This window comes from Shewanella sp. SM74 (genome assembly GCF_025653725.1).
GTDB classification, from domain to species: Bacteria; Pseudomonadota; Gammaproteobacteria; order Enterobacterales; family Shewanellaceae; genus Shewanella; species Shewanella oncorhynchi.
This window is the reverse complement of the sequence record NZ_JAKKRZ010000011.1, coordinates 1-115,343: the sequence shown is the minus strand read 5'-3', so window position 1 is coordinate 115,343 and position 115,343 is coordinate 1. Positions and strand designations below refer to the sequence as shown.

At 46.0% G+C, this 115,343-nt stretch carries 101 protein-coding genes, 4 tRNA genes and 2 pseudogenes (1 of these 107 running past the window's edge); 71 read left to right on the top strand and 36 right to left on the bottom strand.

Annotation, left to right across the window (positions count from 1 at the left end; translation table 11 throughout):
• From sirA to L5M49_RS13050, 10 genes are all read left to right on the top strand, one after another.
• Positions 1 to 1,989: the 3' portion of a dissimilatory sulfite reductase SirA gene (gene sirA / locus L5M49_RS13095; RefSeq protein WP_105250351.1), read on the top strand. 75 nt of this gene lie to the left of the window's left edge; 1,989 of the gene's 2,064 nt are visible here — the last part of the coding sequence; its start codon lies beyond the left edge, outside the window; the stop codon is at positions 1,987 to 1,989.
• 62 nt (positions 1,990 to 2,051) lie between these two features.
• A complete protein-coding gene (locus tag L5M49_RS13090; protein WP_028761786.1) occupies positions 2,052 to 2,492 on the top strand; it encodes a rhodanese-like domain-containing protein in 441 nt (146 codons plus the stop codon).
• 85 nt (positions 2,493 to 2,577) lie between these two features.
• A complete protein-coding gene (locus tag L5M49_RS13085; protein WP_263266226.1) occupies positions 2,578 to 3,360 on the top strand; it encodes an FKBP-type peptidyl-prolyl cis-trans isomerase in 783 nt (260 codons plus the stop codon).
• 34 nt (positions 3,361 to 3,394) lie between these two features.
• Complete coding sequence (locus L5M49_RS13080) at positions 3,395 to 4,075, top strand: tetratricopeptide repeat protein (protein ID WP_263266225.1); 681 nt, start codon at positions 3,395 to 3,397, stop codon at positions 4,073 to 4,075.
• Positions 4,076 to 4,164: 89 nt separating this feature from the next.
• Positions 4,165 to 4,656: a nitrous oxide reductase accessory protein NosL gene (locus L5M49_RS13075; RefSeq protein ID WP_263266224.1), complete on the top strand. Its 492-nt coding sequence runs from the start codon at positions 4,165 to 4,167 to the stop codon at positions 4,654 to 4,656.
• A gap of 7 nt (positions 4,657 to 4,663) precedes the next feature.
• Complete coding sequence (gene nosD / locus L5M49_RS13070; protein ID WP_263266223.1) at positions 4,664 to 5,956, top strand: nitrous oxide reductase family maturation protein NosD; 1,293 nt, start codon at positions 4,664 to 4,666, stop codon at positions 5,954 to 5,956.
• Positions 5,953 to 6,993 carry an ATP-binding cassette domain-containing protein gene (locus tag L5M49_RS13065; protein ID WP_263266222.1) on the top strand — a complete coding sequence of 347 codons (1,041 nt, stop codon included), beginning with the start codon at positions 5,953 to 5,955 and terminating at the stop codon, positions 6,991 to 6,993. Before nosD ends, L5M49_RS13065 begins: the two co-directional genes overlap by 4 nt.
• Positions 6,990 to 7,862 (top strand): ABC transporter permease, encoded by an 873-nt coding sequence (locus tag L5M49_RS13060; RefSeq protein ID WP_263163707.1) that lies wholly within the window; start codon positions 6,990 to 6,992, stop codon positions 7,860 to 7,862. The genes L5M49_RS13065 and L5M49_RS13060 overlap by 4 nt, the downstream gene beginning before the upstream one ends.
• Before the next feature lie 221 nt (positions 7,863 to 8,083).
• Complete coding sequence (locus L5M49_RS13055) at positions 8,084 to 9,367, top strand: transcriptional regulator (protein WP_263266221.1); 1,284 nt, start codon at positions 8,084 to 8,086, stop codon at positions 9,365 to 9,367.
• Positions 9,368 to 9,592: 225 nt separating this feature from the next.
• Complete coding sequence (locus L5M49_RS13050) at positions 9,593 to 11,707, top strand: M13 family metallopeptidase (protein WP_263266220.1); 2,115 nt, start codon at positions 9,593 to 9,595, stop codon at positions 11,705 to 11,707.
• A gap of 53 nt (positions 11,708 to 11,760) precedes the next feature.
• Here L5M49_RS13050 and L5M49_RS13045 read toward each other — a convergent pair whose 3' ends face one another.
• On the bottom strand, positions 11,761 to 14,154 hold the full coding sequence (locus L5M49_RS13045) for a fatty acid cis/trans isomerase (RefSeq protein WP_263266219.1): 2,394 nt from the start codon (positions 14,152 to 14,154) through the stop codon (positions 11,761 to 11,763).
• A gap of 254 nt (positions 14,155 to 14,408) precedes the next feature.
• On the opposite strand from L5M49_RS13045, the gene L5M49_RS13040 reads away from it, so the two are divergent.
• The 4 genes from L5M49_RS13040 (at position 14,409) to L5M49_RS13025 (ending at position 17,416) form a co-directional block, all read left to right on the top strand.
• On the top strand, positions 14,409 to 15,038 hold the full coding sequence (locus L5M49_RS13040) for a flavin reductase family protein (RefSeq protein WP_263266218.1): 630 nt from the start codon (positions 14,409 to 14,411) through the stop codon (positions 15,036 to 15,038).
• 575 nt (positions 15,039 to 15,613) lie between these two features.
• Positions 15,614 to 16,507: a pentapeptide repeat-containing protein gene (locus L5M49_RS13035; protein ID WP_212599606.1), complete on the top strand. Its 894-nt coding sequence runs from the start codon at positions 15,614 to 15,616 to the stop codon at positions 16,505 to 16,507.
• Positions 16,504 to 17,136, top strand: a complete 633-nt coding sequence (locus L5M49_RS13030; protein ID WP_263266217.1) for a nucleotidyltransferase domain-containing protein — start codon at positions 16,504 to 16,506, stop codon at positions 17,134 to 17,136. Before L5M49_RS13035 ends, L5M49_RS13030 begins: the two co-directional genes overlap by 4 nt.
• Positions 17,129 to 17,416: a hypothetical protein gene (locus tag L5M49_RS13025; RefSeq protein WP_212599608.1), complete on the top strand. Its 288-nt coding sequence runs from the start codon at positions 17,129 to 17,131 to the stop codon at positions 17,414 to 17,416. Before L5M49_RS13030 ends, L5M49_RS13025 begins: the two co-directional genes overlap by 8 nt.
• A gap of 503 nt (positions 17,417 to 17,919) precedes the next feature.
• Here L5M49_RS13025 and fre read toward each other — a convergent pair.
• Both fre and ubiD read right to left on the bottom strand, forming a co-directional pair.
• On the bottom strand, positions 17,920 to 18,630 hold the full coding sequence (fre, locus tag L5M49_RS13020) for an NAD(P)H-flavin reductase (protein ID WP_263171844.1): 711 nt from the start codon (positions 18,628 to 18,630) through the stop codon (positions 17,920 to 17,922).
• Positions 18,631 to 18,744: 114 nt separating this feature from the next.
• The gene (ubiD, locus tag L5M49_RS13015; protein WP_113939206.1) at positions 18,745 to 20,226 is read right to left on the bottom strand and encodes a 4-hydroxy-3-polyprenylbenzoate decarboxylase; all 1,482 of its coding nucleotides are present in this window, start codon (positions 20,224 to 20,226) and stop codon (positions 18,745 to 18,747) included.
• 159 nt (positions 20,227 to 20,385) lie between these two features.
• On the opposite strand from ubiD, the gene L5M49_RS13010 reads away from it, so the two are divergent.
• Positions 20,386 to 21,195, top strand: a complete 810-nt coding sequence (locus L5M49_RS13010; RefSeq protein ID WP_263266216.1) for a hypothetical protein — start codon at positions 20,386 to 20,388, stop codon at positions 21,193 to 21,195.
• A gap of 381 nt (positions 21,196 to 21,576) precedes the next feature.
• Positions 21,577 to 22,800, top strand: a complete 1,224-nt coding sequence (locus L5M49_RS13005; protein WP_105250336.1) for an MFS transporter — start codon at positions 21,577 to 21,579, stop codon at positions 22,798 to 22,800.
• A gap of 54 nt (positions 22,801 to 22,854) precedes the next feature.
• Here L5M49_RS13005 and L5M49_RS13000 read toward each other — a convergent pair whose 3' ends face one another.
• The 4 genes from L5M49_RS13000 to arfB form a co-directional block, all read right to left on the bottom strand.
• Positions 22,855 to 23,532, bottom strand: coding sequence for an SDR family NAD(P)-dependent oxidoreductase (locus tag L5M49_RS13000; protein WP_263145418.1), 678 nt, complete (start codon positions 23,530 to 23,532; stop codon positions 22,855 to 22,857).
• An 81-nt stretch (positions 23,533 to 23,613) separates the two neighbouring features.
• Positions 23,614 to 24,078: an acetyl-CoA carboxylase biotin carboxyl carrier protein gene (accB, locus tag L5M49_RS12995; RefSeq protein WP_263266215.1), complete on the bottom strand. Its 465-nt coding sequence runs from the start codon at positions 24,076 to 24,078 to the stop codon at positions 23,614 to 23,616.
• A 35-nt stretch (positions 24,079 to 24,113) separates the two neighbouring features.
• Complete coding sequence (gene aroQ, locus L5M49_RS12990) at positions 24,114 to 24,554, bottom strand: type II 3-dehydroquinate dehydratase (protein ID WP_263266214.1); 441 nt, start codon at positions 24,552 to 24,554, stop codon at positions 24,114 to 24,116.
• Between the two features lie 287 nt (positions 24,555 to 24,841).
• On the bottom strand, positions 24,842 to 25,273 hold the full coding sequence (gene arfB, locus L5M49_RS12985; RefSeq protein WP_011787977.1) for an alternative ribosome rescue aminoacyl-tRNA hydrolase ArfB: 432 nt from the start codon (positions 25,271 to 25,273) through the stop codon (positions 24,842 to 24,844).
• A 136-nt stretch (positions 25,274 to 25,409) separates the two neighbouring features.
• Here arfB and L5M49_RS12980 point away from each other — a divergent pair, with 136 nt between their 5' ends.
• The 7 genes from L5M49_RS12980 (at position 25,410) to L5M49_RS12950 (ending at position 33,504) form a co-directional block, all read left to right on the top strand.
• Entirely contained in the window at positions 25,410 to 25,775 is a 366-nt protein-coding gene (locus L5M49_RS12980; protein WP_105250333.1) for an STAS/SEC14 domain-containing protein, read from the top strand.
• A gap of 36 nt (positions 25,776 to 25,811) precedes the next feature.
• Positions 25,812 to 26,021, top strand: coding sequence for a DUF3012 domain-containing protein (locus L5M49_RS12975; RefSeq protein ID WP_113939200.1), 210 nt, complete (start codon positions 25,812 to 25,814; stop codon positions 26,019 to 26,021).
• Positions 26,022 to 26,235: 214 nt separating this feature from the next.
• Complete coding sequence (locus L5M49_RS12970; protein ID WP_263145655.1) at positions 26,236 to 26,658, top strand: hypothetical protein; 423 nt, start codon at positions 26,236 to 26,238, stop codon at positions 26,656 to 26,658.
• A 328-nt stretch (positions 26,659 to 26,986) separates the two neighbouring features.
• Positions 26,987 to 28,480 carry a TolC family protein gene (locus L5M49_RS12965; protein ID WP_263175259.1) on the top strand — a complete coding sequence of 498 codons (1,494 nt, stop codon included), beginning with the start codon at positions 26,987 to 26,989 and terminating at the stop codon, positions 28,478 to 28,480.
• A 10-nt stretch (positions 28,481 to 28,490) separates the two neighbouring features.
• Positions 28,491 to 29,756, top strand: coding sequence for an efflux RND transporter periplasmic adaptor subunit (locus L5M49_RS12960; protein ID WP_263266213.1), 1,266 nt, complete (start codon positions 28,491 to 28,493; stop codon positions 29,754 to 29,756).
• A 29-nt stretch (positions 29,757 to 29,785) separates the two neighbouring features.
• Positions 29,786 to 33,010, top strand: coding sequence for an efflux RND transporter permease subunit (locus L5M49_RS12955; RefSeq protein WP_173496248.1), 3,225 nt, complete (start codon positions 29,786 to 29,788; stop codon positions 33,008 to 33,010).
• Between the two features lie 170 nt (positions 33,011 to 33,180).
• Positions 33,181 to 33,504, top strand: coding sequence for an antibiotic biosynthesis monooxygenase family protein (locus tag L5M49_RS12950; protein WP_025008611.1), 324 nt, complete (start codon positions 33,181 to 33,183; stop codon positions 33,502 to 33,504).
• Between the two features lie 77 nt (positions 33,505 to 33,581).
• On the opposite strand, the gene mscL is transcribed toward L5M49_RS12950, so the two are convergent.
• Both mscL and L5M49_RS12940 read right to left on the bottom strand, forming a co-directional pair.
• Complete coding sequence (mscL, locus tag L5M49_RS12945; protein WP_105250328.1) at positions 33,582 to 33,992, bottom strand: large-conductance mechanosensitive channel protein MscL; 411 nt, start codon at positions 33,990 to 33,992, stop codon at positions 33,582 to 33,584.
• Between the two features lie 203 nt (positions 33,993 to 34,195).
• Positions 34,196 to 35,140: a LysR family transcriptional regulator gene (locus L5M49_RS12940; RefSeq protein WP_173496249.1), complete on the bottom strand. Its 945-nt coding sequence runs from the start codon at positions 35,138 to 35,140 to the stop codon at positions 34,196 to 34,198.
• 94 nt (positions 35,141 to 35,234) lie between these two features.
• On the opposite strand from L5M49_RS12940, the gene L5M49_RS12935 reads away from it, so the two are divergent.
• The 4 genes from L5M49_RS12935 (at position 35,235) to L5M49_RS12920 (ending at position 38,967) form a co-directional block, all read left to right on the top strand.
• The gene (locus tag L5M49_RS12935) at positions 35,235 to 36,293 is read left to right on the top strand and encodes an HlyD family secretion protein (protein ID WP_219234765.1); all 1,059 of its coding nucleotides are present in this window, start codon (positions 35,235 to 35,237) and stop codon (positions 36,291 to 36,293) included.
• Between the two features lies 1 nt (position 36,294).
• Positions 36,295 to 37,923, top strand: coding sequence for a DHA2 family efflux MFS transporter permease subunit (locus L5M49_RS12930; protein ID WP_263266212.1), 1,629 nt, complete (start codon positions 36,295 to 36,297; stop codon positions 37,921 to 37,923).
• Between the two features lie 162 nt (positions 37,924 to 38,085).
• The gene (locus tag L5M49_RS12925; protein WP_263266211.1) at positions 38,086 to 38,541 is read left to right on the top strand and encodes a GNAT family N-acetyltransferase; all 456 of its coding nucleotides are present in this window, start codon (positions 38,086 to 38,088) and stop codon (positions 38,539 to 38,541) included.
• A 99-nt stretch (positions 38,542 to 38,640) separates the two neighbouring features.
• Complete coding sequence (locus L5M49_RS12920; protein ID WP_263145443.1) at positions 38,641 to 38,967, top strand: putative quinol monooxygenase; 327 nt, start codon at positions 38,641 to 38,643, stop codon at positions 38,965 to 38,967.
• 401 nt (positions 38,968 to 39,368) lie between these two features.
• On the opposite strand, the gene L5M49_RS12910 is transcribed toward L5M49_RS12920, so the two are convergent.
• Positions 39,369 to 41,006 carry a lactate permease LctP family transporter gene (locus L5M49_RS12910; protein WP_263266210.1) on the bottom strand — a complete coding sequence of 546 codons (1,638 nt, stop codon included), beginning with the start codon at positions 41,004 to 41,006 and terminating at the stop codon, positions 39,369 to 39,371.
• Between the two features lie 568 nt (positions 41,007 to 41,574).
• Here L5M49_RS12910 and L5M49_RS12905 point away from each other — a divergent pair.
• The 3 genes from L5M49_RS12905 (at position 41,575) to L5M49_RS12895 (ending at position 44,584) form a co-directional block, all read left to right on the top strand.
• On the top strand, positions 41,575 to 41,811 hold the full coding sequence (locus L5M49_RS12905; RefSeq protein WP_028761824.1) for a thioredoxin family protein: 237 nt from the start codon (positions 41,575 to 41,577) through the stop codon (positions 41,809 to 41,811).
• A gap of 346 nt (positions 41,812 to 42,157) precedes the next feature.
• Positions 42,158 to 43,027, top strand: a complete 870-nt coding sequence (locus L5M49_RS12900; RefSeq protein ID WP_263266209.1) for a DUF2927 domain-containing protein — start codon at positions 42,158 to 42,160, stop codon at positions 43,025 to 43,027.
• A gap of 117 nt (positions 43,028 to 43,144) precedes the next feature.
• Positions 43,145 to 44,584, top strand: coding sequence for an MBL fold metallo-hydrolase RNA specificity domain-containing protein (locus L5M49_RS12895; RefSeq protein ID WP_263235848.1), 1,440 nt, complete (start codon positions 43,145 to 43,147; stop codon positions 44,582 to 44,584).
• 194 nt (positions 44,585 to 44,778) lie between these two features.
• Here L5M49_RS12895 and L5M49_RS12890 read toward each other — a convergent pair whose 3' ends face one another.
• On the bottom strand, positions 44,779 to 46,134 hold the full coding sequence (locus tag L5M49_RS12890) for a flavohemoglobin expression-modulating QEGLA motif protein (protein WP_105250320.1): 1,356 nt from the start codon (positions 46,132 to 46,134) through the stop codon (positions 44,779 to 44,781).
• Positions 46,135 to 46,453: 319 nt separating this feature from the next.
• Here L5M49_RS12890 and L5M49_RS12885 point away from each other — a divergent pair, with 319 nt between their 5' ends.
• On the top strand, positions 46,454 to 46,627 hold the full coding sequence (locus L5M49_RS12885; RefSeq protein WP_263266208.1) for a hypothetical protein: 174 nt from the start codon (positions 46,454 to 46,456) through the stop codon (positions 46,625 to 46,627).
• A gap of 47 nt (positions 46,628 to 46,674) precedes the next feature.
• Here L5M49_RS12885 and L5M49_RS12880 read toward each other — a convergent pair whose 3' ends face one another.
• Positions 46,675 to 46,851, bottom strand: a complete 177-nt coding sequence (locus L5M49_RS12880; RefSeq protein ID WP_006079984.1) for a PA3496 family putative envelope integrity protein — start codon at positions 46,849 to 46,851, stop codon at positions 46,675 to 46,677.
• 324 nt (positions 46,852 to 47,175) lie between these two features.
• Between L5M49_RS12880 and L5M49_RS12875 the strand changes: the two genes are divergently transcribed.
• From L5M49_RS12875 to rimK, 4 genes are all read left to right on the top strand, one after another.
• Complete coding sequence (locus L5M49_RS12875; RefSeq protein ID WP_263266207.1) at positions 47,176 to 49,329, top strand: CHASE domain-containing protein; 2,154 nt, start codon at positions 47,176 to 47,178, stop codon at positions 49,327 to 49,329.
• The gene (locus tag L5M49_RS12870) at positions 49,326 to 49,760 is read left to right on the top strand and encodes a response regulator (RefSeq protein WP_105250317.1); all 435 of its coding nucleotides are present in this window, start codon (positions 49,326 to 49,328) and stop codon (positions 49,758 to 49,760) included. The genes L5M49_RS12875 and L5M49_RS12870 overlap by 4 nt, the downstream gene beginning before the upstream one ends.
• A 9-nt stretch (positions 49,761 to 49,769) precedes the next feature.
• Positions 49,770 to 51,485, top strand: a complete 1,716-nt coding sequence (locus tag L5M49_RS12865) for a putative bifunctional diguanylate cyclase/phosphodiesterase (protein ID WP_105250316.1) — start codon at positions 49,770 to 49,772, stop codon at positions 51,483 to 51,485.
• A 178-nt stretch (positions 51,486 to 51,663) separates the two neighbouring features.
• The gene (rimK, locus tag L5M49_RS12860; RefSeq protein WP_263192075.1) at positions 51,664 to 52,569 is read left to right on the top strand and encodes a 30S ribosomal protein S6--L-glutamate ligase; all 906 of its coding nucleotides are present in this window, start codon (positions 51,664 to 51,666) and stop codon (positions 52,567 to 52,569) included.
• Between the two features lie 59 nt (positions 52,570 to 52,628).
• On the opposite strand, the gene L5M49_RS12855 is transcribed toward rimK, so the two are convergent.
• The 4 genes from L5M49_RS12855 to L5M49_RS12840 all read right to left on the bottom strand — a co-directional run bounded on the left by L5M49_RS12855 (position 52,629) and on the right by L5M49_RS12840 (position 55,305).
• Positions 52,629 to 53,321, bottom strand: coding sequence for a TorF family putative porin (locus tag L5M49_RS12855; RefSeq protein WP_105250314.1), 693 nt, complete (start codon positions 53,319 to 53,321; stop codon positions 52,629 to 52,631).
• A 291-nt stretch (positions 53,322 to 53,612) separates the two neighbouring features.
• A complete protein-coding gene (locus tag L5M49_RS12850; RefSeq protein WP_006079990.1) occupies positions 53,613 to 53,885 on the bottom strand; it encodes an HU family DNA-binding protein in 273 nt (90 codons plus the stop codon).
• Between the two features lie 159 nt (positions 53,886 to 54,044).
• On the bottom strand, positions 54,045 to 54,842 hold the full coding sequence (locus tag L5M49_RS12845) for a response regulator (RefSeq protein WP_263266206.1): 798 nt from the start codon (positions 54,840 to 54,842) through the stop codon (positions 54,045 to 54,047).
• Between the two features lie 82 nt (positions 54,843 to 54,924).
• Positions 54,925 to 55,305: a hypothetical protein gene (locus L5M49_RS12840; protein WP_105250311.1), complete on the bottom strand. Its 381-nt coding sequence runs from the start codon at positions 55,303 to 55,305 to the stop codon at positions 54,925 to 54,927.
• A 127-nt stretch (positions 55,306 to 55,432) separates the two neighbouring features.
• On the opposite strand from L5M49_RS12840, the gene L5M49_RS12835 reads away from it, so the two are divergent.
• Positions 55,433 to 55,942: a DUF4240 domain-containing protein gene (locus L5M49_RS12835; protein ID WP_212599624.1), complete on the top strand. Its 510-nt coding sequence runs from the start codon at positions 55,433 to 55,435 to the stop codon at positions 55,940 to 55,942.
• Positions 55,943 to 55,955: 13 nt separating this feature from the next.
• On the opposite strand, the gene L5M49_RS12830 is transcribed toward L5M49_RS12835, so the two are convergent.
• Positions 55,956 to 56,270, bottom strand: a complete 315-nt coding sequence (locus L5M49_RS12830) for a hypothetical protein (RefSeq protein ID WP_263266205.1) — start codon at positions 56,268 to 56,270, stop codon at positions 55,956 to 55,958.
• A 135-nt stretch (positions 56,271 to 56,405) separates the two neighbouring features.
• Positions 56,406 to 56,714: a hypothetical protein gene (locus L5M49_RS12825; protein WP_105250308.1), complete on the bottom strand. Its 309-nt coding sequence runs from the start codon at positions 56,712 to 56,714 to the stop codon at positions 56,406 to 56,408.
• Positions 56,715 to 56,992: 278 nt separating this feature from the next.
• On the opposite strand from L5M49_RS12825, the gene L5M49_RS12820 reads away from it, so the two are divergent.
• The gene (locus tag L5M49_RS12820) at positions 56,993 to 57,517 is read left to right on the top strand and encodes a DUF3016 domain-containing protein (protein WP_131523944.1); all 525 of its coding nucleotides are present in this window, start codon (positions 56,993 to 56,995) and stop codon (positions 57,515 to 57,517) included.
• A 43-nt stretch (positions 57,518 to 57,560) separates the two neighbouring features.
• On the opposite strand, the gene L5M49_RS12815 is transcribed toward L5M49_RS12820, so the two are convergent.
• Positions 57,561 to 59,318, bottom strand: coding sequence for a GGDEF domain-containing protein (locus L5M49_RS12815; RefSeq protein WP_263266204.1), 1,758 nt, complete (start codon positions 59,316 to 59,318; stop codon positions 57,561 to 57,563).
• Positions 59,319 to 59,483: 165 nt separating this feature from the next.
• Positions 59,484 to 59,792 (bottom strand): prephenate dehydrogenase, encoded by a 309-nt coding sequence (locus L5M49_RS12810; protein WP_105250305.1) that lies wholly within the window; start codon positions 59,790 to 59,792, stop codon positions 59,484 to 59,486.
• Positions 59,793 to 59,840: 48 nt separating this feature from the next.
• On the opposite strand from L5M49_RS12810, the gene L5M49_RS12805 reads away from it, so the two are divergent.
• The gene (locus L5M49_RS12805) at positions 59,841 to 60,743 is read left to right on the top strand and encodes a TraB/GumN family protein (RefSeq protein ID WP_263266203.1); all 903 of its coding nucleotides are present in this window, start codon (positions 59,841 to 59,843) and stop codon (positions 60,741 to 60,743) included.
• Positions 60,744 to 60,777: 34 nt separating this feature from the next.
• On the opposite strand, the gene L5M49_RS12800 is transcribed toward L5M49_RS12805, so the two are convergent.
• Entirely contained in the window at positions 60,778 to 61,551 is a 774-nt protein-coding gene (locus L5M49_RS12800; RefSeq protein WP_263266202.1) for a methyltransferase domain-containing protein, read from the bottom strand.
• Positions 61,552 to 62,229: 678 nt separating this feature from the next.
• Here L5M49_RS12800 and L5M49_RS12795 point away from each other — a divergent pair.
• Entirely contained in the window at positions 62,230 to 63,060 is an 831-nt protein-coding gene (locus L5M49_RS12795; RefSeq protein WP_263206575.1) for a MaoC/PaaZ C-terminal domain-containing protein, read from the top strand.
• An 80-nt stretch (positions 63,061 to 63,140) separates the two neighbouring features.
• Here the strand turns inward: L5M49_RS12795 and L5M49_RS25270 are convergent.
• Positions 63,141 to 63,238: pseudogene (locus L5M49_RS25270) on the bottom strand (oxidoreductase); the annotation flags it as partial.
• A gap of 165 nt (positions 63,239 to 63,403) precedes the next feature.
• Between L5M49_RS25270 and L5M49_RS12790 the strand changes: the two are divergent.
• Complete coding sequence (locus L5M49_RS12790) at positions 63,404 to 65,116, top strand: formate--tetrahydrofolate ligase (protein ID WP_263255693.1); 1,713 nt, start codon at positions 63,404 to 63,406, stop codon at positions 65,114 to 65,116.
• A gap of 84 nt (positions 65,117 to 65,200) precedes the next feature.
• Here the strand turns inward: L5M49_RS12790 and L5M49_RS12785 are convergent, their stop codons facing one another.
• The gene (locus L5M49_RS12785) at positions 65,201 to 66,859 is read right to left on the bottom strand and encodes a mechanosensitive ion channel family protein (protein ID WP_263266201.1); all 1,659 of its coding nucleotides are present in this window, start codon (positions 66,857 to 66,859) and stop codon (positions 65,201 to 65,203) included.
• 235 nt (positions 66,860 to 67,094) lie between these two features.
• Between L5M49_RS12785 and L5M49_RS12780 the strand changes: the two genes are divergently transcribed.
• On the top strand, positions 67,095 to 67,424 hold the full coding sequence (locus tag L5M49_RS12780; protein WP_113939169.1) for a hypothetical protein: 330 nt from the start codon (positions 67,095 to 67,097) through the stop codon (positions 67,422 to 67,424).
• 137 nt (positions 67,425 to 67,561) lie between these two features.
• Here L5M49_RS12780 and L5M49_RS12775 read toward each other — a convergent pair whose 3' ends face one another.
• Positions 67,562 to 67,687, bottom strand: coding sequence for a hypothetical protein (locus L5M49_RS12775; protein ID WP_263266200.1), 126 nt, complete (start codon positions 67,685 to 67,687; stop codon positions 67,562 to 67,564).
• Between the two features lie 288 nt (positions 67,688 to 67,975).
• On the opposite strand from L5M49_RS12775, the gene L5M49_RS12770 reads away from it, so the two are divergent.
• The 6 genes from L5M49_RS12770 to rraB all read left to right on the top strand — a co-directional run bounded on the left by L5M49_RS12770 (position 67,976) and on the right by rraB (position 72,583).
• Complete coding sequence (locus L5M49_RS12770) at positions 67,976 to 68,266, top strand: ABC-type zinc uptake system zinc chaperone (protein WP_219234755.1); 291 nt, start codon at positions 67,976 to 67,978, stop codon at positions 68,264 to 68,266.
• An 81-nt stretch (positions 68,267 to 68,347) separates the two neighbouring features.
• Positions 68,348 to 69,532 carry a hypothetical protein gene (locus tag L5M49_RS12765; protein WP_105250297.1) on the top strand — a complete coding sequence of 395 codons (1,185 nt, stop codon included), beginning with the start codon at positions 68,348 to 68,350 and terminating at the stop codon, positions 69,530 to 69,532.
• Positions 69,516 to 70,424 carry a metal ABC transporter solute-binding protein, Zn/Mn family gene (locus L5M49_RS12760; RefSeq protein WP_168827351.1) on the top strand — a complete coding sequence of 303 codons (909 nt, stop codon included), beginning with the start codon at positions 69,516 to 69,518 and terminating at the stop codon, positions 70,422 to 70,424. The genes L5M49_RS12765 and L5M49_RS12760 overlap by 17 nt, the downstream gene beginning before the upstream one ends.
• Before the next feature lie 4 nt (positions 70,425 to 70,428).
• Complete coding sequence (locus L5M49_RS12755) at positions 70,429 to 71,229, top strand: metal ABC transporter permease (protein WP_173496258.1); 801 nt, start codon at positions 70,429 to 70,431, stop codon at positions 71,227 to 71,229.
• A gap of 162 nt (positions 71,230 to 71,391) precedes the next feature.
• Entirely contained in the window at positions 71,392 to 72,135 is a 744-nt protein-coding gene (locus tag L5M49_RS12750; RefSeq protein ID WP_105250295.1) for a 1-acylglycerol-3-phosphate O-acyltransferase, read from the top strand.
• 40 nt (positions 72,136 to 72,175) lie between these two features.
• Positions 72,176 to 72,583, top strand: a complete 408-nt coding sequence (rraB, locus tag L5M49_RS12745; protein ID WP_263266199.1) for a ribonuclease E inhibitor RraB — start codon at positions 72,176 to 72,178, stop codon at positions 72,581 to 72,583.
• Between the two features lie 82 nt (positions 72,584 to 72,665).
• Here rraB and L5M49_RS12740 read toward each other — a convergent pair whose 3' ends face one another.
• Positions 72,666 to 73,640 (bottom strand): sensor domain-containing diguanylate cyclase, encoded by a 975-nt coding sequence (locus L5M49_RS12740; RefSeq protein ID WP_113939163.1) that lies wholly within the window; start codon positions 73,638 to 73,640, stop codon positions 72,666 to 72,668.
• A gap of 18 nt (positions 73,641 to 73,658) precedes the next feature.
• A complete protein-coding gene (locus tag L5M49_RS12735; protein WP_028759518.1) occupies positions 73,659 to 74,654 on the bottom strand; it encodes a response regulator in 996 nt (331 codons plus the stop codon).
• Positions 74,655 to 75,231: 577 nt separating this feature from the next.
• Between L5M49_RS12735 and L5M49_RS12730 the strand changes: the two genes are divergently transcribed.
• Positions 75,232 to 76,038: a crotonase/enoyl-CoA hydratase family protein gene (locus L5M49_RS12730; protein ID WP_263266198.1), complete on the top strand. Its 807-nt coding sequence runs from the start codon at positions 75,232 to 75,234 to the stop codon at positions 76,036 to 76,038.
• 35 nt (positions 76,039 to 76,073) lie between these two features.
• Here L5M49_RS12730 and L5M49_RS12725 read toward each other — a convergent pair whose 3' ends face one another.
• Together L5M49_RS12725 and rapA are read right to left on the bottom strand one after the other, a co-directional pair.
• Positions 76,074 to 76,976: an alpha/beta hydrolase family protein gene (locus L5M49_RS12725; protein WP_263235862.1), complete on the bottom strand. Its 903-nt coding sequence runs from the start codon at positions 76,974 to 76,976 to the stop codon at positions 76,074 to 76,076.
• Between the two features lie 206 nt (positions 76,977 to 77,182).
• Complete coding sequence (gene rapA / locus L5M49_RS12720) at positions 77,183 to 80,089, bottom strand: RNA polymerase-associated protein RapA (RefSeq protein WP_263192081.1); 2,907 nt, start codon at positions 80,087 to 80,089, stop codon at positions 77,183 to 77,185.
• A 406-nt stretch (positions 80,090 to 80,495) separates the two neighbouring features.
• Here rapA and L5M49_RS12715 point away from each other — a divergent pair, with 406 nt between their 5' ends.
• The 3 genes from L5M49_RS12715 to L5M49_RS12705 all read left to right on the top strand — a co-directional run bounded on the left by L5M49_RS12715 (position 80,496) and on the right by L5M49_RS12705 (position 88,359).
• Positions 80,496 to 81,890, top strand: a complete 1,395-nt coding sequence (locus L5M49_RS12715) for a PhoH family protein (protein WP_105250289.1) — start codon at positions 80,496 to 80,498, stop codon at positions 81,888 to 81,890.
• A gap of 215 nt (positions 81,891 to 82,105) precedes the next feature.
• Positions 82,106 to 85,822 (top strand): response regulator, encoded by a 3,717-nt coding sequence (locus L5M49_RS12710; RefSeq protein ID WP_263222128.1) that lies wholly within the window; start codon positions 82,106 to 82,108, stop codon positions 85,820 to 85,822.
• A 128-nt stretch (positions 85,823 to 85,950) separates the two neighbouring features.
• Entirely contained in the window at positions 85,951 to 88,359 is a 2,409-nt protein-coding gene (locus L5M49_RS12705; protein ID WP_263266197.1) for a zinc-dependent metalloprotease, read from the top strand.
• A 20-nt stretch (positions 88,360 to 88,379) separates the two neighbouring features.
• Here the strand turns inward: L5M49_RS12705 and L5M49_RS12700 are convergent, their stop codons facing one another.
• Entirely contained in the window at positions 88,380 to 90,188 is a 1,809-nt protein-coding gene (locus tag L5M49_RS12700; protein ID WP_105250286.1) for a protein kinase domain-containing protein, read from the bottom strand.
• Positions 90,189 to 90,437: 249 nt separating this feature from the next.
• Here L5M49_RS12700 and L5M49_RS12695 point away from each other — a divergent pair, with 249 nt between their 5' ends.
• Together L5M49_RS12695 and L5M49_RS12690 are read left to right on the top strand one after the other, a co-directional pair.
• Positions 90,438 to 90,779: a hypothetical protein gene (locus L5M49_RS12695; protein ID WP_105250285.1), complete on the top strand. Its 342-nt coding sequence runs from the start codon at positions 90,438 to 90,440 to the stop codon at positions 90,777 to 90,779.
• A 102-nt stretch (positions 90,780 to 90,881) separates the two neighbouring features.
• Complete coding sequence (locus L5M49_RS12690) at positions 90,882 to 91,538, top strand: thiopurine S-methyltransferase (RefSeq protein WP_263178287.1); 657 nt, start codon at positions 90,882 to 90,884, stop codon at positions 91,536 to 91,538.
• Positions 91,539 to 91,812: 274 nt separating this feature from the next.
• Here L5M49_RS12690 and L5M49_RS12685 read toward each other — a convergent pair whose 3' ends face one another.
• Positions 91,813 to 92,004 (bottom strand): bacterioferritin-associated ferredoxin, encoded by a 192-nt coding sequence (locus L5M49_RS12685; protein ID WP_076498521.1) that lies wholly within the window; start codon positions 92,002 to 92,004, stop codon positions 91,813 to 91,815.
• Between the two features lie 260 nt (positions 92,005 to 92,264).
• Here L5M49_RS12685 and L5M49_RS12680 point away from each other — a divergent pair, with 260 nt between their 5' ends.
• Positions 92,265 to 93,839, top strand: coding sequence for a PAS domain-containing methyl-accepting chemotaxis protein (locus tag L5M49_RS12680; protein ID WP_263266196.1), 1,575 nt, complete (start codon positions 92,265 to 92,267; stop codon positions 93,837 to 93,839).
• A gap of 86 nt (positions 93,840 to 93,925) precedes the next feature.
• On the opposite strand, the gene L5M49_RS12675 is transcribed toward L5M49_RS12680, so the two are convergent.
• Complete coding sequence (locus tag L5M49_RS12675; protein ID WP_131523964.1) at positions 93,926 to 94,861, bottom strand: D-2-hydroxyacid dehydrogenase; 936 nt, start codon at positions 94,859 to 94,861, stop codon at positions 93,926 to 93,928.
• Positions 94,862 to 94,953: 92 nt separating this feature from the next.
• Between L5M49_RS12675 and L5M49_RS12670 the strand changes: the two genes are divergently transcribed.
• Positions 94,954 to 95,289, top strand: a complete 336-nt coding sequence (locus L5M49_RS12670) for a DUF3392 domain-containing protein (RefSeq protein ID WP_263266195.1) — start codon at positions 94,954 to 94,956, stop codon at positions 95,287 to 95,289.
• Positions 95,290 to 95,309: 20 nt separating this feature from the next.
• On the opposite strand, the gene L5M49_RS12665 is transcribed toward L5M49_RS12670, so the two are convergent.
• The 5 genes from L5M49_RS12665 to rsgA all read right to left on the bottom strand — a co-directional run bounded on the left by L5M49_RS12665 (position 95,310) and on the right by rsgA (position 102,212).
• Complete coding sequence (locus L5M49_RS12665) at positions 95,310 to 96,032, bottom strand: glycerophosphodiester phosphodiesterase (protein ID WP_263266194.1); 723 nt, start codon at positions 96,030 to 96,032, stop codon at positions 95,310 to 95,312.
• Positions 96,033 to 96,046: 14 nt separating this feature from the next.
• Complete coding sequence (locus tag L5M49_RS12660; RefSeq protein ID WP_263266244.1) at positions 96,047 to 99,250, bottom strand: mechanosensitive ion channel domain-containing protein; 3,204 nt, start codon at positions 99,248 to 99,250, stop codon at positions 96,047 to 96,049.
• A 68-nt stretch (positions 99,251 to 99,318) separates the two neighbouring features.
• Positions 99,319 to 100,200 carry a DMT family transporter gene (locus L5M49_RS12655; protein ID WP_173496267.1) on the bottom strand — a complete coding sequence of 294 codons (882 nt, stop codon included), beginning with the start codon at positions 100,198 to 100,200 and terminating at the stop codon, positions 99,319 to 99,321.
• A gap of 6 nt (positions 100,201 to 100,206) precedes the next feature.
• The gene (gene asd / locus L5M49_RS12650; RefSeq protein WP_263266193.1) at positions 100,207 to 101,085 is read right to left on the bottom strand and encodes an archaetidylserine decarboxylase; all 879 of its coding nucleotides are present in this window, start codon (positions 101,083 to 101,085) and stop codon (positions 100,207 to 100,209) included.
• A gap of 62 nt (positions 101,086 to 101,147) precedes the next feature.
• Positions 101,148 to 102,212, bottom strand: a complete 1,065-nt coding sequence (gene rsgA, locus L5M49_RS12645; RefSeq protein WP_263266192.1) for a small ribosomal subunit biogenesis GTPase RsgA — start codon at positions 102,210 to 102,212, stop codon at positions 101,148 to 101,150.
• 112 nt (positions 102,213 to 102,324) lie between these two features.
• Between rsgA and orn the strand changes: the two genes are divergently transcribed.
• The 16 genes and pseudogenes from orn to L5M49_RS12565 all read left to right on the top strand — a co-directional run.
• On the top strand, positions 102,325 to 102,870 hold the full coding sequence (gene orn, locus L5M49_RS12640) for an oligoribonuclease (protein ID WP_006080044.1): 546 nt from the start codon (positions 102,325 to 102,327) through the stop codon (positions 102,868 to 102,870).
• A gap of 271 nt (positions 102,871 to 103,141) precedes the next feature.
• A tRNA-Gly gene (locus tag L5M49_RS12635) sits at positions 103,142 to 103,217 on the top strand.
• A 42-nt stretch (positions 103,218 to 103,259) separates the two neighbouring features.
• Positions 103,260 to 103,335, top strand: a tRNA-Gly gene (locus tag L5M49_RS12630).
• A gap of 41 nt (positions 103,336 to 103,376) precedes the next feature.
• Positions 103,377 to 103,452 (top strand) — tRNA-Gly (locus L5M49_RS12625).
• Between the two features lie 42 nt (positions 103,453 to 103,494).
• A tRNA-Gly gene (locus L5M49_RS12620) sits at positions 103,495 to 103,570 on the top strand.
• A gap of 556 nt (positions 103,571 to 104,126) precedes the next feature.
• A complete protein-coding gene (locus L5M49_RS12615; protein WP_028761762.1) occupies positions 104,127 to 104,582 on the top strand; it encodes a hypothetical protein in 456 nt (151 codons plus the stop codon).
• A gap of 267 nt (positions 104,583 to 104,849) precedes the next feature.
• Positions 104,850 to 106,334 (top strand): NAD(P)H-hydrate dehydratase, encoded by a 1,485-nt coding sequence (locus tag L5M49_RS12610; protein WP_212599645.1) that lies wholly within the window; start codon positions 104,850 to 104,852, stop codon positions 106,332 to 106,334.
• Between the two features lie 102 nt (positions 106,335 to 106,436).
• Positions 106,437 to 106,895, top strand: coding sequence for a tRNA (adenosine(37)-N6)-threonylcarbamoyltransferase complex ATPase subunit type 1 TsaE (gene tsaE, locus L5M49_RS12605; protein ID WP_028761764.1), 459 nt, complete (start codon positions 106,437 to 106,439; stop codon positions 106,893 to 106,895).
• Positions 106,896 to 106,903: 8 nt separating this feature from the next.
• The gene (locus L5M49_RS12600; protein ID WP_212599647.1) at positions 106,904 to 108,361 is read left to right on the top strand and encodes an N-acetylmuramoyl-L-alanine amidase; all 1,458 of its coding nucleotides are present in this window, start codon (positions 106,904 to 106,906) and stop codon (positions 108,359 to 108,361) included.
• Positions 108,362 to 108,374: 13 nt separating this feature from the next.
• Positions 108,375 to 110,288 (top strand): DNA mismatch repair endonuclease MutL, encoded by a 1,914-nt coding sequence (gene mutL, locus L5M49_RS12595; RefSeq protein WP_411569105.1) that lies wholly within the window; start codon positions 108,375 to 108,377, stop codon positions 110,286 to 110,288.
• On the top strand, positions 110,281 to 111,207 hold the full coding sequence (gene miaA, locus L5M49_RS12590) for a tRNA (adenosine(37)-N6)-dimethylallyltransferase MiaA (RefSeq protein ID WP_219251052.1): 927 nt from the start codon (positions 110,281 to 110,283) through the stop codon (positions 111,205 to 111,207). The genes mutL and miaA overlap by 8 nt, the downstream gene beginning before the upstream one ends.
• A gap of 93 nt (positions 111,208 to 111,300) precedes the next feature.
• Positions 111,301 to 111,573, top strand: a complete 273-nt coding sequence (gene hfq / locus L5M49_RS12585) for an RNA chaperone Hfq (protein WP_006084207.1) — start codon at positions 111,301 to 111,303, stop codon at positions 111,571 to 111,573.
• A gap of 23 nt (positions 111,574 to 111,596) precedes the next feature.
• Positions 111,597 to 112,904 carry a ribosome rescue GTPase HflX gene (hflX, locus tag L5M49_RS12580; protein ID WP_028761769.1) on the top strand — a complete coding sequence of 436 codons (1,308 nt, stop codon included), beginning with the start codon at positions 111,597 to 111,599 and terminating at the stop codon, positions 112,902 to 112,904.
• 36 nt (positions 112,905 to 112,940) lie between these two features.
• Entirely contained in the window at positions 112,941 to 114,080 is a 1,140-nt protein-coding gene (gene hflK, locus L5M49_RS12575; RefSeq protein WP_028761770.1) for an FtsH protease activity modulator HflK, read from the top strand.
• A gap of 3 nt (positions 114,081 to 114,083) precedes the next feature.
• Positions 114,084 to 114,977, top strand: coding sequence for a protease modulator HflC (hflC, locus tag L5M49_RS12570; protein WP_113939145.1), 894 nt, complete (start codon positions 114,084 to 114,086; stop codon positions 114,975 to 114,977).
• Positions 114,978 to 115,201: 224 nt separating this feature from the next.
• Positions 115,202 to 115,343: pseudogene (locus tag L5M49_RS12565) on the top strand (IS4 family transposase); the annotation flags it as partial.

The following is a 115,343-nucleotide window of genomic DNA, read 5'->3' as shown; positions in this document are numbered from 1 at the left end:
GCATCCGATGCTAAACCGGGCGAGGTAAAGCCTGGCTATGGTAATAAACAACAGAGTGCGGAAGCTCAGGGAATTATGGCTAATCCCGATCTAACACTAGAGTCCCGTGGTGTAAGAACACTGCAGGATTATATTGTTCAGGAAAAAGAGTTGTTTGATTTTCTTTTTGAAAATCATCCGGTATTTAAATATGCCGAGCAAGGTCGTTTAAAAGGAACCTATAAGGTCAGTGACCGTGGTGAAGAATACTTACACGGTGGTGATAGCCAAAAATATAGCCAACATCAAGAGGGCAATCGCCCTATGGCATTGCAATATCGCCTCGGTGCCAAGTCGATTTTGGACTTCCCAAATAAGTTTGTTGGTCCTGAAAAATGTGGTGAGTGCCACGGCCCACAATATGAAAAGTGGAAACGTTCACGCCATTCAAAAACCTTACGTTTTCCGGGGAGTCATCCCGAAGTCGATAACGATTTAAACAAAACTATGTATGGCACTAAGGATACTTCTATCCTGCCAGACGGCATTACCCCTGATGCAATTTATGCGACGGTGGGAACACCAAGAACCAAATACGGCTTTATCGATAGCTACTTAGTACGCGGTACTTTCCATGTGAAAGACGGTTTACTCAAAGATGGTACTGGCACTATGGTCGCCGGTGGTAACCAATTCTCCCGTGGTTGGGCTGAATGGTTAACCCCTGAAATGGCGAAGAAAATTCAGAAAGTTATTCCTGAATTTCCAACTAAAATGGAAGATTTTGGCGCGAGTGGTTCACACCAATGGGGTATGAGCTCCTATGGTGCTAAATACGAGAAGGAATTCTTATTCCAACCTGCGAGTTCCTATTGCGAAATGTGCCACACCTTTAAGTTTGATTTTAAAACTAAAGATGAGTTTTTTGCAGCCCTTGGTAATCCTAAAGAGCTCCAAAAACATACGGTGTCACTCGGTATTACCTGTGAAGAGTGCCATGGCGCAGGTGGTCATTTAGACGGCGGTATCGGTGGTGGTATGCCTTCTAACTGTGAGCGTTGTCACCAGCGTTTTAACTTCGTAGAAGAACTTGCGCAAACCCCACAGGGTAAAGAAAAACTGGAATATGCCTTTAACGTGAAGATGAAATCTTCGTGCCCATCTTGTGGTACAGAAGGTTCGCAAATGTTTGCCTCATCTCACTACGATAAGGGTATGCGTTGCTCTACCTGTCATGATCCACACGAAGTGACTGATGGTGATTGGAAATCCGGTATTACTAAACCAAAACTCATCAAAGAATGTACCGATTGCCATACGGCACAGGCTGAAATTGCGAGTAATACCAAGACCCACAGTAAACAAACTTGTCAAAGCTGTCATATGCCAAACATGGGTAGTTGTGAAAACTTCACTGCGATCCAGTTCCCTGATATGGCCGGTTTCGACAACGTTCGTAAGTCGCACATGTGGAAAATCGATGTCGATCCATTGCGTAAGACGCTTAACCCACCTGAAGGTAAGTCTCGCGACTCATCCACTAAGGGCTGGACTGTGGCGAAGGACGAAAATGGCCATAACTACCTCGATCTCATGTGGACCTGTGCTCGTACTTCCGCTTCTGATCACGATGTAGTGGATAACAAAGGTTGCCATAGCCAATTCCAATCTAAGTTGGGTGAGGGTCTGCACTTTAAAGATCAACAGCAAATCTACGGCAAAGTTCAGAAGTGGCAAAAACCAGTGAAAGAAACCTATGCCAAAGTAGAAAAAGCCCTTATTAGCATCGATAAGTCGCCCAATATGGCGAAGTTATCGGTAGAAGATAAGACGCAAGTGCTGTTGTTGACCGATAAAGCTCAAGATGTCCTCAAGCTGATTAAAGCCGATGGTTCATGGGGTGTTCATGGTGCGCGTTACTCACAAAAACGCTTAGATGCCGCCTTGACCTATGTGACCCAAGCCCAAGCCATTATTGATGGTAATGCGCTGAGTGCGAAGAAAATATAGTTTAACTTGAGTCCTAGTTATCCCCGACACCTTTGGGTGTCGGGGAATATGAGAGCCTAATTATGCATAACATGCTTCGTCAAAGTGTAAGCCGAATATTGATGGTGTTGGCCTTAGGCGTGACTGCTATGCCAGTCATCGCTGGTGGTGGCTCAGAAATGTCTGAAGTGCCCTATAACGAAATCCAATTAAATCCCATTTCGATGATGGAAGCGGAAACCTTAGTCGGCAAGCAAGGCGTTTATTTTTTCGACGTAAATACACTGGAGATATGGGCAGAAGGTTTTATCCCCGGAGCGGTTTTTTTCAATGTTCAGAATTGGAGAGAGTTACTTCCAAAGAATAAAGATGCAGTCATGGTGTTTTACTGCGCTAACCGCCTTTGCACCAGCAGCAATATGGCGGCGAGAGAAACCATGAAGCTAGGTTACACAGGTGTGCGTCATATGGCCGATGGTATTTATGGCTGGCGTATGTCAGGTCGAGTAACAGAAAAACCTTAGTAACACACAGGACCGATGTTTTATCGGTTTGGTTTGCAGGGCCAAAAGGCGAAACCCACAGGGTTAACATTGTAGAGAACATAAAATGAAAACACGTATGCCAACTTCTTTTATCCCCAAAAGCATCACAGTGGCGACCTGCGCTGCATTATTTGTTTCGGTAGCCAGTTTTGCCGGCACAAGTCTGAAAACCGATGCAGATAAAACCTCTTACAGCATTGGCGCTTCTATTGGTAATTACATTTCTGGTCAAGTCTACAACCAAGTTGAATTGGGCTCAGAGGTGAATGTCGACTTAGTCGTGCAAGGTTTTGTGGATGCGCTTAAAGATAAACAGCAATTAACCGACGAAGAAGTGCTGACCTATCTGAACCAAAGAGCAGAACAACTCAATGCCGCAAGAACAGTCGTTGCTGAAAAACAAATGGCAGAAACTAAAAAGACAAGTGCGGCATATCTTGCTGAAAATCAAAAAAAGTCTGGCGTTAAAGTTACCGCCTCTGGTCTTCAATACGAAGTCTTAACCCAAGGTAAAGGTCATAAACCCAATCCAGAAGATGTGGTCACAGTGGAATATGTTGGCACTCTTATCGATGGGACTGAGTTTGAAAATACGGTTGGACGTAAAGAGCCCACTCGGTTTGCATTAATGTCGGTGATCCCCGCTTGGGAAGAGGGATTAAAGTTGATGCCTGTGGGGTCTAAATACCGTTTTGTGGTACCAGCAAGCCTTGCCTATGGCACTGAAGCCGTAGGTATTATTCCTCCTGAGTCAGCACTTATTTTTGAAATTGAACTGAAAAATATTGAGAAACCCAGCGAAATGAAAGAGATGAAAAATAAAAAGATGATGCCTGCACACGGTTAATCTGGCTCCTAAAACGAGTTGTTTGGAGAGTGAAATGGAGACTGGAATGGTGAGCTTAGGACTAGGCATTGGCATCAGTTTACTGTTGTTTGTTGCTTATATTTACTGGCAGCACATGCGTCTAAACCTAGTCATGGGAATCGCACAGTTGCCAAACATGTCGAGCAAAGTGCCCTTTGCGATGGGAATCGTCCTAGTGCTGCTTACCCTTGCTATCTACAGTCAAACAGGCCGTTTTAGGGATTGGGATCAAGGTCGGATTGATGAAAATATTGATTATTTAGTGGCGGCTGAGATCACCAAAGCCAGTCGTTGGGTTCAGAGTGAGCCGCAAAACACCTTGGCACTTATGTCATTAGCTCAGGCTTACAATGCGGGAGGTTTGTACTCAGATGCGGTGCTGACTTTAGATAAATTACTCGAAATAGGGGGAGATGATGCCGAAGTGTTAGGGGCAAAAGCTAACGCGCTTTATTACCGCGATCTTCGGCAAATGACACCCGAAACCCAAGAGGTGATTGCCAAAGCATTAGCACTCTCTCCCTTTGAGTCTCAAACCCATATGTTACTCGCGGCAGATGCTTACTTGCATGCTCGTAACCAAGAGGCCATTGACCATTGGCAGCTTTTGCTCAAACACAATGGGGACAGCATCAACCGTGAAGCAATCAATAATGCGATTGCAAAAGCACAAAGCAAAATGAATGAAAGATGAAACCCGTTTCTATCAACCCTCGCCGTAAAGATCTGTCCCTGCAAGGAATCTGGCGAGGCGTTGATATTTTTAATAAAAGGATAAATAGGATGAAGAAATACTATGCATTGTTGCTGTTAGTGCCCTTGCTATTTGGCTGTAATAAAAGCGAGGCCACAGACCATGTTCATAAAGCCGAGATGATCCACGAGCATGACCGTTGCCATTTATGCGGCATGGTGATCACTAAATATCCCGGACCTAAAGGGCAAGTGCACCTCAAGGCTGAGAAAACGGTACCTAAGTTTTGTTCTAGCCGCGATATGTTTAACTTTGCATTACAGCCTGAAAATAAAAGACAAATTGATTACATGATGGTGCATGATGCGGGCACGACTGATTGGGATCAGCCAGACGATGGTGCCTTTATCAATGCCGCTAGCGCATTTTATGTTTACGGCACCAGTAAAAAAGCCGTGATGGGGCCAGCTGTGGCACCTTTTAGTACCAAAGCTGCCGCCGAAGCCTTTGCTAAGGAATACGGTGGCCGAGTGCTGAGATTTGATGACATCACCCTAGAACTGCTCGCGGGTGATAAATAAGGTTGTGATGATAAAGCTGCGTTTAGTCCTTATCTGGCTGCTGTGCTTTGCCTCTTTCGGTACTTGGGCAGCACTCCTTCGGGTAACAGATACAGATTCACTCACCCTTGCCCTTAACAAAGCCCAAGCAGGTGACACCTTAGTGCTAGCCACTGGGGTGTATGAAGGTTCCTTTAAGGTGACGCAATCCATTTCGCTAAAGGGGGAAATGGGCGCGACATTAGATGCACTGCGCCAAGGCAGTGCGTTGGTCATTGAGGCGCCTCAGGTGAGTATTGAGGGGCTCAATATCCGCCACTGGGGACGGGATCTGTATTACCGTGATGCCGCCATTTTACTCAAAAAAGGGGCGGATAATGTGCTGATTAAGGGAAACCGCTTGGTGGGTGATGGTTTTGGTATTTATGGCGAACAGCTAAACTCGCCCACCATCACGAACAATAGTATTAGTGGTAACGGCGCCATTCATGTGCTTGATCGGGGTGATGGCATTTATCTTAAGCATGTTAATTCGCCACAAATTGACCGAAATCAGCTCATTTTTGTCCGTGATGGTGTGTATTTAGAGTCCGTTACCCACAGCCGCATTTATGAAAATCAATTCACTAAGCTGCAATATGGTATTCACTACATGTATACCCAAGCCGACGAAGCGTGGCAAAACCAAGCGATTGCCGTCGATGGCGGTTATGCCCTAATGAATTCAACCCATATTTACCTGCACCACAACCGTGTGACTCAGGCGCGGGACTTTGGCATTTTACTCAACATTACTGAGGCATCCTATGTGCAAGCCAATGTTGCGAGTCAAATCCATAACCCTAATGGCACTGTGGAGCTTGGCAATGAAGGGAAAGGTATTTTTATTTACGCCGCTCAACATAACCGTATTCAAGATAACGAGTTTAACCACAGCGATACCGGGATCAGTATGGCCATGGGCGGAGAGGAAAATCGCCTTTGGCATAATCGTATTATGGCCAATCAAACCCAAGTCAAATATGTCGGAGAAAGCCAACTTGAATGGAGTTATCAGGGGCAGGGGAATTACTGGTCGGAATATCAAGGCTGGGATCTGAATGGCGATGGATTAGGGGATATTGTCCATAGGCCGAATGACAGTTTAGATAAACTGTTTTGGCTTTATCCTGAAGCCAAACTGTTGATGGAAAGCCCCGTTGTGTTGTTACTGCGCTGGGTGGAACGCCAATTTAAACCCCAAGTGACGAGCGGTATAAGTGATAGTTTTCCCCTAATGCAAAGGGGCGCGCACGTACTGATTGATGGAGGTTCGCGATGAATCATCAAACTATGACCTGCTCAGCGAATAAGCCTGTAACGAGTGCAGATGTGGTTGTTAAAGCGACAAATATCAGTAAATGCTATGGCAAGTTTAAGGCACTGGATGATGTGAGTTTTGAGGTGCTAGCGGGTCAAGTGATCGCACTCCTTGGGCATAATGGTGCGGGTAAATCTACGTTACTCAAGCTTATTTTGGGATTACTGACACCCACAAGTGGTCTGCTCCAAGTTCAAGGTCATAGTGTCGGAACTATGAATGCCAGACAGAGTTTGTCTTTAGGCTATTTACCTGAAAATGTGAGTTTTTATGACAATATGACCGCCAATGAGCTGCTGCGATATTTCGCTAAGCTTAAGGGCGTTGCCTTGCCTAAAGTGCATGAATTACTTGCTGAATTTGGTTTAGAGGCCGCTAAAGATAAGCGTTTGAGTACTTTTTCTAAGGGGATGCGGCAACGTCTTGGGCTCGCGCAGGCGATATTGGCTGAGCCTAAGGTACTGTTACTCGATGAACCGACAGTTGGCTTAGATCCCTTGGCATCGGCTTTCCTGTATCAAAAAATCGCTCAGCTCAGGGCGCAGGGCTGCGCCATTATTATCAGTACCCATGAGTTGGGATTAGTACAAGATCAGATGGATCGCGCTTTGATCTTAGGTCGAGGGCGAATGTTGGCTTCGGGAAGCTTAACCTCCCTGAGGGCGGCGACTCAGTTGCCAAATCATATCTTGTTGCATTTTCTATCTAATACTCAAAGGCAAGCATTGCTAGCGGATCCCATTTTAGCGGCATGTGTTAAGGCAAACGCGGGGCAGGGACTCACGCTCGCTGTGTCACAGGAGCAAAAGTCAGCCGTGTTAAATCACTTATTACAAAAAGTGCCCGTGGGGGATTTTTCTATTGAACCTCCTAGTTTGCAGAGTGTGTTTCATCATTACATGGAAAGTCTTTGCCCCCTTCAGTCGTCAAAAATGCCCACAAAGACTATTAACATAACAGATATAAATCAGGCGATTAATTTGGAATCAGTCCTATGAACCGTTCCGAGGTTTTGCACCATCGTTTAAGTGCCCTGAGCATAGTGAGCACCATAGCCGCCAAAGAGTTTAAGGATAATTTACGTAATCGTTGGTTATGGATGATGGCGGGAATCTTGTTGCTGCTATCTCTGTGTGTGAGTTTTATGGGCAGCGCTGTGTCCGGCAACTTAGTGGTATTTGAGCCTGCCCAGATCCTTTCTGGGTTAGTCACTTTATCGGTATTTATGCTCCCTTTAGGTGCGATTTTATTGAGTTATGATAGCTTTGTTGGTGAAAAAGAATCTGGCACTCTGCTGTTACTGCTGACCTACCCATTAGCACGTTGGCATCTGGTGTGCGGCAAGTTTTTAGGCCATGCCTGCGTGATGACCATTGCCTGCATTTTGGGCTTTGGTTTAACAGGATTAATACTGATATCACTGGGCGATACTCAGGCCCAGTTATCCATAGCGATCGGGTTTAGCCATTTGATTATGAGCAGTATTTTGCTGTCATTAGTGTTCGTGCTCTTGGGTTATTGGATTAGTTTGTGTGTGCGAGAAAAAGCTAAGGCACTGGGGATATTACTCATTTTATGGTTTGTGCTTGTGCTGGTTTATGATCTGATTTTACTCAGTGCTGTGGTTGGAATGAGTGAGATGTTTAATCGTACTGTATTCAATCTACTGATTTTGTTGAACCCCACTGATCTGTTCCGTGCTTTAAATTTACTCGCGACTCCCTCGGATACACTCGCGGCTAAAAGTAGTCTCACTCTGCTTGCTCAAACTGGGCTTGGCTTACCCTTAATGTATGGTTTGCTGGGTGGCTGGATTGGTGCATTACTTTTGTGTTGTTCTTGGATCTTTAAATACCAAGAAATCTAGTTTAGCGACCTCTGTATTAGTCTAACTTTGTACTTATTAAACAATGACTAAACTGAGTATAGAGTCACACTCTTATATGTTGTTAAAAGGTAAAATTAACCATCTTGACTTGGTGATTGCATATCATCGTTTTCTTGGAAAGAAACAATGTCACATGATGATTGCATGTTGTTAGTGTAATCAAACTTTATCAGTATTGGCTGATCTTTCAGGCGTTTAACATGCATAAAATCACATCTTATTTAATGTTAGATGAACAGGCTAAGGAATTAGTCGATCATGTGAATGGGACAACCATCAGCCTGACTTTTTCCGAAACGGCCTTATTAGTTCTGCTGTTATCATCCACGAATGCCATTTTTACTAAGGAAGAATTGCTGCATGTCGGCTGGCCTGAAAGGGTGGTTGCTCCTACCTCTTTAACGCAATGCATCAGTACCTTACGTAAAAAGCTCGAACCCTATACCGAAGTGCAGCTTAAAACCGTGGCACGCCGCGGTTATCAATTGCATATCTCTGAACAATCCCATGTAAAGATGCTGGCGATCAATGATGCGAATGCAATTCGTGATGCCTTAGTGGGGGTGTCGGTTTGGACTAAAGTTGCTGGTATTGCCCTCTTGTGCGCTATCTTGGCAATCGTTTGGTATGTGAGCGACCACCATGCGGTGGTTAAACAGGTGGCTAAATGGCATGCCGATAAATATATCAGCCTCAATATTGGTGGCACGCTGGGGACGGCGCGAACCTTCTATATTGGTGATGAAGATCGTTTACATCCTTCATGGTGGCAAAAACATTTAGCGCCAGAGGGAAATCACATCAATAACCTTAATTACTTCAGTGCATTTACCTCAACTGATGGCAAAAATTATTCGATGGCGATTTGCCCTGAGCTGGACGCCGATGCCTGCAGTGGTCACGGCATCATCAATATCACGGCGATAGATGCAAAACCCGCAGGATTAAATATGGCGGAGTTTATTCCGCTGAGCCAAATAATGGAGCAGCGCATTCGCTATAACCGTATTGTCCTCCCTGCGGATGATAAAGGAATGGGGGAGTTACTTGAACATAATTACCATGCGGATATTTATTTTCCCGTCGCGGGCGAACTCTTAGTTCGTAACGATCTCAGTATGTCTCTGGTCTATGAAGGGCAAAATAAGGGTAAGTTTTATTCGACCTCCTGTATTACAGATCAAGATTGTTTAACGACGCCGATTAAATACACTATCCGCGGTGAGTTTGAGCAGTACCAGACCACAATTGATGACCTTAAAGTCGATGTTTTTCACGTTAAAGTGTTACAAAAAGAACTGACAAAACCGGATGAAGTCAGCCATTCTGCTATGCAGTTCTACCGTGAAATTCGTAAGCATGATATCCGTGATGAAGATTTATTTTATTATCGTGTTTATCAAAATGAGCACACGGCAGTATGGATCATTCCTCAGATGGGACAAGTACTTGCGTGGACTCAGTACACTCAGATCAAATTATAAAGTAGTCGTTAGCCAAACTTGATTAAGCCGACATAGCGTCGGCTTTTTTGTGCCTGCAGTTGAGCGCGGTCGTGATGATGCTAAGCTGCGTGTTTGAGCGTCTGGTTCAAATTGTTTGCATTAACTTTCTATCATAAAAAGTGGCTTTGTTTTACTTCTTCATTCAGTGCCAGTTACACTGCCAAACTTAGATAAATACAATAATAAAAAAGAGAGGAGTCATTCATGTCGGACCGTCTTATTCCCGTGCTATTACTGTCAACTTCAGTACTGGCTGGGCTCACTGCTTGCAGTGATAACACCACAGAAAACACCGTAAAAACCAGCGAAAACGCGCCAAAAAGTCAAGACGTTGCGGTTCAAATGCCGATTGGCATTAATGTCGCGGCTATGACGCCAACGGTAAAACCAGGGGATGATTTTTATTCCTACGCCAATGGCGAATGGATGAAAACGACGATGATCCCAGCCGATCGCTCCAGCACTGGCGCTTTCCTCGTTGCCTTTGAAGCAACCGAAAAGCATAAAACCAGTTTGATTGCCGAACTGGTAAAAGCGCAGCATACGGCGGGGAGCGACGAAGCGCGTATCGCCGATTTCTACAAGGCTTACACAGATACTGCCGCCATTGATGCCGCAGGAATGAAGCCTGCCGAGGCGGATATCGCCCGTTATGAGGCCATTGCGAGCAAGCAAGATTTATCCGCAGCATTAGGTGAAAACCTGCGCGCTGATGTTGACCCTCTCAACGCGACTGACTTTTATACCGAAAACCTATTTGGGATCTTCGTAACCCAAGGTTTAGCAACGCCGGGCGAAGTCTTACCTTACTTTTTACAGGGTGGTTTAGGCTTACCTGAGCGTGAATATTACCTGTCTGCCGATCCTAAAATTGTCGACATTCGCACCGCTTACCGCGCTTACATTGAAACCTTGCTCAAAGATGCGGGTGTGAGCGATGCCGCTGTCCGTGCCGAGCGTATTTTTACCCTTGAAAACAAGATTGCCGCAGCCCACGCCAGCCGTGAAGCAAGCGAAGATTTTACTCAGTCTTCGGGTGTATGGAGCCGTGCTGACTTTGATGACAAAGCACCGGGCATCGATTGGACTGCCTTTCTAGCGGCGGCGCAACTGGGTAATCAGCCTAAATTTGCGGCCTACCATGCGACGGCGATTACGGGACTTTCTGCGCTTGTGGCCTCTGAGCCTTTAGAAGCATGGAAAGATTGGCTCGTGTTCCACCATATCAACAGCCATGCTGATGTGTTGCCATCGGCAATCGACAACGCTTCGTTTGCCTTTAATGGCACTAAGCTTTCTGGCACGCCAGAGCAGCGCAGTCGCGATAAACGTGCCTTAGCGGCACTCGACCAATATTTAGGTGATGCCGTAGGCCATGCCTATGCCGAGCAATATTTCCCCGCTTCGGCCAAAGCAGAAGTCAGCGCTATGGTGGATAACATAGTGGCCGCCTTCGGTCAGCGAGTGGAAAAACTCGATTGGATGGACCCTTCAACCAAGAAAGAAGCCCTAGCAAAAGTGGCCACTATGGCGGTGGGCGTGGGTTATCCCGACAAATGGCGCAATTACGACAGCTATGCAGTGACTGCGACCAATGCCTACGCCAATGCCATCAATGGTGAAAAAGTAGAGTACAGCCATCAGCTAGCCAAGATTGGCAAACCAATGGATAAAGGCGAATGGTGGATGACGCCGCAAGTGGTGAATGCGGTGAACTTGCCGGTGCAGAATGCGCTTAACTTCCCAGCGGGTATTTTGCAACCGCCATTCTTCGATGCTAAGGCCGATGCCGCTTACAACTATGGCGCGATTGGCGCTGTGATTGGCCATGAAATCAGCCATAGTTTTGATAACAATGGTGCGGCCTTTGACTCGACTGGTGCTATGCGTAACTGGTGGACGCCCGCTGACTTTGCTCAATTTGATAAGCAAGGCGATGCGTTAGCGCAGCAGTTTGATGCTTATGCGCCTTTCCCTGATTTACACGTGAATGGCAAGTTGACCTTAGGTGAAAACATTGCCGACGTAGCAGGTTTAGCCGCCGCTTATGATGCTTACCATGCCTCGCTTAAAGGCAAAGATGCCCCAGTGATTGGAGGCTTTACGGGTGATCAACGCTTCTTTATCGGCTTTGCGCAAACCTGGGCCACTAAGATGCGTGACGAAGCCCTGCGTGCTCGGGTGGCAACCGATGGACATGCCCCCGGCATGTATCGCGCGCTGACCGTGCGTAACTTAGATGCTTGGTATACTGCATTCGATGTTAAGCCTGGCGACAAGCTGTATTTAGCCCCTGAAGATCGCGTTAAGATCTGGTAAGTTTACTGGGTTGATTTGAAAGGAAGGGGGAACACTAGCGTTCCCCTTTTTTATTAACGATTTTGCAGTCGGTTGTAATCCAGCCACCCACTTTCTATCGGGTGATTGTCGAAAAAGATCTGATTGAGTTTGTCACTAAAGGCCCAAAACTTCGGATCGGTACGGCGTACACCCACCATATCTAACAGTGCCTCATAGTCTTTTTCAGTTTGCATTTTCTCTACTGTCGCCAAGACGTTAGGCAAGTCTTGTTCTTTCACTCGCCAAAATGCCTCAGGATAACTGCCCAATAAGCCATGCACTAAAGTGACGTCATCTTTAGCGGGTTCGCGGTTACTCGCCTCATTAAACAGGCTCGAAATATTCCGATGGGCGCTATTGCGAACTAAGGTAAATATCTCAGCTTTACCCGCTTTTTCAGGTTCGACCATGATCATGGTTAGTTCAGGTAACAGGGTCGCTTGTGTGCCTTTTAATCGATCTAATGTGTGTAAAAGCGCTTTGCTATGTGCTTGCAAGCTACTGTTTTCTATGTGATATCGATTGGGTTGAACCATAGCAACCTTCTGTCCGAGTTTTTGATACAGCTCGCCCTTTAGATCGTCGCTAAAGTAGAGTACGCCCGTGGGCTGATGAAAGGTGTTGATATCCCCTGCGATAAAGGCCGTGAGCTGAGTACCAGCCCCTTGATACCAATCACTCAACTGTTTGCGCCTTTCCTCCTGTGGCAACAGGGTCAGGAAGTTCGATTCCCCCTCCATGCGTAAAAAATCCATGTATAAGCGAGTTAATAGCTGGTGGCCGTAGTTACCATAAACATCGAAACCCGCGACCAATAAATAGTGGATACGCTCCAGTAAGGCATAATCGATAATCCAAGCCGTTTTGGGGGGCTCGCCGACTAAGCCTTTGACCACAGTGGCATTGTCGAAGTGGCGCAGCACTGTCAGGCTGGCATTATCATTGGTGTCGTCGCCATCCCAGAGTCCGTCGATAGTGAGGTGTTGGCCGTTTTTAAACTTCTCGTTTAAGAACTGATTACGCGCCCGCATATATTTGCCTTGCTTGGCGGCATATTTCACCCAAGTTACTGCAAGTGCAGTGCTTTCTTCCTCCGCTGGCATACGTAGGTTTTCAAGTTGGGAATGGTAAAAGGCGCTAAAGTCAGTGTCGTCCATATAATCTGGGGTAACAAAGTACACCCAGAATCTATCGTTAATGACATTGAGCGCCACCTGACCACGGCACACTGGGCCTTTGATAAAGCCCATAATGGTATCTTGGGCGCGGGTCAGCATAAATCGATAGCGCGCACTGGCAGGAATTTGAATAAAGGCTTCAAAGGGATTGGCCGCAACGCTTGGCTTGTAGCTCGGCAGTTGAGTGACTGAGTAATCCGCATCGATAAACCATTGTTGCCAGTTATTTAGCAAGCCGGTATTTAAAACGTAGGGGATGTGGGTTTTATCGACTATGGTTGCCCGATAAGGCCGAAAGCGGTAATAGACTCGCTCCACCTTAGGATCGTCGAAGGGACGACGGGAGGCGATAATATCCAGCGCTTGCCCCGGCGGCGTCCGAGAACGCACTAACTCGAAGAATAAAGGCTGGGCGTTTGGTTGATTCAAAGACTCAAAATATAAATGGAAGGCAAACAAATGCTCGTAGATGTAGCGTGCACTTAATTGGCTTTTTAAACTGTCGCCGTTTAAAAACTTCTCCCAGTGGGTTATTTCTGCAATAAATTCAGGTGTAAGCGCCTGTGCAAATGGCAGTGGTGCACCTTGCTCAAGCCAGTGCATCAACACTTGATGCTCATTAGCATTCAGTGCTGGCAAGCCATAAGGCATACCTGCAAGGGGCTGGCTTTGCTCGTATTTGTCCATTTCCTCTAGGCTGGCGCACTGCTGAACTCTGTCTAGGCTGAAATCAAAACGCTTATCTAAAATCTTGTCTTCGGGCAGGGGATGCATTTGCTTAAGCGTGAGCATTCTGGCTAATACCGAGGCTTGGGTATTGGCTTCTGGGGTTTGATCGCGCTCGTTTAGCATGGGGTAAAACCCGCGTTGACGCCAAGCTGCTGGGGTAAAGGCATCGACAAATAAGCGATTAGGTGTGGCAGCGACTAAGCGTGTGCCTTGGTAGACCTTTTCCTTACTTGCCCCACGCTCTATACCTTCGCTTGAGGTCATTTTTAACTGACAGGGGGCATCGTAACAGGCATGACATACCACGCAGCGGCTATTGAGAATAGGCTCAACTTGTGTGTGCACAAACTCGGCTTGTTGAATAAATTGGCCGTTCAGCTGTGCATTTTCGACGCGTTTTTGCGGTGAGCTAGTGCCAAACAGAGCATTGAAATCGATTTGCGCTACGCTGGCACAACCTGTCGCTAATAGCACTGCGACCAACAACAACCTCTTCCATCCCCCTTTTATCGCGTCCATTCACCGCTCCTTCATTTGCCACATGCTATTTAGCAGAGTTAGGCTTTTTAGCCCACTGATAAGTATCACTTTAGCAGAAGAGTGTGTTGGATTTGAAATTTGCAGCCAGATGTTGTTCAAGGAGCTGACTTAAGTTGCCCTACAGACTTTGGTCGCTGCTCGAAACTTGGGTAAGATAGCGGCTATAAAAGCGTGCCTGTGATGGCTGTATTAATTGCACCAGTATTGTTGTGGCAATAACAAAAGGATGAAGTATGACTGCTGATAACCGCTATTTTTACGAACCGAGCAAAGGCCATGGCCTTGCACACGATCCTTTAAATGCGATTGTGGGGCCTCGACCGATCGGCTGGATTTCATCGCGGAATACCGAGGGGCAACGCAATCTTGCACCTTACAGCTTTTTTAATTGTTTCAACTACAAACCGCCCATCATCGGCTTTGCCAGCACAGGCTGGAAAGACAGTGTTGCTAATATCGTCGAGACAGGGGAGTTTGTGTGGAACCTCACCACCCGCGGCTTAGCCGAGCAGATGAATCAAACCTCCGCCATGCTGCCACGCGGTCAAGATGAGTTTAGCTTTGCCGGACTCACGGCTAAAGCTGGCACCATTGTTAAGGCCGATTTAGTGGCTGAAAGCCCAGTAAACTTCGAATGCAAATTGTCCCAATGTATTCAACTCACCGCCGCCAATGGCGACAAGATTGATACTTGGTTAGTGTTAGGTGAAGTGCTGGCCGTGCATATTGCCAAGCATTTACTCAATGCCGAGGGGATTTATCAAACTGCTCTTGCCGAGCCCGTATTACGTGCCGGCGGCCCATCGGCCTATTATGGGATCTGTGAAGATCTGCGTTTCGATCTACATAGACCACAAGTGTAAGGGGCTGCTCAGGTGCCGCAGGGCTGTGGGTTTTCAAACTTCGTTTGAGTTTTTAATTCATGAGTTTGTTATCTCATGGCAGAGCAATCTAAAGCTTAAGCTTCTTTTTAAAATCAAAGTCGTGGGGCTTCACCCCACACCCGACCAAGGAGGACTGCTCGTCCTATCCTCCTTGGATTCTCCAAGACGCCCCTAGCGAAGTTACATGCATTAGTTACCTGTCTCATACTCCAATAAAAATCGCCTAACGGCTCAGATGGCACATCCATGTGCCCCCGAGCCTGCGCCATCATCCATGATGTCTCCACGGCATTTTTATCTACGTATTTCGACAACTTCGCAGGGGAAGGGGAACTCCTGAGGTTTCGGTGCAAACTGTTAATCTCAAAAGAGTTCTGCCTGTCCTTTAATTTTTCATTTTGCGAAAATCATTGATTTAAATCGACCTAGGGAGTTTGTATTCTGTAACGTGCATGGTGAATGTATGAAAAAAATCTGCCCTAGCTTTCACACAAATATTATTTATAATAAATACCCTTGTGTTAGCCTTATCCAATTTGGTTTAAGTGAATATTATGTCTAATACTAAAAAGCCAGTGCCTACACCTAACATTGATTTGGCCATAAAATCGACTACAACTCTTGATTTAGAGGGGTTTGAACTCGGTAATAGGATTGTTGTTTCGGATCACTACATAAGTGTCAGTCTAAAAAATAATCCGAATCAGTATGCATTTAAGATTTATATAAGACTAAATGCAAAAAAGATGCGCTTTGAAAATATATCTTTCCAGCACTGTATTTTTGAATCTTGTTATTTTAACAACTGCGTATTTGATTCATGTGATTTTACCGGATGTAAATTTATAGGATCAAACCTTCATCAATCAGCATTTTCTGGTTGTAAATTTGAATATGCAACTTTTGAACGCTGCCAACTTGACGATGATATTCTAGTTGGCGAAGCACCAAAAGAAGAAAATCTAAAGATGAGGTTTGCCCGTTCACTACGTATGAATTTCCAACAGATTGGTGATGCTAAAGCTGTAAATAAAGCTATCTCATTAGAACTTGATGCAACTGAAAAATATCTAAAAAAGTCATGGTCTTCGAGTGAAAACTATTATAAAAATAAATATGTAGGTTGGAAAAAAATTGTACAGTTTATAAAATGGTTAGAGTTCAAAGCATTAGATATGATATGGGGAAATGGCGAAAATATTTTCAAACTGTTACGAACAATTATCATTGTTCATCTAATCATTGCTATTTACGATACTTCAGCATTTGGTGACCAATGGAACTTACGAGACTATCTAAACAGTCTCATTGCTTCGCCAGGTGTATTTTTTGGTATTGGTTCCCCACATCAATACCCTATTTGGTTTTCATCATCAGTTGCAGCAATGCGTTTAATTGGCTTTGCTTTTCTTACTGCAATTCTTGTTAAACGCTTTGGACGTAGATGATGAATAAAATGCACATCTACGCATTTGGTTCTGTTTGCAGAGGAGAAATAGATCGCGGTTCCGATGTAGATCTATTAGCGTGCTGCGCATCAACAACAAATGAAATAGATAAAGATAAGTATTCAATATACCAATACGAAAGATTAAGAGAACTATGGTTTGAAGGTAATCCTTTTGCTTGGCACCTATTTCTTGAATCTAAACTTTTATTTACACCTGACGGTTCTGATTTCATAAAAAACCTTGGCTCTCCAGCTAAATACAAAACGATTGAAGCTGATAGCAATAAGTTTAGATTGCTTTTTGAACGATCTTATAACGCATTATTAAACTCATCAAATAGCCAAACCTTCCATTTATCATGCATTTATTTGGCAATAAGAAACTACGCGACTTGCTATTCTCTAGCAGCAGAAAAACCTATATTCTCTAGATATTCAGCGCTAAAAGTATTACCAAGCTTACATTTGGAGAGCGGAGTTTTTAACATCTTAGTGCGTGCTCGTTTGTTATCTACAAGAGGTTTTGGAGATAATATTAAGAAGAATGAAATTGAACTTGTGATTAATTCTATTTCTCAAGTTCCTGCTTGGATGGATTCATTACGGAGAAGCATAATAAATGAGTGAGTTTAACAACAGAATTGATGCACAACGAGAAATTCTTAGTATTATCAATAACTCTAAGTGGAAGGAAGAACTTAATGGATTATCTAGAGGTGCTATTGAGCGATGGCTTTTAATAAACAATGTTAGTCATACTAGTGAAATAGCTACAATTATTCATGAAGCAGCTGAAAAACTTTTTTTCCTTGCAAATAAAAGCCAAGAACAAGTTTCCAGCGAATATCTTGATAAATCAAAAGAAATTGCAAAACTTACAAATAAACTAAGATGCCTTTCTTTATAAAACAGAGCAAACTTGTGCTTTATGTAAAAATAACAAAAAAACCGGACATATATGGTCACCTCGGGTTTAGCAAGGCAATGTCCTACTTTGTTCCCGAATTAAACTCCGAAGTGCGATTTTTGCCAATTAAGCCGCTAGCAGGTGAAACATGATCACTGGCAAATTTAGTAAGCCACCATTGTTAAATTTTCAGCAATCATGGCAGTAAAAAAAGACTTTCAGGTTTCTGAGGGGTTTAGGGAGATTAAGCACTGGCATGTAAGTGACCGTTGGCGGCATGGATGTCGCCGTCGAGCCTATAGGGATATATTTACGGCGAGTCACTGGAATGACAGTGCTTAATAACTACATTATTCGCTGACTTGAAAATTTCTAGATCTTTAGAACACACCAATAAGTGAGATACGGCGTGACGTATAAAACAAAACCCCAGTAAAAACTGGGGTTTATTATTTAAGCCTTAGCTGGCAAAGGTTAGCCAGCTAAGCTAACCAATTATCGCGTTATTTGATAAACGCGAACGCATCACCGTAGAGATGTGCTTCTTCTACACCAATCTCACGGAAAATTTCCCGTGCAGCACCCACCATGTCGAAACGGCCGGCGATGTAGATGTCGTAGCCATTTAAGCTGACAAAATCTTGTTTGATTTGCGCTAACAGATTAGCGGTTTTGCCTTGCCAATTAGCGGGAGCTTCTTCGATGACTGGGACGAAGTGCAACCAAGGGTGAGCGTCGTGCCACTCGCGGGCGATGGTTTCAAAATACATGGCATCTTGGGTGCGACAACCCCAATACAGCATAGTTTCAACTTGTTGGCCGAGGGCGATTTGGTGCTCGATGATACTTTTAATGTAAGAGAAACCTGTGCCGCCGGCGATTAACAGGCGAGGGCGTTGGCTTTCGTGACGCAGGTGGGCTTCGCCGCCTGGGGCTTCGATGTCGATAGTGCTGCCATCAAGGGCGCAGGCTTTCAGGCGCTCGACCACTTGCATTGGGTAGCTTTCACTTACAGCGGCGCCAATGTGTAATTCAATCAGCTCGGCGTTTGGCGCTGATGCGATAGAGAAGGGGCGTTTATCTTTTTCACCCATGACAACACATAAGTATTGCCCCGCTTGGAAATCGAAGGCGGTTTCAGGCCTTAACAATACTTGATATACGGCATCGTTAAATGGGTTAACTTTCTCTATCTTACAACGTATGGTTTTCATCAAACTTCCTTTGCACCTTTCTTCAACAGTATGTGTCTAGGTGTCGCTTTAGAGGCCTGTTATTGGCCTATTCTCTTGGCTTAAGCCGATACTTGAGTAATGGCTTAAGCTGAATTATAGGGTTGGGCTGTCGTCTATGCCTAACTCATCCCAGATTGAGTCGATCTTTTGTTTTACTTTTGGATCCATCACGATTGGCGTGCCCCATTCGCGGTTGGTTTCACCTTCCCACTTATTGGTGGCATCGAGTCCCATTTTTGAGCCTAAGCCAGCAACGGGTGAAGCAAAATCGAGGTAGTCGATCGGGGTGTTTTCGATCATCACAGTATCGCGTTTAGGATCCATACGGGTGGTGATCGCCCAGATCACATCCTGCCAGTCACGGCAGTTCACATCTTCATCCACTATGACAATAAACTTAGTGTACATAAATTGACGCAGGAAAGACCACGCGCCCATCATCACTCGTTTGGCATGTCCCGGATATTGTTTGCGAATAGAGATCACTGCCATGCGGTACGAACAACCCTCAGGCGGCAGATAAAAATCAACGATCTCAGGATATTGCTTACGTAAAATCGGCACAAACACTTCGTTTAATGCAACCCCCAGCATGGCGGGCTCATCCGGTGGACGGCCAGTGTAAGTGCTGTGGTAGATGGCATCTTTACGCTGAGTGATGTGGGTAACGGTAAATACTGGAAACTTATCGGTTTCGTTGTAGTAACCCGTGTGATCGCCGTAGGGCCCTTCTTCCGCCAGTTCCTCAGGATCGATATAACCTTCGAGGATGATTTCACTGGTGGCGGGCACTTCTAAATCGCAGCTTAATGCCTTACAGACTTCGGTACGTTCACCGCGCAGTAAACCGGCAAAAGCGTATTCGCTCATGGAATCGGGGACTGGGGTGACGGCGCCTAAAATGGTCACAGGATCGGCGCCGAGTGCGACCACAACCGGATAACGCTCACCGGGGAATTGTTGTTTAAAATCAGCAAAATCTAACGCGCCGCCACGGTGGGACAACCAGCGCATAATCAGCTTGTTTTTACCCAGTAATTGTTGGCGATAAATGCCTAAATTCTGACGACTCTTACGCGGGCCTTTGGTGATGGTTAAGCCCCAGGTCACCAGTGGCGCGACATCGCCAGGCCAGCAATGCTGAATAGGCAATTTAGTTAAATCGACCTCATCGCCGGTTTTGATGATTTGTTGGCAAGGCGGATTACGCACTGTCTTTGGCGGCATATTCAAGGCTTGCTTGAACATAGGGATCTTAGCTATCGCGTCTTTAAAACCCCGAGGTGGCTCGGGTTCTTTTAAAAAGGCTAACAGTTCGCCCACTTCGCGCAGGGCTAATGGGTCGTCTTTGCCGAGTGCCATGGCCACACGTTTTGGCGTACCGAACAGGTTTACCAACACGGGCATGTGATGATTTTTGGGATTTTCAAATAATAGCGCAGGGCCTTGAGCGCGTAATACGCGATCGGCGATCTCTGTCATTTCTAAATGAGGATCAACTGGGTAGCTAATGCGTTTGAGTTCGCCATTGGCTTCTAAGTGATCAATAAAGCTGCGTAAATCCTTAAAACTCATGTGGAAATAGCCTCTGCGGTGAAAATCCGTGTGGCGCGCACTATAGCATTTTTCTGTTTTAGGGTTAACCAATTCAGTGATCTTCAAGCTTAGGAAGCGTAAAATGGCTACCAGTAAGTCGCGATAGATCTCGCTTACGCCCTTTATTTCGAGGTTTATATGAATATTCCTGTATGGTTTGCTCAAGAAAAGTGTGTTCAAAGTCAATCACATGGCGCGCATAAGCGGTCGCTAAAGTGCTTGGTTTTATCGCTTGCCGTGGGGATCTCACTTTTGGGGGCGCTCAGTGTGCCGACTGTGGCGGTGGCCGGAAATAGAGGCTATTCGGATCAAAACGAACGCCACGGTCATCGTGATAGCCACAGTCGTGGCGACAGTCATTACAACAATCGTTATGACAATTATTACGACAACCGCCATGTGCGCAAAGATAATCGCCATTATCGTCCCTATTATCGACCTTATTACCCTTGGGGTTTAGGACTGGGTTTAGGGCTCGCTACGGGGTGGGGATCGGGTTGGAATGTCGGTTATGGTGTGAACACCCATTGGAACAATGATTGGGGTTGGAATACATCGCGTGACGCCTACGCTCGAAATTACTGGAACTCGCCCTATTCGGGCATAGGTTTGTCGATTCCTATGGCCTACGACGATGAACCTGTGGCCATTTCTGCACCTGTACGGGTAACAACCAGTATGCAGTATTCTGCGAGTGAAGGCCGTATGGTGTCGAGTATGCCTGTAAATATGGCCGGACAAACGACTGGGCAACTGGTGTCGCAAACTAGTAACGTCACTGGCAAAACAGCTGCGACTCCGCGCCCACGCGCACCGCACAGTGTGTCTAGCTTGCCGAGCAATGCTAGGGTTGTACAGCAGGATGGTCGTACACTTTACGAGTGGCAAGGCACGCTTTACGCTTACGACTGGAACAGTCAAACCTATCAAGAACAGTTAGTCAGATAGATTTACATTAGGTAAATGACTGAGAAATTGGAGCCCCTTAGTGGGCTCCAATTTATTTATCATCTTTTATTAGTGAGTTATACCAATCACATTAAATATCTAATCAGTTCAGAGCCTCACAGGCATCTCAATCCAAGGCGCATTGACGCAGAAATGGTATTCCCTTTTAAGTCAATGCAACACGGGAGTGGGATGCCTGTGTGGCTCCCGAAGGGCGGGTTTCAACGCGCTTTATACTGCGTTTAAGGCTTTCGACAGAGCACCACTATGCCTTCAAGCCTTCGCCTTGTCTAAAGCGCGTTGAACTCCCGCTGAATGAACAGATATTTGATTCGATTGGTATTAGCTAGTTGTCGTTTTATAGCATAGCGGAGAAGAGGTTTGAATACTGTTAGAAATCAGGCTGCCCAAAATCAGCATAAGGGCGCCAGTACATTATGGGTGTTACTTGCCTTAGCACTCGGAACATTCGCTTTAGGCACCACAGAATTTGCTTCCATGACCTTAGTGCCTTATATCGCGAGCGATTTAGGGGTAGAGGTTGCACATGTGAGTTATGCCATTAGTGCCTATGCGCTGGGGGTTGTGGTCGGTTCGCCGATTATCATGGTGCTGGCCGTTAGGGTCAGACGGCGAACACTCTTGATTGCTTTAGCCGGGTTAATGGCGGTGGCCAATGGCTTAAGTGCGTTAGCGCCATCATTGAATTGGTTAATCTTTTTTCGTTTTCTCAGCGGCTTGCCCCACGGCGCTTATTTCGGCGTGGCTATGTTGCTCGCTGCCTCTTTAGTGCCGCCAGAAATGAAGGCCCGCGCCGTATCGCGGGTGATTATTGGCCTTACGCTGGCGACGATTATCGGTGTGCCGTTTGCGACTTGGATGGGGCAAACTGTGGGCTGGCGCTCGGGCATTGGCATAGTGGCGATTCTGGCGACCATTACCGCGATAATGGTGTATTTTTTAGCACCTAATCAAGCCGTGCCCGCTGATGCGAGTCCCAAAAAAGAGCTACAAACCCTGAAGAATCGTGAAGTCTGGTTGACGCTTGGCATCGCGGCCATTGGCTTTGGCGGTATCTTCTGTGTGTATACCTATCTGGCTGAAACCTTAATCCAAGTGACGCAAGTCGAGCCGTTTAAGATCCCGATCATGATGGCGGTATTTGGTATTGGCGCAACATTGGGCACCTTAGTTTGCGGCTGGGCGGCGGATAAGTCGGCCTTAGCGGCGGCGTTTTGGTCGTTAGTGTTAAGCACTGTGGTGTTGGCGATTTACCCGAGTTTGACCGGACATTACTGGGCGCTGATGCCCGTGGTATTTTTTGTTGGTTGTGGGTTAGGGCTTGCCACTATTGTGCAAGCCAGATTGATGGATGTGGCGCCCGATGGGCAAGCCATGACAGGCGCTTTAGTGCAATGCGCCTTTAATCTTGCCAATGCAATTGGCCCTTGGGTGGGCAGTTTAGTGATACTGTCAGGACAAGGCATTGCCGCGACAGGTTATGCGGCGTCTTTGTTGTCATTAGGGGGACTGCTGATGTGGTGGCTGACCCACAGAGAAAGCCGTCGCGTCGTTACCCTAAACACAGCAAACTGCGCCGACTAGCGAGTGCTAAGGAAGAGACGCAGTGGTCATATTCTGCGTCTCGAATCCGCACATTTAGCCCCTTTGTATGGTGATATCGGCGATATAACCATGCTCCGTGGCAACTAAGGCTTGTTTGAGCATGCCAGCCGCTTCATCGGCGGACATAAAGCTTGAGGTATCTAAAGCCTTACCGCTACTGGGCCAAAAGCCAGTGTCCATGCCACCGGGATACACGGCAATCAACTTCATTGGGCTTTGTTTAAGCTCTAATCGCACCGATTCGATAAATCCCCGTACCGCCCATTTTGCCGCGCAGTAAGTGGATTCTCCCGCCTTGGCGGCCAGTGCTGCGGTGGACATGACCACAACCACAGTGACCGCTTGATCTTTATAGCGTTTAACTAATTCCCGCACTAACAAAATCGTCGAGGTGACATTGTTATTGAGCAGGCTTTGGATATCGCTCGCCCCTTGGGTTTCAATTGCACCAAAGTAGCCGCTGCCCGCGCAATGGATCACGGTTTTAGGAGCTTGCGTTAGGCCATCGAACAGGGCTTCGAGACTCGATTCACTGGCGAGATCGGCGGTGATAGCAGCGATCGTTTTGTTGGAGAAGGGCGTTAATGCATTGGCGACGGTTTGCAGGCGCTCGGCATGGCGGCCTGTGAGTGTCAGTGCTTCATTCTCTTTGGCGTAGAGCGATGCGAGCGCCGCGCCTAAACCACTGCTGGCGCCGGTAATTAATATCATAGTGACCTCGGTTAATGCTGTCTTGGCTTGAAAACCGCATCTTAAATTTAAGTGCGCTTCAATTCATGGGAAGGCGAGCGGTTAGATTAAGGTAAATAGTGGCTGATCGAATGCCACTTCATCGCCGTCTTTGGCCCAAATAGCGCTGACCACGCCATCGCGCTCGGCTTGGATGGGATTCATCATTCTCATCGCTTCGATAATGCAGATCACTTCACCTTGGCTCACTCGTTGACCGACTTTAACCAGCGGCACCTCATCGAGTTCTGCCGCCGCGTAAAAAGTGCCGACCATAGGTGAGACTTGTACAAAACCTTCTGTACTTGGCGTAATGCCTGTTTGCGAATGGCTTGTTTGCTTTGCCTGTTCACTCAAAGGCGCGACTCGTGCTATGGCTGGCGTTTGCGATGACTGCATATTGGCTGGCATAGGGCTGTAGCGGGTGATGCGAATTGATTCTTCACCTTCTGTGATCGCCAGTTCTGCTATGTCAGATTCTTGTACTAACTCAATGAGTTTTTTAATTTTACGAAGATCCATTGCCATTTATCTGCCCTTGCAAAGCACGCTATTGAATGGGATTACTGTGGCTGGTTGAGCCGCTTAATGGCCGCTGCCAGCGCAAACTCATAACCCTGTGAACCGAAACCGCAAATCACACCTATCGCCTTATCGGAAAAATAGGAATGGTGGCGAAAGGCTTCACGGGCGTGCACATTGGATAAATGTACTTCAAAAAAAGGAATTGCCACGCCAAGCAGGGCATCACGCAGGGCGACGCTGGTATGGGTAAATGCGGCGGGATTGATAATAATCATCTGGGCATCAGTCGCATGAATCGCATTGATTAGCTCAAATTCGGCGTTGGACTGAATATGTTCGAGCTCAACTCCCGCCTGTTGTGCTTGCTGGTTTAACTCCGCCACTATGTCGGCTAAGGTTTGATGACCGTAAACGCTGGGCTCGCGGCGGCCTAAGAGGTTGAGATTGGGGCCATTGACGAGCAAAATTTTGTGACTCATTGCGCTTTCCTTTACGACATGCCTTGGGATTAATGCTGGGATTAAAGTTGGAAAAATTTATTTCAGTTTTTTACATAGGCCACTAACTTAACCTGTTCAAATCGATTTTGCATTATCCGTTAGTCGATTGTGTGCGAGCTGATCATGTGCGAGCCGATTATACCTTTGGCATCTTGTGCCATTGTTGGCTGGGTTCAACTGCGGTTATTTCTCTGGTACTGAGTTAGCAATTGCCTAAGTTGGCTGTCAGTTGAGTTAATTGTCACCTAAGTTAACTGTCACCTAAGTTAATAGTCACTCTTCTGCTGACGCATGGCCTTAGTGGCACCTTTTTGTTTCTTGGTCTCTAATCGCCGCGTTTGGCTGCCTTTAGTGGCGCGGGTGGGGATGCGTTTTTTCTGTACTTCACCGACACTGGCAACCAAGGCGATAAATTGCTCCAAGGCGGTTTGGCGGTTAGCATCTTGGCTTCGGCTCGCTTGGCATTTGATAATGATTTTGCCGCTTTTAGTGATGCGGTGATCGGCCTTGTTGAGCAAACGTTCTTGGTAAAACTCGGGTAATGATGAGCTTTTAATATCAAAAATCAGCTGCGCAGCGGTGGACACTTTATTTAAGTGCTGGCCGCCTGCACCACTCGAACGGATAAATTGCCACTCGATTTCATTTTCCTGAAGTTCCACACGGTTTGAGATTTTTATCATGGCAAACTTAGGCATTTTTCAGCATGGATTGAGAAGCCATCAATAATGACTTATGGCTTTCCAATAGATTTGTTATCATCGGGCGCATTCTTTGCCGCTGCATTGGCTAAAGCCATTGCCTGCAAAAGTGTTCTCGATTCGGAGTGCCTCTATGTTATGCCAAATCCCCGATATTGCTAAGGGTGTTATCAGTCTTTTTGCCAGTGGCCGACTATCCTCCACCGATTATCGGACCCGTTTACAGCCTGCGATTAAGAGTTATCGTAAGGATTGGGGCCAAGTTTGCCTGTATATTGAGGCGGATGTGTTACTCGAAGGCTGGGAATTTGAGTCGCTGACTGGTAGTGGTGAAGTCCAGTTACCGAATTTTGAAGCCTTAGTGTTTGTGGGCGGCCCTGATTGGGTAGGAAATGCGGTGCGCTTACTCGGGCCTTTTATGCAGGGCGAAGTGGCTTGGTTTCCACTCGAACAGAAAGCCAAAGCGATTGCTTGGATCACTAAGCGTTCGAATATTTAATGGTCTAATTTAGGCCATATTTACAAGGAATTAAGTATGTCATTATTGAAATCGCGCTCTTTTTCTTCACTGACAGTTTCTAAGGTCAGTGCGATTGCGTTAGTGTTGGCATTTACCGCTGGACTGAGTGCCTGCGCGCCAGAAGTGGGCAGTGATGCTTGGTGTAAACAGATGAAAAATAAACCGTCTGGCGATTGGACTGCTAACGAAGCCGCTGATTATGCTAAGCACTGTGTATTTAAATAAGTGCTGTGTATTTAAATAAGTGCAGTGTATTTAAATAAGCACTGAGTGTTTAAGTCAGCGTTAGCCTTTAGAGATCACAGCTTGAACGACTTTGCTTGCGAGCTGTGAACTTATGTTTATCATACGGGTCAGATGTTCCGTTATCCGTTATCCGTTATCCGTTATTTGCTATAGGTGATATTTGAATTCTACCGCTAAGCCATTTTTTACTCGAATGGTGACCCTACTGATAGCCATTATCGTGCTGCAATTTGCCGGCGCGAATTTGGGTGCGCATCAATTACATGCGGGCAATGGTGCGGAAGAAGCTGAGAATCATCCCCATCTGCAATTTAGTGCTCAAGTGACCACTTTGGCCCAATGTGTCGATTGCGTTTGTCCAAGCGAGCAAGCCTTCGGTTTTGCGGACTCCACGGGTGAAAACCAAAGCAGCGGATTTCATTCCCACTTAGTTAAAACCACTGAAATACAAGATTTTGACCTATGCCTCGACTGCCAATGCCATGGCGGTCATGTGGCACTGTTATCTCAGGCAGTGAGTCAGCCTGTACAGGCGTTAGAAAGCGTCTATCTGCCTACCGATGTATCCTATTTTCCGCCTGAAAATTTACCTAAATACCGCCCTCCTATCGCTTAATTCTCCAATATTCGGCTTATTTCTCGGCCTAGGACGATTGATTCATCTGATTGGATCTCATTCTATTTTGCCGTGTGATAAGCCCGTTATGTTCATCCCCCAAAAGATACGCTTGAACTGATGCTCGCAGCGTTAACTGTTGGAGCCGTCATTGGCTTTTTAGCCGTTACTGTATTGCTTGGCGGGATGATTCGATCGGCGCTTATTTGCCATGCCCAGAACGATATGATTGCTTTGCATTGAGCTATTTAAATGAAGCTCACATTTAGCCGTTTCGCTTTGGGCGCAAAAGCCAGCCGATCCACATTCGATATTGTTAGGATTTGCGATGAAAAAAACGATTCTCGCCCGTACTTTAGTTTGTCTATTTAGATCGGGCTTGTTTAGCTGTGGGTTAGTATTGGCCGCCGGATTGGTAGCCTTTGCCCTCGCGGCAGAAAATGACTCTCTTGAAGTCAACGTCCTTGAAGTCAAGGTCCTTGAAACCAAAGCCTCTGAAGCTAATGCCCCTGAAATCAAAGCCGCTGAAGTTGAGGCATTTAAGGCGCAATCACTGGGCTTACCCGCCAAAGAAACCGACACGGCACATGTCAACTTTGGCCAATGGTTGCCTGAGTTACTCACACAGTTCAATCAGTTACCTGAAGTTCAGGCACAGCTTGTAAGGCAGCAACAGGCCAAACTGGCCATTCAGGCGGCAGATCGCGCTGTGTATAACCCAGAACTTGGGCTTAATTATCAAAATGCTGATACAGATGCTTATAGCTTAGGGCTGAGTCAAACCCTCGATTGGGGTGACAAGCGCGGCGTGGCGACACAGCGTGCCGAGCTTGAAGCGCAAATCCTTTTAGCAGACATAGGGTTAGAGCGTAGCCAAATGTTGGCCGAACGCTTACTGGCCTTGGCAGAACAGGCGCAAAGCCGTAAGGCGCTGACCTTTGCCGAGCAGCAATTAAGGTTCACCAAGGCGCAGCTCAATATTGCTGAGCAGCGATTGGCGGCGGGGGATTTGTCTAACGTCGAGCTGCAATTGATACAACTCGAAGTCGCCTCTAATACTGCCGACTACGCCTTAGCCGAGCAGGTGGTCTTAGTGGCCGATGGCAAAGTAATTGAATTACTTGGGGATAATAATTTCGCTTTTAGTGAGTTTATCAAAGAGATCCATTTCTTTGTGACTCAGGCTAAGCAAGCGCCAGCGGCCGAGTTGGGCACCTCTACATCAGCCTTGCCAGCACTGGCGAGTGCTTATCAGCAAGTGCTGCTCGCCAGAGTTAATGTCATGCAAGTCAAAGCGGAAGCTTCGGCTGACCCGACTATTAGCCTAGGCGCTGAAAAGGAAGGCACGGACAATAAGCTCGGTGTCGGCGTGTCGATTCCTCTACAAGTTCGCAATAACTACAGTGAGTTGCAAGCCGTAGCCGATAAGGGCATCGCTATCGCGGAGCAAGGCTATCTTGCCCGTGAGCGAGTGCTTACCGCTAAGCAGAAACAATTCCTCTATGCGTTACCGCGTTTACTCGAACGTTACCAAGACTGGCGCGAGTTAGTGCAAGTGTCAGGTGCTAAAGCCGCTAAATCCTTAAGCCAACAATGGCAGGCGGGGGATGTGAGTACTAGCGAGTACTTACAGAGCCGTCGTCAGTTAGCCGCCAGTTATTTGGTGGGCTTAAACCTAGAAACGGCTATCTATCAAAGTTGGTTAACTTGGATGGGCGAAAGCGGCCAGCTTATGCCTTTTATCGAAAAGCTCATTATAGAAAAGCTAAATGCAGCACCTTCGATAACATCTAATGCCGCCGCACGCACAGTAAACCCATGAGGTCACAATAATGAATTCAAATACTCACCACGAAAATATCCTTCAACTGGATGCTGTAACGACGTCTGAAAAGCGTCGGTTTAACCTATCAAAAATTGCGCTCGCATTATTCGTGCTGAGCACGCTGGCATTTCTCGCTCAGCCTGTATTGGCTGGCGGTGATCACGCACCCGTCGTTAAGGAAAGCGGCGATTCGGTAACGCAAACGGCGCCGACGGATGAACACGGCGAACAAGCGCTGAAATTGACCGAAGCGCAGCAAGCCTTGGCGGGGATTAGCTTATTACCTTTGTCGAGCGATAGCTTGAACCTAGCCAATTTGAATCTCGATATTAGGGCGACGGCGACCTTAGTGGTGGATCGCGATCGAACCGCGACCCTTGCGCCGCAGCTCGATGTGCGTGTGTTGGCGCGCCATGTGGTGCCGGGACAAGAAGTGAAAAAAGGTGAGCCTTTACTTACCTTGGGTGGCGCCGCCGTTGCGCAGGCACAGGCGGACTACATCAATGCAGCCGCCGAATGGAGCCGAGTCAAACGCATGAGTGAAGGTGCGGTTAGCGTCAGTCGGCGGATGCAGGCGCAGGTGGATGCCGAACTTAAACGGGCGATTTTAGAGGCAATTAAGATGACGCCTGCGCAAATTCGTGCACTGGAATCGACGCCTGAAGCCATAGGCAGTTATCAACTCTTAGCGCCAATTGACGGCCGAGTGCAGCAGGATATCGCCATGCTAGGTCAAGTTTTTAGCGCGGGCACATCCTTAATGCAACTGACCGATGAATCCTATTTATGGGTTGAGGCGCAGTTAACCCCAACTCAAACTACGCATATCCAGGTTGGCAGTTCAGCTTTAGTGCAAGTAGGGGATAAGACGTTGGCGGGCAAGATCATCGGTCGCTCCCATGAACTCGACAGCGTAACGCGCACCGAGCAAGTGCTGGTGAGTATGCACAATCCTGATCATGTGTTGCATGCGGGGCAATTTGCTGAACTCTATTTTGCTGGCTCTACTACCGATCCAAACGGCAGTGGCATAGTGCTGCCCGATACGGCGTTGACCCGTGGCGGCGATGGCGATTGGCAGATTTTTATTCAAGATGAGGATGGCTTCGAGTCCATTGAGGTAGAAGTGGTGCAGCGTCAACGTGGTCTGAGTCTAGTGCGTGGACCTGAGCTTGAAAAAGCCCAACAGGCACAGCTCAATGTTGTGGTGGCTGGCGCGTTCTTCTTGGCATCCGAGCAGGCGAAAGCGGGCTTTGATATTCACGCCCACTAATATGAGCGCCCTTATTTTGGAGATTTTCTATGTTGCAAAAGTTAATCGAAGCCGCGATTAAAAATCGGCTGTTAGTGGTATTGGCTCTGCTCGCCGTGATTGTGGGCTGTGTGGCCATGTTACCTAAGTTGAATCTCGATGCCTTTCCTGATGTGACTAACGTGCAAGTGACCATCAATACAGCGGCCGAAGGCTTAGCTGCAGAAGAGGTGGAAAAACTTATCAGTTATCCGGTGGAATCGGCCATGTACGCCTTGCCAGCTGTGACTGAGGTGCGCTCGTTATCGCGTACCGGCTTGTCGATTGTGACTGTGGTATTTGCCGAGGGGACGGATATTTACTTCGCTCGTCAGCAAGTGTTTGAACAGTTGCAGGCGGCGCGGGAGATGATCCCAAGCGGCGTCGGAGTGCCGGAAATCGGCCCCAATACCTCGGGATTAGGGCAGATTTATCAGTATATTCTGCGTGCAGAACCTAACTCTGGCATTAATGCCGCCGAGCTGCGTAGCTTAAATGATTATCTGGTGAAGTTGATATTGATGCCCGTGGGCGGCGTGACTGAAGTCTTGTCTTTTGGTGGCGATGTGCGCCAATACCAAGTGCAGGTCGACCCGAATAAACTGCGTGCCTATGGCTTGTCTATGGCGCAGGTGACAGAAGCGCTAGAGAGCAATAACCGCAACGCTGGCGGTTGGTTTATGGACCAAGGCCAAGAGCAACTTGTGGTGCGCGGCTATGGCATGTTGCCCGCAGGAGACGCTGGATTAACGGCGATCGCGCAGATCCCTCTGACCGAAGCCAGCGGCACGCCAGTGCGTATTGGCGATATCGCTCAGGTGGATTTCGGCAGCGAGATCCGTGTCGGGGCTGTGACTATGACGCGCCGCGATGAATCAGGCCAAGTGCAAAATCTCGGTGAGGTGGTGGCTGGTGTCGTGCTCAAACGCATGGGGGCAAACACTAAGGCGACGATTGACGATATTGGTGCACGGGTGAGCCTTATTGAGCAGGCCTTGCCCGATGGCGTGTCCTTTGAGGTGTTTTACGACCAAGCGGATCTGGTCGATAAGGCTGTGACCACAGTGCGCGATGCGCTGCTAATGGCCTTTGTGTTTATCGTGGTGATCTTGGCGTTGTTCCTCGTCAATATCCGTGCGACCTTGTTGGTGTTGCTGTCGATTCCAGTGTCTATCGGGCTCGCGCTTATGGTGATGTCCTATTATGGTCTGTCGGCAAACCTGATGTCGCTCGGCGGCTTAGCAGTGGCGATTGGTATGTTAGTCGATGGCTCTGTGGTGATGGTAGAGAATATTTTCAAACACTTAACCCAACCGGATCGCCGCCATTTACCTGAGGCGAGGGCGCGTGCCGATGGTGAGGACGATCCCTATCACAGTGAGGAGGATGGCGCTAAAGCCAGTGGTGATGTCAGCGAATCGAATATGGTTATTCGGATAATGCTCGCGGCAAAAGAGGTGTGTAGTCCAATCTTCTTCGCCACCGCCATTATTATCGTCGTATTTGCGCCGCTGTTTGCACTCGAAGGCGTTGAAGGCAAGCTGTTCCAGCCGATGGCGGTCAGTATTATTTTGGCTATGATGTCGGCGCTGCTGGTGGCGCTGATCGCCGTGCCAGCCCTTGCCGTGTATCTGTTTAAGCGCGGTGTGATGCTTAAACAAAGTGTTATTTTAGCGCCACTGGATGCCGCTTATCGCAAGTTACTGACGGCAACGCTTGCTAGGCCAAAGGTGGTGATGCTCAGCGCCTTGGTGATGTTCGGCTTGAGTCTATTATTGCTACCAAGGCTGGGTACCGAATTTGTGCCTGAACTGGAGGAAGGCACGATTAACTTGAGGGTGACGCTGGCACCGACGGCGAGTTTAGGTACTTCGCTTCAAGTAGCACCTAAGCTTGAGGCTATTTTGCTAGCATTTCCCGAGGTGGAATATGCCCTGAGCCGCATTGGTGCACCTGAATTGGGCGGCGATCCCGAGCCTGTGAGTAATATTGAAGTCTATATTGGCTTGAAACCGATAGCAGAGTGGCAGTCGGCAAGCTCGCGTTTGGAACTGCAACGCTTGATGGAGGAAAAGCTCAGCGTGTTCCCTGGACTCTTGTTGACCTTTTCGCAGCCGATTGCGACTCGGGTAGATGAATTACTTTCGGGGGTAAAAGCCCAGTTAGCGATCAAAATCTTCGGCCCAGATTTAGCAGTATTGTCACAGAAAGGCCAAGCGCTTACCGATCTTGTCGCGAAAATCCCCGGTGCCGTGGATGTGTCGCTTGAGCAAGTGAGCGGTGAGGCGCAATTAGTCGTGCGCCCCAAACGCGAGCTATTGGCGCGTTACGGCATCAGTGTCGATCAAGTGATGAGCCTCGTCAGCCAAGGCATTGGCGGCGCGAGTGCAGGGCAAGTGATCGATGGCAATGCCAGATACGACATCAATGTGCGACTCGCGGCCGAATTTCGCCAAAGCCCTGATGCGATTAAAGACTTATTACTCAGTGGTACAAATGGCGCCACAGTGCGCTTAGGGGAAGTCGCCAGCGTCGAAGTGGAAATGGCGCCGCCGAATATTCGCCGTGACGATGTGCAGCGCCGTGTTGTGGTGCAGGCCAACGTGGCGGGACGCGATATGGGCTCGGTTGTAAAAGATATTTATGCTCTAGTGCCAAAGGCGGATTTGCCTGCGGGATATACAGTGATCATTGGCGGCCAATATGAGAATCAGCAGCGAGCGCAGCAAAAGTTGATGCTAGTGGTGCCGATTTCTATCGCTTTGATTGCCTTGTTGTTGTACTTCTCCTTTGGTTCATTCAAGCAAGTGTTGCTCATCATGGCGAACGTGCCCTTAGCTTTGATTGGCGGCATAGTGGCCCTGTATGTCAGTGGCACTTATTTATCTGTGCCTAGCTCTATTGGCTTTATCACTCTATTTGGGGTAGCGGTGCTCAACGGTGTGGTGCTGGTGGATTCGATTAATCAGCGCAGGCAAAGCGGCGAAGCACTCTATGATTGTGTTTATGAGGGCACGGTTGGGCGTTTACGGCCGGTATTGATGACGGCACTGACCTCGGCCTTAGGTTTGATCCCGATTTTATTGTCATCGGGTGTCGGCAGTGAGATCCAAAAGCCCTTGGCAGTGGTGATTATCGGTGGCTTGTTTAGCTCGACGGCGCTGACCTTACTCGTCTTGCCGACCTTGTATCGCTGGTTATATCGCGGCGATAAGCGCATTGATGAGCTCGGTTAATCACAAGTAAGCCGTCATCGTGGGCAATAACTTGTTATGTTTCGGGTTATTGCCTTCGTTGTAGACAGGGTTATCACATTGACTAAAACTCTAAAAATCAGTGAGCTAAAGAGTGATAGATGGGCTAGTCTTAGAGTCGACATTAAGGACATTCATTTCTGGAGAACATTATGATTGCGGTAATTTTTGAAGTCATCCCGACAAAGGAAGGGAAGGAAGAGTATCTGCACGTGGCGGCTGAAATGCGCCAATATTTAGAAGGCCGCAAGGGATTGATTTCGATCGAACGTTTTCAGAGCCTAACCGACGATGGCAAAGTACTGAGCCTGTCGTTCTGGGAGGACCAAGCTTCCATCACCCAATGGCGTAATCAGATGGCCCACAGCATTGCTGAGCAAACGGGTATAGTGCCCTGTTTGTTTAACTCTTATCGCATTCGGGTGGCAGAAGTAGTGCAAGATTACAGTGAAACTGTGCATGTTGAAGCTGAGTAATCACTTATCTCGCTGATGTAAAAAACAAAACCCATCTCTAGAGATGGGTTTTTTATGCGTGACACTCAAGTTTGAGATTATTTTTCTTGTTGAGCTTTCAATAGATCGCGGATTTCAGACAGCAACTCTTCTTCTTTGGTCGGTGCTGGTGGCGCTTTAGGCGCATCTTCTTCCTTGCGTTTTAGGGTGTTAATGGCTTTTAAACCCATAAAAATGGCGAAGGCGATAATCGTAAAGTCGATAATAGTCTGAATGAATTTGCCATAGGCAATGACCACAGAAGGCGCATCGCCTTGAGCTGCCTGTAGCACTATGCTCAAATCACTAAAATTCACGCCGCCTAGGATGATGCCAATTGGTGGCATGATGACATCGGCCACGAAGGACGAGACGATTTTGCCGAATGCGGCACCTATGATAATACCAACGGCCATGTCGATCACATTGCCACGGGACGCAAAAGCCTTGAACTCTTTAATTAAGCTCATTAGGTTTCCTCCAAAATTGAGATTAAATGTTAAATTTTATTGTGCAAACTGTATCAGGAAAACCTAAGGTCTTTTGCAGCCTGTTACCTTGCCAAGCTTATAGGGGCTTATGGATTAAGGCAATTCTGACATAGAGGATTTATCCTCAAGGCAATGATTTACACTTTACAAAGTAACAATTGTTACTGTTTGGGGTATTCGATTTATTCATCTAGATCGGCATGGCCGATAAAATCAGGGACTTCTAAGACTTGCGATCCCCAACGTTTAAATAGGGAGCTATAGATGAATTCGATAAAGACGCGGTATTTTCGCGGTAGATACGCCCGCTGTGGATAGCTAAGCACTACCTTAGTTTGCACCATTGGATAGTCATCTAGTAGCGGGATTAAATCGCCCTTTTCTAATGCGACTTGGGCTATGATGGACGGCACCGCTGTGATCCCAAGCCCCGCAATGGCGGCCTCGCGAGCGAGGGTGACATTGTTTACCGTCAGTTGAGTCTTGGGCTCGGCGACAATCCAAGTTTTACCATCGAATAATTTCCACGCACCTTCGATATGCGCCGACTGCAAGCGAATCGCTTTATGTTTGGCTAAGTCCTGTGGCACCTTGGGCGTTCCATGGGCAGCTAAATAAGCTGGGCTTGCCATGAGCGATTTATGGGCGTTGACTAAGGCATAGCTTTGCAGGCGAGTGTCACCCGAATCGGCAATTTGAAATAACAGATCGATGCCTTCTTCTATTACATCGACCTTACGGTTGGTGAGTTCAGCCTCTATGGTGATTTCGGGATAAAGCGTTAAAAACTGCGCGAAAATAGGCCCTAAAAACAATTGGCCTAATTCAATTGGGCAGACAATTTTTAGATTGCCTTTAATCAATTGCTGTTGGGCGCTGAGCTGATTTTCAGCGCTCTGCAGATCGGTGAGGATCTTATTGATCCTGTTGTAATAACTCGATCCTGCTTCGGTGAGTTTTAGGGCTCTGGTGGTGCGAAACAGCAGTTGTGTGCCGGTATCGGCTTCGAGCTCGGCTATCTTGCGACTGACGGTTGCCTTAGTGAGCCCAAGGGCTTTGGCGGCACCCGTAAAGCTGCCTTGCTCGACCACTTGAGCGAAAATTTGCACGCGATTGAGATCCATCATTGTTACACCTGTGAAACAGTGGGTTAATTTTTTACTGACTAATAAACTTAGTGAGACAGTAGTACACTAGATATCACTAATCAAGGAGTCATTCATGTCCAAAAGTAAACTCATTATCGCCGTTCCACTGTTACTCGCTGCAGTTGCGGGAGGCGGTTATTACTGGTGGACACAGGTACGTTTTATCGAAACCACTGATAACGCTTATGTTGAGGCCGATATTTCCCATATCAGCGTGAAAGTACCCGGCTACGTTGTGTTAAGCGATGTAACCGATAACCAGCATGTGCAAAAGGGTGAGTTATTAGCTCAGCTAGAAGATAACCAGTTTAGTGCCAAAGTGAGTCAAGCCGAAGCCTCACAGGCGAGTGCGAAGGCGGACTTGCAAACCTTAGCTGCAAAGGTGGAGTTGCAACGGGCGTTAATCACTCAAGCCAGCGCAGGCGTGGTGGCGGCAAAGGCCGATAAAATACGGGCACAACAACAATTGAGCCGTTCAAAAAAGCTTAAAGTCAGTAATTACAGCTCCCAAGATGATGTCGATCAACTACAGGCCGGATTTGATTCTGCCGCCGCCCGTCTCGATGAAGCTCAAGCCGTGTTAGTGGCAAAGCAACGTGAGTTAGCGGTTTTTAATGCCCAATTAGATCAGGCGGGTTCTGTGGTTGAACAGGCCAATGCGACTTTAGAACTGGCGAAAATTCAGTTAAATGATACCCGTGTGACCGCACCTTTTTCTGGGGTGATTGGTAAACGTGGCGCTATGGTGGGGCAGTACGTGCAGCCCGGCCAAGCACTCTACAGTTTGGTTCCGGATGGGGCTGTGTGGATCACGGCGAACTTTAAAGAGACCCAGATCCAACATATGCAACCAGGACAGTCGGTGCAGGTCAGTCTCGATGCGTTTCCCGACAAAACCTTTATAGGTGTTATCGATAGTCTGTCACCGGCGTCCGGAGCCAAATTCAGTCTACTGCCTGCGGAAAACGCCACAGGTAATTTCACTAAAATCGTGCAGCGTATTCCCGTGCGTATTCGCTTAGATTTGTCTGAGGAAGAAGCACACATGCTACCGGGCTTAAGTGCGGTCGTGAAAGTGGATACGGCGTCGGGTACTGCAATATCGGCAATCGCTGCAAATACAGGTCGTTAGTATGAGCGCAACTGGCTCTATCACTGCGTCTGCCGATATGGAGGCGCAGGGCATCAGTGTACCTAGAAAGCCTACCGATTATGAGCGTGGCAGTCGCCGTTCATGGATTGCGGTATTTGGTGGTTTGATCGGCGCCTTTATGGCGATCCTCGATATTCAAATCACTAATGCATCGATGAAGGAGATTCAAGGCAGCCTTGGGGCAACGCTCGAAGAAGGCAGTTGGATTTCAACCGCGTATCTGGTTGCTGAGATGATCGCGATCCCGCTCTCTGGCTGGCTCAGCACGGGATTGTCGGTCAGGCGTTATCTGTTATGGACCACGGCTGCTTTTATCTTTGCTTCTGTGCTTTGCTCAATCGCGTGGAACTTAGAGGCCATGATCGCCTTTCGGGCGCTACAGGGCTTTTTTGGTGGTGCGCTTATTCCGTTAGCCTTTAGGCTTATTCTTGAGTTTTTACCCGATAACAAACGTGCCGTCGGCATGGCGTTATTTGGCGTGACGGCGACTTTTGCGCCTTCAATCGGCCCGACCTTAGGCGGTTGGTTGACCGAGCAATTTAGCTGGCATTATCTGTTTTATATCAATGTGCCACCGGGTTTGTTGGTGATGGCCATGTTGGCCTACGGTTTAGAGAAGCAGTCGGTCGTTTGGGATAAGCTGAAGAATGTCGATCTGGCGGGCATAGTCACTATGGCGCTGGGGATGGGTTGCCTTGAAGTGGTGCTCGAAGAAGGTAACCGCAAGGACTGGTTTGGTTCAGAACTCATTCGTAATCTGGCCATTATTGCCGTCGTGAATCTGGTGTTGTTTGTTTGGATCCAGTTAAGGCGTAAAGATCCGTTAGTGAATTTGCGCCTGCTCGGTAAGCGTGATTTTGTGCTCTCCACCGTGGCGTATTTTTTACTGGGGATGGCACTATTCGGCGCTATTTACTTGATCCCGCTTTATCTATCACAAGTCCATGATTACACACCGTTAGAGATTGGTGGCGTGATTATGTGGATGGGATTTCCGCAGCTATTGGTCTTGCCCTTAGTGCCGAAATTGATGGAGCGCTTCGATAGTCGTTATCTCGCTGCCTTTGGCTTTTTAATGTTCGCCATTAGCTATTACATGAATAGCCAGATGACCGCAGATTATGCCGGACCGCAGATGATCGCCTCGCAAGTAGTGCGGGCATTAGGTCAGCCTTTTATTCTGGTGCCAATTGGAATGCTTGCGACCATGCATTTAAAACCCCATGAAAATGCCTCGGCATCGACGGTATTAAACGTGATGCGTAACTTAGGTGGTGCTTTTGGTATCGCGCTGGTGGCGACCCTGACTGACACTTTGTCGCGCGGGCATTTGGCTCATATTAAGGAATCTTTACCCGCAGTGAGCACACAAGCACAGGATTATTTAACCCAAAGCGCAAGCATGTTGCAGGCGGGAGGTTCTGATCCCTATACCGCCGCCGCGCAGGCGAAAGCTTTACTGGGCAAAACCATGAGTCAGCAAGCTTATATTCAGGCCTATAACGATGTGTTTTACATCATGGGCGCTCTGCTACTCATCGCCGTATTCGCTGTGCTGCTGATCCGTAAACCGACAGGGCCTGTGGCCCACGATGCCATGGTTGAGTAATAACGTTTTTCGTTATCCTGTTGTTGCCATAGATTTCCCCAGATCTATTGGTTTGCGCAACAGTTTTGCGCCTTAGTCCTCACGGATTAAGGCGCTTTTTTATGGTCTTTATGCTGTGGTAGACTCAAAGCTCTTTTTCGATGATTTGCAGAGGGATATCGTTTGCAGTGGCAAAATCTTACATTTAATCAATTAAATGCCAATAGGCTATACGACATATTGAAGCTAAGAGTCGATGTGTTTGTGGTAGAGCAGTCCTGTGCGTATCCAGAGCTTGACGATAAGGATAGGCACCCAGAAACCCAGCATTTATTCGGCTTATCGTCAGACGGGGAACTGCTTGCCTACGCGCGTATTTTGCCGCCGGGATTGAGTTATCCAGAGGCGAGTATCGGCCGTGTGGTGGTATCGCCAGCGGGACGAGGCAAAGGACTGGCCATGCCTTTAATGCAGCACGCCATTGAATCGGCACTGACGACATGGCCCGAAGCGGGGATCCAAATTGGCGCCCAAGATTACCTCAAAGCTTTCTATCAAAAACTCGGCTTTGTCGCCTGCTCTGAGATGTATTTAGAAGATGGTATTCCCCATTTAGATATGCGCTACCAATCAGCATAAGCGGCTATCAATATGAGTTATCTACATCAATTATCAACATAAGCGATCAACAAAAGCTAGGCACATAAACATTCAACATTAAGCCAATAAGGAACTGAGATGTCGACTTCAACGGACTATAAAATCAATCAACAGCAAATTGCCTGCGTGGCGAGTTTTCTGGCTAAAGAGGGCAAAACCGAAGCGTTGATCGCGGCGCTCGCGAGCCTTATTCCTGATACGCGCCGCGAAGCGGGTTGTATTCGTTACGAACTCAATGTGAGCCGTGATGAACCACGCCGTGTGACGTTTGTAGAGAAGTTTGTCGATATTGCCGCCTTTGATGAGCACTGCGCTAAAGATGCAATTCAACACTATTTCCACCAAGTTATGCCCGAATTAGTCGAGTCATACCATGTGGAAACCTATCATCAAGTGATTGTTTAACCATGAGATAAACGATTAGGAGCTTGCAGTGTTGATTAACGCTATCGAGCCAGTATTTAGATCTCTATCCGAATGGATCCCATTGATACTGCAAGTGACTAATGGCCGCAGCTGGAACCATTGCACTTTAACTCTTTAGTGCTAAAAGGCGTATTAGGTAAGGATAAGGCAAAGTTGCTGGCTTAAGTTGCATTTGTCATCAATGTACCGAGTAGTTATCTACGACAAGAATGACAACCTAGACTTTGATTGTATGACTTCACTGGGATTAATAAAGCTGCCTTGCTACTTTGCTTAATTGAACCCATTCGAATTTCATCGCAGAGTGAGTTTTATATCCATTCCAATCTAAAAAGCCGAGTGGTTTATCACTCGGCTTTTAATATATCTTAGATATCGCTTTATTTAGTGAAAAACACTAATGTCCAAGGGACTACGTATGCTTGGAGTACTGTGATCACGCCAATGAAAGTACAGAAAAATAGACTGTGCTTTAGCGTAAAGCGGAAAAGATCTGATTCTTTACCTGCCAATCCCGTTGCAGCGCAAGCAACGGCAATAGATTGTGGCGAAATCATTTTGCCCGTTACTCCTCCCGTAGTGTTTGCGGCGACTAATAACTCCGGTGTTACACCTATTTGGTTTGCTGTATTGGCTTGCAGCGCGCCAAATAGGGCATTTGATGAGGTGTCTGAACCTGTTAAAAACACACCTAACCAACCTAAGAATGGTGAGAAGAAGGGGAATGCCACGCCAGTGCCAGCGAGCACGAGTGCTAAGGTTGAAGATAGACCTGAATAGTTAGCGACAAAGGCAAATGCTAATACTAATCCAATCGACAATATCGGGAATTTTAATTCAATTAAAGTGTCTTTAAAGGATGTCAGTGCATTACTTACTGACATTTTAAGGACCACAATTGAGATCATTGCTGCGATTAAAATGGCTGTTCCAACAGCGCCTAATAAATTAAGTTTATATATTGCTGCATAAGGGGTTTCCTTAGCGACAATAGGTGCACTTTTGATAATGAGATTATGTAAGTAAGGTACTTCAATACTGATAGTGGCAAAACTTAATGCCAGTTGTACATCTTTAAGACTCCACAGGGTTACAATCGCTGTGAGAATAATAAAGGGAGACCATGCTTTAAATATCTGGCTATTAGAAAAAGTAGATTTAGGGGTAGTAACTCTTTGTTTCATTCCTGAGAAAGTGAATATTTCTTTTGGTTGCCAGACTTTTAAAAATAACGTTAAACAAATTAGACTGACTAACGCCGAAGTAATATCGGGTAATTCGGGGCCGATAAAGTTTGAGGTCAAAAATTGGGTAATCGCAAATGAAACGCCTGCTACTAATGTTGCGGGCCAAGTTTGACGTATTCCCCTGATGCCATCCATCATTGCGATGAGCCAGAAGGGGACAATAATCGATAAAATTGGCAACTGACGGCCAGCGAGTTGTCCAATATGGAATGGGTCTAGTGATGAAACCTGACCTGCTACGATAATTGGGATACCCATAGCTCCAAAGGCGACGGGTGCCGTATTTGCGATTAAGCAAAGTCCTGCTGCATACAATGGATTGAATCCAAGCCCGACAAGTAACGCAGCTGTAATAGCAACAGGTGCCCCAAAACCAGCAGCACCTTCGAGGAAGGCTCCAAATGAAAAGCCAACCAATAGCATTTGTAATCGTTGATCTTCCGTGACTGAGATGACTGACGAGCGAATAACCTCAAATTGACCTGTTTTAACGGTGATTTTATATAAAAATACTGCGGTAATAATAATCCAAGCAATTGGCCATAGCCCATAACTAAAACCATATATAGCAGAAGCAAGCGCGATACTAATAGGCATTTTGTAGGCGAGTATCGCGACTGCTAAGGCAATTAATAAGGTTAATGCCCCAGCGATATAGCCTTTAAGTTTTAACACAGTTAAGGCTAGGAAGAAAAACACAATAGGCAGTAAAGCAACCATTGCGGTTAGCCACAAGCTACCGAGTGGCGTGTATGTTTGGGTCCAGGTCATAGGGAGGTTTCCGTAATTGTTATAATATGTTGATAAATCGTGTCGCAGCCGCAACATAGCAGATACTAGTGTTTAGTGATGTAGGATCAATCTTAAATGTTGCAATAAGTGATATGGGTCACGAGATGTGTGGATAAATGATGACGGGGAAATACCTAAATAATAATCAAGTAAAATATTGACTGTTTTAGCTATATTCACCAAGCATCTAATTTAGGTTGCATTAATATTTATTGTGTTATCAAGATTATTTTTTGTGAGTCGTGAAATTAACTAGAGTATTGTGATTTTATGAAAAACTAGGCTGTACTGATTTAGTTTTTTGGTAGTGTTTATAACAGATGGTTTATAAATATTTGTTTATCTTTAGAGATAGAAATTAATAGCAATCAATACAATACAACTGATAATGCAGTTATCTTATTGTGGCATGAATTGAGCTATAGATGTTGCCATACTCTTGTCTATGAGTTTGCTTGGCTGGAAATTTACCTTGCTATATGTGGCTGCGAGTATGACAGTAGGTTGAAATTTTTAATTTTGCAGCACAGTTCGTTGAGGAAGTAACATGAAACAAGTCAAAGTATTAGGCAGTGGTTGCGCTAAATGTAGCAAAACCGCTGAGATGATTGCGGACATATCAGAAGAAATGGGTGTGGATGTGATTGTAAAAAAGGACACAGATCCTCAAAGCCTATTGAAATTTAAAGTGATGAAAACCCCTGCGGTAGTGATCGATGGTGAGCTCATACATAGCGGCTCAGTACCGACGCGCGATGAAGTTGAGGGGTGGTTAAGGGACTAGAGCTCGCTGACTCGCTGAATAGTTGCACGGAGTATGCTCGTTAGAAAGCGCTTAAGCTAAAAATGCACACCATTGTCATCCTGAATCCTTGGCAATGGTGGTGTAATATCATCAGTATACGATTAATGATATTAAATATAATGTGTTTAAAAACAATGCATTGATGCTTTGTGTAGTAATTTTATTATGGGGTTTTATTGGCTACTGTTTAGTCAGCATTGCATTATCTGGGCGAGTTTATTAAGTCTATGTTGTATGAGGTTGTTTGCAGATTTCGACTTCTTTTATCAGTATCACTGCTATGATTTTGATTCAGTGACCTCGTCAAGTTGCGGGATGAGTGCCAATGCAAAAGTGGCTTAGGGTATTAACACGTTTCTACAGTTGGTTATTTTTTACTGTACGTCGGTTTCGTTTAGGGCTTTTTCTAACGCTAAGTTTATTAGCTTTACCTTTATTTGCTGCTCAAACATCTCCCAGATTAACCCAAGTATTAACGCCCGCTACGGATTGGAAAAACTCCGCTTATATCACCCAAGCATTTAGTGAAGTCGCCCTACAAAATGAGTATGACCTTGCTAAACATAGCGTGCGTAAGTGGCGCATACCGGTACGAGTGTTTATTGAGCATCAAGTGGGTGATAAGGCGCTGCACACTCAATTAGTGTTGATGCACTTAACACACTTAGGCCAGATCACCGGCCTCGATATTCAACGGGTCGATACGCTCTCAGAGGCGAATCTGCACTTAGTGTTTACCCGTCAATCCCTATGGGCAAGTGAGGTGATGCGCTTAATGGGACCTAGCTCGGCGAAAAATGTCCATGGCTCTGTGTGTATGGCAAAGTTTGCTCTCAATTCACGGCAAGAGATTGAACGTGCTTGGATTATTATTCCTGTAGATCAAGCCAAAATGCACGGTAAGTTAGTGGCTTGCGTAGTGGAAGAGATTACCCAAGTGCTTGGTTTACCCAATGATTCAGAGAAAGTATTTCCCTCCATCTTTAACGACAAAACCCCGCAGGACTTACTCACCGGGCTCGATTTCATTTTGCTTAAATTACTCTATAGCCCAAGTATTAGCGCTGGAATGACGGCCGCAGAGGTCAAGCAGCCTTTGCAGATCTTGCTCGAACAATGGCTGCGCGATGGCACTATTGCTAACGCTGGCAAAACGGTACGTCAAGGTCAGTTGTACCCATTGTTAGGTTATTGATGACTAAGCATTACAGCTAAAGTTGACATTGCTCGCACGTGACTAATTAATCCTTTTTGTTTTAGGAATAAGGGCATAGTCTATCTTTATATGAGATAAACACCTTGGAGGGACACCATGCGAATGACATTGCAGTTTTTAGGGGCGACAGAGGAAGTGACGGGTTCGTGTCATTTACTCTCGGTTGATCATGAACACTTATTGCTCGACTGTGGTTTGATCCAAGGCGGTAAATCTGATGAGTTGCGTAATCATGATCCCTTCGCATTTGATCCTGAGTCTATTTCTGCTGTCGTGCTTAGCCATGCCCATATCGATCATTCTGGGCGTTTACCACTCTTAGTCAAAGCGGGTTTTGATGGGCCTATTTACACCCATAAAGCCACGGCAGAGCTGTGCGCCATCATGCTCAAAGATGCGGCTATGCTGCAGACCCGCGATACCGAAAGAGTCAATAAAAAGCGTGCTAAACATGATCTTGACCCCCTAGAACCGCTATTCACCGTTGAAGATGCTGAACTTGCGATAACCCAATTTGTACCATTGGAATACGGTCAAGTGATTCGGGTTATTCCCCATGTGGATATTTGCCTCTCAGATGCAGGGCATATTTTAGGTTCCGCTTTAGTCGAGTTGTGGTTAGGTGAGGGCAAATCCCAGAAGAAAATCGTCTTCAGTGGCGATCTTGGCCGTGCAGGTATGCCGATTTTACGTAATCCTACCTTAGTGGATACGGCAGATTTAGTCTTAATGGAAAGCACCTATGGCAATCGTTTTCACCGCAGTTGGACGGATACCTTAGCTGAATTGAAAGCCATTTTTGCTAAGACAGTCAACGAGAGCCAAGGCAATATATTGCTCCCTGCTTTTTCGGTTGGACGAGCACAGGAGTTATTATATCTATTTCATTTATATGCTAAAGAATGGGATCTCGGCCGTTGGAAAATCTGCCTAGATAGTCCGATGGCAATTGAGGCGACCCGCGTTTACGTTAATAATTATCCGCTGATGGATGAGGACTTTAAACGCTTTACCCGCCAACATCCTGGGCAGCATCCGCTGTTGTCGAATGTCGAATTTATCCAAACGACCGAAGAGTCGATAGCGCTGAACGACGTGCATAAGGGATTGATCATTATTGCAGGGAGCGGCATGTGTAACGGTGGACGTATTCGTAGCCATTTAGAGCATAATCTATGGCGCCCAGAATGTGATGTGATTATTTGTGGCTATCAAGCGCTTGGAACACCGGGGCGCGCCCTCGTCGATGGCGCTGAGGAACTGTCTATTCATGGTAACAGCATTAAAGTCGCGGCTAAGTTACACACAGTGGGTGGACTTTCAGCCCATGCGGATCAAGCAGAGTTATTACGTTGGTATCACCATTTTGAAGGCCAACCGCCGTTAATTTTAGTCCATGGAGAACCCGAGGCGCAGCATGGATTAGTCGATGTGATTAACCAAGATCCTCAGACTAAACCAAAGGCTATAGCAATTGCGACCCAGGGTGATCGATTGGATTTAAATGCACTGCCGCAGTTAGTGTGGAAGCCTTAAAAGAGTTGAAAGTGCAAGTTCAAAAGTTGGGTGGAAATGCCATTATCTTCTACACGTGTGGCAAAGCGAGCTCGCGATGAGTTGTATTTTGAATGTAATGGTGAAGGTTTTTCTATCGAAGATTAGCGTTTAGTTTTATAAAAAAGCTCACATAGTTGTGAGCTTTTTTATTTTAAATCAATCAGGTTACTGTATTAGTCAGAGTTGTTGTCAAATTCAGTATCATCGAGTAACTCAAAGGTCGGGACGACATTCGGTACGTCTTTAAATAAGCGAGTGAAATGGCGCTGTACACCTTTCAAATCGATTCCTGCTAAACCTGATGCAAAACCAAACCAAGCATAAAGACCACTAAAGTTATCAAACATGGGCGGTAGATATTTAGGCGTAGTCAGAATGCCCTCTTGGCAAGCTTGGTATAACACGGGGATATCTTCAATCGCCAATTTACCGAGGAATAGCATAGGGATGAGTTCAGGAAGGCCTGAGGTTATGGCGCTGCGGATAAAGTTAATGTTTTCCACATAGCCACGCACATAGGAAATATCCTTAGTGAAGAAACTGCCGCCTTCCACCATACCACCACGGAAAACCCTTTGGGTGACACGGTAACTGTCTGTCGCACTTAGATTCAATCCTCTGAAATAATTGAATACCTCTATAAAGTCAGCACCATTTTCAGCCATATCGACCGCGGCAACACGGTCACTAATTCGCCGAGCCCGTCCTGGATTTGAACTTAGCGTCAGCATTTCCAGTAAAACGGCTAGACCTTCTTGGGTTGCTGCTACGCGGGGAGAACCGACACTGAGCCAAGTGGCGTGGGGTTGAGCTCGGCCGTTTAGCGTCGTGCCGACATGCACCCAACCTTCGTGAACTTCATATACATTAAGATCCGATTCGCTGAACATTGCTTTGCTATTGAGCTTAACGGTATCGCCACCGACTGCAGCGTCAGAGACGATACCGTCACTTAGGCGTACACGCATATCATCGCTATGGAAGTACTTTTCTAAACGTTGGCTGAGCACGTTAACCGCTTCTGGCGCGCTAATAATTTTAGGGTGATGTTTATTCATGTGCCTCGCTGCGGGCAGCGAGAAAATGTAGCTGAGTTTATCGCCTAACTGGCGCAAGGTATGGCGATCGCCATGCAGTTTATGGCTAGCACTGCCGTACAATTCTTGGCTGAGCTTACCAAAGGTTGGCGTGCCTCTGTTCCCCAACATATCGATGACAAGGCGATACTGATCGACGTTTGCCACTAATATTTTGCCGAGTTTGTCTCGTTTACCCAAACGTCTATGGATGTCCTGTTTTAGGGAGGCTAGCTCAGCTTGGGTTTTAACAGGATCAAAAGGTAAAGCAATGTTTTGATAGAACTCTTGCTTGATAGCCGGAAGTACCGTGCCCTTATTGGAGAGAAAACGTTCCTCCATTTCCCGCGGCCATTTAATGGCATCTAAGATTTTTATTGGCGTTTGAATGCGAATTAATTCATCGGAAAAACGGCGTAGATCTTGTTGATATTGGGCTAACGACTCAGACATTCCCGTATATCCTGCAGGTAATTTCAGCGAGAGAGATGTGGCTAATCATAGCCTTAAACCTCATTTATTCATATTGATTCGCAGGCTAGCTGAGAAAATATACCGATTAAATAAATTAGCTGTTATCGATTTTGTGAATCATTTTGGTGCACTTGTTATAATTCTAGCGCTATGTCTATGGGACATAAATAAGTAACCATCTGTTTAATAATATTTTATTGATATGACATTAAAGCTGCTTTGTTCTTGATATAGAAATAGATTGATTGGAGCAAAGCATGACAGTGATGAGTTATTTGAGTGTGTTAAGGCTGAATGCTTGTTAATCAAAACTCAAGCTGACAAGAGTGGTAAAAATGACCGTGATGACGCGATATTAAATCTGGAGATTAGTGAGCTGAAGCAGAGTCACACCCAGCATTATTGGCTGGGTGAGATATTCGATTTTAGTGGCCAAAACTCAGTGAGTTCGACACAAATGATCACCGACTGAGATCATCATCCCATCATTTTGACCACGAGATAGCGAGATAGAATTGGCTAGAAAAAATCGTCATCTCCCAATGCACGTTTTAACTCCGCCCGCTCGAGGTAGTCTTCTAAACGCTTTTTGACTTCGCGTCTATGCTGCATTGCCTCAGCGGCTTTGCTGTTTCTTGGTGTGGTCATTGCCTCAAGTTCAGTATCGTTGGGCACGACTTCAGTAATATGAGCCATAACGAATTCCTCTTGTTGTTCCTAACGACTTTCTAACTAAAAAGAGTATGGTAGAAAAGCAAATAATTTTGTGAGTTAGGGTGAAAAATTCTTCCCGTGAGTCGGATGATTCAGCTCACTGCTGTTTGGCGTCGGCCCGAGACAGCAATTGAATATTTGATTAATTTAGTTTTTGCTTATTTTGTGATTAAGAGCACGGTATAGTCATAGATATATTCGGGTTAATTCCGAGTTAAATAGTAGGATAAACTTGAATTTAGTCATAATTACAACAACACTTGTACCAGTGTTTGTTGTTAATCGTTTGCTAGGGAATTGGCTTACATGGACAAGGATCAGTTTTCTAAATCACTCCCCCCATCTAATAATATCTACTTTAGCGTGCTGAGCTCTAGCTGGCTGATGATAGTGGCTGCCTTACTTTTCATGGGGATCTCTTGGTATGTGCTTGAGCAATATCTTAGGGATAGAGGTGAAGAGCGTTTCGAAAATAGCGTTCAAGAATTAACAGAAGCCGTGAATCGCAGAATGCTTGCCTATGAGCAAGTCTTACGTGGTGGCGTTGGCTTATTATTATCGTCGAGTAATGTGACACGACAGGAATGGCAAACTTATGTCATCAATGCTCATTTATCTGAGTATTATCCAGGTTTTCAAGGTTTTGGCTATGCTCAGTTACTTCAACCTGAAGCATTAAGTGCGCACATCCAACAAGTTCAAGCTGAAGGTTTTAAAGACTATAAAGTTTACCCAGAAGGAACGCGTGATCAGTATTGCGTGATTGTGTACTTAGAACCCTTTGATTGGCGTAATCAAAGAGCCTTGGGTTATGACATGTGCTCCGAGTCTAATCGATATAAAGCCATCACTCGCGCTATTACCACTGGACTGCCGACAGTTTCTGGCAAAGTCGTATTAGTTCAAGATACTTCTGATGATGCTAAAGCGGGCTTTTTAATGTATTTACCGCTTTATCAAGGCACCACAACAACAGAGGCTGAGCGTAAACAGCACGTGTTTGGACTTGTGTATGCAGCGTTTAGGATGGATGACCTCATGCAAGGGATTATGGGGGAGCGATTCTCAGGCTTGAAACTTGCCATTTATGAAAGTCCGCAGGCAAGCGCTGACAGTCTAATGTTTACCAGCAGCAAAGTGGCCCCGAATGAGCAGGATGTGTTTTATCACTCACAGACTGACTTAGTTGGAGGGCAGTTGTGGCGCTTAGACATTTCATCACAATCGCGTTTTATCTCGAGAGCGGAACAGACCCAAGGTATGTGGCTCCAATTTATCGGTTGTGGTTTTATTTTGGCATTGTTTTACTCAGTGTTAGTTATGGCGCGTAATCGATATAAGGAGTCTTTACTGACTTCAGAGTTAATTGCTAACGAAAAACGCTTTAGATTAGTAATTGAAGCCTCTCCAAGTGCGCTATTTATGGTGGATAAATCTGGATTTATTACTTTAGTGAATACCCATGCTGAACGTTTGTTCGGCTATACCAGAGACGAGTTACTCGGTCGTTCCATCAATATGTTATTGCCCGAAACCCTAAGGGATGCTCATCAGCAGCACATGAGTAACTATTTGGTGCAGCCTATTGCGAAAAATATGTCGATGCGGGATGACCTGTTTGGCTGTTGTAAAGATGGCAGTCGACTCGCAATTGAAGTGGGGTTAACGCCTATTCATTTTAGTAATGGCATTTCTATTCTCGCGACAATTAATAATGTCTCTGAACGTAAACGCATTGAAGTTCAGCGTGCAGAACATATGCTTGAGCTTGAGCGTATCAATCAAGAATTAGACAGGTTTGCCTATATTGCTTCCCATGATTTGAAATCCCCCTTACGTGGTATCGAGCAGCTAACCTCTTGGTTATCTGAGGATTTAGTCGATAACACCAATGAAAATGTACAGAAATACCTAGGGCTTATCCAAAGTCGTATTCATCGAATGGTGTTATTACTCGATGGACTATTGATGTTTTCTCGGATTGGTCGTGTCGATACCGAAACCACTGAAGTGAAAAGTCGGCAACTGGTTGAAGACATGTTTGCGCTCGTCGCGCCGCCACAGGGATTTGAATTAGTCCTAAAAGGTGAATTTCCGAATTTTTATACCGTAAGACCATTGTTGGAATTAGTTATACGAAATTTAATCAGTAACGCCATAAAACATCATGACTTAGGTACAGGTGTGATTACGGTTTCATGTGAGGCGGTTGATCAGCAGTATCGATTCAGTGTGATAGATGATGGTCCGGGGATATCAAGCTCATATCATGAAAAAGTCTTCGAGATGTTTCAAACACTTAAACCAAGGGATGAAGTTGAAGGTAGTGGTTTAGGCTTATCACTTGTGAGGAAAACGGTTGAAAGTTTAGGTGGAGAGATTCAGCTTAAATCGCAGGGCCGAGGTTGTTGTTTTTGCTTTAGTTGGCCTAAGAAAATAGTGAAAAAGGAGCTTCTATGAGCGCAGCAAATCACTATCAACAGGTCACCATTTTATTGGTTGATGACGATGACGTGGATTACATGGCCGTGCAGCGGGCGATGAGACAATTGAGGTTACTCAATCCCTTAGTGCGTGCTCGAGATGGGATCGAAGCATTAACTATTCTAACTAGTTTAGACACGATCAAAGGTCCATATCTTATTTTGCTCGATCTTAATATGCCAAGAATGAATGGGTTTGAGTTCCTTGAGCGAATACGTTCAGATCCTTCTCTTTCTTCGTCTGTCGTTTTTATGCTCACCACGTCGAGTACCGATGAAGATAGGATGAAAGCCTATAGCCATCATGTGGCTGGTTACATGGTTAAAACTGATATGAAAGACGGTTTTAACAATATTTTTAATATGCTTGAAGGTTATTGGCGAATAGTGGAGCTCCCATCCGCATAAGGTGAGTATATGGATTTACTACTGATCGATGATGATGAAGTTGATAGAACTGCGATCATCCGAGCACTCAGACAGTCAAAGTTGACTTTTAATGTGGTCGAAGCAAATTGTGCATTTGATGGTTTAAATCTCGCATTAGAACGTCATTTTGACGGTATTCTATTGGATTATTTATTACCCGATGCTAATGGCTTAGAAGTGTTGATCAAGCTCAATGCCATGACGCAAGACCAGACCGTAGTCGTTATGCTGAGTCGCTATGAAGATGAGAAACTGGCTCAACGCTGTATTGAACTAGGGGCACAGGACTTCTTGCTTAAAGATGAGGTTAACTCGCGGATACTAACCCGTGCAATTCGTTATGCGAAACAAAGATCTTCAATGGCGTTGGCGTTACGCAATAGTCACCAAAAACTAAAAGAGCTGGCTGAACACGATTCGTTGACTAAGCTGGTTAATCGCTATGGTTTTGAACTTTGTCTTAATCGAGCGATAGCAAGGGCCAAACGTTGTCACGACTATTTAGCCGTTATCTTACTCGATTTAGATGATTTTAAAGCGATCAATGACACTCTAGGCCATCAGACGGGGGATATTCTTTTAGTTAAAGTAGCCGCTCGATTAAGTGAAGTACTAAGAGATGGCGACATTATTGCGCGTTTAGGTGGGGACGAATTTGTCGTGCTAGTCACTGATAATGATTATAAATATTTCCCTATGATTGTGGCTAATCGATTGCTCAAAGTGTTTGAGGACGTGTTTTGTCTCGGTGATAACGATGTGCTTATTGGTGCCAGCATCGGCGTGGCTTTTTATAATGAAGCGGCTTCGAACAGTTCTGAGCTGATGAAATGTGCCGATATCGCTATGTATCGCGCTAAAAAAATGGGCCGAAACCAGATTCAGTTTTACTCAGAAGCTTTAGATAAAGAGGTGCGTTACCGTAATCATATCGAGTCGAGTTTGCGTACTGCCTTAAAAAGAAATGAATTTAAGGTTCATTATCAAGCGCAAGTGAATGCGAAAACCCATCAGCTGGTGGGGATGGAAGCCCTTATCCGATGGCAGCATCCTGTAGACGGCATTATCACCCCAGATCAATTTTTACCCATAGCCGAAGAAATTGGATTAATGGAGGACATTGATGATTGGGTGCTTGAACAAGCCTGTATTCAGGCACAGGTTTGGTTAACCCAATTACAGCCAACAGGGAGAGAATTTACCATTGCCGTTAACCTGTCTGCATCGCAAATTGGAAATGAGAACCTGTTTGATAAAATAGCGAATACGCTGACTAAGACAGGACTTCCTGCTGTAGCATTAGAGCTTGAAATTACTGAGAATTGCCTTATTGAAGATCCCCATGAACATGCCAAAATGCTCGATAGAATCGCCGAGTTAGGGGTGCGTTTTGCCCTCGATGATTTTGGGACGGGTTTTTCGTCCTTAGAACATATCAAATTGTTTCCCATTAGCGTGCTGAAAATCGATAAAAGCTTTGTCGCTTCCTATGATAAGGATGATAAAGACACTCGTTTGCTCGCTGCATTACTTAACTTCGCCCATGGATTTAATGTCATATCAGTAGCTGAGGGCGTTGAAACAATTGAGCAGGCTGAGTTTTGTACTTCTCGCCATTGTACTGTATTACAAGGTTATTTGTTTTCTCGTCCCTTAGATGCAACGGAGTTTGAGGCTAAGTATATTCTGCCGCTGTTAATTTAAACGAGTTCCGAATGTGATAGGTCTTGAAGTATTTCATTAGCATAATGATTTCGTCTGGTGAGGAATATTTTCTTGCTTTACACTGAGCAATAGACAAATATCAGCCCCTTTTTCTGTCGCTGTGCTTTTGGTGCCGCAGAACGGTTTATTCACTCATGCTTAAGTTGGTCACTCAGCAATGAAAATAGGTATTTTATCCCAATTCCCCCAGTTGTATTCAACACAACGTTTAGTCGCGGCTTGCCAAAGTCGTGGACATGAAGCGGTCGTGATCAATACGCTGAATTGCTACATGAATATTAATTCTATTAAACCTAGCATTCATTATGAAGGTACTGAATTAGTTGGGTTTGATGCCATCATTCCGCGTATTCATGCTAGCGTGACTTTTTATGGTTGTGCCGTTGTACGTCAGTTTGAAATGATGGGCGTATATGCCGCGAATGATTCAATCTCCATTGCGCGTTCGCGGGACAAATTGCGGGCACTGCAACTACTTTCCCGCAAAGGGATTGGCATGCCAGTGACGGGTTTTGCCAATAAGCCAAATGATATCCCAGATCTCATCAATATGGTGGGCGGCGCTCCGTTAGTCATTAAATTACTCGAAGGCACTCAAGGGATTGGTGTCGTACTCGCTGAAACTAAAACGGCTGCTGAGAGCGTGATTGAAGCATTCTTGGGGCTCAAAGCGAATATCTTAGTACAGGAATACATTAAAGAATCCAATGGTAGTGATATTCGTTGTTTTGTTGTCGGTGACAAGGTTGTTGCTTCGATGAAGCGACAAGGACCTGAGGGTGATTTTCGCTCCAATCTGCATTTGGGCGGCTGTGGTGAGGTGGTTAAAATCACTGCAGTGGAACGTAAGATGGCTATTGCCGCTGTGAAGGCGATGGGATTGGTTGTCGCGGGAGTAGATATTTTACGTTCTAACCGTGGTCCACTGATCCTTGAGGTTAATTCGGCGCCTGGCATTGAAGGGATTGAGCAAACAACAGGGATTTCAGTGACTGAGCCCATTGTTGAGTATATCGAGAAAATGGTTGCGGCCCGTAAAACGAACAGGTCAATTATTGCCTAGTAGGTGATTGTGATAAAACGACGCCACTTTTTAAGGTGGCGTTTTGTTATGCTTAGAGCCTATAGATCAAAACTGTAGGAATATCCGAGTACTAGTTTGGCATCATCATCGGTGAGATCGGTATCTGAGACCATAAATGACACTGTGCCTATGCTGGTATCTGCACTGAGAGTCACGTTATAGTCGGCATAATTATCTTCGCCAAACCAAGATTGGACGACATCACCGTTTGAGTAACCATAGTGCACTGATAAACTCAGCTTTTCAGTGAGAGGAACGGATACCGTCGCGGCAAGATAACTGAGATCTTTATTATCTAAAGGATCGGCGGCCAGATCGTCACCGGCATTGATGACTTGGGAGTAAGCAAGTTCGAGCCATTTCCACGTGACAGCAGCATGGAGCTCACCAAAATCAATACTGCCTGGCGCGTCTGGATAGGCGTAGTAGAGATAGCCAAAGTCGTAGCTGATGTCTTCGGTAATACTGCCGCCATAACCCGCATATAGATCAAGCTCGTAGCTAGTATCATCACCAAAATCCACATTCGATGCCCAAGTTCCCGCATAAAATCCAGAATCGTGGCTGTAGTCAAGGCCACCTTGGATTGCGACCGCATCTTTAGTTTGGGTCGCACCGCGCCATAGATAATTAGAGGTACCGCCAATGTTGCCTGATACGGCTGCAAAGGCGTTGCCTGCCAGTAACATTCCCGTCGATAAGGCCAAAACGCTGTACAGTGATTTCTTCATGCTCATCCCCTCGATTGACTTATTTATCGATTCACCATTGGCACACTCAAAGTCAGCTGTGTTCATTAGTGCATCTTGGTTTTTTTCTAAGGAAGGATTTGCTAATCACATGCCACTATTACAATGCCATGTAAAACAAGGTATTAGAACTTGCAATGTTAATGAAATGTTTTTATTTGCCAGTTTGTGGGGCAGAGGCGCACTTTTGTTGTGCAAAAAATATTCAGTGCTTCACTGGGATTGGGCAAAAAAAACGCCTCACAATGGAGGCGTTGTATTGAATTTTATAACTTAGTTTACGCTGTCACGTAGGGTTTTACCCGCTTTAAACTTAGGCACTGTCGCTTCAGCAATTTGAATTTCTTTACCCGTTTGTGGGTTACGGCCAGTGCGAGCGGCACGAGTCGCTGTTTCAAAAGAACCGAAACCTACGATGGAGATTTTGTCACCATTTTTCATTGATTCGGTAATAGCTGCTTCAAAAGACTTCAATGCGCGTGCTGCTTCTACTTTCGTTAGATCGGCATTTTCTGCAATTTTGGCGATTAGTTCAGTTTTGTTCATTTTTATTGTCTCTTCTTTCCGTAGATTTATTTGAAATAAGCGTGCCTAACATGCCATAAGGTTTAGCACTTGGAAAGCCTTTTGCGTCTAGCGTGCAGCAGGATGTTCAGTAAAGCGCAGAATATTTACTCAGTTCGTGACTTAAGTTTTATTCTGGTTTTATTCTTCTAACAGTTGATAGAGTAATTTTTTAACAAGTTTGGGTTCAAAGGGTTTGTCACATAAGGCATTTACACCCGCTTGGGATACATTGCTGAGGTGGGTATCGTTGGCTTCGGAAGACACCATCAAGATGGGAATGTGTGATTGTTGGCTTTCATTGCGGATAAATTGTGTCAAAGCTAGCCCATCTACACTCGGCATATTGTAATCAGTGATCACTAAGTCGAACATATTGTGTTTCATTAACGCTATGGCTTGCGCGCCATCCTCGGCCTCGGTAATCAGCTTCATCCCTAAGTTACCAATCGTACGTTTAATGACGTTTCTTGCCATACGGCTATCATCGACCACTAATACACGCACATCTTGTACATCGAAATTACTCTGGTCGAGTTCATCGTGGCTGAGTAAATCAATCGTGGCATTCAATGCTGTACCTAAATGGTCGGCACTGAAGGGTTTAGGTAGAATCGCTACTACACCCGATTGGCGGAATATTTCAAGTTGCTCACGGCGGCACTCACTCGAGACCAGCATAAATTGGATATCTTTGCAGTCAGCGTTGGCCCTTAAGTAGCCCAAGAGATCGATGGCAGTGCCATCATCGAAATGCATGGCGCTCGCAATAAGGTCAGGTTTATGGCGAGCAATAATATCTTTAGCCGCTTCTATGTTTTCTGCGGTTTGAATGCTGAGAATGCCTTCTTGTTGTAAGCGCTGAATAATAATTCGACGCTGTGTCTCTGAAGGTTCTACCAAAAGAATGGAAAGTTCGCTGGGCGATAAATGGCTCATAGTTTACTTCAAGTTAAGAGTCGTAAGTATTTTACTGGGTCGCTAAGCTACGCTATTGATAACAGCTTAGCAACAAAGTCCATTACTGAGTTTGGCGGGTCAAATAGTGTCTCGTGACCTTAGAAAATGCGATCCAATACTGCACGAGTAAAATAACAATAATGCTCACTGTGAGTGGCAACATAGGAATGTTGTGGCCAGAAACAACCACTTTTACATCCTCAGGGGTAATGCGATAGGCAATAATTGCTGTAATCCCCAGAGCCGAGAATCCTAAGGTTTGCATGCCAATATAAATCTTCAACACTAAGCTAGACCACGGCGCGCGTATGAGTATGCCAACGAGCACGGGGAGGACACCTAGGGTGAATACATCAAGGGATTGAGTCATCACAGTACGCCAAAGTGCAGCAATGCTGAAGAGGCAATATAACGTGATCAGTAGTATAAGACGTTTAGGCATAGATTGAAGTGCACACCAGTAGCAAAGAAGATGAGCAAGTGTAGGAAATGCCCTAATCCGAGTCCAGTATAACCGTAATATCGTGTAGAATATGCCTTTTTGCTAGAGGCTCTAATAGGTGACGTTTATGACAGAAGTTGAGTTTTGGGGTTTAGTCACGCGAATGGAAGCGGCGCAATCACAGGAGTCTTTGACTCAAGCACTGAAGCAGAAACTTGCCGAATTGAGTAATGAAGAGTTAAAAGCTTTCGATAAAATCTTTGGTCAGCAGATGCGCCGTAGTTATCTGTGGTCTGTTTGGGGGGCGGCTTACATTATTACTGGTTGTGATTCTGAATATGCTTTTGCCGAGTTTAGGTGTTTTTTGATTTCGCTTGGTAAAGAAATTTTCGAAGGTGTGGTTAATCAGCCTGACACCCTAGCACGTTTAGTCGCTTGGCCAGAGCGAGATGCCTATGCTTATCCCTTTGTGGATGAATACGATCTTATTGCAGGGCAATTATACGAAGATAGAACCGGTGAGGAACTGCCCTTTATGCCATCGGGCAAGGCGACGCCCGTAGGTAAAAAATTTAGCACTAAGCCCAAGGATTTAAAGCTGCAATACCCTGAGCTGAGTGCCCGTTTTCCATTTTAGTCTTGGCAATACCTTACGAGCGCAAGCAAGCGTTGGTAGTGACATCGAAGGTCATGCCGTATTTAGGGCAGATGTCGCTCATAAACTCATGTTCTTGCACGGTTAATTGTTGACTAAAATCTTGCTTAAGCTGCTCTGTCATTTGATGCTCAGCCGCATTTTGCGCCTGAGCCAATTTACTCAAATGAACAGTAACAGCTTGTTGCTGGCTGATGGTCAATGGTGCAGCTTGGCTTGAAAGGCTGATACTCGTTCCAATTGTCAGCAGTGCCAATAAAGCGAGTTTTGGTGAATATGGGTTGAATAGATAAGCCGTGTTTAGGTTCATAGGTAAGCTCCAAGTTAAAAATTACGTTTAACACGTTAGTTCTAAATCGTGCATCCTTAGACGGTAAAGAAAACGAGTTGTACTGTGAGGAGCTGAGTTTATTGTATAAATATTGAACCTATGCTGAATGGTTAGTTAGTGCTCATTCTTCATTTCTTCGCATTGAAATCCTTGTTTACGAGTATCGAACTGGCACATAGATCCACATTCCCAAGGCACATTGTCGTAGAAGGCAGATTGTTCGCGTGCAAAATCGCGGCAAGTATTATAGCTGTCAAAGTTATCGGTTTTTTTATATTTTCCTGAATCATAGCCATGGTTGTAGATAAAGGCTGACCAAGTTTTAGGGCCAGTATTTTTGTCACTCGGGGAGATAAACCAAATCGCACTTACGACGCAGGTAAACAGGATAAGAATGAACACAGGTACAACAGGGAATTTCATTTTTTATTAAGTGGGCAATGTAAACAATAGCGGAAGGATAACGCTTTTTTTGTCGTTATGCGCGTGAAATGTTCACAAATTGATAACTATGCACTTACTTGGTGCAATTCCGATACAAAAAGATACGTATCGGTTGTGATGGTTAAATAATATTTACTCAATTATACAAAAGCTTACGGCACATTTGCTGTACTTATATCAGTTTTGCGTTAAGCTCTAGTTCAGGTTAGATTTTGTACTGTGGTTCTCAGAAAGTTATTTAGGCCTTGGAGGCAAACATGAAAATTCAGTCCCTTTTACTCGCAGGTGTATTAAGTTGCAGTGCGGCTTGGGCGGCCGATGAAGCGCCTGTGGATCCCGTCACCGAAGATGGTGTGGTTAAAATTGTTTGGCAAAGTCCTAAAGATTATCGCGATATAAAATCATCAGGGGAGCTCCAATCCCGTTATGAGAAACGCTTATTTGAGACCTTAACTGAAAACATCAATAAAGAAGCTGCGAAGATTTTAAAGCCAAATCAAAAGCTTGAAATGACCATTACCGATGTTGATCTTGCGGGTGATATGCGTCCAACATTTGGTGCGACCGCCAATGATTTACGCATTATCAAAGACATTTATCCGCCACGTATGACTTTTTCTTATCAAGTCATGGAAAACGATAAAGTGATTATCGCGGGCGATGAAAAACTGTCGAATATGGGGTTCATGGATGGGATCCAATCTTTAAATGATAAACCTTTTATGTATGAAACCAAAATGTTAACCGAGTGGTTAAAGAAGACGATTGCACCACAACTTTAATATCTCATATCGGTCGCTAATGCTGAGTATTAAAGCTGTTTAGCTATGCTGTTAGTGCCTGAGTGTCGATAATTAGATGATTTTCTAACAGGTAAAATCCGTTATTTGCGGATTTTGCCTGTTTTTTTGCCCTAGCGCTTAAGGTCGATAGACTATGTTCATGGGCGTTAAAGGTGAGTGCGGGTGGTAAAATGCCTACACACAGACTGATCAATTGATGGTAACAGGCTTCACCTTTTCTATCGTCGGCGAGCATTTCCTGGGCCAGCCAGTGATCTGCGCTATAAAATAAATGCTTATGGGTTTCAAAATCCGCTAGAATTCGCTGGCAACGGCTGATCATATGCTCACAGGTGCTGATAATGACAAAGTCATCGCCGCCGACATGGCCAACAAAGCAATTGTCGCTTTTATACTTCAGTAACAGATTCGCCACTTCACAAATCACTTCATCGCCACGGCAAAATCCATAAATATCGTTATAGGGCTTAAAGTTACACAGATCAAAATAGGCTAGATAAAAATGTTTCTTTTGGATCTTAAGGCGTTTTAATTCCTCTTGAATGGGCACATTACCCGGCAAGTCTGTAAGAGGATTTGCATGGCGCGCCATCTTAATTCTGTGCTCTGTGATCCTTTGTAGCAGATCCTTGGTATGGCCTATGCCGAGTAGTTTACCACGGCGAAGGATAATGAACTGTTGCGCTACCGTATTAGCACTCTCTGAGGTCAGTAATTGACTTACGATGGATAATGGTTCGTTGGCCTCAATCTGGATGACTTGCGGGTCCATTACTTCACTCACAGCATGATTTTCATGTAAGGCGCGACCATAGGGTGTGCTGAAGAGTTCAAGTAAGGTCGCGCGGCTGATAATACCGAGTGGCAACAGGTTATCGACCACTACAACCGCCTGTAATGCAGGTTGCGAGATAAAGGTGTCACTTAAGAATTTGAGTTTAAGCGTGGGCGCTACGGTAATGGCGCTCGTGCACAGGCTCTCGGCCGATTCGCTGTATCTAGGTTGAATTTGAGTATTGCTCGGCACTAAGGTTGCTTTCATCGCGCGGCAGGGGAGTACTTCTGGACGACCGAGTAAGTAGCCTTGGCAATAGACGATACCCAGTTGTTTGAGTACGGCTAATTCCTCTTGCGTTTCAATTCCTTCGGCTATCACTTTGCAGGTTAAGCTTTGGCATAACTCCACAATCGAGCGGACAAATTCTTGTTTGACGGGAGTCGAATCAATCTGATGGATAAAGTGACGGTCGATTTTGACATAGTCGGGTGACAATTCTGACCAGAGTCTCAGACCCGAATAACCTGCACCTAAGTCATCGATCGCCGTTAAAAAACCTTGGCTACGATAGTGATTCAAGCAGGATTTGAGTAAATCGATATCATCGGCGGGGTATTGTTCTGACAGTTCAATCACAACCTGTGATGGCGCTATGCCAAGTTGTTGCAGCAGTTGTAAGGTCATGCCCTTCGGGTGGGCTGGATCTAATAATGCCTTGGGCGAGATATTGATAAACAGCTTGCCTTGAAACTGACGCAACTTAAATTGCTCGAGTGAAATACGGCGACAAAGGGTTTCTAGCTCGCTTAATTTACCTTGATGCTCGGCGGTCTGAAATAGCGGGACTGGGGAGTATAACGGGCTGTGTTCAGGGCCACGGCTTAACGCCTCAAAACCATGAATTTTATGTTCTAATATATTGAAAATTGGCTGAAATAAGGGACTGATTGCAGCTTTAGAGATTATTTTATCGAGCTCTTTAGCCAGATCTAAACTTGTCATTACGTCAGCCCCTTCGTCTATGTGAGCGGAGTCTATGACTTAGAAATGACAAAATGATGACAGTTTTGGGGAAGCTTAGTGCTATCTATCTGTGTTGGTGGGCTTGATTAGATATGCCATGGAAAGAGCTGAAATCTAAGGTGAGTTTCAGCTCCTAATCTCGGTTTAGCTTTGCTTCTTAAAGGCCTGCAATGTTTGCAGTAATGCGCCTAACTGACGCACATAGGTTTCGAGTTCTTTAGGATCGAGCGTTTGATGTTCTTCCATGCGAGTTAAGTCATCGACCAACTCTTGCACATAGGGCAGAAAGCGATTACTCGAAGCGATAAAACCTTGTTCTGCCGTGAATATGCTGGTGAAGTTTCCATGGCCAGCTTTCTTTAGCTCATCTAACTTAGCGTCGGCGTCTATGGCTTGGCGATAGGCGATTTGAAGATTTTCTTTCAGTTGCTCTATAACCTTGGTATGTGGCATAACAGCGTCTCATTGCAAAATTTGCAGGAATTATAAGGGGCAAAGGATATGGCAACAAGCCAATGGCGACTAATTGCATCAATCTGTTTTATGGCGTTAGCGGGTTTGAGCACAAAAGTGGCGGGTGCAGAAACCGATAAACCACCATTTTATCAAGTGCAATGGCAAGGCAAGAGTGCGTATTTACTGGGTTCGATTCATATTGGACGTGCCGATTTTTATCCTTTACCCACCCAAATTGAAACCGCGTTGGGTAAAGCTAAGGGCTTAGTCGTAGAAGTCGATATCAATAAAGTCGATAGCACAGCCTTACTGCAACAATACGGTCGCGCCGATAAAACTAAGGGTTTAGATTGGCAGAGCCGAGATAAGCAAACGGTCGAGAGCATGACGCCCTATTGCGCGGCCACGGCAAATGTTTGTCAGTCGATACAATCTTTTGCACCTTGGCTGCAGGCTACTCAAGTTAACTTATTGCGTTATAACGACTTAGGTTACAGCACGGATTATGGCGTTGATATGCAGTTGATGACTCGATATGCGACTTTGCCTGTGTATCCGTTGGAAACTGCAGAGTCACAATTTCAATTGTTAGCGTCTTTTAATAGTCAAGAGCAGTGGTCTATGGTGCGTGAGGCGATTAGCGCATCGGATGCGGAGCTTTTATCGTTAATAACGGCTTGGCGTTCAGGTAATGAAACTGAGCTTGATGCCATAATGCAGGAGCAAATGGGCGGCGAGGGCGACACTAAAATGCTAGAGAAAATCCTCTGGCAGCGAAACCATGTGATGGCCGATGGCATTATAAAATTAATGGGCTCGACTGATGTGACTTCACCTTTGTTTGTGGTGGTTGGTGCTGGCCATGTGGTGGGGGATAAAAGCGTGGTGCAATTGCTAGAACAAGCAGGCGCCAAAGTGAGCGCCTGCTGGAAACAGACTTGTCAGTAATCGTTTAGGTCGCTGCGCTTAGAGCGACGCGCATTTAACCTGCAGGACTCTGCCCTAAAAAATGCACATATCGGCCGAGGGAAATATAGGGTTCGCGTTGCGAGTACTCCAGCTCCATTTGTAGCAGCTTGTGATAGTCGAAATCCGCAGGCTGACTCTTTTTCAAATAGTCGTGGATTACACGCACACCAGACTGGCTGATGAGTGACATTTGCCATTCGCTAAACCAATCTTTAACTTCTTGAATATAAAGTGGATGAGTAGGAGTTAGTCGCACTTTCTTCTTCACTTTTAAATCAGCGGCGACGTAATCGAAATTGCCCGATACTAAAGCATGAAAGCGCATGGCTTCTTTGTTGTAAAACATCAAAGAGAATAATCCACCGGGTTTTAGCATAGTAAGTAAACCCGCTACTGTGGGCTTAGCATCCGTTAACCATTCGACGACTGCATGACACAGTATGATATCGAAATAGCCATGGTTATCGACCGATAATGCTTGGATAGGCGCATTGATAAGCTGGATAGCTAATGGTTCAGGTGAGGCATCAATTTGTTCTTTGGCTTGAGCCAGCATCTCAGCAGAGATGTCGCAGAGTACAACTTCGTGGCCGAGGCGCGCTAATCTTTGGCTAAAGTAACCAAAACCACCGCCTGCATCTAATACTCTGAGTTTTTTATCCCCCAGTTTTGCCAGCGCGGGGACGAGGTCGCGCCATAGCACTGCGGCACGAATTTCGCCCTTGGGCGTACCATAGATGTTTTTCGCAAATTTTTGCGCGAGCTTATCAAAATTCTTATCTTGCACGTGATAACTAGGTTAAGGAGAGTGGAACGATAGTGTGGCACAGTCGTAAATTTTTCGCACTCTGGAGATGTTATTGCCGAGTTGAGATGGATAAATTTGCATCGTTAATTATTAATCTATTGATTTTATTTGTAGTAATTATTCCTACTAAACTTAGGGATACACAGAACTCAGTGCTCTGGGTTATAATCACGCCGTTTTCGCCAAACCTGACTCTATATACCCAAGCGACCTGAAGATACGAGTTTCAGAGCGCCTAGGGTGCTTCAATTCAAGGCGTATCAATGACAGAATGTCGGCCACCTTTTGAATTGATGCAACACGGAAGTGAAGTGCCCTAGGCGCTCCGTCCCGGCGGGTTTTAACGCACTTTATGCTGTGTTGGTTATTTTGAACTTAGTCCACTAGGTCCGCAAATAACCGCCTTGCCTAAAGTGCGTTAAATTCCCGCTGAATCCTGCATTTTCAGGTTGTTTGGGTATAGTTGTCCATTCGGAGAGTCAGCATCAGCCCTTATTAAGACGCAGCACTGCCTGTTTTACACTCGTTATCAGCTTGATTGATCAGACGTTACTCGTCTGTGCGGGGTAATTTATGGCAATGTATTTTTGTGCCAAGGGATAGTTAATTAAAAGGTACTCAGACTTGAATAATGCATATTGTGTTGAATTGAACGCGATGCCGTCGCTGTTTTCTCTTTATCGCAAGATCTTCTTTGGCCGTAAGCCTGGTTGGGATCAACAGCCGCTGCCCCATATTAAGGTGACCGCGCCGCATGTGACTGTGTCTGAAGCTAAAGTAAGCCAATATGCGCAGGTGTGTGGTTTTCAATTTGACGGTAAAGTTCTACCGCCAACCTATCTCTACGTGATGGCATTTCGCCTGCATGCGGTGATCTTTACCCACGATGGGATCACTTTCCCACTGCTTGGCATGATCCACCTAAAGAATCGTATTCAAGTGTATCGGCCTGTGACGGTTGACGAGACTTTCTCCCTCGAGTGCGCTTTGACCACGAGCCGCGAGACGGATTCTGGCTTAGAGTTTGAATTTGTGTCTAAGGCGTTTGTCGGTGAAGAACTCGTCTGGGAATCGCTATCCACCTATTTATATCGTATCGATGTTGCTGGGCGTCGCGTTCGCCCACCTAAAGCCATTGATATGGCATGGGAAACACCACAAAGCTGGAGTTTGAGTGAAGATTTAGGTCGTCGTTATGCTAAGGCATCTGGCGACTATAACTTGATCCATCTGCATCCTGTGCTTTCAAAGCGTTTTGGCTTTGATCGAGTGCTCGCCCATGGCATGTGGTCTAAGGCCCGTTGTTTAGCCGAGCTGATGCCAAGTATTGGCGATCGTCCATTCACTGTGGATGTGACCTTTAAGCTGCCACTTTTGATGCCTGCCGATGTTGGATTTGGCTATGAGCAGAATGCTAATAATATGGTATTTGAATTACGTGACAGCAAAGGCCGTCGACCTCATTTAAGTGGCGATGTGCAGTTTTAAGCCGCACTCAATAATACATACAACCACGGCGCCTTCTGGCGCCGTGGTTGTTTATGGTTGTTGCTTTTGAGAAACAAAAATCAAGGTACGCTGTGACCCATAGATGCCTGCCAGATACTGAACCATTGCTGGCGTCGAGCTGGATCTCATTTGAGGCAACGGCACTCTTGAGCCGCTCGAACGCAGGGCAGATTATTTGATACAGATTAAGGAATCGCTCATTAACCCTTTCGACGGCTATATATCTTAAAGCCAATCACCTAATATCCGCCCTATTCAATGAGTGTTGTTAGTTGAACTCTCATACTAAACCAGAGTGTATCTGAAAGGGAGAAACCGACGCATGCTGACAGATATGGATATTTCGAATCGCGCTAGCCTAAAAGACATTAATGAACTGGGCGCCGACTTAGGTCTATTACCCGAAGAGATGATGCAATTTGGTCACACTAAAGCCAAGGTCGAGCTCAGTGTGTTGCAGCGTTTGGCTGGGCAGCGCAAAGGCAAATTGATTATCGTCACCGCAGTCACGCCTACGCCTCACGGTGAAGGTAAAACAGTGACTAGCATTGGCTTAACGCAATCGTTAAATGCCATAGGCAAAAAGGCCTGTGCCTGTATTCGCCAGCCCAGCATGGGACCTGTATTTGGGGTGAAAGGTGGCGCTGCGGGTGGCGGTTATGCGCAAGTGGTACCCATGCAGGAGATGAATTTGAATCTCACGGGTGATATTCATGCCGTGAGCAGTGCCCACAATTTAGGGGCTGCGGCGATTGCGGCGCGGCTATTTCATGAAGCGCGCTTAGGTAAGGCGGAATTTGAGGCGCAATCTGGGCAAGCGTTTTTGGATATCGATCCCAGTGAGATCCGTTGGCACCGAGTGGTCGATCACAACGATCGCTGTCTTAGGCAAATCCAGGTGGGCTTAGGCGATAATAATGGCCCAGAGTACGCATCCAGTTTTGATATCACCGCCGCCTCTGAGTTAATGGCGATTTTAGCCTTAAGTCATAATTTGGCAGATATGCGGGCGCGGATCGGTCGTCTAGTGCTGGCGTTAAATACCCAAGGGCAAGTGATTACCGCCGAAGACTTAGGTGTCGCTGGTGCGATGACGGCCATCATGGCGGATGCGATAAAGCCGACGTTAATGCAGACTTTAAATGGTTCACCTTGCCTGATCCATGCGGGACCCTTTGCCAATATTGCCCACGGTAATTCATCCATTATTGCTGATGATATTGCCCTCAGACTGGCGGATTTTGTGGTGACTGAAGCTGGTTTTGGCTCAGATATGGGCTTTGAAAAGTTCTGTAATATCAAGGTGCGTCAATCGGGTCAGGTGCCCGCTGCCGCTGTGCTGGTCACTACTTTAAAAGCGCTGAAGGCCAATAGTGGTTTGGTGTCTGAGTCAGATATCAATCTACCAGATCAGGCTCGACTTGAAGCGGGCTTTGCAAATTTAAACTGGCATATCAACAATGTGGCTCGCTATGGCATTCCGGTGGTGGTTGCCATTAACCGTTTCGCCACTGATACTGATGCCGAGTTGCAATGGCTAACTGCGGCTGTTAATGCGAGCAGCGCCTTTGGCTGTGAGGTCAGCGATGCTTTTAGCCAAGGGGAGGCGGGCGCTGTCGCCTTAGCGCAGACTGTGGTTCGCGCCGCTGAAACCGAGAGTCAGTTCAAGCTGTTATATTCAGATGAAGCCTCATTGGAGGCTAAGTTATCGACCTTAGCCGAGGTGGGGTATGGCGCAGCTGGTGTTAGCCTTTCTATCGAGGCCAAACAACAGGCGCAGCAGCTGACCGTATTAGGTTATGGACATTTGCCCCTGTGTATGGCCAAAACGCCGTTATCAATTAGTCACGATCCTAGCTTAAAGGGCGTTCCTCAGAACTTTGAGATCCCAGTACGGGGTTTAGTCTTGCATGCTGGTGCGGGGTTTATCACCGCCTTGGTGGGGAATGTGATGACTATGCCAGGACTTGGGCTGAAACCGGGTTACTTAAAAATTGATATTGATGCGCAAGGTGAGATAGTCGGCTTAGGCTAACACTTGATGCAGAGATTGATAGGCCAGAGATAAAAATAAGGGCGAGCTCATTGCAACGCCCTTCTTCTCTCGTTTAACGCTGGTTTAAAGCGGTGATTTCGTAGTTTGATAGATATGCACATCACGCTGTGGGAAGGGAATACTGATCCCTTCGGCGTCAAAGCGCATTTTCACTTCGCGGGTAATGTCCCAATACACTTCCCAGTAATCTTCCGGTTTTGCCCAAGGGCGAACGATAAAGTCGACCGAAGATTCGCTCAATAGATGTAGTTTAATCGTCGGTTCTGGCAATGGTTGTACCTTAGGATGCGCTTCGACGATGGACTTGAGAATCGCTTCAGCTTGTTCGATGCTGTCGCTATAACTGATCCCAAAGGTCATATCGACTCGACGTTGATGCTCAGCTGTGATGTTGTTAATTGTGTCACCCCAAATCTTATTATTAGGAATAATAAGACGTTGGTTATCCATGGTTTTAATCGTGGTGGAGACAAGGCTCATGTGACTGACGCGTCCGGTGACGCCAGCGGCGTTGATCAAATCGCCCACATCATAGGGACGGTAAATTAAGATCATCATGCCTGAGGCGAAATTTGACAGGGTATCTTGCAGGGCAAAACCAATAATAACACCCGCGATACCAAAGCCTGCGAGCAAGGGACCAAGTTCGATCCCAAGCTGTGAAAGGGCAATTAACAGCCCGATAGTAAAGACGGCTTTACCTGATAGCGAGGTGAAGAAGTCTTGTAATAACTTACTTAAATTCAACTTAGAATTGCTAACGGTATTTTTCACTATCTGTTTGGCTAACTTGCCGGCGAGACCCGCAATAAACAAGATCAAACAGAAAACAAATAACTTAAACACGACGGTTGGGCCGTGATTAATCGCTTGTTCTTGTGCCGTATTTAGCCACTGCTCAACGAGACTTGATGCCACATCAAAGTTCAACACATCTTGAGTGATATCACCTGAAACACTAAAGAGTGTCTTTTTCAGCGCGGCGGTATCATGGCCTAAGGCGTCGAGTAGGCTGATGTCGATATTTAAGCTCTGACTATTTTGTGCTAAGCGTTCCTTTAGCATCATTACGTGGCTGGTTTGCGCCGAAGTGACATCTTTACCTGCATTGGTTGCGGTATCGATTGCTGCTTGTAGTTGCTGCTGGGTATAAGTCACTAAACTTTCTAGCGTATCGGCACGAGCTACTAAAATTTGCATCAGTGATTTTTGTGCTTCGCTAATATCTTGGCCAACTTGTTCGAGCCAAGTGAGCGTCTCGAGTTGTTGCTTGTAATAGGTGTCTTTTTCTAATTCGCGCTTTGATATTTCCAGCAGAGTCGCATCATCTGTGCTCGAACCTAATTGCTGTTCTAATTTACTAATGTTGTCATCGATATAAGCATCAATTTGTTGGATGTAGTTAAGTTGTCCTTGGATTAATGGTTGCAGAAAAGCTTTGTCGATTGGCGTTGTTTCGAGCAGATCTTTAATCTTATTACGTAACTGTAAGGTTTTGTTTTGAATTCGATATTCAACAATTGTCTTCAATTCGCCTTTGGCATTTTTTAGTTTACGTATATCCGTATCGATAGCCTGTTGCAGCATTGCCAGTTCTGCCTTGAGCGTTACAGGAGTGCTGGATGGGCTTTCGGTTGCAGCGACAGGTTCAGTTTGCGCTTGGGATGAAAGGCTGAGTAGTGGTATTAGCAGGGCAAACACGAGAGCGAGGTAGCGGTGCATAGGAGTGATCTTAAGTAGAAATATGTCTGAGTATGATAGATGTTGCCGGATTTACTGTAAAATATCTGTGAGTGAAATAGCCCTTGGAATTAAACTTTTTTAGGGTGGGGTTGATTTGAGCTTAACCTTGAGTGAGGTGCTTTATCTGCTTTTTCCGACATTTTGGGTATTTACAGGCCGAACTCTAATCGGTATCTGGTAAACTTGCGCATCGTTATTTAGGAATCGTGTTTTCATGTTGTGTTCCCATTGTAATCAGTACATCAAGGTCAGTGACATTAGCCAGCAAAGAGGCAAAGGTTTCGACGCTCAAGTGCGTTGCCCCCATTGTGCGGCTTGGTTAGGCCGCAGTCCAACATTGGCTAAACTCAAGTTATTAGGATTTTATTTGAGTGTGTTTACGGCGGGATACAGTTACTTTGATGCCTCTGTGCGGTATTTTGCGATCCCTGTAATGATTTTTTCGTTGATGTTGTTGTTTGTGAGCCATTTTATGGATCAAGTCATCACCATTGAAGCGCCCGAGCAAGTCGATGATAGCGATCAAAGACAGAAGTATCGTTAGGCTAATAAGTGGATTCGTTATGGATAGGGAAATCGGCGGTATAATTTTCTAGAGACGAACATCATTTGAGCGCCTTTAGCAGGCGCTCAAAATGCAACTAAGAGGGTTTAAAGGGCGAACTGCAGCCGCGTCTTTATTTACTGCACGACTTGTTCTTGGCTCTTTAAGGAGTGCTCAACGTAATAAATACCACCAAATATCACCGCGCTGAAGATGACTATCCCTAAGATAAGCCCTAAGTTTTCACGAAAAAATGCTAGCATAATAGTTGCCTTTAGGTGGATAAAACGGAGCCATATCGAGCTTGATTTCGTCATTGTGCTCGCAGACATAAAAACTAAATACACTATAGTTACACTCACTTAAGCTAATCTTAAATGCGTTTTTTTACCTGAGTTCTCGCAAGATCCTACCGCTATTGATACAAGGAGTTATTGGTAAGACTGGGTACCTCAAATATCTTGTAACCTTTTGCAAAGCGATTACCTTATTGCAACTTGCTATGGCACTGACATAGACTTATGCAACTTTTTAACTATGGGGACGACTGAGTGAGACTTAAAAGTCACATTAGACGCACAATTTCGGTATGGCTTGCTGCCGTACTGATATTGCTGTCTCTTGCAGCCTCAGCCCATAGTGTGACCCATCTTGATGATGGTGCTAAGACTCACTGTACCCTGTGCTTCCATCAGCACCAACTCAACAAGATTTTATTGACCCATCCGCTGACGCTGAATTTAGCTATACAGCATTTCGATGTGGTCGAATTTATTTTACCTTCCTCTATTTTTGAACACGTCAGTGTTTATCGCAGTCGTGCGCCTCCCTTCGCTCTCTAAATCAACTTAAAATTTTAACTTATTGTATTTCTTGATGACTTAACATCGGTCGTCGAGTGCTAGTTGTATTTTGGAGATATCATGACTGTTTTAAATACCCGAATTTCTTTGGTGGCTTTGGCGTGTGCGCTCGTTTCGCCTAGCTTATTTGCAGAAGACTCGAGCTTGACCAACCCTAATATCAGTGGTGTGCTAAATGGATATTATCAGACGGGAGAACGCCCATTAGCCGAGAGTCCAGATGGCTTTGGTTTAGGTGAAACTGAACTGGCGATGAGTGCCAATATCGATGATATGTTTTACGGTAAAATCACCGCAGTAGTTGAAATGCATGACGGTGAGACGGAACTGAATCTGGAAGAAGCCTTTATTCAAACCATGGCGATGCCAGCGGGGTTTTCTATCCGTGGTGGCCGTTTCTTATCGGACATTGGTTACCTCAATAACCAACATTTACATACTGATTCCTTTACCGACCGTCCTGTGGTTTACCGTGCATTCTTAGGGGGACATTATTTTGATGACGGTATACGTTTTAACTACGTAGCGCCGACGGACTTGTATTGGACCATGGGCGTTGAAGCCTTTAAAGGCGATAGTTTACGTGCTGCCGATGAGCATGGTGAGCGTGAGTTTAAGAAGGTCGGTGTTTATACCTTGTACTCAAAAATTGGTGGCGACATAGGCGATAACAGCTCATGGCAAGCGGGGTTGAGTTACTTGCGCAACGAAAATGGCCAAGTGACTGCCCATGAAGAAGGGGAACATGAAGATGAGCATGCCCATGGTGATGAGCACGAAGGTCATAGCCATGCCGCATCTTACACAGGTAAAAATACCTATGGTGCTGATTTTGTTTATAAGTGGGCGCCTAACGGTAACTACAAATATCAAAATCTCACTGTGAGCGGTGAGTACTATCGCGTGAGCGATTTTACTCCTATCGATTTACATCCTGAGGATGCACCGAGCCAAGATTATCACCAAGGTTGGTATTTGAGCAGTGTGTACCAATTCACGCCTAGCTGGTCAGCGGGTGTGCGTTACGGTGAAGCGGATACCCAAGAGCTCCATGGCGATCATTTTCATGGGCAAAAGTTGAAGGAATCGGAGGTGAGTTTGGCTTGGCATTCTAGCCATTTTTCAACGGTTCGTTTCCAGTATACCAATCAAAAGGGTACTAACTTCGATGGAATAGAAGACGATAACATCTTCACTATTCAATACATTATGTCTCTGGGGGCTCACGGTGCGCATCAATTCTAATTTAGCTAAATTGGCCGCAGTGGCCTTATCTGTCACTTACACTGGTTTGGCCCATGCCGAGCTGAATGTGTTTGCCTGTGAACCTGAATACGCGGCATTGACCAAGGAGCTTGCTCCAACGGCTAGCATCTATTCGGCAACGACGGCATTACAAGACCCTCACCAAGTGCAGGCGCGTCCGAGTTTGATCGCTAAAATGCGTCAGGCGGATCTTGTGGTGTGCGCAGGTGCCGATCTTGAAGTGGGTTGGTTGCCTATGCTGCAGATGAAGTCGGCAAACGCAAAAGTGCGCTCGACCGAGCAAGGCTTATTTTTCGCTGCCGATCAAATCGAGACCTTAGATAAACTGGCCACTGTCGATCGCAGCATGGGTGATGTGCATGCTCAAGGCAATCCACATATTCATTTTGACCCGACGCGACTGTTAAAAGTCGCCACGGCACTGAGTGCTAAGCTGACTCAGCTAGATCCTGCTGGTGCGGCAGATTATCAACAGTCACTGGCAGATTTTACCACTCGCTGGCAAGCCGCAGTCCCGCGTTGGGAAGCGCAAGCTAAGGGATTACAAGGTAAAAAAGTGATCGCTTACCACTCAAGCTTTAGATACTTATTCAACTGGATTGGTATCGAGCAAGTGGCAGATTTAGAGCCAAAACCGGGTTTAGCTCCCACTAGCGGCCACTTAGCGAGTCTGCTGACGCGCGCCGAGCAGGGGGATATTCTGGCCGTAGTTGTGGCATCTTATCAGGATGAACGCGGTGCAAAATGGCTGGGTGAAAAAGCGAACTTGCCCGTGGTAATGCTGCCTATGTCTGTGGGTGGTAATGATAAGAGCCAAGATTTGTTTAGCCTGTATGACAGCGTGATTTCCCTCTTAAATGGAGTGAAATAAACCTATGTTTGATCTTGAGCTGATGTCGATTCTGTTACCTGCATTGGCAGCGGGGATCTTAGTGTTGTCGACGCATATTGTACTTGGGAGACAAGTACTTAAGCGTGGCATCATCTTTATCGATTTAGCGATAGCGCAAGTTGCCGCCTTAGGTGCCATCGTCGCTCACATGGACCACAGATTAGAAGACATGCCGTTTGCTAATGTGTGGATGCCAGCGCTGTTTGCCCTTGCGGGTGCAGGTTTTATCGCTTGGTTAGCTAAGCGGATGGCGGGTGAGTTAGAGGCTATGATTGGCTGCTTTTATGTCTTGTCTGCGGTGGCCGCAATGCTGTTGCTGGCAAACGACCCACATGGCGCCGAGTTGTTAAAGCAATTGATGTCAGGTCAGATCCTGTGGGTGAGTTGGTCACAACTGATTTTGCCGGCTGTAGTGTATTCACTGGTGTTATTAGCGATATTCCTGCGCCCCCAGATGTTGGACGGGGCAGGATTTTATCTGCTATTTGCGCTAGTGATTACCTTATCGGTGGAATTAGTGGGCGTTTATCTGGTGTTCAGTACCTTGATACTGCCAGCTTTAGCGTTGAACAAGTACCGTGGTAAAGGTCGGCTATTTTACGCTTACCTCGTCGGTTTACTGGGCTATGTTTTGGGCTTAGTTCTGTCGGCGACATTAGATCTCCCTAGTGGTGCGGCAATTGTCGCGACTTTGGCCGTGAGTGCCTTAGTGATCCGCTTTGTGTTAAGTAAAGTCTCACCTCAGGCAACTGAGTCTGAAATCCTACCCAAGCACCACGCTTAGTTCGATATTAATCTTAAAGCCCATCGATACACTGGAGGTTCAGTATATCGATGGGCTTTTTTTGCTTGCTTGTTAGCAAGTCAGCTTACAGATGTAAACAATATATTGAGTCCCAAAGCCATGGTGGCTATACTGTCGCCACTTTTACAGTCGGAGTAAATCGTGCTTTTAATCGTCAGATCAATGTTGTTGGCGGTATCCTTGTTGCTTGCCTTTATTTTTGGTGGCTTAGTGTGTTTATTAAGGCCTCGCCATCGCGACAATGTACATATGTTCGCCAAGATCTTCTCATCGGTTGCGCCAATCCTTGGGATTAAAGTGATTGTTCGCCGGCACGAAGATGTGCAGGACGGCCCGTATATTTTCTTAGCAAATCATCAGAATAACTTTGATCTCTTTACTCACACGACAGCAGTTCCTAAAGGTACAGTGAGTTTAGGCAAGAAGAGTTTGGCGTGGATGCCGCTATTCGGTCAAATCTATTGGTTGTCAGGTAATATTCTTATCGACCGTAAAAACCGTCACAGTGCCTTTGATACTATGGCTAAAACGGTTGAAAAAATTAAGCAGAAGAATCTATCCGTATGGATTTTTCCTGAAGGTACACGTTCGCGTGGTCGTGGTCTGTTACCTTTTAAAGCGGGAGCTTTCCATACTGCAATCGCGGCGGGAGTGCCAGTGGTGCCAGTGGTTGCTTCGTGTCAGAGCCATATTAAGTTAAATCGCTGGAATAACGGTGTCGTCATCATCGATATGATGGCACCTGTGCCGACCGCAGGTTTAGATAAAGCCGATGTGAAAAACTTCTCTGCGCAAATCCATGCCAGCATGTCGGCGAGATTTGCTGAGATAAATCAAGAAGCGGCAGCACTTATGGGTAAAACTCTCGCGAGTGATGACGTATAATGCCAATTTGAGCCAGATTTACCTTAACGGAGACAAATCCATGTCTATTGAAAGTCAGTTAAAAGCCCAACTTGCAGAGAATCGTGACATAGTGCAATCCCTGCTTGACGATGGCTCAGAGCCTGATGCGGAATATGTTATTGAGCATCACTTTTCATCGACCAATTTTGACCGTCTTGAAAAAGCGGCTGTGGATGCCTTCAAATTAGGTTTTGAGGTGAATGATGCCGAAGAAATGGAATTGGAGGATGGTTCAATAATCTTCTGTTTCGATGCTGTCGCACACCACAAACTGGATGTTGAATTACTGGACAAAGCGGCCGAGCAATTGTTGCAATTAGCGGTAAAGCAAAAAGTGGAATATGACGGTTGGGGTACCTATTTCGTCGGCGATGAAATGGATGACGAAGAAGATGAAGACGAAGAAGATGATGGTTTTCCTCATTAATTCGTTGGTGGATCTCGAGTTTAATCTTCACTTGTTTTAAATAAAAATGCCCATCATTGATGGGCATTTTTATTGGGTATACTTAGGATTTACTTGTTTTACTCGTATGTAAAACACTGCAGTTACGGCCTTTTTGTTTCGCTTCGTACAGGGCTTTATCGGAGCAGGAGATCCAGCTAGAGCTGCTGGTGATATGGGAGCCAATTTCGCACACACCTAAACTCACAGTCACAGTAATCTTAAGGCTTTCATACACTATGACGGATGCAGCAATTTTCTCCCTGAGTCGCTCGGTAAAGTTCATCGCATCTGCGCCGCTGGTTTTAGGCAATACAACCGCAAATTCTTCGCCGCCATAACGCCCTGCACAATCGGTATCACGTAAGGATTGGCTGAGTAAGTGGGCGATATGCTGAATGACTTTATCACCCGCCACATGGCCATAGCTGTCGTTGATATGTTTAAAGTTATCGATATCTATCATGACTAAACTTGCCATACCTGAGTAGCGGGCATACAAGTCGTACTCGTGGTCTAAACACTCTTGCCAATGACGACGGTTGTGCAACTGAGTTAGACCATCGGTTTGGCTAAGGCGTTCGAGTTGCTCGTTGGCAGCTTTAAGTTGCAATTTGTTGATGGCGATATCTGTCACGTCATAAATAATCACACTGATATGGGTCACTTGTCCCGTGAGCGATGCCAGCGGCAGCAGGGTCACGTTCTGGTACATATAGTCTGCACGGCCTGTAATCGGGCGATAGTTTTTAAATTGGAAAACGTACGGACGTTGTTCCCAGCTGATAAAAGCACGGTTTTTAAGCATGAAAACCGATTCCATTTTCTGCTTTAACCAAGTGGCAGGCAGATCGGGGAAGCGGGTAAATAGGTTTTGACCTTTGATCGAATTAGGGGAAACACCGCTGTGATTCTCCATAAAACCGTTCCACAGCTGGATATTGTAATGGCGATCTAATACCACTAATCCCACCTCTATGGTTTGTACCATATCGATGAGCCAGTGTAGTTCGTTCATTGCGCTTTGGTCATTTGACATAGGATAAAATCCAACTGGTTAATCGAGTAAATAGCCGAGTTTATAGCTAAGTGTGGGGATAGAATCCTCGGTGAAGAGCAGTAGCAAATCGCATTGAATATTATGATCTTCAATCCGATAGTTGATCTCCATTGCCAAAGTTCGGTGCCATTTCTCTGAATTATCATGGATCAGATCGTTAACCGTGCAGTGCCGTCCCAGCACGACAGGGTGAGCCTGACTAAATTTCATATCGAGCTGTTCAGAAATGCCGTTAAGGAAGGCGCCTATCAGTACGTTTCCAGTATCGATCAGGACTTCTATCTCAGTATTTTTGTCTTCTGGATTAGCTAATCCCATCAACTTGGCCATGTCTTTAAAGCTGGAATCATGGAACAAGAGCAGGGCCTCTCCCGCAATACCCGCACCGATAAAACCTTGGCAGAGTGCGGATACGGTTGAGCTTTCTTCCGTGGCTTTGAGCGCCATGGTTAACTCACTGACTTCAAGCACGTTCACATTAGGGATAGGTAGTAACACGAATACATCGAGTAACTTAGCTAACAGATCGGCGGCGCGTCCCATGGCAACGTTGGCTATTTCTTGGCAAGCGTCGCGCATGTCGACTTTGATCATCGGGACTTCGTCGGTGAGATCTTTCTGCGTCAGCGTTAAGATGCCGTAATCTTGCAAAATGTTGCTGATGGCGTCTGCGCTCACCGGTTTTTGAATAAAATCTAACGCACCCAAGGCTTTAACCCGCTCGTGAGCTTTGATTTGAATATCGCCGGATACCACAATAATCAACGCGGGTAAGTCCTGTTGCTGCACGGTTTGCAGTACTTCATAACCGTCCATTACAGGCATGTTGAGATCAAGAAACACCACTTCGCCTTTTCCAGCGCGGATGGCATCAAGGCCTTCGGCACCATTGGTCGCATAAGTTATTTCCACATCCCACTCTTTGGGAAGTGTGCGGGCCATTTGCTTACGTGCCATGGCGGAATCGTCACAGATGAGTACAGATATTGACATGCTGACTAGTGATCCTTATTTGCCCATTTATTGAAGATAACACTTATTTTTTAGGTCTGACTGACGAATTGCGTTCTTCGGGCAAGTCTGATTAATATCTTTTATATGTAACTTATAGATATCATTGATAAATTTATATTTTCTGATGGCATTAAAATTTGAATCATTGTTGAATCAAATCATGCAGAATCTTAAATCGAACTGGCTAATGTTGAGTAAATAACAAGGATATAGTGACTAAAAAAGGACTATAGAATCCATATATTGCTGCCCAATCATCCTTCGCAGTAGGTAGCATTGCGATACTGGTGTCGGTTATTAGCAGTTAAATAGCTAGCAGTTAAATAGCTAGCGGTTAAATACGCTTAATTATTGAGCTTGCTAAGGCTATCTAATCGAAAAATACATTAGGATTACTGCACGTAGTGATGACAGCCTAACATAAGTTACCTTCAATCCATGATGGAATTGGCAATATTTTGACTTAAGTCAAAAAACAGGCTCATGTTATATCTTTTAGTGAATTATGCCAAACGTGTTAACATTTATTCTGGACTGACCAGTAACGGAATATTTCATGAGTGGCCAAAGTGTACAAGTTAAAATCGATGATGGCATCGCCTACGTGTTGCTTAATCGTCCTGAAAAAATGAATGCTATTAACTATTTAATGTTTAGTGAGCTTGACTGCGCGATTAAAAGTATTAAATCCAATCGTGCGGTGCGAGCCGTGATCCTCTCGGGAGCGGGTGGGCATTTTAGCTCTGGGCTCGATGTTAAAAGCGTCATGTCGGCACCGATGCAGGCAGTTAAGTTACTGTTTAAGGGCTTACCGGGGAATGCGAATTTGGCACAGCGGGTGTCACTAGGTTGGCAAACCTTGCCTGTGCCAGTGATTGCCGTGCTTGAGGGCTGTTGCTATGGCGGCGGTATGCAGATCGCTTTAGGCGCAGATGTGCGTATTGCTAGCCACGACAGTAAGTTATCTATCATGGAAGCGAAATGGGGACTTGTGCCAGATATGGCGGGGTTAGTCGCATTAAGGCAAATTATGCCTAAGGATCAAGCCATGTTACTTAGCCTGACGGCAAAAGTGCTTGAGAGTCATGAAGCGCTGGCTTTAGGACTCGTGACACAAGTGAGTGAGACGCCCATGGAAACCGCTGAGCAATTGGCGCGGCAACTGATGCAAACCTCACCGGATGCGGCAGCGGCCATCAAACTTAGCATTAATCGCAGTTGGACTGCTTCTATCCGTAGTCTATTGTGCCGCGAGTCTATTAGTCAGATTCGGTTATTGTTAGGCAAAAATAGCAAGATAGCGGCGACGCGTCAGTTGAAAGATCCGCAGAAACCCTATCGGGATCGCCAATCGGGTTGGTAATACTATTTTGTCTGAATTAGCTTGAATCGCCGTTTTTACTGCGCGCCGCTCATTCGGGCTGAAAAGCCTTTAATCGCATTTAAGCAATTCTGCCATGCGCTCTCGTTATCTAAATTGAGCGCTAGGGTAGTTTGGCGATAGTTAGGGCTTTCTAAGGTCACCGCGAGTTTTTTGCGATTGTCGGCCGTCTCCAATGAGGCTGGGTGACCGTCTGGCGATTGAATATCTAAAATGGGCAGCGTGAGTTTTGCCAGTTGTTCTGCGAGTGCTTGATTACGCTGTTCGTCTTCTCGATAGGGATTGATGACAATCAGCACATCGGGATCGGCAATCTTCTTCTGGCTTAATAGGCTAATCAATAATCCTGCACTTTGGTCGGCGGTGATCAAAATACGTTTTCCCGCATAATCTGCACCGACGGCATCTAACTGTGACATGCTTTTGACGAGAAAAGCTTCCTGCTCTTGCTGGTGCTTGCTGTTATCTTCGGGCTTGATTTTAGGGCTTGGTTTGTTGGACGGTGAGCTTAATTGCGCGGCGCCAGGCGAGGTCACTTCAGTGGCGGCGGTGGCAAAGTTAGCTGCGGGCATTTCAGTTGGCGGAGTTAAACTTAAGCTGGCCCAACCAGCAGGATTGATATTGCGGCGTACAAACGCCATCAATCCAGGCGCGTCTGCGGTACCATTGGTGGCGGGCAGGATTATCGCCGCACCAAGTTTCTTTTTACCTTCCCATGGTCGCACTAACAAATCGTAGGGCTGATTATCAATCGTGATTTGTTTAATTTCATTTGTGGGTAGATAGCTGTGATTCGACTTTTTGGCACTGATTTCGGCTGGCGCAGATGTTGGCGGAGTTGTTGTCGTGTCTGCCGCGTAGGTAGCGATGGTTGTGATGCCGAGAATGAGGCAAAAGAGGAGTGAAAGAATGCGCGGCATAGAATTGATAACCACCTGTGTAGTCTCATAAATTCATCAGTGTTTGAGTATAACCTGAACAATTACCAAAAAGTGAATTTTCCTCGCCAAAGAATTGCACCTGTCATTTAGTATAAAAAGTCACTTGTAATCGAAAGCCACAGGGCACAAAAAAGCCCAACGCTGAGGCTGGGCTAATTGATGGAAACCTGCTGTTCCGCTTGGGTCTATACGTGGCTAACGAGGACCATACGGATCGCATCGAGTTGTAACTGGCTGGCATCCAGATAAGTGTTTAACTCTTGCATCTGATTACGCAGGTATTCCAATTCTTCCTCACGGATATTGGGGTTCACCGCCTTAAGTGACTCTAAACGATCAAGCTCTGTGCTCAGTTGTTGAGTCATTTTCTCTCTGGCTTGGGCAACCATTTCATCCACAACCACTTGAGCATATTCCTCACCCTTAGCAAATAACGGATGCAGAATTGGCTGAGATGCGGTGACTAACTTGCCGCCAATGTGACGATTCACCGCGCTCAGTTGTTTATCGAAACTGGCGTAATCCACTTTAGCCGATAGATCGTTACCGTTTTTATCCAGCAGCACGCGAATGGGGGTAGGCGGTAAATAACGGTACAGCTGGCTCGACTTAGGTGCTGAAGCATCGGCCATGTAGATGAGTTCTAAGAATAAGGTGCCTGCTGGCAGGGCTTTATTCTTTAGAATTGCGACGCTGGTGGTGCCAGTTTCAGAACCTGTGATCAGATCGAGCCCTGTTTGCACCAGCGGATGTTCTTGGGTGATCAGCGCAATATCATCGCGTGATAACGCTGTGTCACGATCAAAGGTCACTGTTACGCCATCTTCTGGCAAGCCAGGATAAGTTGGGAACATCATGTGCTCACTCGGGCGCAGAATAATCGAGTTTTCACCCTTATCTTCTTGATCAACACCGATAATATCCCACAGACGGATCACTGAGCCGATTAAATGAGTATCACCGTCACTTTGGGCAAGGCGGTTGACGATTGCCAGTGCCTTCTCGCCGCCGTGTGAGTTGATTTCCAGCAGCTTGTCGCGGCCTTGCTCCATCGCGTGCTTGAGTTCTTTATAACGGCTCTGGGTGTGATTGAGCAGGTTTGTCAGCTCGTCGCTGTCATCACCCACAAGCACGTTTAGCAGATCTTCGGCAAATTCACTGTAAAGCACATGGCCACTCGGACAAGTGAGTTCAAAGGCATTTAGCCCTTGGTGATACCACTGCATCAAACGTTCTTGGGCGGTATCTTCAAGGTATGGCAAGTGAATTTGGATATCATTTTTCTGGCCGATACGGTCTAAACGACCGATTCGCTGTTCCAATAGATCGGGGTTTAGTGGCAGATCAAACAGCACTAAGTGGCTGGCAAACTGGAAGTTACGGCCTTCAGAACCAATTTCAGAGCAGATCAGCGCCTGTGCGCCGCCTTCCTCTTGGGCAAAGTAAGCGCCGGCTTTATCGCGCTCGATAATCGACATGCCTTCGTGGAATACCGTTGCTTGAATCCCTTCGCGGGTGCGCAGGGCTTCTTCTAAGCTCAGGGCCGTTTCCGCTTGGCTGGCGATGATCAGCACTTTTTTGCTACGGTGGGATTTTAAGAACTCGATTAACCAATCCACACGGGGATCGAACTTCCACCAACTGGCGCTGTTATCTTCAAATTCTTGATACAGTTTTTCAGGGCTTAGGGCTTGCGCCGCTTTCGCCTCTAATGACTTGTGTCCGCCCATCATGCCGCTGACGCGTGCGGCAGTTTGATATTGATCTGGCATGGCATGGGGATAAGCGTTAAAGAAACGCTTTGGAAAGCCTTTTACCGAGGCGCGGCTGTTTCGGTATAACACGCGGCCAGTACCGTGACGGTCAAGTAATTCTTGCAGTAATTCGCTACGGGCGGCCTGTTGTACTTCGGCATCAATACCGTCGGCTTGGATTAAACGAATACTTGGGCTGATATCTTTCTCGCTCAGTAATTCGGTCAAGCTGTTGATGGCGGCATCGGGTAATTTAGCGTTGCCAGCTAAGGCTTCGGCGGCAATGGCGACGTCTTTATAACTGTCTTCTTCAGCTAAGAAAGCATCGTAATCGTAGAAACGATCCGGATCGAGCAGACGCAAACGGGCGAAGTGACTTTCATGGCCAAGTTGATCCGGCGTTGCGGTTAACAGCAAAACGCCTGGGATGACTTCGCTTAATGCTTCAACCACTTGATAGGCGCGGCTTGGCGCTTCTTCGGTCCATTCTAAGTGGTGCGCTTCGTCAACGACTAACAGATCCCAATCGGCATCAAGAGCTTGATCTAGACGTTTTTTCTTACGCAGTAATTCGAGTGAACAAATCACTAACTGTTCTGTGTAGAAAGGATTGTCATGATCGGCATAGGCTTCCACACAACGGTCTTCATCGAATACCGAAAAGCGCAGATTAAAGCGGCGCAGCATTTCCACTAACCACTGATGGCGCAGAGTATCGGGCACGATAATCAGAATGCGTTCGGCGCGGCCGGTCAGCAGTTGTTGGTGAATAATCAGACCCGCTTCAATGGTTTTACCTAAACCCACTTCATCGGCCAGCAATACCCGCGGCGCATAGCGACGACCCACTTCATGGGCAATCCACATTTGATGCGGAATAAGTCCAACACGTGGACCTTGCAGACCAAGCAAATCCGATGAGGCCAGTTTATGGCGCAACATTTGGCATTGATAACGCACACCAAAACGGTCGAGGCGATCGATTTGGCCAGCAAATAAACGGTCTTGGGGTTTGTTGAAACGAATATTGTGGTTCAGCAGGGTTTCACGCAGGGTAGCTTGCTCGCCTGTCTCACTGTGAATGCCGTGATAGATCACTATCCCGTCTTTCTCTGTCAATTCACTGACCGCAAGGCTCCAGCCTTCATGGCTTTCAACCGAATCGCCGGGATTGTATATAACGCGTGTCAGAGGGGCTTCTGCTCGGGAGAACATGCGGTTCTCACCCGTGGCAGGGAATAATACAGTGACCATACGGCCTTCTACTTGAACCACAGTTCCTAAACCAAGCTCTGACTCGGTATCACTTATCCAACGTTGACCTAAGGCGAACGGCATCTTAAATTCTCATTTCTAGGCGGACTCTAACAAAGGGCGCGTATGTTATACCAATACTCGTGATATTTAAATCGCCCTCTCACCCGTTAGAGCCTAATTCCCAGAGTGCTAGATTACAAATTGTACAAGCGACAAAATTGTCGAGCCAGTACATGAAATTGTCACGCTAATGTCACATCCGCGGTTATACACTGCTTCGAGTCTGTAAGGTAAACAATGGTTGCTGTATTGTTATCTTGTGAGTTTGGTGCCAATATCAACTTAAGGTTTAAGTGCGAGTAAAGTGCTATCAACTTGAACCTTATGATCATTCTTTGCCATATGCTTAGCCAGTAATAGGAGCCGTGTAACTTTTATTGAGACTCAAAAGTGTGTTTAAACTTTAATGAAGCACTCTGGAGGCGCCATGGAACAAGACGACAGAAAGTTGTTTGTACTGGATACCAATGTGTTACTACATGAACCTTTGGCGATCTATTCGTTTAAAGAGCACGATGTGGTCATTCCGATGACAGTGCTAGAAGAGTTGGACCAGATTAAAGATCGAAAGAGTGATGTGAGTCGTGATGCTCGGGTTGCTATCAGGGCATTGGAAGATACCCTAGGCGGTGAAACTACCCCTGAGCAGATTATCAATGGCGTCCCTTTACCCAGCCGAGAGGGTCATGCCGATGCCGTCGGTTCGCTCTCAATTTTCCCTGATCACCTTGTCGATTTTACCTTAGGCGCACTGCCAGGAGATGGAAACGACAATCGCATTATCAATACCGCGCTACATCTACAAAACCTACATCATCCCCGTACCGTTGTCTTAGTCACCAAAGATATCAATATGCGCCTTAAAGCCAAAGGTGCAGGTATTCAATTGGTTGAGGATTATCGAACTGACCAGTTGATTGATGATATCCGCTTCCTCAGTAAAGGCTTTTACCAGTTTGAAGGTAATTTTTGGGAGCACTTGAACAAGGTCTCCACCGAGCGCCACGGTAGACATACAGTGCATGAAGTACCGCTCAAAGACCTCGAAAATGATAATTTTTATATCAACCAATATCTTATCGACACAGAGTCTGATTTTTGCGGTCGTGTTATCGAGCGCACAGACACCCATTTACATATTTTAGATTTAGGCCGTGAGCGGGTGAAAAACCTCGAGGCATGGGGTGTTAAACCTAAAAACGTCTATCAAGGCATGGCATTGCAGGCGCTGCTCGATCCCGATATCGATCTGGTTATCTTAACCGGCCCTGCGGGTTGCGGTAAAACCTTGCTCGCCATGGCGGCGGCGTTGGAACTGGTGGTCGAGCGTAATCGCTACGACAAAGTGATTGTCACCCGAAACACCCCTGAAATCGCCGAATCTATCGGCTTCTTGCCCGGCACGGAAGAGGAGAAGATGATGCCGTGGCTGGCCGCGATTACCGATACGCTCGAAGTGCTGCATAAGAATGATGTGAATCCCACGGGCAGCATGAACTACATCATGGAGAAGGCTAACATTCAGTTTAAGTCGATAAACTTTATGCGCGGGCGGTCGATCCAAAACTCCATAGTGCTATTAGATGAATGCCAAAACCTCACTGCCTCGCAGATCAAAACCATGATCACCCGTATGGGCGAAGGCACAAAATTGATTTGTTGCGGTAACTTAGCGCAAATTGACTCTAACTACTTAACTGCTGTTACCTCAGGTTTAACCTATATTGTCGAACGTTTTAAGGACTTTGAAGGCAGTGCCAACGTGTATCTGAATGGCGTGGTGCGTTCACGCTTAGCGGAATACGCTGAAGAGCATCTGTAAAGCAGGTCAGTTTAATTTAGGGTAATGACTAAGGCCTCAGATATGGAGGCCTTAATTTTGTGGAGTAGTAGATTTTTAATCGACTTATCAGTGGTATGAGTAGGCTTTATCTGACAATTATTTTATGTGATTGGCAGTTCCTTCCTGCTACTATATGGAGCTCATAGTTTTTGCCGCCGTAGGCTGAAATTAAGCGCTGCAATCAAGGGTAGTGGATGAAATCGAGTGAGCCGGATCTCCAACTAAAATCGCCGATCCAGAAGAACTACAACCGTGCCGTTTTTTATACGTACATCGGCGTTATCGTCATGTCTTTGTTGACCGCATGGATGTTTTTCGACCGCCAAAAAGCACAGCAGATGGAACAGCGTGAAGAGCAGGTTCAGCGCCATGTATTGCAAATCGATTTGCTACTTGAGTCGAGCATTAGAGCGGTAAAAAGCTTACGCAACGTTGCTGTGGATCATTTACGTTTGGGCGAACTCGTACGTAAAGAACGCTTACCCCAATACGGTAAATTCAACGAAAGCGGCCAGTATTTTACCTTAGAACCTAGCTACGCCCAGAGCGGTGAGCCTTTTACCAACATGGGTAGGATTACTGGTGCGGGTTCCCTCGACGGCCGCGACGACAAGTTCTATCAAGAGCTTGAGATGTTGTTTGAGCTGTCATTGTCATTCCCCGTCGCCAAAGAAGCCGCCCCGAAAGCCTCGGCGATTTATTACCTGTCGAAACGTAGGATCATGTCCTATTTCCCTTGGTCGAATGACGATCAACGTTTTAGGGACGAATTACTCAACAAGAAACAGTTCCAATACGCCACCCCAGCAATGAATCCGCAGCGCAGTGTATTTTGGAGTGAAGCCTATGTTGACTCCACGGGCAAAGGCTTATTGACCACTTTAGGTGTGCCCATTTATTTGGATGATGAGTTCATTGGCTCAATCAACTTAGACATGACGCTTGCCTCGTTAGCGCGGCAAATTCGGGTTTACTTTAAGATGCCGGGCACAGTGATTTTGCTCGACCAACAGAACAATATTTTATCCCACAGCGATTTTGATAGCTCAGATATCAATCGGGTCTATCACATCAGCCAACGTATTCCCTCTGAGCTGCATTCTTTACCTGAGTCGGAATTGTTCGATGCCCACGACGGCATCATTCGTAACGGCTATTACATCCACTCGGTTGCCCTGCATAACGCGCCTTGGCGTTTACTGTATTTGCAGGATGAAGACGACCTATTCCAAGACTCGTGGGAAAAACTGCAGCTGACCTTTATTTTAGTGGTTATCGCCCTGTCGGTGTTGGTGACCATAGTGCATTGGCAGACGCGTCGATCTTTTGTGAGTCCAGCCTCGCGATTACTGTCGCACCTTGAAGGTTGCTCCCAAGAGCCACGTAAACCACCGGAGAAAATCACCCGTGGCTGGGAGCCTTGGTTCTTGTTGGTGAGTCGGATTTTTGAGGAAAACAAACAATATACCCACCATCTAGCCGAACAGAATAAGCGGCTCGATAAGCTAGTAGCGCGGCGTACTGAACGCTTAAAAGACACCACAGAGCGGCGTGAGCGCGAATATGCGCTACTGCGATCCCTGCTTGACTCGATTCCTGAAGCGATTGTCTTTAAAGATAAAGAAGGCAACTATTTAGGTTGTAACAAGGCGGCTGAACGCATGCTGGGTTACACAGAGAGCGAGATGATAGGTTTATCATCTGAGGATCTGACCTCGCCTGAAATGGGCATACGTATCCGCGCCGAAGACGAACAAGTCTTAAAAGATCGCACGCCGCTGCGCTACCAAGAAAAGGTCGAGCTTGCGGGTAAACCTGTGCTGCTCGATACCCTCAAACTGCCTTTCTACAATCGCCGCGGCGAACTGCAGGGATTGATTGCCGTGTGGCGTGATGTGACGCGGGAATACGAATCCGCCGAACAATTACGCCTGTCCGAAGAGCGTTATCACTTAGCTATGGATGCGGTGGAAGATGGCCTGTGGGACTGGTATTTAGACTCTGAACAGATCATTTGTAACCCAGCCTATTATTCTATGTTGGGTTATAAAACCAATGAATTCCCAGCTTTAGTATCGACAATTGATGAATTATCCCACCCCGACGATCGTATTCGCGTCGAGGAATACCGTGCTCAGTATCTTGCTGATCCCGTCGGTGCTTTCGAAATTGAATTCCGTATGTTAGGTAAAAATGGCGGCTATCACTGGGTGTTATCCCGTGGCCGTGTGGTGGAGTTCACCGCCGAAGGTCAGCCTAAGCGTATGCTCGGTACCCATAAGGATATTACCCGCCATAAGAGTAACGAAGTGGCGTTGCTTGAAGCCAAGCAAGACGCCGAACTCGCTAACCTCTACAAGAGTGAATTCTTGGCCAACATGAGCCATGAGATCCGCACGCCGATGAACGCCATTATCGGTATGTTGCAGTTGGCACAGCGCACTTCGTTAACGGCGCAGCAGAAAGATTACCTCGAAAAAGCCGGTTTCTCGGCGCAATCGCTGCTGAGGATCATCAACGATATTCTCGACTTCTCTAAAATTGAGGCGGGTAAGTTGGAGCTTGAGCGGGTGCCGTTCCCGCTGGATAAAGTGCTCGATCACGCTCTGGATCTCAATGCGCTTAAGGCACAGGAACAAGGCGTCGAGTTACTCTTATATGCACCAGTGACGGCGGGACTCATTCTTAAGGGCGATCCGCTACGTTTAGGCCAAGTGCTGATTAACCTGTTATCGAATGCGGTGAAATTTACCCAATCTGGCGAGATTGAGCTCGGCTGTGAAGATGTCGGCGAGCGGGATCATCGGATTACCTTGAAGTTCTGGGTGCGCGATACGGGGATCGGCATAGGTAAAGATCAACAGGATAAGCTGTTTGATGCCTTCGCCCAAGCCGACGGTTCGACCACTCGTAAATACGGTGGCACTGGCTTAGGTTTGTCGATCAGTAAGCATCTGGTGTCTATGATGGGCGGCAAGATGCAAGTGCAGAGTGAGCTTGGGGTCGGTAGTACCTTTAGCTTCACCATCAGTTTTGAAATTGCCGAAGCCGCTAAGATTGAACCTTTGGTCGTGCCGGAAAAACTTAATAGTCTACGCACCTTAGTCGTTGACGATAACCCGACGGCACTGCAAATTTATTCGACCTTGATGCGAGATTTCCACTTCGAAGTTGATACCGCCGCCAGTGGTGCCGAAGCGCTTTACAAACTGTCGCGGGCACCAATCGATCTGTTATTGCTCGACTGGATGATGCCAGAAATGGACGGTAGCGATGTGGTCAGTGCCATAGATACTATGGTCGCCGAAGGCCGCTTAGCTAAACGGCCTGTGATTATCATGATGACGGCCTATGCGGCAGAGCCCTTGCAGCATGAAGTCGATAGTGCCAATGTGTTTGCCGTACTGCAAAAACCGTTTAAGGCATCGAGTCTGTTCGATGAGATCATTGCTGCCTTTGCCGATGAACCGAGATTGAATGTGGTTCAGCCTATGGTTGAAGTTCAAGTTGAGGAAGGAGAGCACACAGGTCTAGTGTTACTGGTGGAGGATAACTTTATCAACCAGCAAGTGGCCACTGAACTTCTTAAGAGCGCTGGCTACGAAGTGGTGCTGGCCGACAATGGTCAAGTGGCGCTGGATACTATCGACTCGCGGCCGTTTGATGCTGTGTTGATGGATATTCAAATGCCAGTGATGGACGGGTTAACGGCCGCAAGGGCATTGCGTGAGCGTTTTAGTGCCGATGAACTGCCTATCATTGCCATGACAGCCCATGCAATGTCGGGTGACAGGGAAAAGAGTTTAGCAGCAGGGATGAATGCCCACATCACTAAACCCATAGTGCTCAACGAATTATTTGAAACATTAAATCACTGGATCAAACACAAGAACCAGCATCAGAATCGTTAATTTATTTGCTCGGGGCCAGTGATGGCCTCGCATTATTTACTTTAAATCAATCGCTTGAGATAAGCAGTCATCAAAGATGCCAATGACTTATAAGGTAAATAACGCAGCCAGCCGAATCAGGAGGAAAGATGAAACCCCAAAGTGTAGCCTTAGCCTTATTTATAGCGCTGTTAGGATTTCCCACCGTTACGGTCGCGGCAGCCGCACCTAGCGCCAAGATCATTAAGCAGGGCCAAGAGGCGAAAGGGTTTCTTAATCTCTATTACGAGGAGTCTGAGGGAGAGTTATATCTTGAGGTCAATCGTTTAAATCAACCTTTTATCTTAGTTACTAGCCTGCCACAGGGCGTAGGCTCAAACGACATTGGTCTCGATCGTGGCCAACTGGGTCAGACCCGTATGGTGCAGTTTGAGCGCCAAGGTCCCTATGTTTTACTCAAGCAACTCAATACTCAATATCGTGCGAATACCTCTGATGCCGCCGAGCAAAGAGCGGTTGAAGAAGCCTTTGCCGATTCTGTGTTATGGCAAGGCAAAGTGATTGAGGGCAAGCCAGATTTGGTAGCGATCAACGATCTGGTGCTCAATGATTTACACGGCGTGTCTTCCGTATTGCAACAAACAGAGCAGGGCAATTATCAGCTCGATTTGAGCCGTTCTGTCATCTTACCCAAAGGGATTAAATCCTTTGAGAAAAACGCCGATGTGGATGTGCAACTGACGTTCAAAGGCGATGTTGCTGGCGCGCAGGTCGCACAGGTAACACCCGATGGCACCTTAATGTCGGTGCGGATGCGTTATTCCTTTGTTGAGCTGCCTGATACCGACTATCAGCCGCGGGCTTATCATCCTATGAGCGGTTATTTGTCCGATGAGTATCGCGATTATGCCATGCCCTTTGACCAACCTTTAGTGCAGCGTTTTATCCTGCGCCACCGTTTACAGAAAGTGCATCCAGGCCCAGCGCCAAGCGAAGTCGTTAAACCTATTACTTATTATCTCGATCCTGGTGTGCCAGAACCTATACGATCGGCGTTGCTCGATGGCGCGCGCTGGTGGGAGACGGCTTTTACTCGGGCGGGATTTATCAACGGCTTTAAAGTTGAGTTATTACCTGTAGATGCCGATCCGCAGGATATTCGCTACAACATGATCCAATGGGTGCACAGGGCGACGCGGGGTTGGTCCTATGGCGCCGCACTGACCGATCCTCGCACCGGTGAAATCATCAAGGGTCAAGTCACGCTCGGCAGTTTGCGTGTGCGTCAGGATTACTTGATTGCTAAAGGCTTAACCGCAGGCTGGCAGGATAGAGTGGCTGCCGAGAAAGCGGCGACAGCCTTGTCGCTGGCGCGTATTCGCCAACTGGCTGCCCATGAAGTCGGCCATACCTTAGGGCTCGATCATAACTTTGCTGCTTCGACCAATCAGGATGCCTCTGTGATGGATTATCCCCATCCGAAAATCCAGCTAAAGGGCAATGATATTGATATTTCCGCACCTTACACTACAGGTGTTGGTCCTTGGGATGATTTTGCTATCGCCTATGGCTATAGCGATCAAGGCGATGCTCGCACCCAACAAGCGCTGCAAGTCGACTTACTGGCCGATGTAGCCAAACGTGGCTTACGTTATATCGGTGAGGCAGATTCCCGCCAAAAGGATGCGAGTCAGGCCTATGCCAGTTTGTGGGATAGTGGTGACGATCCGATCGATCAGCTGGGTAAGTTAAATAAAATTCGCACTAAGGCGATTGCGGATTTCTCCAGTGCGGCCTTGTTACCCAATGAGCCACTGGGCGAGCTAGCCGATGCCTTTGCGCCAATTTATTTGCTGACGCGTTATCAAATCGATGCGGTCGCTAAGTTTATTGGCGGCACTGACTATAACTATCAATCTATTGGTGAAGGCAGCCGCTGGAGCTATATTGCGCCGCAGTTGCAGTTAACGGGCTTAGACGCGCTACTTAACACACTCGATGCGGCGAGTTTAACTGTGCCGCAAACCTTGCTCGACAGTTTAGTGCCAAAGGCGGGGAATTATCATGTTACGCGGGAATCCTTCGATTCAGGTCTAGGTGCAATTAACGACCCTCTCGGTATGGCTGAAGTGTTTAGCCGTCATACCGTGAGCTTGCTATTGATGCCTAAACGCTTGAATCGTGTCAGCCAAGCATCCATGGCAGATAGTGAGCAGTTATCGGTGACGACATTATTGGATAAGTTATTCGCGGCGACCTTGTATCAAGAGGACAAGCTCGCGCTGGTCGAAGGCGTATGGATGCGAGTGAACGCTGTGGTGATTGATGAAGTGCTGGCAACGCTGCACGATCCTCAAACCTCACCAGAAGTGAGGGCTGCGATTAACGATCGCGCTCAGTTTGTGATTAAGCAATTGAAAGCGAAGTCGAATCGAGCGAATGTGAGTCTTGCGGCGCACTATACTTGGTTGCAACAGGGTCTTACTGCGGGTTTGACCGATGCTAAGGTTAAGCTTATTCCTAAGCCGTTAACCTTACCGCCGGGATCACCGATTTAATCCGATGAACATAGGCGCCATTAGGCGCCTATTTCTTTTGGATTTTTCGGATAAAAGTGATCGGCTTTACGCTCTAGATGAGTAAAGCGGCGGGTGTTTTTGTAGGGCAGTTTCATAAAGCCCGATACGCCGTGACCTTGGATTTTTCCGACATGATGCAAGATGCGATCGAGGCTCGCGCGAAACGCCGCTTGCTTACGCGGATTGAGCAGTTTCAAGTAACTGTGAATTTTTAAGTGATTCGGCAGCGCCTCAAAAATGATGCAGCCTGTGTGGTGAATTTGGTTGATGCGGGCTAATTCTTCCATGATTTCATGGGGTAATTCGAGGTTCTCATCGGGATCTTTACCGTCTTCAAAATAAGAATGTAACCGCGACTTATCTTCTAAGGTGGGGACGTCACCGACTTCGAAGGGCAACTGCAGTGCGGCACTGGCGACAAAAGGCTCGCTGGTGTCAGCTCGTTCGATATGCAGTGTGTCTTTGGCGTTAAAGAAACAGGCCTTAAACACCCCTATACGTTTAATTCCCCGCGCGAGATCCACCATATTGTTGACTGCAATGATTAACGCACTTTTTTGTTTTGCATCGTAAATCGCAAGATTGGAGTCGATAAACACGCCGGTTTCCTGCCAATGAATAGCCAGACCACCCACGATCGGATATTGCGCTAAACGACCCACTGCGGCGATAAAGCCTTTTTCGGTATCACCCATGCCTGCGAGGAAGTTGCGGTAATATTTTTCGAGCTGAATATCATCCATCTTAGCGATGGGATCTTGGGCGTTGTGTTCCTTTAAAAAGGATTTACGCGAACTGTAGCTGACGGTTTCAACATCTTTGTCGCGGGATTGTACCCAAACAGGAATTTCACCCTGTAAATCAGCTTTGGGCAGTTCAGGTAAGTGCAGTCTGTGGCTGTGGCGCATACTTTTTAAAAAATAATCGCCGGCAATGTTGCGCTGCTGCGGATCTGTGCTGAGCATGCCCTCTAAGGTGCGGGCTAATTCTATCGGTAAGCCAATGCTGGTGGGCGAAATCACCTGTGCACCGAAGCGGCTTGCTTGCCCAGAGGCGAGGGCATACAGAGTCGCGGCAACTCCTTGCTCGTCAAAGCGCGGGCTGGAGAGTGCTCCATTGAGTTGCTCTTCGCCGATAAAATACACATCACCCATGCGGGCGTTGGTATGTTGTTGATCGCTAGACATTAACGCCATCACATTGTCTTCGACGGGTTTGTTATGTTCATCCCGCTGCGCAAATACCGCTGAGCCCCAATCGATTAATGATAAGTGTTGTTGTTCAATATCGTAAACCAGATTCGAAGGTTTGATATCGCCGTGCACTAAAGGCTTGCCCGTGCGCAGGTAATACAAGATATCGGCGAGTTGGCGGGCGATGCTCATGACCATAGCGGTCGGTAGGGCGCCCATGCGGCGGCAAAGTTGGTCGAGATCTTCCCCTTTTGCCCGTTCCATCACGAGTATTCCCTGTTTACCTACTCGCTCAAATTTGATCGCGCCCGGCACATTGGGATGTTTGAGTAAGGAGAGCATAAAGGCTTCTTCTTCGAGCCTATCTTGAATATGTTGCGGCAAATTAATCCGTGAAAACTTAAACACATGGGCATCGCCCGCTTGATTGATACCCGCAAACACGAAACCGTAGGCGCCTTTGCCGACCAATTCGATATCGGTATAACCTAATTTGCTCAGCTGTTGTTTACAGAGGCGGATCCACGCCTTGTGTTTACGGGCATCATTGGCTTTGAGCAAGTAAATGGATTGCTCTTCAGAAATATAAAAATGCTGCAGCTGAGGTGTTTGCAAATTGTGCTCCTTGTTTTGTTCATTTAACCAGTAAGCGGGGGAGATAATCAAATAGCGGGTGGCTTTATTTTAGTATTTTGAATGGCATTGATGTTCAGCGTCAGGCGCGGCTTACCTATACGATCATTTCGTCACTGACTTTGACTTACATCAAATTAAATCCTCGCGACTATAGGTAATCTTTGGGGCATTAGATGGAATCAATTTTTGTTAATTAACCCACAGACAAAGTGCAGCTAAGGAGGGCGTATGCCCACCCAATATAAGGCCTTGTTGATCGAACTTTTGGAATATCCGCGTAAGCGTATTTTACAGTCAATGGAAGTGACCCATTGCCCGCATGCGGTATTTTTTAATGATAGAGACGAGCAATGTTTAACGTGTCATCAGGGCATGGAATGTATCTGGATGAACCAGAATGACGAGTTGGTGGCCGTGAACGAAAAATCGATTGCCGAGTTAAAACAGCAGTTGTTGATCGCCGTGGACTTTATCGACTCATCTTTAAGCCCACATCATTTATCACGCCGTCAATGCCAATGCGATAACTGTGTTTGGCTGCGTAAAGTGCAAGCCACTTTAGATCAGTAAGTTAGTCTTTACATTGCTGAGTTTGCCGAATGGCAGGAGGTTTTGCATCCACTTTAAAATGTCATTAGAGTAAGGACAACATTAGCGAATAGAGATAAACCCATGGAACCCGGTTTTTGGCATGAAAAGTGGCAGCAGCAACAGATAGGTTTTCATCAGCAAGACATCAATCCTTTCCTCGTTAAGTATTGGCAGCAGCTTGCATTACCCGCAGATACTAAGGTTTTTGTGCCCTTATGTGGAAAGTCGCTAGACATGTGTTTCCTCGCAGAACAGGGGCATCAGGTCATAGGTTGTGAGTTAAATGAATTGGCAGTACAGCAATTTTTCAGCGATAACCAACTCGAGATGACGCAAACGGCCGTGGGTGAACACCAGCATTATCAAACCGAACAGATCAGCTTGTATCAGGGTGATATTTTCACTCTACCTAAGGCTATCACTCAAGACGTGACGGCATTTTATGATCGCGCGGCTTTGATCGCATGGCCAGAAAGTATGCGTGCACAATATGCCAAGCAGTTAGCGAGCTTATTACCTAGCGGCAGTGTCGGTTTATTAGTGACTTTAGATTATCCGCAAGAATCCCTTATCGGCCCACCTTTTGCTGTATCCCCTACTTGGGTAGAGCAGCATCTGAGTGAGGATTTTGATATTGAAGTATTAGCGTCGCAAGATGTGTTGGCCGACAATCCCCGCTTTATTAAGAAAGCCGTGCCTTGGCTTAATGAAGCGGCCTATTTGTTGAAACGTAAGTAGGCTTGACTCGGAAGTTGGATCTAACCCCATTGAATTATTCGCGGCTTTAGAGCTTGGAGTTCAGTGGGGCTTGTCATTAAAACATCATATCTAAAGTCTAAACTGGCAAGATTATTTAAGACGAAGTGGCGGATAGAAGGCTTTGTTGTCGCGGGACTTTTTTGGATTGAGTTTGCTTGAGCTGGATTAAGTTTGCTTGAGTCAGCGTGGTTTTAACTTGTCGGAAGTTTGTTCGTGAGTGAGTTACCCTTTACCACGCTATTCGTGATGAATTCTATGCGACTTCGTAATAATTAGGCTCAAGTTCTAGTTGATTTTGAATTATCTGCACTGCCATTCTGGCGCATTTACCACATTGATCGGCAACACCTAAGCGCTTTTTTACGTCAGCAAGCGAGCTATCGCCCTGGCTTACTGCATTTTTAATTTGCGTATCGGTGATCGCATGGCAAAGACAAACGTACATATATTAGTCTCCAATCGAATTGCGCTAATTGTAAATGAAAACGCTTATCAAATGCAATCATGTTTTTGGGTGATTTTCATACTTTAACGCTTTTGTTACATGGCGCACGTTTTATCGTCTATGCTAGGTGTGTTTTAGCATTAAAAAGCTAGGCAGTTTTAGAAGTAGGTTTAGGAATACAGAGTCAGGGTGATGATGCCTCACGGATGGATAACTCATGGATGAATAACGAAGAATTAATCAAAGATCCATAAGGTTTCATGAGAACAAATCTACCAGTTACACAGCGAGAATATGATTACCCAGCGGATTGGATTTTATTGTCGACCACGGATACTCAAAGTCATATCACTTACGCCAATCAATCTTTCTGTACCGTTGCCGGTTACGACCTCGATGCCATGCTAGGCAAGCCCCACAACATGGTGCGTCATCCAGATATGCCTCCGCAAGCGTTTGAAGATCTGTGGCGATGCATCAAAAAAGGCGAGCCTTGGAAAGGGATAGTAAAAAACCGCTGCGCCAATGGCGATCACTATTGGGTCGATGCCTATGTCTCACCGATTTCAGTTAATGGCAAAGTCGTCGAGTTTCAATCAGTACGCACTAAACCCACACGCGATCAGGTTAAGCGTGCAGAAATAGCCTATGCGGAGTTGAACAAAAAGGGCAGCGTCAGTGCGTTAAAACGTACTTTGGATATGCCAGTTAAATTGCTGTTACTCGCATTGGTTGGCATGCTACCTATGCTTTACCTTGCTCTGCAAATTGGCTTAATGGGCTTTATTGCCCTAGCGATAAGTGTCCTAGTATTGCTGGTGGGCGGTAATCTGGTGCTGAATCGCTATTACGCGATAGTGGCTAAGGCAAAGCATATCTACGATAATCCGCTGATGGCGCATATTTATAGTGGAAGCAGTGATGATCTTGGCGCGATTGATTTAGCACTGCAAATGCAGAATTCAGAGCTTAAGTCGATTCTTGGGCGTGCATCGGATTCCTGTTATAACGTGTCAGAACAGGCCAAAATATCTGCCGCCAAGGGCAAACAAATCCAGAGTACCAGTCAGGCTCAACTGTCTGAAATAGAACAAGTTGCTACAGCGATGCAGGAAATGACTGCCACATTAGGCGATATGTCCTCCAATTGTGCCGATGCGGCGAGTGCCACGCAAATGGCATCCGCTGAAACCATCAATGGTGATAAAACGGTGTCGAGCACTATTCGCTCGATTCAAGCCATGGCGGAGCAACTGCAACAAACGTCAAAAGTTATTACTGAGTTAGAAGCCCACAGTAAAGATATTGGCACAGTGCTCGATGTGATTCAGAGTATTGCGGGGCAGACGAATTTACTGGCATTGAATGCGGCAATTGAAGCGGCTCGAGCGGGTGAGCAAGGTCGTGGCTTCGCTGTCGTTGCTGACGAAGTACGGGCACTGGCACAACGTACTCACGATGCCACCAAAGAAATCCACAGTATGATTAATCTGTTACAGCAGGGGACGAATAAAGCTGTTATCAGTATGCAGCAAGGAGTGGTTGCCGCTTCCGAATGTATTTCAACGGCGGATTTAGCGGATACGGCATTACGTACGATTCGTGAGGCCATTTCGACCATTACCGATATGACGCACCATATTGCCAGCGCGGTAGAAGAGCAATCGAGTGTGGCAAATGAGATGAATCGCAGCGTGGTGAATGTGTCGCAATTTACCCATTCTAGCCATCAACTCGGCAGTGAAATGGTTGGCTTGAATGACGAAGTGACTCGCGAGATGGATTCTCACTCGGTATTAGTCGAGCAATTCTTAAAGCGCAGCTTTAGGATTTAACTGACTAAAATTTAAGATAAAAAAGGCAATAGTCTGACTATTGCCTTTTCTTTTACTGATTTCTAACTCAATTTCTTATCTTTGATCTAATAACCTTTACTAAAGTCGACTCGATTCTGCAGTGGCTCACCCATGATGTAGCGGCGATAGTTTTGGCTAAAGATATCGACGATTTGTGCAGGATGGCTTGGCGCCGAAATATGCGGCGTGATCACGACATTTTCCCGTTCCCAAATAGGATGGCTATTGGGCAAAGGTTCCTGAGCAAATACATCGAGGATCGCTTGCTGACTAGGATTAGCGATAAGCTGGGTATTTAGCACATCGAGATCGAGTGCATCACCGCGGCCAACATTAAACAGCACTGCATCAGCTTTTAACATAGCTAACATGTCAGCATTGAGAAGATTGTACGTTGCAGGAGTGCTTGGCAGTAGATTTGCAACCACATCGGCCTGTGTTAACACTTGGCCTAAATTGGCCATCGCTTCTATGGCATCAAAACCTTCTACGGTATTACCACTTCGATTGATCCCTGTGACATGCATGCCAAAGTGCTTTGCCGTCTTCGCGAGATGCTGGGCAATTGAGCCTGTACCGAGTAAGAGTAATCGCATTCCCTGTAGGCTTGAATGGCGCTGCTGGGGTTGAATCAGCCACTGTTTTTGTCCTTGTTGCTGGCGATAAAAACGATGGCCGCGGATATGCGCGAGTAAATAGCCGAATAGATACTCGCTCATCAGCGGGCCGAAAATGCCTTTAATATTGGTGAGTTGATAGTCTTTTCTGCCCCTTGGACTCATCAGAGCATCTATACCAGCAAAGCTTGATTGTAACCATTGCAGATTTTTAGCATGGGGCAATAGGGGCGCGGCGAGTTTCGGTTCGGCTAACCAAATATCTGCATCAATTATGCCCGCTGGATTATCGTCGAGTAACGTTAAATCAGGGAGACTCTGCGCCTCAATCAAGTCGCGGTACTGTTGATTTGCCTTTGTTAGCAAGAGTAACTTGTGCCCCATGGCGTCTCCCTTTATGCTTGGTTATTGTTATTTTTCAATACGCTGTCGCGGCCACTCAGATGGATTGCGCTGCATATTTTTAGGTTAAGTCTATGTTTGATCAATTAGTCGCCATTATTGCCCAGTTAGGTAATATGCTTCGCCCTTGGGCCTTCGATATTGCTACCGCTATGGTGGTGTGTCTTATTTTGGTTTTTTCAGCGGATGTAAATCGTATCTTAAGGCGTCATTTGTTGGGGCATTCTTTTGTGCTGCGAACATTTGTTTTTATTATTGTGAATGCCTTTGGCTATGGCCTATTAATCGTGAAAGCCACGCCTTGGGTGGCAAGACACATAGTGGCTATGCCATCCCATTGGATGTTTCTGTTAATTGTGGTCATGTTTATTTTTATCGGTTATTGGGCTCAGCGAAATAGCCAAGCTTAATATCATTATTATTTTGGCCGTTACTCAAAGTAGCCAGAGTAATTGGCCATTGCCTTTTGAGTTAAGGCTTGCATGGCGCGATCGGGGTAATTGCTGAACACACCATCGACGCCAATCTGCTTAAGTGCATGAATATCATCAATATGATCGACAGTATAAACATAAACCTTGGCACCTCGGTTATGGGCGTCGTCTACTAGCGCTTGGCTGATAAAACTCACATCTAAATGCAATGAATAGGCATTCAGTTCGCTTACCACGCCAGCCCCTTCGAGTGGAATACTGGCAAGCAATGGTGCGACTAACACATCCGGCAACGCCTGTTTAAGTTCATGCAGATAGGGGTGATTAAAAGAAGAGATTAGTAACTGCTCCTTCGTAAACCCAAGCTGACTCATAGCCTTTGGGTATAAGTCGATTAACGGCGTGACGGTATTAATGCCTTTTAACTCTATATTGACTATGCAGCGCCCCGCAATCAGCTCAAGTACTTGCCATAGCGTCGGAATGGATTCACCTTTCACATTGATGCTTGCTAGGTAGTCCTTGCTCACTAAGTGAATGACGCCCGTGCCCGAGCTTTTATTATCGAGTCGTCTGTCGTGAAACACGACTAACTCACCTTCGACATTATGTACATCGAGTTCGACGGCTTGTGCACCCAATTCTAACGCTTTAGCCATGGCGGCTAAGGTATTTTCGGCCTGATAACCGCTGGCGCCGCGGTGAGCAAAAATAAGCATGGTCTGCGATCCTATTAGCTTCTAATAATGCCTTGTTGCTCGCGATTTTGACCATTCTTAATATGGATTTCCATCTGCGGGTAGGCGAGTTCGAGATTGTTTTCTTTGAGTTTTTTAGTCACTCGTTTATGTAAATCATGGCGCAGTGGCCAGCGTGCCGACATATCTTTTGCATAGGCGCGCACTTCATAATCTTGGGTATGTTTACCAAAGCCGGCAAACCAGACCTCAGGTTCTGGGCTGGCAAGTGCATCTTCACACTCTTGCACCGCTTGATACAGGGTCGCTTCAACTTTGGCAGGGTCTGAATCCCGCGCCACCGACACATAAACAATGACCCGAGTAATAGGATCTGACAAGGACCAGTTGATCAGCTGCTCTGTGATAAAGGCCTTGTTCGGAATGATAATTTCCTTTCTATCCCAGTCAATAATGGTGGTCGCCCGAATTTGGATTTTACTGACTGTCCCTGTTAAATCACGAATTGTCACTGTGTCGCCAATCCGCACGGGTTTCTCAAACAAAATGATCAGACCCGAAATAAAGTTGGCGAAAATTTCTTGCAAACCAAAACCTAAACCGAGCGATAGTGCGGCAATCAGCCATTGCAACTTAGACCATTCCATCCCGAGATTAGAGAAGCCGATTAATAGTCCGAGGAAAACCACCAGATAACGACTGACGGTTGTGATCGCAAAACCCGTTCCGGGCGAGAGATCAAGCCTTTGCAGGATCATTAGCTCAAGTAGGCCGGGTAAATTGGTGGCAATCATTAACGAGAAACCCACCACTATCAGCCCAAACATCAGTGATTTCATGGTAATGGGCAATTGTTGCTCTAAGCCATTCACACTGGTATTGGTCGTCCACAGCGTAATGCCATCGAGGAAGGAAAACAGCGCCGTATGGGTTTGAGTCCACAGACCAATCAAACTGGCTAAAAAGGCCAATAACAAGAGTGAACGCACTAGGCCAAGGGATTGGCTCGAAATGGTTTCGAGATCGACTACGGGTTCTTCGTAGGTATCGAGTCCATCGACGGAAGGGTGATGCGTTTCGCCTTTTTCCCTTTGTGCTAAGCGTTCGGCACGTTTTGCCTTCGCGCGATCGAAGGCGATACGGCGGCGTTCGATTAACATCCATCGTTTGATCAATTGGTATAAGAGCAAGAAACCCAGACCCAGCACGATCGATAATTGCAGTTGTAACAGCATTTGGAAAGCGGTGAAGTAGTAACCCCTAAAGGCTAACACTGCGCTTAAAAGCGGCACAGAAATCAGCAAGGTCCAGAGCATTTTCTGAATGAGTTTTTTGTTTTTACCGTCTTTCTTAGCATCTGAGTTTTTACGGCTCAGGATTAAAATATCTTTGTATAACAAGAATAAAACGATACAGAAAATAATGAATGCGCCGCGGCCTATGCTATTACGCACCAGTGATGTGTCGAGCACTTCGGTAAAGCCCATCAGACCCAATAATGGGCTAGCAATCAGCACAAAGTGTCTGAGCCGTGATTGTCCCGCTTGAATGAGTTTTGAGGGGCGTTTGAAATGGCCCACGAGTACGCCTTTGTCGAGCGTCAGAATAAAGATAAAGCGATATAAGAGATACACTAAACCAATCGCCAGTATGCCCATACCCACAGCCTGCACAAAATTGCGATCGGAATGATAAAAAATCAATCCCGCCATGATCACTGGGAAAGGTTTTATCAACGCATAGCTGATACTGCAGGCGAGCGCTTTGAGAGTGTAAATGAATTTATCTTGGGTCACATTGCCCACATAAGTGGTGTAATGATTTAGCAAGCGATTGAATTTAGGAGTGATCAAGTCTTGTACGACTAAACACAGTACCAGCAATATGATCCACCAAGACCAATAATCGTTTTGTTCATCCCAGGCTCTTCCCAGTTCATCCCACTGTGCTTGTTGCACAAGCCAAACCGTGCTGCGCTCAAGATCCGTAAGCCATAACTTACTAATACTTGTAGCGTTAGGCACCCAGAATAAATGTTCGTTAAGGGTATTTTTGAGGGTGAGATTCTGTTGGCTCAGTTGTTGGTAATTGACCTTCAGCTTGCCTAATTCACTTAAGTATTGGTCATAGCTTTGCATCAACTGCGAGATCAAACTCTGTTGCGAGTGTAAGAGCTTAATCTGCTGCTCATTGTATAAGCCGGGTTGTTCTAATTCTTGCTCATTGAGGGCTTGTTGCTGCTCTAAATGGTATCTGTCTAAGCGCGCATCGGCGATCAGCGTTTGCAGTTTTTCGTGATTCGGTGGTTTAGGCAGTGATTGCAACATCTGCAAAAAGCGCTCACCAAAGGCGGAGTTCATTTTGACCCAAGTGATCTGCTCTTGGATGTTTGCCAGTTGTTTGGCTTGGGATTGATATTGGGTTTCAGCCTGTTCCTGCTGTTCGACCACATTATTGATCTGCAAAGTTAACGTTTGCAGCTTTTGACCGTAAATCTGGTTAGTGTCGGCAATATTACGGGTGATAGGATCGATGACTTTTTCGGTATTAACTAAGTTTTTGGCTAGGGTGGCATCCGTTTGTTGCTGACGTTGTTTATTGATTGCCTTGTTGATGGTTTCGATCAAGGCTTCTTGCTGCACCAGTTGTTGGCGGACTAGCTGCAATTGTAATTGCGTCAGTTCAATGCGTTTTTGGCTGCTGGCAAGTTCTGCTTCATCGGTGGCAAGGCTTTGTTCAAAGAAGAGTCGTTGAGTTTGCTGTAACTCTCCCGTAGGGGTATCTAGCGGGGCGAGTTCTGCTTTTTTGTTTTGGGCGACAGTTTGCCTCGCGCTGGCGATAACGGTAGGTAAGTCATTGTGACGTAGCAATAAATCGTTAACTTGTCGGCCAAGGGTGGATTCGCTTTCTTTAAGTTCAGACAAGCGAATATAGGCCATGGAAGCCTGCTGGCTAAGATCAGTACCTTTTTCCAGAGATAAAGGCTTATAGGCGTCTTTCAGTGCTTGGTTAGTGCGCTTCTTATGTTGCTCAAAATCAATCTGAGCTTGTTGGAAACTGGCTGCGTTGGCGGCGAGTTTTTCTATGTTAATTTTTAGTTCGTTAATTTGTTCGTCAATGCTGAGATTTTGTTGCTGATCTTGCTTGTTCATGCCAAGACGTTTGTCCAACTGCAAAGGCGAATTGGCAAGTGCGGAAAATGTGAAAAAAGCAATAATGAACAATAAAATACGTGGCATATAGGCTAAAGACATTTAGGGGCGAAAGACGCTCCATATTAGCCAAATTGCGTTGAGATTGGTATGTTTCAGGCGTTCTTTTTTCGCCGCTGTGACTGGTGCGATTGATGGGTTTCGAAGATGGCGGTCGCGACTATGATAGTGCCACCAATTAAGGTGTTGAGATTGAGCTCTTCACCTAAAATGATCAGTGCTAACATGGCGCCATAAAAAGGCTGTAAGCAAGAGACTAACCCAACCGTTTTGGCGCTCAGTTGCCTCAGCGCAGAAGTAAATAGCGCATGTGGCGCTGCGGTAAAGACTACGCCGAGTAAAATAATTAATCCCCACACTTCTAATGAGATACTGCCCAGTTCCGTTTGGTGCCACGGCATCAGGAACATCACAGCGACCAAAGTTTGATAGAACATGGCATGGGGGCCGCTGTACTGGGAAAAGTAGCGTTTGTGCAATAAGTTACGGGTGGTGAACAAGATGGCGGACACTATGCCGATGGCAATGCCCAGCGTAGTGTCGTTACCTAAATTCGCCTCAGGGATCAGTAATATCACCCCAATCAGCACTAATACACCGCTGATCATATCGTGTAATTTTATCTTATTACCTGTCAGCAACGGCTCGGCAATGATAGTCATCACCGGATAGGTGAAAAACGCAATCATGCCAATGGCGACCGACGATAATTGCATGGCCGCAAAATAGGTCACCCAATGCAGGCTGACGATAACCCCAAGCCCGATGGCGACCAGATAATCTTGTTTGCTTGCCAGCGTTAAACGTTTGCGGCTGAATTTGACTAGCAAACCTAACACAGTGGCGGCGACGATACAGCGTAGGAAGGTGATGTCGAGGGCGCTGAGCGGGATTAATTTAGAAAACAAAGCTGTGCCGCCAAATAGCAGCACAGCCAGGTGCAATTCAATTAATCCCGAAGGTTTAGCAGAACTCAAGAAAGCTTAATCCGCTTGCTTAATGTCTTTCAGGTTAGCGAAGGCTTGTCCCATACGAGTCACTGCTTCGGCTTCGACACCTTCAGCAAAGGTCGCGATAGCATCTTTAACAAACAACATCACTACAGTACTGCCTAACTTGAAGCGACCCATTTCTTCACCTTTGTCTAAGGTGATGGCATCTGGGCCTTGGGTTGGATATTCCCAAGTGAAGACTTGCTTACCTGTCGGCGGCGTGACTGTGCCAGCCCATACGGTTTCAATACTGGCAACAATCGTTGCGCCAACCAATACCATGGCCAATGGACCTAATTCGGTTTCAAAAATCGCCACAACGCGTTCGTTTCGGGCAAACAGACCGGGTACGTGTCTCGCCGTTAACGGATTCACCGAAAACAGTTCGCCAGGTACATAGGTCATTTTTGATAACGTGCCTTTAATCGGCATGTGGATACGGTGATAGTCTTTAGGCGCCAGATAGATAGTCGCAAAATCACCGCCTTCGAAGCGTTTAGCATCTTCGGCTTGATCGCCAAGCAAAGTTAACGATGAATAGTGGTGACCCTTAGCTTGGAAGATGCGACCGTTTTTGATTGGGCCTAATTGGCTTACGGCACCATCGACTGGATGCACCATGATATCGGCGTCCATATCTAACGGACGAATACCGGGTTTAAGGGCGCGGGTAAAAAAGGCATTAAAGCTTTTATAGGCTTCAGGCTCACTCTGCGCCGCTTCGCTCATGTCGATTTTATATTGTTTGATAAACCACTTAATGGCGGCAGTGGTTAAGGCGCCAGCTTCGGCTGCAGCGAGTTTACCCACTAAACGAGATAACAAGTGTTTTGGCAGCATGTACTGCAGCGCTATTTTGACTTTATCCAATTTCAATTCCTTTTCTTACTGCTCAATCTTTGCTGAGACTGTTGTTATTTATCAATAAGTCGTTATTCATCAGTGGCCGCACGGAAATGGCGGGCATGACGTTGTTCATCTAAGCTGGCGATAATTCTATGGTAATTATTAAAGCGATCTGCGCTGATCTTACCTTGGCTCAGGGCTTCTTGAAGTGCACAGCCGGGATCGTCACCGTGTTTACAATCGCGGAATTTACATGCGCCAAGATACTCGCGAAACTCGATAAAGCACCAGCCGACACGTTGTGCAGGAAGATGCCATAGGGCGAATTCGCGCACGCCCGGAGAGTCGATTAAATCGCCGCCACTAGGCAAGTGCAACAGTTTGGCTGTGGTGGTGGTGTGTTGGCCTAAACCTGAGTTGTCGGACACATCGCCGATAATAAGCTCTGCATCGGGTAGTAATGCATTGATGATTGATGATTTACCCACACCAGATTGGCCGGCAAACACGCTGACTTTATCTTTGAGTATACCTTTGATGGTATCGATACCATCACCGAGCTTGCTGCTGACCTTATAAACCGGATAGCCAATGTCTTTGTAGCGCTGTAGCGCTTCATCGATTGCCTGCGCTTCAGCGGGATTGAGCAAGTCAATTTTATTCAAAATGATGATAGGCGGAATATCGGTATCTTCGGCAGCCACTAAATAACGGTCGATGATTTGGGTGGTAAAGCTGGGTAATACCGAGGAGACAATCAAAATTTGGTCGATATTCGAGGCGATAATTTTCACGCCATCGTATAAATCTGGGCGTGTAAGTGATGAGCGACGTGGATGAACGGCTTCAACAATACCTGCGATGCCGCTATTGGCTTGGCTCTCAATGGCTAAGCGTACGATCACTTTATCGCCAGTCACTAAACTGGTGACGGCACGGCGAATATTACAGCGCACAATTTGGCCGCTTTCAGTTTCTATGTCGGCATGTTGGCCAAAACGTGAAATCACAGTACCGGGCTGTTCTTGCCCCAATGAACTATCCTGTAACTCTGGCGTATTTTTATCGCCACTATCACGATTGAGTCGCTTCTCGTGATTAGCGCGCATACGGCGTAATTGACCTTGGCTTAGGGGTTTCTTTTTACTCACTGATTCGTCTTCGTCAATTAGGTGATTTTTTGTGTTGGAAAAAAGCAGTATGATACACACTCTTGAATAAAAAAGCCTGAATTTAGGCTAACTGACACGATAAGGCTGATTTATGACGGCAGATGTAAATAATCTCATTTGGATCGATTTGGAAATGACAGGGTTAGAGCCCGACGTCGACAGGATCATTGAAATTGCCACTTTAGTGACAGATCAAGAACTCAATATTATCGGTCAAGGTCCGGTTATCGCAATTCATCAGTCAGATGATGTGCTGGCCGCTATGGACGATTGGAATCAAAAGCACCATGGTGAGTCTGGGTTGATTGACCGAGTTCGTGCTAGCCAAGAAACCGAAGCGCAAGCCGTGGCCAAGACGATTGCCTTCTTAGAACAGTATGTTCCTAAGGGCGCCTCTCCAATGTGTGGTAACAGCATTGGTCAAGATAGACGCTTTTTAAATCGTTATATGCGCGAGTTGGAAGATTATTTCCACTACCGCAACGTGGATGTCAGTACGATTAAGGAGCTAGTGAAGCGTTGGAGTCCAGAAACTATGGCGGGCTTTAAGAAGCAAAATACTCACCAAGCCCTGCAAGATATCCAAGAGTCGATCGCTGAATTGCAGTATTATCGCAGCAAAGTATTTAAAATTTGACCGATCAGTAGATAAATATGCAAGAAGGGGTTGCAGCCGCATGAATTTTTCATATAATGCGGCCTCAACTTTTTGATGCGAACAGAGATGTGCGGTCATTTAGATTGAATGCGACATTAGCTCAGTTGATAAAGGTTGATAGGCGATACCTTTGTTAATGTTGAAGGCAAATGTAGCAGCGATGCAAAAAGCGACATTAGCTCAGTTGATAAAAGTTGATAGACGATACCTTTATTAATGTTGAAGGCAAATGTAGCAGCGATGCAAAAAAGCGACATTAGCTCAGTTGGTAGAGCGATACCTTGCCAAGGTATAGGTCATCGGTTCGAACCCGATATGTCGCTCCAAATTAAAATTTAGTGATTTGCCAAATCATTAATACAGATTATGCGACATTAGCTCAGTTGGTAGAGCGATACCTTGCCAAGGTATAGGTCATCGGTTCGAACCCGATATGTCGCTCCAAAGTAAAACTTAGTGATTTACCAATCATTAGTACAGATTATGCGACATTAGCTCAGTTGGTAGAGCGATACCTTGCCAAGGTATAGGTCATCGGTTCGAACCCGATATGTCGCTCCAAATTAAAACTTAGTGATTTACCAAATCATTAACACAGATTATGCGACATTAGCTCAGTTGGTAGAGCGATACCTTGCCAAGGTATAGGTCATCGGTTCGAACCCGATATGTCGCTCCAATTTCCTAAATATTCCACTATCACATTACTCAATTGACATTAGCTCAGTGGTGATTTTTGATATGGCGATACCTTTGTGATGGTTAAATTAGTCAAGGTATAGGTCATCGGTTCGAACTGCTCTTGATCAAAATTATGTCGCTCCAATTTCGTTCCATTTCCTTATTGTTTATTTAACTTTCAATTGGTTAAGTTCATAATGTCGCTGTACTTCTCACATAATTCCCTCAATTGGCTCATCTATATTTGTCTTGATTCACTGCTATCTACTTCAAGCCCTCTATCTCAGATTTACCATCTGCAACTAAAGACTTGCGAATACCCTTTGGGCTAAGTGTGTTGAGATCTCTTTTGGCTTTTCTCTTTTATACAAAACAGTGTGATAGGATTTAGATGCGTGATCTATAGCGTGTTTCTTCAAGTTTTCCTAAATTAGATAGCTGCGTGAAAGTTAAATTATGACCTTGTTCAAATATTCGTAACGCTTTTACTCACATAATGGAATTAGACAAAATTAATAGCGCCAAGTAGTTGGCCTGACAATGGAGTGCATTATATGCGTATTCAACAATTACGTGATCTACTCGAGTATGTGGCAAATTGCCGCTTAGATATGGCGCAACTCTATGGCCGACTCAACAATCAAGCTGACTCGGCTCGTGTGAAAATGATGTTGGAGTATTTTGAATCACACCAAAAAACCATGGCAGAAAAACTGCGTGATTATATGGATGAAGCACCACATCGTATTCTTGATACTTGGTATAAAGACTTCACTTTTGAAGACTTTACTAAGCGTTGCCAAGATACTATGTTGCCCGCAAACATGAATGAAGATGATGTGCTCAACTTACATTTAGACCTAGAGAATCGTCTGATTGGTTTGTTAGAAAAAACAGTTAACTCGACCACGGCGGAAGATGCGCGCAATGCGTTAGCCAATTTGATCCGAGTAGAGAAAACTCAGCAGCAACGTTTAGTCCATAGTACGATTCGGATGGACGATATCTAAACCGTCATTTCTTCTCGATTCTCAAAGCCAGCCCAGTGCTGGCTTTGGTTTTTATGTCGACTTTGTATCGGCAACTTTTACTCTACTTTGCTCCATTTGGGCGGGTTTCTGCGCCTGAACTGATTTACGTCATAATTTCTCGCTGCTTTTTTTGCTACTTTCTTGATCTATTGGCTGATTTTTATTGGCTTGCTCAATTCTGCCAAGACTTCTATGGTGAGATTACTCATTGTGAAATGGAGTCATTGGTGTCTAAGGAGATCCTTCATGGCACAAGATCTATCGCAATTTCCCAAAGCTCTATACACCCAAACACAAGTTCGCGAAGCGGAACTGAGTGCAGTGTCTCAGGGAGTATCTAGTCTCTATGAATTGGTCGAGCGTGCTGGCGCGGCGGCTTTTGAGTGTTTAGCGAAACATAGCTCCAAAGTCTTACCTGTGTTAATCCTTGCCGGCAGCGGTAACAATGGTGCCGATGCTTTAGTGTGCGCCTGTTTAGCCCGTGCCAGTGGTATGGACGTTTCTGTGATGATGACGTCAGCGGCAGGTACACCTGAGTGTCAGCAAGCATTGACCCATTATCTTGCTGAAGGTGGAAAATTACTGCCGTTAGAGGTTGAACCTATTCTCGCTGCGAAAATCATAGTCGATGGTCTGTTAGGTACGGGTGTACGTGATGCTGTGCGCGACGATATGGCTAAATATATCCGTGCCATCAATGACAATTCGGCTTGGGTATTGAGCCTTGATTTACCCTCTGGAGTCATTGCTGATACAGGCGCCGTAGCAGGTGTTGCTGTGATGGCGGATATCACCTTATGTTTTGGTGGTGTAAAGCAAGGTGTGTTAACGGGTAAGGCGCGGCATTACAGTGGCGAGCTTGAATTTGCAGATTTAGGATTAACGCCTTTCTTTGCTGAAGCGAGCGCACAAAGAGTTGGAAGAGAGACTCTTAAGGACTATTTTGCCGCCCGAGCACGCGATAGCCATAAAGGCCAATCGGGAAAAGTCACTGTCATCGGCGGTGATATAGGCATGGCTGGGGCTGTGAGACTGGCAAGTGAGGCTTGCCTACGTGCAGGCGCGGGATTAGTCACTGTGATCAGTCGACCTGAGCATCAACTGACGGTGAATGTCTCCCGTCCTGAACTGATGTTTTGGGGTTGTGATTTAGTCGATATGGAAGTGTATCTGCGCCTTGGTTGGGCGCAGGTTATCGTGCTTGGCCCTGGTTTAGGTAAGCATGACTGGGGGTATAATTTGTTTAAAGCCGTGGGCTTGAGCGATAAGCCTTGTGTTTTAGATGCCGATGCGTTGAATCTGCTCAGTAATGAACCAAGGCGCCAAACGAATTGGGTACTAACACCACATCCGGGCGAGGCGGCGCGTTTACTTGGTTGTACCGTGGTCGATATTGAACAGGACAGATTTGCCGCTGTTCGCGCGATACAGCAAAAGTACGGCGGTGTTGTATTGCTAAAGGGGGCTGGAACGGTCATTTTTGATGGTCAGCAAATGGTAGTGGCACCAGTCGGCAACCCTGGGCTTGCCAGTGGTGGGTGTGGCGATGTGTTATCTGGTATTATAGGCGCGCTCATGGCTCAGGGAATGGATAATATGCAGGCAACTGTGCTTGGCGTAGTCGTACATGGTTGCGCCGCTGATCTTGCGGCAATACAGGGAGAACGGGGTATGTTAGCGAGCGATTTAATGCCTTTTATTCGCCAATTAGTGAATAGTGATTTACTCTAGGCGGAATGTGAGACTCAAGCGGGGCTGGACTTTGTTATGTGCCCTGTGCCTTTTTAGGATTGAGTCGCTTCTCCATCAATAATAGCAGTGATATAAGCGGATATGACAGAGTTAACTTTTTTCTTAGACAACGAAGACGACACTATTGCGGTTGGGCAAAAATTAGCCCGCCATGTCCAAGCGCCTTTGACTCTGTATCTTACGGGTGATTTAGGAGCCGGTAAAACGACGCTGAGTCGTGGCTTAATTCAGGGATTGGGCCATAAAGGTGCCGTTAAAAGCCCGACTTACACTTTAGTTGAACCTTATGAGTTAGAAGGTGTCGAAGTTTATCATTTTGATTTGTATCGTTTAAACGATCCAGAAGAACTCGAGTTTATGGGGATCCGTGATTACTTTACGGATAAGAGTCTGTGCATTGTTGAATGGCCAGATAAGGGAGAGGGTTTACTGCCCGCTGCCGATGTCCATATGCATTTAAGTTATCAAAATAGTGGGCGAGAAATACGCATAGAGGCCTTGTCTGAGCCAGGTGAAAAGTTATTAAAAGCGATAAAATAAAAACTAAAATGATAAAAAATAACCCGTATTTTCAAATTATTATTCTTTCTTTGTGTTCTTTTTTCTCTGTGGTGGCCCATGCTGCTAATCAGTTAGAAAGCGTACGTATTTGGGCCGCGCCTGAGTCAACTCGAATCGTGTTTGACTTGAGTGGAGTGCCTGATTACACCTATTTCTCTTTAGATGGCCCTAATCGTTTAGTGGTGGATTTAAAAAAGACCACTGCTAAAGTTGTGCTTAAAAATCTTGAAAACAACAGTAAGTTAGTTAAGGGCGTTCGGATCAGTAAGTCACCGACTAAAGGTGATTTGCGCTTAGTGATCGATCTCGTAAAACCACTGAATGCAAGCTTGTTTTCTTTGCCTGTTACTGCGCCCTATGGCAATCGTCTAGTGGTTGATTTAGAAGATAAAACGTTAACTACGGCAACGGCTATCGTGTCATCTACACCCGTCAAAACTGTCACCCAAGCGGCGCAATCATCCCGCGATATTGTCATTGCTATTGATGCGGGTCATGGTGGCGACGATCCTGGCTCCATTGGTCCTTCTGGTGTTTATGAAAAAAAGGTCGCCCTAGAAATCGCCAGACGTGTTTCCAGCAAAATCAATGACACGCCAGGCATGCGTGCTGTGATGATCCGTACTGGTGATTATTTTGTGAATTTAAATAAACGCTCTGAACTGGCGCGCAACAGTAAGGCAGATCTGCTGATTTCTATCCATGCTGATGCCTTTACCTCGCCCAATCCACGTGGCGCCTCCGTATGGGTGCTATCAATGCGTCGTGCTAATAGTGAAATTGGTCGTTGGTTAGAGCAAAAAGAGAAGCATTCTGAGTTGCTGGGCGGCGCGGGTGAGATTATCCAAAACACGGATAATGAACAGTATTTGGCTATGACGCTGCTCGATATGTCAATGAACAGTTCGATGGCAATTGGCCATTCTGTAGCGGGGGATATTTTAAAAGATTTAGGTGGCGTGACTCAATTGCATAAAAGTCGCCCTGAGTCCGCGAGTTTAGCCGTGCTGAAGTCACCGGATATTCCTTCAATCTTGGTTGAAACGGGCTTTATTTCAAACCCTAAAGAAGAGCGTTTACTGTCGAGTAGTCGCCATCAAGAGAGCATTGCCAATGCTATTTATAAGGGGGTGAGCCGTTACTATCACAACAATCCGCCAGCGGATACTTTGCTTGCCCAAAGAAGGGGAGGAAGTTCTAGCAGTGCTAAGCCGGCCAAAACCACAGCAAAAGCATCAGCAGAAAGAACCTCAACAGAAAGAACACCTACAGCCTATGTTGGTGATGCGGTATCGACAAAGGTTAAACATAAGGTCCGTCGCGGAGAATCTTTATCTGCAATCGCGCAACGTTATAGTGTGCCTATGTCCAGCATCAAACAAGCGAATGGAATGAAGTCCGATGTGGTGCAGTTAGGGCAAACGTTAGTTATACCCCAGAGTTAAATAGGAAAGCATGATGGGCATTCAGATCCTGCCTCCGCAATTAGCCAACCAAATTGCGGCGGGGGAAGTGGTTGAGAGACCCGCTTCCGTAGTCAAAGAATTGGTCGAGAATAGCCTCGACGCAGGAGCGAGCCGAGTCGATATTGAAATCGACAAAGGCGGCAGCAAGCTGATTAAAATTCGCGATAACGGTTCTGGCATACCTAAAGATGAACTCGCGCTAGCCTTATCGCGCCATGCGACCTCAAAGCTACACACTTTAGATGATCTTGAAGCGATCCTTAGTTTTGGTTTCCGTGGTGAAGCGCTAGCCAGTATCAGCTCAGTCTCACGTTTAACTTTAACTTCACGCACGGCTGAGCAAACCGAAGCGTGGCAAGCCCATGCTGAAGGTGCCGACATGGCAGTTAAAGTGATGCCTGCCGCGCATCCAGTAGGTTCGACGATTGAAGTGGTGGATTTATTCTTTAATACACCGGCTCGCAGACGCTTTTTAAAGAGTGACAAAACCGAATTTACCCATATCGATGAATGGTTAAAGCGCATTGCATTAGTGCGTGGGGATATCCATTTCACGCTGACGCATAACGGTAAGATAGTACGTAATTATCGTCCCGCTGTGAATGAAGCCCAGTATTTACAACGTTTGACGCAAGTGTGTGGCCGTCCATTTGCCGAGCAAGCGCTTAAGATTGAATGCCAACACGATGATTTGCGCCTCAGTGGCTATTTGCAGTCACCTTGGTCACCGGTTATCAGCGATACCCATTACTTTTATGTCAATGGACGCCTTATCCGTGATCGCTTGGTCAATCATGCAGTGCGCCAAGCCTTTGCCCAAAAAGCAGAACTTGAGCAACCCGGCTACGTGCTGATGTTGGATATCGATCCCCACCAAGTGGATGTTAACGTGCATCCCGCTAAGCATGAGGTGCGATTCCATCAGAGTCGCTATGTGCATGATTATATTCTGCAAGCATTGCAATCGGCGCTGGAAGAAGCAGGAGAGCTCAACTTCGTTCACTCTAGTTCTTTGGATGAGGTTGAAGATGTGTTTGTGGATGCTTCAACAAGCGCAGCTGAAATAGCTGCTCCTTTTGCACTTGGCGCTGATTCAGCTCTAGTTAATGCGCAAACTGATACACTTGAGTCTGCTCAAGATTCAGTAGCCCCTGCCGTTCAAGTAAAGTCTGTAGGCGCAGGACGAGAAGGCGCCAGTTTTGGCTCTCAAACCAATGCTTTTGGCAGTATGACAATGCCAAGAGACAGCAGCCGTGGCAGTTATTCTGCAGGTGAATCTCGACAACGTACTGAATTACCGTCAAAGGCGGCAATAGCAAGTTATGGTGCTTTACTGCAAACCCCTTCTTACAGTGTAAAAGATCAAGATTATCAGTCTGTGTTACCTATGCCATCGATATTAGATGGGCAATATTGGGTGATGACGTCGGAAGATAAACTCAGTCTATTATCAATAAAATCAGTAGCATTGGCGACGCGATGCCAAGAGATTGAAGCTAAACTAGCGACGGGGTTAATTGGTCAGCCTTTATTGATGCCAGTGTCTGTCGCGGCTGATGCGGATTGGCAGGCTGTGCTCACTGAACACGACACGCTGATCCGCCAATTAGGTTTAGAACTAACAATTCGTTACCAGCAGTTGATTATTAAAAAAGTGCCCCCATATATCAGAGAGAGCCAGTTAGCCAAAGTGATCCCTGAGTGGCTACAATCGCTACGTTTTGAAACACCTGCGCCGAGCGCATTGGCATTTTGGTTGGCAAAACACAGTTTAACGGGATTCGTTTCGGCACCAGAAGTCTGGGCAGCATTTTCGCAGTTTGCTGAAGAGAAAAAACAGCTTATTGCCAACAAAGCGATATTCTTACCTTGGCAATCGTGGCTAGAAGAGCAAGCAAGTGAATAAAGAATTACAGCCTAAAGTGTTATTTTTGATGGGGCCAACGGCCTCAGGTAAGACAGCTTTAGCATTAGAATTGGCCGAAAAGCATAACTGTGAAATTATTTCGGTCGATTCGGCATTAATTTATCGTGGTATGGACATTGGCAGTGCCAAGCCTTCAGCAGACGAACTGGCTCGCGGGCCGCACAGATTAATTGATATTCGTGATCCCAGTGAAAGCTATTCGGCAGCCGACTTTAGAGCCGATGCAATAGCCCAGATAGAAGAGATTGTCAGCATGGGGAAAACGCCAGTATTAGTTGGCGGAACCATGATGTATTTCAAAGCGTTACTCGAAGGTTTGTCACCTTTGCCGAGTGCGGATGAGGCCATTAGAGCCGAGATCCAAGCGGAGGCGGATGAAAAGGGATGGGAAGCACTGCATGACCAATTAAGGGAGATAGATCCCGTGTCGGCAGAAAGAATTCATCCTAATGATCCACAAAGACTTTCAAGAGCGCTGGAAGTCTATAGAATAAGCGGCAAGAGCATGACTGAGTTGACTCAGACCAAGTCAGCCCCCTTGCCCTATGACGTAGTGCAGTTTGCTATTGCACCGCGCGAGCGCAAAGTGTTACATGACTTAATAGCGCAACGTTTTGCGCTTATGCTCAAACAGGGCTTTATTGAGGAAGTCACAAAGCTAAAAGCCCGTGGAGACTTGCATTTAGACTTGCCTTCAATGCGTTGTGTCGGTTATCGACAGTGCTGGCAATACCTAGATGGTGAGTTTGACTATGATACTATGGTCGAAAAAGCGGTTGCTGCTACTAGGCAATTGGCTAAGCGTCAATTAACATGGTTGCGGAGTTGGCCAGAGTTGAATTGGCTTGAAAGTGGTGCTGAGGGGAATTTAGTTATACTTATGCGTCAATGCCGCTAGCTTATTAGCCCTTGCTGTATAATACTAAAACTAAACAAAAAACTATCACTGATATCGATTTATTTTATATAAATTAAAAAAGGAAATAATAAAATGGCTAAGGGGCAATCTTTACAAGACCCATTTTTGAACGCATTGCGTCGCGAGCGCGTTCCTGTATCAATTTACTTGGTTAACGGCATTAAACTCCAAGGACAGGTAGAGTCGTTTGATCAATTTGTCATTCTGTTGAAAAATACAGTGAGCCAAATGGTTTATAAACACGCTATTTCTACTGTCGTGCCAGCACGCCCATTCAACGTTACTGGTCACCAAAATGCCCAAGGCGGATATGGTGCTCAAGATGATGCGCCTAGTGGCGAATAAGTATTATCTGAGGAGTTTGCTTCTTGTTTGATCGTTATGAGGCGGGAGAAACTGCGGTTCTTGTCCATATCGACTTTTCCGATGAGGAACGCCGAGAAGATTTAGTCGAGCTGCAGCTATTAGTAGAATCAGCTGGGGCAAGATCAGTCGGGGTGATTACTGGAAGTCGACGTTCACCGGATCGCAAATTTTTTGTGGGTTCTGGTAAAGCCGAAGAGTTAGCTGCATTAGTGGCGGCGACTGAAGCCAATGTGGTGATTTTTAATCATGCATTGAGTCCAGCCCAAGAGCGTAATCTTGAGCAAGTGTGTCAGTGTCGTGTGCTCGACCGTACGACACTTATTCTCGATATTTTTGCCCAAAGAGCGCGAACTCACGAAGGTAAGTTACAGGTGGAGCTAGCGCAATTGCGCCATATGTCGACTCGCCTGATCCGTGGTTGGACGCATCTTGAAAGGCAAAAGGGCGGTATTGGTTTACGTGGTCCAGGGGAAACCCAGCTCGAAACCGATAGACGTTTGCTCAGAGGACGGATTAAAAATATCAACAAACGCTTAGAGCGAGTTGATAAGCAACGTGAACAGAGTCGACGTGCACGTAAGCGTAGTGATTTGTCGACAGTCTCATTAGTCGGCTACACAAACGCGGGTAAATCAACGCTTTTTAATGCCCTAACATCATCTGATGTTTATGCTGCAGATCAGCTATTTGCCACACTCGATCCTACGCTAAGAAAGTTAGATTTACCTGATGGTGCTGTGATATTAGCGGATACTGTCGGGTTTATTCGTCATTTGCCCCATGATCTCGTTGCTGCATTTAAGGCAACCTTACAAGAGACAAGGCAAGCGGAGTTATTACTACACATAGTTGATTGTGCAGATGAAAACATGGCGGATAATTTTGATCAGGTTCAATCTGTACTGAAAGACATCCAAGCCGATGAAGTCATGCAACTCGTGGTCTGTAACAAAATCGATTTACTCGAAGATGTGACGCCAAGAATTGAATATAACGACATAGGCAAACCCGTTCGAGTTTGGGTTTCAGCACAGAAGCGTTTAGGATTTGATTTGCTATTGAAAGCCATCACTGAGCTTATTGGTGAGGTGATTAAAGAGCTAACACTTAGAATTCCGGCAACTGCTGGACATTATCTTGGCCAGTTTTATCGACTGGATGCGATACAGCAGAAAGAGTACGACGATCTGGGGAACTGTATTTTGTCTGTTCGTTTATCGGACGCCGATTGGCGCCGATTAACAAAACAGAGTCAGGGTGAGTTAGAAACCTTCATCTTCGAAGATTCGATAGATGAAGCTGTTTGTTAATAATCTAATTTATTTCATCCACTTATGGAGTGCTAAATGGCTTGGAACGAGCCCGGTAACAAGGGTAATGATCCTTGGGGAAATAAAGGTGGTAACGACAAAGGACCACCGGACCTTGACGAGGTTTTTCGTAATCTTTCAAAGCGCTTTGGCGGCAAAGGAAATGGCTCAGGCCAGTCTTTTAGTTCGTTTAGCCTAATCATCATTCTTGCTGTTGCTGTAGTTGTTTGGGGACTTTCGGGTTTTTATACAATTAAAGAAGCTGAGCGTGGTGTGGCACTGCGATTTGGTAAACACGCTGGCGAAATTGGCCCTGGACTTCATTGGAAAGCCACATTTATCGACCAAATTTATCCCGTCGACATTCAATCGGTTCGCTCTATTCCTGCGTCTGGTAGCATGCTGACATCCGATGAAAACGTCGTGAAAGTTGAGCTTGATGTTCAGTATCGTATTTTAGATGCTTACTCATATCTATTTAGTGCCGTCGATGCGAACGCCAGTTTGCGTGAAGCGACTGACAGTGCACTGCGTTATGTCATTGGACATAACAAGATGGATGATATTCTGACTACGGGCCGTGATGCTATTCGTCGCGATACGTGGAAAGAGTTAGAGCGCATTCTTGAACCGTACAAATTGGGTCTTGCTGTTGTTGACGTTAACTTCTTACCGGCACGTCCGCCAGAAGAAGTGAAAGACGCCTTCGATGATGCGATTTCTGCCCAAGAAGATGAACAACGTTTTATTCGTGAAGCTGAAGCTTATGCCCGTGAAATTGAACCCAAAGCTCGTGGTGAAGTTGAACGTATGGCGCAACAAGCGAATGCTTACAAAGAGCGTGAAGTCTTAGAAGCTCGCGGTAAAGTGGCTCGTTTTGAGTTGTTATTACCAGAGTATCAAGCTGCGCCTGAAGTGACTCGTAAGCGTTTGTATCTTGATACAATGCAGCAAGTGATGACAGATACGAATAAAGTGCTGATTGATGCTAAGAACAACGGCAACTTAATGTACCTACCGCTAGATAAGTTAATTCAGCAGAAGCCTGCGACAAATGAGCTGGAAGCTAAGCCACAGCAAAATGTTAATTCTTCATCTGTATCAACGACTCGCGCGAATGAGCCTTTGAGTGGACGTCCATCCCGCGATGATCGTACTCGCCAAGGGAGGGAGTAATCCATGGGTAGATTAAGCGTTATTCTTATCGCCGTGCTCTTAGGTATTGGTTTGTCATCTTTAATGGTGGTGAATGAAGGCGAGCGCGCTATTGTGGCGCGTTTCGGTGAAATTTTAAAAGACGACGTTGACGGTAAGCAAGTCACCCGCGTCTACGGCCCAGGCCTGCACATGAAAGTGCCTGTGATCGATAAAGTAAAATTACTCGATGCCCGTATTCAAACACTTGATGGTGCAGCTGATCGTTTTGTAACTTCAGAGAAGAAAGACCTTATGGTCGATTCCTATGTGAAGTGGCGCATTATGGATTTCGAAAAATATTACCTGTCTACAAACGGTGGTATTAAGTCGAATGCAGAATCGCTATTACAACGTAAGATCAACAACGATTTACGCACAGAGTTTGGTCGTCGCACTATTAGAGAGATTGTTTCTGGTAAGCGTGATGAACTGCAAAATGATGCGTTATCCAATGCCTCAGAAAGTGCAAAAGACTTAGGTATTGAAGTTGTTGATGTGCGTGTAAAGCAAATCAATCTACCGGCTAACGTCAGTAACAGTATTTACCAGCGTATGCGTGCAGAGCGTCAAGCTGTGGCAAAAGAGCATAGAGCGCAAGGTAAAGAACAGTCTGAAATTATTCGTGCAACGATAGATGCCAATGTGACGGTGAAGATTGCCGAAGCTGAACGTAAAGCCTTAACCATTCGAGGTGAAGGGGATGCGTTAGCAGCGAAGATATATTCTGATGCTTACAACAAAGATGCTGAATTCTTCGGTTTTGTTCGTAGCTTAGAGGCTTATCGAGCCAGCTTCTCAGGCAAGTCCGATATTATGGTGTTAGAGCCTGATAGCGAGTTCTTCAAGTATATGAAGAGCACTGCACCCAAGAAGTAATGCATTAAAAGTATTGATTTAATAGGTCCTGTTACTCAGGGCCTATTTTTTTATCTGGCGATTGTTAACTTAGTTTGAAAAGTCTGGGCTAATTTATATTAGCGATGCATGCTTTATGCTGAAGAATCCCCTGATGATTTACAAATAAATCATCAAATTAGGGTGGAAGCGCATCTTGTTGCATGATCAAATGGTTTCGCTAAAAACTACACTTGGACAACAAGATGCGCGAAGCCAATATCCTACAACATTCTTTACACCAATACTGCCCAGAACTTCACCTAAAACGATTAAACAGCTTGATGCTGGCCTCTAAGGCACTGATTGAATGTAAGACACTGACCTTGACTGAGTTAGGTCGAAATT

What these genes read in the sequence shown, in the direction of transcription:
- L5M49_RS13090 (WP_028761786.1), top strand. Translation starts at nt 2,052, where the DNA reads ATGCATAACATGCTTCGTCAAAGTGTAAGCCGAATATTGATGGTGTTG.
- L5M49_RS13085 (WP_263266226.1), top strand. Translation starts at nt 2,578, where the DNA reads ATGAAAACACGTATGCCAACTTCTTTTATCCCCAAAAGCATCACAGTG.
- L5M49_RS13080 (WP_263266225.1), top strand. Translation starts at nt 3,395, where the DNA reads ATGGAGACTGGAATGGTGAGCTTAGGACTAGGCATTGGCATCAGTTTA.
- L5M49_RS13075 (WP_263266224.1), top strand. Translation starts at nt 4,165, where the DNA reads ATGAAGAAATACTATGCATTGTTGCTGTTAGTGCCCTTGCTATTTGGC.
- nosD (WP_263266223.1), top strand. Translation starts at nt 4,664, where the DNA reads ATGATAAAGCTGCGTTTAGTCCTTATCTGGCTGCTGTGCTTTGCCTCT.
- L5M49_RS13065 (WP_263266222.1), top strand. Translation starts at nt 5,953, where the DNA reads ATGAATCATCAAACTATGACCTGCTCAGCGAATAAGCCTGTAACGAGT.
- L5M49_RS13060 (WP_263163707.1), top strand. Translation starts at nt 6,990, where the DNA reads ATGAACCGTTCCGAGGTTTTGCACCATCGTTTAAGTGCCCTGAGCATA.
- L5M49_RS13055 (WP_263266221.1), top strand. Translation starts at nt 8,084, where the DNA reads ATGCATAAAATCACATCTTATTTAATGTTAGATGAACAGGCTAAGGAA.
- L5M49_RS13050 (WP_263266220.1), top strand. Translation starts at nt 9,593, where the DNA reads ATGTCGGACCGTCTTATTCCCGTGCTATTACTGTCAACTTCAGTACTG.
- L5M49_RS13045 (WP_263266219.1), bottom strand. Translation starts at nt 14,154, where the DNA reads ATGGACGCGATAAAAGGGGGATGGAAGAGGTTGTTGTTGGTCGCAGTG.
- L5M49_RS13040 (WP_263266218.1), top strand. Translation starts at nt 14,409, where the DNA reads ATGACTGCTGATAACCGCTATTTTTACGAACCGAGCAAAGGCCATGGC.
- L5M49_RS13035 (WP_212599606.1), top strand. Translation starts at nt 15,614, where the DNA reads ATGTCTAATACTAAAAAGCCAGTGCCTACACCTAACATTGATTTGGCC.
- L5M49_RS13030 (WP_263266217.1), top strand. Translation starts at nt 16,504, where the DNA reads ATGATGAATAAAATGCACATCTACGCATTTGGTTCTGTTTGCAGAGGA.
- L5M49_RS13025 (WP_212599608.1), top strand. Translation starts at nt 17,129, where the DNA reads ATGAGTGAGTTTAACAACAGAATTGATGCACAACGAGAAATTCTTAGT.
- fre (WP_263171844.1), bottom strand. Translation starts at nt 18,630, where the DNA reads ATGAAAACCATACGTTGTAAGATAGAGAAAGTTAACCCATTTAACGAT.
- ubiD (WP_113939206.1), bottom strand. Translation starts at nt 20,226, where the DNA reads ATGAGTTTTAAGGATTTACGCAGCTTTATTGATCACTTAGAAGCCAAT.
- L5M49_RS13010 (WP_263266216.1), top strand. Translation starts at nt 20,386, where the DNA reads ATGAATATTCCTGTATGGTTTGCTCAAGAAAAGTGTGTTCAAAGTCAA.
- L5M49_RS13000 (WP_263145418.1), bottom strand. Translation starts at nt 23,532, where the DNA reads ATGATATTAATTACCGGCGCCAGCAGTGGTTTAGGCGCGGCGCTCGCA.
- accB (WP_263266215.1), bottom strand. Translation starts at nt 24,078, where the DNA reads ATGGCAATGGATCTTCGTAAAATTAAAAAACTCATTGAGTTAGTACAA.
- aroQ (WP_263266214.1), bottom strand. Translation starts at nt 24,554, where the DNA reads ATGAGTCACAAAATTTTGCTCGTCAATGGCCCCAATCTCAACCTCTTA.
- arfB (WP_011787977.1), bottom strand. Translation starts at nt 25,273, where the DNA reads ATGCCTAAGTTTGCCATGATAAAAATCTCAAACCGTGTGGAACTTCAG.
- L5M49_RS12980 (WP_105250333.1), top strand. Translation starts at nt 25,410, where the DNA reads ATGTTATGCCAAATCCCCGATATTGCTAAGGGTGTTATCAGTCTTTTT.
- L5M49_RS12975 (WP_113939200.1), top strand. Translation starts at nt 25,812, where the DNA reads ATGTCATTATTGAAATCGCGCTCTTTTTCTTCACTGACAGTTTCTAAG.
- L5M49_RS12970 (WP_263145655.1), top strand. Translation starts at nt 26,236, where the DNA reads ATGGTGACCCTACTGATAGCCATTATCGTGCTGCAATTTGCCGGCGCG.
- L5M49_RS12965 (WP_263175259.1), top strand. Translation starts at nt 26,987, where the DNA reads ATGAAAAAAACGATTCTCGCCCGTACTTTAGTTTGTCTATTTAGATCG.
- L5M49_RS12960 (WP_263266213.1), top strand. Translation starts at nt 28,491, where the DNA reads ATGAATTCAAATACTCACCACGAAAATATCCTTCAACTGGATGCTGTA.
- L5M49_RS12955 (WP_173496248.1), top strand. Translation starts at nt 29,786, where the DNA reads ATGTTGCAAAAGTTAATCGAAGCCGCGATTAAAAATCGGCTGTTAGTG.
- L5M49_RS12950 (WP_025008611.1), top strand. Translation starts at nt 33,181, where the DNA reads ATGATTGCGGTAATTTTTGAAGTCATCCCGACAAAGGAAGGGAAGGAA.
- mscL (WP_105250328.1), bottom strand. Translation starts at nt 33,992, where the DNA reads ATGAGCTTAATTAAAGAGTTCAAGGCTTTTGCGTCCCGTGGCAATGTG.
- L5M49_RS12940 (WP_173496249.1), bottom strand. Translation starts at nt 35,140, where the DNA reads ATGATGGATCTCAATCGCGTGCAAATTTTCGCTCAAGTGGTCGAGCAA.
- L5M49_RS12935 (WP_219234765.1), top strand. Translation starts at nt 35,235, where the DNA reads ATGTCCAAAAGTAAACTCATTATCGCCGTTCCACTGTTACTCGCTGCA.
- L5M49_RS12930 (WP_263266212.1), top strand. Translation starts at nt 36,295, where the DNA reads ATGAGCGCAACTGGCTCTATCACTGCGTCTGCCGATATGGAGGCGCAG.
- L5M49_RS12920 (WP_263145443.1), top strand. Translation starts at nt 38,641, where the DNA reads ATGTCGACTTCAACGGACTATAAAATCAATCAACAGCAAATTGCCTGC.
- L5M49_RS12910 (WP_263266210.1), bottom strand. Translation starts at nt 41,006, where the DNA reads ATGACCTGGACCCAAACATACACGCCACTCGGTAGCTTGTGGCTAACC.
- L5M49_RS12905 (WP_028761824.1), top strand. Translation starts at nt 41,575, where the DNA reads ATGAAACAAGTCAAAGTATTAGGCAGTGGTTGCGCTAAATGTAGCAAA.
- L5M49_RS12900 (WP_263266209.1), top strand. Translation starts at nt 42,158, where the DNA reads ATGCAAAAGTGGCTTAGGGTATTAACACGTTTCTACAGTTGGTTATTT.
- L5M49_RS12895 (WP_263235848.1), top strand. Translation starts at nt 43,145, where the DNA reads ATGCGAATGACATTGCAGTTTTTAGGGGCGACAGAGGAAGTGACGGGT.
- L5M49_RS12890 (WP_105250320.1), bottom strand. Translation starts at nt 46,134, where the DNA reads ATGTCTGAGTCGTTAGCCCAATATCAACAAGATCTACGCCGTTTTTCC.
- L5M49_RS12880 (WP_006079984.1), bottom strand. Translation starts at nt 46,851, where the DNA reads ATGGCTCATATTACTGAAGTCGTGCCCAACGATACTGAACTTGAGGCA.
- L5M49_RS12875 (WP_263266207.1), top strand. Translation starts at nt 47,176, where the DNA reads ATGGACAAGGATCAGTTTTCTAAATCACTCCCCCCATCTAATAATATC.
- L5M49_RS12870 (WP_105250317.1), top strand. Translation starts at nt 49,326, where the DNA reads ATGAGCGCAGCAAATCACTATCAACAGGTCACCATTTTATTGGTTGAT.
- L5M49_RS12865 (WP_105250316.1), top strand. Translation starts at nt 49,770, where the DNA reads ATGGATTTACTACTGATCGATGATGATGAAGTTGATAGAACTGCGATC.
- rimK (WP_263192075.1), top strand. Translation starts at nt 51,664, where the DNA reads ATGAAAATAGGTATTTTATCCCAATTCCCCCAGTTGTATTCAACACAA.
- L5M49_RS12855 (WP_105250314.1), bottom strand. Translation starts at nt 53,321, where the DNA reads ATGAAGAAATCACTGTACAGCGTTTTGGCCTTATCGACGGGAATGTTA.
- L5M49_RS12850 (WP_006079990.1), bottom strand. Translation starts at nt 53,885, where the DNA reads ATGAACAAAACTGAACTAATCGCCAAAATTGCAGAAAATGCCGATCTA.
- L5M49_RS12845 (WP_263266206.1), bottom strand. Translation starts at nt 54,842, where the DNA reads ATGAGCCATTTATCGCCCAGCGAACTTTCCATTCTTTTGGTAGAACCT.
- L5M49_RS12840 (WP_105250311.1), bottom strand. Translation starts at nt 55,305, where the DNA reads ATGCCTAAACGTCTTATACTACTGATCACGTTATATTGCCTCTTCAGC.
- L5M49_RS12835 (WP_212599624.1), top strand. Translation starts at nt 55,433, where the DNA reads ATGACAGAAGTTGAGTTTTGGGGTTTAGTCACGCGAATGGAAGCGGCG.
- L5M49_RS12830 (WP_263266205.1), bottom strand. Translation starts at nt 56,270, where the DNA reads ATGAACCTAAACACGGCTTATCTATTCAACCCATATTCACCAAAACTC.
- L5M49_RS12825 (WP_105250308.1), bottom strand. Translation starts at nt 56,714, where the DNA reads ATGAAATTCCCTGTTGTACCTGTGTTCATTCTTATCCTGTTTACCTGC.
- L5M49_RS12820 (WP_131523944.1), top strand. Translation starts at nt 56,993, where the DNA reads ATGAAAATTCAGTCCCTTTTACTCGCAGGTGTATTAAGTTGCAGTGCG.
- L5M49_RS12815 (WP_263266204.1), bottom strand. Translation starts at nt 59,318, where the DNA reads ATGACAAGTTTAGATCTGGCTAAAGAGCTCGATAAAATAATCTCTAAA.
- L5M49_RS12810 (WP_105250305.1), bottom strand. Translation starts at nt 59,792, where the DNA reads ATGCCACATACCAAGGTTATAGAGCAACTGAAAGAAAATCTTCAAATC.
- L5M49_RS12805 (WP_263266203.1), top strand. Translation starts at nt 59,841, where the DNA reads ATGGCAACAAGCCAATGGCGACTAATTGCATCAATCTGTTTTATGGCG.
- L5M49_RS12795 (WP_263206575.1), top strand. Translation starts at nt 62,230, where the DNA reads ATGCCGTCGCTGTTTTCTCTTTATCGCAAGATCTTCTTTGGCCGTAAG.
- L5M49_RS12790 (WP_263255693.1), top strand. Translation starts at nt 63,404, where the DNA reads ATGCTGACAGATATGGATATTTCGAATCGCGCTAGCCTAAAAGACATT.
- L5M49_RS12785 (WP_263266201.1), bottom strand. Translation starts at nt 66,859, where the DNA reads ATGCACCGCTACCTCGCTCTCGTGTTTGCCCTGCTAATACCACTACTC.
- L5M49_RS12780 (WP_113939169.1), top strand. Translation starts at nt 67,095, where the DNA reads ATGTTGTGTTCCCATTGTAATCAGTACATCAAGGTCAGTGACATTAGC.
- L5M49_RS12775 (WP_263266200.1), bottom strand. Translation starts at nt 67,687, where the DNA reads ATGCTAGCATTTTTTCGTGAAAACTTAGGGCTTATCTTAGGGATAGTC.
- L5M49_RS12765 (WP_105250297.1), top strand. Translation starts at nt 68,348, where the DNA reads ATGACTGTTTTAAATACCCGAATTTCTTTGGTGGCTTTGGCGTGTGCG.
- L5M49_RS12755 (WP_173496258.1), top strand. Translation starts at nt 70,429, where the DNA reads ATGTTTGATCTTGAGCTGATGTCGATTCTGTTACCTGCATTGGCAGCG.
- rraB (WP_263266199.1), top strand. Translation starts at nt 72,176, where the DNA reads ATGTCTATTGAAAGTCAGTTAAAAGCCCAACTTGCAGAGAATCGTGAC.
- L5M49_RS12740 (WP_113939163.1), bottom strand. Translation starts at nt 73,640, where the DNA reads ATGTCAAATGACCAAAGCGCAATGAACGAACTACACTGGCTCATCGAT.
- L5M49_RS12735 (WP_028759518.1), bottom strand. Translation starts at nt 74,654, where the DNA reads ATGTCAATATCTGTACTCATCTGTGACGATTCCGCCATGGCACGTAAG.
- L5M49_RS12730 (WP_263266198.1), top strand. Translation starts at nt 75,232, where the DNA reads ATGAGTGGCCAAAGTGTACAAGTTAAAATCGATGATGGCATCGCCTAC.
- L5M49_RS12725 (WP_263235862.1), bottom strand. Translation starts at nt 76,976, where the DNA reads ATGCCGCGCATTCTTTCACTCCTCTTTTGCCTCATTCTCGGCATCACA.
- rapA (WP_263192081.1), bottom strand. Translation starts at nt 80,089, where the DNA reads ATGCCGTTCGCCTTAGGTCAACGTTGGATAAGTGATACCGAGTCAGAG.
- L5M49_RS12715 (WP_105250289.1), top strand. Translation starts at nt 80,496, where the DNA reads ATGGAACAAGACGACAGAAAGTTGTTTGTACTGGATACCAATGTGTTA.
- L5M49_RS12710 (WP_263222128.1), top strand. Translation starts at nt 82,106, where the DNA reads ATGAAATCGAGTGAGCCGGATCTCCAACTAAAATCGCCGATCCAGAAG.
- L5M49_RS12705 (WP_263266197.1), top strand. Translation starts at nt 85,951, where the DNA reads ATGAAACCCCAAAGTGTAGCCTTAGCCTTATTTATAGCGCTGTTAGGA.
- L5M49_RS12695 (WP_105250285.1), top strand. Translation starts at nt 90,438, where the DNA reads ATGCCCACCCAATATAAGGCCTTGTTGATCGAACTTTTGGAATATCCG.
- L5M49_RS12690 (WP_263178287.1), top strand. Translation starts at nt 90,882, where the DNA reads ATGGAACCCGGTTTTTGGCATGAAAAGTGGCAGCAGCAACAGATAGGT.
- L5M49_RS12685 (WP_076498521.1), bottom strand. Translation starts at nt 92,004, where the DNA reads ATGTACGTTTGTCTTTGCCATGCGATCACCGATACGCAAATTAAAAAT.
- L5M49_RS12680 (WP_263266196.1), top strand. Translation starts at nt 92,265, where the DNA reads ATGAGAACAAATCTACCAGTTACACAGCGAGAATATGATTACCCAGCG.
- L5M49_RS12675 (WP_131523964.1), bottom strand. Translation starts at nt 94,861, where the DNA reads ATGGGGCACAAGTTACTCTTGCTAACAAAGGCAAATCAACAGTACCGC.
- L5M49_RS12670 (WP_263266195.1), top strand. Translation starts at nt 94,954, where the DNA reads ATGTTTGATCAATTAGTCGCCATTATTGCCCAGTTAGGTAATATGCTT.
- L5M49_RS12665 (WP_263266194.1), bottom strand. Translation starts at nt 96,032, where the DNA reads ATGCTTATTTTTGCTCACCGCGGCGCCAGCGGTTATCAGGCCGAAAAT.
- L5M49_RS12660 (WP_263266244.1), bottom strand. Translation starts at nt 99,250, where the DNA reads ATGCCACGTATTTTATTGTTCATTATTGCTTTTTTCACATTTTCCGCA.
- orn (WP_006080044.1), top strand. Translation starts at nt 102,325, where the DNA reads ATGACGGCAGATGTAAATAATCTCATTTGGATCGATTTGGAAATGACA.
- L5M49_RS12615 (WP_028761762.1), top strand. Translation starts at nt 104,127, where the DNA reads ATGCGTATTCAACAATTACGTGATCTACTCGAGTATGTGGCAAATTGC.
- L5M49_RS12610 (WP_212599645.1), top strand. Translation starts at nt 104,850, where the DNA reads ATGGCACAAGATCTATCGCAATTTCCCAAAGCTCTATACACCCAAACA.
- tsaE (WP_028761764.1), top strand. Translation starts at nt 106,437, where the DNA reads ATGACAGAGTTAACTTTTTTCTTAGACAACGAAGACGACACTATTGCG.
- L5M49_RS12600 (WP_212599647.1), top strand. Translation starts at nt 106,904, where the DNA reads ATGATAAAAAATAACCCGTATTTTCAAATTATTATTCTTTCTTTGTGT.
- mutL (WP_411569105.1), top strand. Translation starts at nt 108,375, where the DNA reads ATGGGCATTCAGATCCTGCCTCCGCAATTAGCCAACCAAATTGCGGCG.
- hfq (WP_006084207.1), top strand. Translation starts at nt 111,301, where the DNA reads ATGGCTAAGGGGCAATCTTTACAAGACCCATTTTTGAACGCATTGCGT.
- hflK (WP_028761770.1), top strand. Translation starts at nt 112,941, where the DNA reads ATGGCTTGGAACGAGCCCGGTAACAAGGGTAATGATCCTTGGGGAAAT.
- hflC (WP_113939145.1), top strand. Translation starts at nt 114,084, where the DNA reads ATGGGTAGATTAAGCGTTATTCTTATCGCCGTGCTCTTAGGTATTGGT.